The sequence below is a fragment of the Halorubrum sp. CGM4_25_10-8A genome (assembly GCF_005435025.1).
Classification (GTDB): domain Archaea; phylum Halobacteriota; class Halobacteria; order Halobacteriales; family Haloferacaceae; genus Halorubrum; species Halorubrum ezzemoulense.
In genome coordinates, this window is sequence record NZ_SGTX01000004.1 from 170716 (window position 1) to 278136 (window position 107421).

Annotated in this window: 99 protein-coding genes, 2 tRNA genes and 2 pseudogenes (1 of these 103 only partly in view); 64 read left to right on the plus strand and 39 right to left on the minus strand. The window is 70.0% G+C overall.

Annotated features, from left to right (window positions below):
- On the plus strand, nucleotides 1-709 hold the 3' portion of the coding sequence (locus EXE52_RS06765; protein ID WP_049932743.1) for a tyrosine--tRNA ligase. Its footprint begins 278 nt before the window's first position; 709 of the gene's 987 nt are visible here — the last part of the coding sequence; its start codon lies off the left edge, out of view; its stop codon occupies nucleotides 707-709.
- A gap of 24 nt (nucleotides 710-733) precedes the next feature.
- On the opposite strand, the gene EXE52_RS06770 is transcribed toward EXE52_RS06765, so the two are convergent.
- A complete protein-coding gene (locus tag EXE52_RS06770) occupies nucleotides 734-1516 on the minus strand; it encodes a topoisomerase DNA-binding C4 zinc finger domain-containing protein (protein WP_199237887.1) in 783 nt (260 codons plus the stop codon).
- A gap of 179 nt (nucleotides 1517-1695) precedes the next feature.
- Nucleotides 1696-4038, minus strand: coding sequence for a DEAD/DEAH box helicase (locus EXE52_RS06775; RefSeq protein WP_094495182.1), 2343 nt, complete (start codon nucleotides 4036-4038; stop codon nucleotides 1696-1698).
- A 203-nt stretch (nucleotides 4039-4241) separates the two neighbouring features.
- Between EXE52_RS06775 and EXE52_RS06780 the strand changes: the two genes are divergently transcribed.
- The 8 genes from EXE52_RS06780 (at nucleotide 4242) to EXE52_RS06815 (ending at nucleotide 13123) form a co-directional block, all read left to right on the plus strand.
- Nucleotides 4242-4604: a TRAM domain-containing protein gene (locus tag EXE52_RS06780; protein ID WP_137703573.1), complete on the plus strand. Its 363-nt coding sequence runs from the start codon at nucleotides 4242-4244 to the stop codon at nucleotides 4602-4604.
- Nucleotides 4605-4730: 126 nt separating this feature from the next.
- The gene (locus tag EXE52_RS06785) at nucleotides 4731-9296 is read left to right on the plus strand and encodes an LAGLIDADG family homing endonuclease (protein ID WP_137703574.1); all 4566 of its coding nucleotides are present in this window, start codon (nucleotides 4731-4733) and stop codon (nucleotides 9294-9296) included.
- A complete protein-coding gene (locus EXE52_RS06790; RefSeq protein ID WP_086215228.1) occupies nucleotides 9297-9590 on the plus strand; it encodes a hypothetical protein in 294 nt (97 codons plus the stop codon).
- A gap of 106 nt (nucleotides 9591-9696) precedes the next feature.
- Nucleotides 9697-10035 carry a hypothetical protein gene (locus EXE52_RS06795; protein ID WP_094552277.1) on the plus strand — a complete coding sequence of 113 codons (339 nt, stop codon included), beginning with the start codon at nucleotides 9697-9699 and terminating at the stop codon, nucleotides 10033-10035.
- Nucleotides 10032-10835, plus strand: coding sequence for a hypothetical protein (locus EXE52_RS06800; protein WP_137703575.1), 804 nt, complete (start codon nucleotides 10032-10034; stop codon nucleotides 10833-10835). Before EXE52_RS06795 ends, EXE52_RS06800 begins: the two co-directional genes overlap by 4 nt.
- A 56-nt stretch (nucleotides 10836-10891) precedes the next feature.
- Nucleotides 10892-11710: a hypothetical protein gene (locus tag EXE52_RS06805; protein WP_094495178.1), complete on the plus strand. Its 819-nt coding sequence runs from the start codon at nucleotides 10892-10894 to the stop codon at nucleotides 11708-11710.
- A complete protein-coding gene (locus EXE52_RS06810) occupies nucleotides 11707-12357 on the plus strand; it encodes a P-loop NTPase (RefSeq protein WP_137703576.1) in 651 nt (216 codons plus the stop codon). Before EXE52_RS06805 ends, EXE52_RS06810 begins: the two co-directional genes overlap by 4 nt.
- Before the next feature lie 82 nt (nucleotides 12358-12439).
- Entirely contained in the window at nucleotides 12440-13123 is a 684-nt protein-coding gene (locus EXE52_RS06815) for a peptidase (RefSeq protein WP_137703577.1), read from the plus strand.
- 27 nt (nucleotides 13124-13150) lie between these two features.
- On the opposite strand, the gene EXE52_RS06820 is transcribed toward EXE52_RS06815, so the two are convergent.
- A complete protein-coding gene (locus tag EXE52_RS06820) occupies nucleotides 13151-13450 on the minus strand; it encodes a HalOD1 output domain-containing protein (protein ID WP_049932767.1) in 300 nt (99 codons plus the stop codon).
- A 151-nt stretch (nucleotides 13451-13601) separates the two neighbouring features.
- On the opposite strand from EXE52_RS06820, the gene EXE52_RS06825 reads away from it, so the two are divergent.
- From EXE52_RS06825 to EXE52_RS06835, 4 genes and pseudogenes are all read left to right on the plus strand, one after another.
- Nucleotides 13602-15134: a phenylalanine--tRNA ligase subunit alpha gene (locus EXE52_RS06825; protein WP_089308463.1), complete on the plus strand. Its 1533-nt coding sequence runs from the start codon at nucleotides 13602-13604 to the stop codon at nucleotides 15132-15134.
- The gene (pheT, locus tag EXE52_RS06830; RefSeq protein ID WP_137703578.1) at nucleotides 15134-16897 is read left to right on the plus strand and encodes a phenylalanine--tRNA ligase subunit beta; all 1764 of its coding nucleotides are present in this window, start codon (nucleotides 15134-15136) and stop codon (nucleotides 16895-16897) included. The genes EXE52_RS06825 and pheT overlap by 1 nt, the downstream gene beginning before the upstream one ends.
- A gap of 118 nt (nucleotides 16898-17015) precedes the next feature.
- Entirely contained in the window at nucleotides 17016-17171 is a 156-nt protein-coding gene (locus EXE52_RS18265) for a hypothetical protein (RefSeq protein WP_155120046.1), read from the plus strand.
- 314 nt (nucleotides 17172-17485) lie between these two features.
- Nucleotides 17486-18454: pseudogene (locus tag EXE52_RS06835) on the plus strand (IS1595 family transposase).
- Between the two features lie 144 nt (nucleotides 18455-18598).
- Here EXE52_RS06835 and EXE52_RS06840 read toward each other — a convergent pair.
- Nucleotides 18599-19324 (minus strand): annotated as a pseudogene (locus EXE52_RS06840) (transposase); the annotation flags it as partial.
- A gap of 323 nt (nucleotides 19325-19647) precedes the next feature.
- Nucleotides 19648-20463 (minus strand): DUF4268 domain-containing protein, encoded by an 816-nt coding sequence (locus EXE52_RS06845; RefSeq protein WP_241988212.1) that lies wholly within the window; start codon nucleotides 20461-20463, stop codon nucleotides 19648-19650.
- 366 nt (nucleotides 20464-20829) lie between these two features.
- Here EXE52_RS06845 and EXE52_RS06850 point away from each other — a divergent pair, with 366 nt between their 5' ends.
- Nucleotides 20830-22098, plus strand: a complete 1269-nt coding sequence (locus EXE52_RS06850; RefSeq protein ID WP_094519892.1) for a Cdc6/Cdc18 family protein — start codon at nucleotides 20830-20832, stop codon at nucleotides 22096-22098.
- Nucleotides 22099-22208: 110 nt separating this feature from the next.
- The gene (locus tag EXE52_RS06855; RefSeq protein ID WP_137703579.1) at nucleotides 22209-23354 is read left to right on the plus strand and encodes an ISH3 family transposase; all 1146 of its coding nucleotides are present in this window, start codon (nucleotides 22209-22211) and stop codon (nucleotides 23352-23354) included.
- 376 nt (nucleotides 23355-23730) lie between these two features.
- Here EXE52_RS06855 and EXE52_RS06865 read toward each other — a convergent pair.
- A tRNA-Arg gene (locus tag EXE52_RS06865) sits at nucleotides 23731-23803 on the minus strand.
- Here EXE52_RS06865 and EXE52_RS18470 point away from each other — a divergent pair.
- The 7 genes from EXE52_RS18470 (at nucleotide 23777) to EXE52_RS06905 (ending at nucleotide 31502) form a co-directional block, all read left to right on the plus strand.
- Nucleotides 23777-24478 carry a TrmB family transcriptional regulator gene (locus EXE52_RS18470; protein WP_167373084.1) on the plus strand — a complete coding sequence of 234 codons (702 nt, stop codon included), beginning with the start codon at nucleotides 23777-23779 and terminating at the stop codon, nucleotides 24476-24478. The two genes, EXE52_RS06865 and EXE52_RS18470, sit on opposite strands and share 27 nt — an antisense overlap.
- 166 nt (nucleotides 24479-24644) lie before the next feature.
- Complete coding sequence (locus EXE52_RS06880; protein ID WP_137703580.1) at nucleotides 24645-26315, plus strand: PAS domain-containing protein; 1671 nt, start codon at nucleotides 24645-24647, stop codon at nucleotides 26313-26315.
- A gap of 46 nt (nucleotides 26316-26361) precedes the next feature.
- The gene (rimI, locus tag EXE52_RS06885) at nucleotides 26362-26868 is read left to right on the plus strand and encodes a ribosomal protein S18-alanine N-acetyltransferase (protein ID WP_094580426.1); all 507 of its coding nucleotides are present in this window, start codon (nucleotides 26362-26364) and stop codon (nucleotides 26866-26868) included.
- 73 nt (nucleotides 26869-26941) lie between these two features.
- Complete coding sequence (pepF, locus tag EXE52_RS06890) at nucleotides 26942-28741, plus strand: oligoendopeptidase F (protein WP_137703581.1); 1800 nt, start codon at nucleotides 26942-26944, stop codon at nucleotides 28739-28741.
- 175 nt (nucleotides 28742-28916) lie between these two features.
- Nucleotides 28917-29333: a hypothetical protein gene (locus EXE52_RS06895; protein ID WP_241988213.1), complete on the plus strand. Its 417-nt coding sequence runs from the start codon at nucleotides 28917-28919 to the stop codon at nucleotides 29331-29333.
- 90 nt (nucleotides 29334-29423) lie between these two features.
- A complete protein-coding gene (locus tag EXE52_RS06900) occupies nucleotides 29424-30236 on the plus strand; it encodes a hypothetical protein (RefSeq protein WP_049933354.1) in 813 nt (270 codons plus the stop codon).
- A 120-nt stretch (nucleotides 30237-30356) separates the two neighbouring features.
- The gene (locus tag EXE52_RS06905) at nucleotides 30357-31502 is read left to right on the plus strand and encodes an aminopeptidase (protein WP_049933352.1); all 1146 of its coding nucleotides are present in this window, start codon (nucleotides 30357-30359) and stop codon (nucleotides 31500-31502) included.
- A 37-nt stretch (nucleotides 31503-31539) separates the two neighbouring features.
- Here EXE52_RS06905 and EXE52_RS06910 read toward each other — a convergent pair whose 3' ends face one another.
- Nucleotides 31540-32844: an O-acetylhomoserine aminocarboxypropyltransferase/cysteine synthase family protein gene (locus EXE52_RS06910; RefSeq protein ID WP_049933351.1), complete on the minus strand. Its 1305-nt coding sequence runs from the start codon at nucleotides 32842-32844 to the stop codon at nucleotides 31540-31542.
- A gap of 182 nt (nucleotides 32845-33026) precedes the next feature.
- On the opposite strand from EXE52_RS06910, the gene EXE52_RS06915 reads away from it, so the two are divergent.
- Entirely contained in the window at nucleotides 33027-34256 is a 1230-nt protein-coding gene (locus tag EXE52_RS06915) for an SPFH domain-containing protein (protein WP_085682503.1), read from the plus strand.
- A 25-nt stretch (nucleotides 34257-34281) separates the two neighbouring features.
- On the opposite strand, the gene EXE52_RS06920 is transcribed toward EXE52_RS06915, so the two are convergent.
- The 3 genes from EXE52_RS06920 to uvrB form a co-directional block, all read right to left on the minus strand.
- Nucleotides 34282-34875, minus strand: coding sequence for a hypothetical protein (locus EXE52_RS06920; RefSeq protein ID WP_049932141.1), 594 nt, complete (start codon nucleotides 34873-34875; stop codon nucleotides 34282-34284).
- A 75-nt stretch (nucleotides 34876-34950) separates the two neighbouring features.
- A complete protein-coding gene (locus tag EXE52_RS06925) occupies nucleotides 34951-35481 on the minus strand; it encodes a hypothetical protein (RefSeq protein ID WP_086216333.1) in 531 nt (176 codons plus the stop codon).
- Nucleotides 35482-35548: 67 nt separating this feature from the next.
- A complete protein-coding gene (gene uvrB, locus EXE52_RS06930; protein WP_086216334.1) occupies nucleotides 35549-37603 on the minus strand; it encodes an excinuclease ABC subunit UvrB in 2055 nt (684 codons plus the stop codon).
- A gap of 128 nt (nucleotides 37604-37731) precedes the next feature.
- Here uvrB and EXE52_RS06935 point away from each other — a divergent pair, with 128 nt between their 5' ends.
- Together EXE52_RS06935 and hisG are read left to right on the plus strand one after the other, a co-directional pair.
- A complete protein-coding gene (locus EXE52_RS06935) occupies nucleotides 37732-38139 on the plus strand; it encodes a hypothetical protein (protein WP_137692112.1) in 408 nt (135 codons plus the stop codon).
- 453 nt (nucleotides 38140-38592) lie between these two features.
- Nucleotides 38593-39483 (plus strand): ATP phosphoribosyltransferase, encoded by an 891-nt coding sequence (hisG, locus tag EXE52_RS06940; protein ID WP_137703582.1) that lies wholly within the window; start codon nucleotides 38593-38595, stop codon nucleotides 39481-39483.
- Nucleotides 39484-39499: 16 nt separating this feature from the next.
- Here hisG and EXE52_RS06945 read toward each other — a convergent pair whose 3' ends face one another.
- From EXE52_RS06945 to larB, 3 genes are all read right to left on the minus strand, one after another.
- On the minus strand, nucleotides 39500-39763 hold the full coding sequence (locus EXE52_RS06945) for a GIY-YIG nuclease family protein (protein ID WP_137703583.1): 264 nt from the start codon (nucleotides 39761-39763) through the stop codon (nucleotides 39500-39502).
- Between the two features lie 109 nt (nucleotides 39764-39872).
- Complete coding sequence (locus EXE52_RS18475) at nucleotides 39873-40025, minus strand: hypothetical protein (protein ID WP_008440770.1); 153 nt, start codon at nucleotides 40023-40025, stop codon at nucleotides 39873-39875.
- Nucleotides 40026-40160: 135 nt separating this feature from the next.
- Nucleotides 40161-40928, minus strand: a complete 768-nt coding sequence (larB, locus tag EXE52_RS06950; protein WP_094494219.1) for a nickel pincer cofactor biosynthesis protein LarB — start codon at nucleotides 40926-40928, stop codon at nucleotides 40161-40163.
- A gap of 302 nt (nucleotides 40929-41230) precedes the next feature.
- Between larB and EXE52_RS06955 the strand changes: the two genes are divergently transcribed.
- Nucleotides 41231-41398, plus strand: coding sequence for a DUF1931 family protein (locus EXE52_RS06955; RefSeq protein WP_004047560.1), 168 nt, complete (start codon nucleotides 41231-41233; stop codon nucleotides 41396-41398).
- A gap of 78 nt (nucleotides 41399-41476) precedes the next feature.
- Here the strand turns inward: EXE52_RS06955 and rpiA are convergent, their stop codons facing one another.
- Nucleotides 41477-42211, minus strand: a complete 735-nt coding sequence (gene rpiA / locus EXE52_RS06960) for a ribose-5-phosphate isomerase RpiA (RefSeq protein ID WP_086216847.1) — start codon at nucleotides 42209-42211, stop codon at nucleotides 41477-41479.
- A 99-nt stretch (nucleotides 42212-42310) separates the two neighbouring features.
- Here rpiA and EXE52_RS06965 point away from each other — a divergent pair, with 99 nt between their 5' ends.
- The gene (locus EXE52_RS06965; RefSeq protein WP_049932131.1) at nucleotides 42311-42571 is read left to right on the plus strand and encodes a hypothetical protein; all 261 of its coding nucleotides are present in this window, start codon (nucleotides 42311-42313) and stop codon (nucleotides 42569-42571) included.
- Between the two features lie 8 nt (nucleotides 42572-42579).
- Here the strand turns inward: EXE52_RS06965 and EXE52_RS06970 are convergent, their stop codons facing one another.
- Nucleotides 42580-43704 carry an ORC1-type DNA replication protein gene (locus tag EXE52_RS06970; protein ID WP_137703584.1) on the minus strand — a complete coding sequence of 375 codons (1125 nt, stop codon included), beginning with the start codon at nucleotides 43702-43704 and terminating at the stop codon, nucleotides 42580-42582.
- A gap of 105 nt (nucleotides 43705-43809) precedes the next feature.
- Nucleotides 43810-44922, minus strand: coding sequence for a TIGR01177 family methyltransferase (locus EXE52_RS06975; protein ID WP_241988214.1), 1113 nt, complete (start codon nucleotides 44920-44922; stop codon nucleotides 43810-43812).
- Between the two features lie 84 nt (nucleotides 44923-45006).
- On the opposite strand from EXE52_RS06975, the gene EXE52_RS06980 reads away from it, so the two are divergent.
- Complete coding sequence (locus EXE52_RS06980) at nucleotides 45007-45567, plus strand: TATA-box-binding protein (protein ID WP_049932128.1); 561 nt, start codon at nucleotides 45007-45009, stop codon at nucleotides 45565-45567.
- A 93-nt stretch (nucleotides 45568-45660) separates the two neighbouring features.
- On the plus strand, nucleotides 45661-46020 hold the full coding sequence (locus tag EXE52_RS06985) for a hypothetical protein (protein ID WP_049932127.1): 360 nt from the start codon (nucleotides 45661-45663) through the stop codon (nucleotides 46018-46020).
- 55 nt (nucleotides 46021-46075) lie between these two features.
- Here the strand turns inward: EXE52_RS06985 and EXE52_RS06990 are convergent, their stop codons facing one another.
- Nucleotides 46076-48292: an ATP-dependent DNA helicase gene (locus tag EXE52_RS06990; RefSeq protein ID WP_137703585.1), complete on the minus strand. Its 2217-nt coding sequence runs from the start codon at nucleotides 48290-48292 to the stop codon at nucleotides 46076-46078.
- 148 nt (nucleotides 48293-48440) lie between these two features.
- Between EXE52_RS06990 and EXE52_RS06995 the strand changes: the two genes are divergently transcribed.
- The 14 genes from EXE52_RS06995 to argF all read left to right on the plus strand — a co-directional run bounded on the left by EXE52_RS06995 (nucleotide 48441) and on the right by argF (nucleotide 63747).
- Nucleotides 48441-48941 carry an ACT domain-containing protein gene (locus EXE52_RS06995; RefSeq protein ID WP_089308480.1) on the plus strand — a complete coding sequence of 167 codons (501 nt, stop codon included), beginning with the start codon at nucleotides 48441-48443 and terminating at the stop codon, nucleotides 48939-48941.
- Between the two features lie 182 nt (nucleotides 48942-49123).
- On the plus strand, nucleotides 49124-50155 hold the full coding sequence (gene radA, locus EXE52_RS07000; RefSeq protein ID WP_049932122.1) for a DNA repair and recombination protein RadA: 1032 nt from the start codon (nucleotides 49124-49126) through the stop codon (nucleotides 50153-50155).
- A 495-nt stretch (nucleotides 50156-50650) separates the two neighbouring features.
- Nucleotides 50651-52378, plus strand: coding sequence for an ammonium transporter (locus EXE52_RS07005; RefSeq protein WP_199239135.1), 1728 nt, complete (start codon nucleotides 50651-50653; stop codon nucleotides 52376-52378).
- Between the two features lie 111 nt (nucleotides 52379-52489).
- Nucleotides 52490-53827, plus strand: a complete 1338-nt coding sequence (locus EXE52_RS07010; RefSeq protein WP_049932121.1) for a glutamate-1-semialdehyde 2,1-aminomutase — start codon at nucleotides 52490-52492, stop codon at nucleotides 53825-53827.
- A 360-nt stretch (nucleotides 53828-54187) separates the two neighbouring features.
- Entirely contained in the window at nucleotides 54188-55429 is a 1242-nt protein-coding gene (locus EXE52_RS07015) for an argininosuccinate synthase (protein WP_049932119.1), read from the plus strand.
- Entirely contained in the window at nucleotides 55430-56938 is a 1509-nt protein-coding gene (gene argH / locus EXE52_RS07020; protein WP_137703586.1) for an argininosuccinate lyase, read from the plus strand.
- Complete coding sequence (locus EXE52_RS18270; RefSeq protein ID WP_158228679.1) at nucleotides 56935-57099, plus strand: hypothetical protein; 165 nt, start codon at nucleotides 56935-56937, stop codon at nucleotides 57097-57099. Before argH ends, EXE52_RS18270 begins: the two co-directional genes overlap by 4 nt.
- A gap of 132 nt (nucleotides 57100-57231) precedes the next feature.
- Entirely contained in the window at nucleotides 57232-57420 is a 189-nt protein-coding gene (lysW, locus tag EXE52_RS07025) for a lysine biosynthesis protein LysW (RefSeq protein WP_049932116.1), read from the plus strand.
- A gap of 79 nt (nucleotides 57421-57499) precedes the next feature.
- Entirely contained in the window at nucleotides 57500-58441 is a 942-nt protein-coding gene (lysX, locus tag EXE52_RS07030) for a lysine biosynthesis protein LysX (protein ID WP_137703587.1), read from the plus strand.
- A complete protein-coding gene (gene argC / locus EXE52_RS07035) occupies nucleotides 58438-59514 on the plus strand; it encodes an N-acetyl-gamma-glutamyl-phosphate reductase (RefSeq protein WP_094519691.1) in 1077 nt (358 codons plus the stop codon). Before lysX ends, argC begins: the two co-directional genes overlap by 4 nt.
- Nucleotides 59511-60479: an acetylglutamate/acetylaminoadipate kinase gene (locus EXE52_RS07040; RefSeq protein ID WP_137703588.1), complete on the plus strand. Its 969-nt coding sequence runs from the start codon at nucleotides 59511-59513 to the stop codon at nucleotides 60477-60479. The genes argC and EXE52_RS07040 overlap by 4 nt, the downstream gene beginning before the upstream one ends.
- Complete coding sequence (locus EXE52_RS07045) at nucleotides 60476-61603, plus strand: aspartate aminotransferase family protein (protein WP_137703589.1); 1128 nt, start codon at nucleotides 60476-60478, stop codon at nucleotides 61601-61603. The genes EXE52_RS07040 and EXE52_RS07045 overlap by 4 nt, the downstream gene beginning before the upstream one ends.
- Nucleotides 61603-62784: a [LysW]-lysine hydrolase gene (locus EXE52_RS07050; RefSeq protein WP_086216042.1), complete on the plus strand. Its 1182-nt coding sequence runs from the start codon at nucleotides 61603-61605 to the stop codon at nucleotides 62782-62784. The genes EXE52_RS07045 and EXE52_RS07050 overlap by 1 nt, the downstream gene beginning before the upstream one ends.
- A 63-nt stretch (nucleotides 62785-62847) precedes the next feature.
- Complete coding sequence (gene argF / locus EXE52_RS07055; RefSeq protein WP_137703590.1) at nucleotides 62848-63747, plus strand: ornithine carbamoyltransferase; 900 nt, start codon at nucleotides 62848-62850, stop codon at nucleotides 63745-63747.
- 39 nt (nucleotides 63748-63786) lie between these two features.
- Here argF and EXE52_RS18480 read toward each other — a convergent pair whose 3' ends face one another.
- Both EXE52_RS18480 and EXE52_RS07060 read right to left on the minus strand, forming a co-directional pair.
- The gene (locus EXE52_RS18480; protein ID WP_176450650.1) at nucleotides 63787-63942 is read right to left on the minus strand and encodes a hypothetical protein; all 156 of its coding nucleotides are present in this window, start codon (nucleotides 63940-63942) and stop codon (nucleotides 63787-63789) included.
- A gap of 534 nt (nucleotides 63943-64476) precedes the next feature.
- Complete coding sequence (locus EXE52_RS07060) at nucleotides 64477-65595, minus strand: twin-arginine translocase subunit TatC (RefSeq protein WP_089308488.1); 1119 nt, start codon at nucleotides 65593-65595, stop codon at nucleotides 64477-64479.
- 215 nt (nucleotides 65596-65810) lie between these two features.
- Between EXE52_RS07060 and EXE52_RS07065 the strand changes: the two genes are divergently transcribed.
- The 3 genes from EXE52_RS07065 to EXE52_RS07075 all read left to right on the plus strand — a co-directional run bounded on the left by EXE52_RS07065 (nucleotide 65811) and on the right by EXE52_RS07075 (nucleotide 72011).
- A complete protein-coding gene (locus EXE52_RS07065; protein WP_094519689.1) occupies nucleotides 65811-68033 on the plus strand; it encodes a twin-arginine translocase subunit TatC in 2223 nt (740 codons plus the stop codon).
- 96 nt (nucleotides 68034-68129) lie between these two features.
- Nucleotides 68130-71081, plus strand: coding sequence for an excinuclease ABC subunit UvrA (gene uvrA, locus EXE52_RS07070; RefSeq protein ID WP_094552656.1), 2952 nt, complete (start codon nucleotides 68130-68132; stop codon nucleotides 71079-71081).
- 72 nt (nucleotides 71082-71153) lie between these two features.
- Entirely contained in the window at nucleotides 71154-72011 is an 858-nt protein-coding gene (locus EXE52_RS07075) for a hypothetical protein (protein ID WP_137703591.1), read from the plus strand.
- 44 nt (nucleotides 72012-72055) lie between these two features.
- On the opposite strand, the gene EXE52_RS07080 is transcribed toward EXE52_RS07075, so the two are convergent.
- Nucleotides 72056-72304, minus strand: a complete 249-nt coding sequence (locus EXE52_RS07080; protein ID WP_049932095.1) for a hypothetical protein — start codon at nucleotides 72302-72304, stop codon at nucleotides 72056-72058.
- Between the two features lie 159 nt (nucleotides 72305-72463).
- Here EXE52_RS07080 and EXE52_RS07085 point away from each other — a divergent pair, with 159 nt between their 5' ends.
- Complete coding sequence (locus EXE52_RS07085; RefSeq protein WP_049932094.1) at nucleotides 72464-72847, plus strand: RidA family protein; 384 nt, start codon at nucleotides 72464-72466, stop codon at nucleotides 72845-72847.
- Between the two features lie 32 nt (nucleotides 72848-72879).
- Here the strand turns inward: EXE52_RS07085 and EXE52_RS07090 are convergent, their stop codons facing one another.
- Nucleotides 72880-74907, minus strand: coding sequence for a helix-hairpin-helix domain-containing protein (locus tag EXE52_RS07090; RefSeq protein ID WP_089308493.1), 2028 nt, complete (start codon nucleotides 74905-74907; stop codon nucleotides 72880-72882).
- Nucleotides 74908-75061: 154 nt separating this feature from the next.
- Here EXE52_RS07090 and larE point away from each other — a divergent pair, with 154 nt between their 5' ends.
- From larE to EXE52_RS07130, 8 genes are all read left to right on the plus strand, one after another.
- Nucleotides 75062-76024, plus strand: a complete 963-nt coding sequence (larE, locus tag EXE52_RS07095; protein WP_089308494.1) for an ATP-dependent sacrificial sulfur transferase LarE — start codon at nucleotides 75062-75064, stop codon at nucleotides 76022-76024.
- Between the two features lie 108 nt (nucleotides 76025-76132).
- The gene (locus EXE52_RS07100; protein ID WP_049932090.1) at nucleotides 76133-76336 is read left to right on the plus strand and encodes a hypothetical protein; all 204 of its coding nucleotides are present in this window, start codon (nucleotides 76133-76135) and stop codon (nucleotides 76334-76336) included.
- Nucleotides 76337-76433: 97 nt separating this feature from the next.
- On the plus strand, nucleotides 76434-76622 hold the full coding sequence (locus tag EXE52_RS07105; protein ID WP_049932088.1) for a hypothetical protein: 189 nt from the start codon (nucleotides 76434-76436) through the stop codon (nucleotides 76620-76622).
- 85 nt (nucleotides 76623-76707) lie between these two features.
- On the plus strand, nucleotides 76708-77358 hold the full coding sequence (gene serB, locus EXE52_RS07110; protein WP_049932087.1) for a phosphoserine phosphatase SerB: 651 nt from the start codon (nucleotides 76708-76710) through the stop codon (nucleotides 77356-77358).
- A 105-nt stretch (nucleotides 77359-77463) separates the two neighbouring features.
- Nucleotides 77464-78300, plus strand: coding sequence for a lycopene cyclase domain-containing protein (locus EXE52_RS07115; protein WP_089308496.1), 837 nt, complete (start codon nucleotides 77464-77466; stop codon nucleotides 78298-78300).
- A complete protein-coding gene (locus EXE52_RS07120; protein WP_094552660.1) occupies nucleotides 78293-79435 on the plus strand; it encodes a Brp/Blh family beta-carotene 15,15'-dioxygenase in 1143 nt (380 codons plus the stop codon). Before EXE52_RS07115 ends, EXE52_RS07120 begins: the two co-directional genes overlap by 8 nt.
- A 71-nt stretch (nucleotides 79436-79506) precedes the next feature.
- Nucleotides 79507-80163, plus strand: coding sequence for a GNAT family N-acetyltransferase (locus EXE52_RS07125; protein WP_086216054.1), 657 nt, complete (start codon nucleotides 79507-79509; stop codon nucleotides 80161-80163).
- Nucleotides 80160-80453 carry a hypothetical protein gene (locus EXE52_RS07130; RefSeq protein ID WP_049932083.1) on the plus strand — a complete coding sequence of 98 codons (294 nt, stop codon included), beginning with the start codon at nucleotides 80160-80162 and terminating at the stop codon, nucleotides 80451-80453. The genes EXE52_RS07125 and EXE52_RS07130 overlap by 4 nt, the downstream gene beginning before the upstream one ends.
- Nucleotides 80454-80480: 27 nt before the next feature.
- Here EXE52_RS07130 and EXE52_RS07135 read toward each other — a convergent pair whose 3' ends face one another.
- Nucleotides 80481-82277: an L-aspartate oxidase gene (locus tag EXE52_RS07135; RefSeq protein ID WP_137703592.1), complete on the minus strand. Its 1797-nt coding sequence runs from the start codon at nucleotides 82275-82277 to the stop codon at nucleotides 80481-80483.
- A gap of 99 nt (nucleotides 82278-82376) precedes the next feature.
- Nucleotides 82377-83273 carry a YkgJ family cysteine cluster protein gene (locus EXE52_RS07140; RefSeq protein WP_137703593.1) on the minus strand — a complete coding sequence of 299 codons (897 nt, stop codon included), beginning with the start codon at nucleotides 83271-83273 and terminating at the stop codon, nucleotides 82377-82379.
- Nucleotides 83274-83413: 140 nt separating this feature from the next.
- On the opposite strand from EXE52_RS07140, the gene EXE52_RS07145 reads away from it, so the two are divergent.
- A complete protein-coding gene (locus EXE52_RS07145; RefSeq protein WP_049932077.1) occupies nucleotides 83414-83635 on the plus strand; it encodes a hypothetical protein in 222 nt (73 codons plus the stop codon).
- Between the two features lie 17 nt (nucleotides 83636-83652).
- Here the strand turns inward: EXE52_RS07145 and hisB are convergent, their stop codons facing one another.
- The 3 genes from hisB to EXE52_RS07165 all read right to left on the minus strand — a co-directional run bounded on the left by hisB (nucleotide 83653) and on the right by EXE52_RS07165 (nucleotide 86367).
- On the minus strand, nucleotides 83653-84249 hold the full coding sequence (gene hisB / locus EXE52_RS07150) for an imidazoleglycerol-phosphate dehydratase HisB (RefSeq protein WP_089308503.1): 597 nt from the start codon (nucleotides 84247-84249) through the stop codon (nucleotides 83653-83655).
- A gap of 439 nt (nucleotides 84250-84688) precedes the next feature.
- On the minus strand, nucleotides 84689-85441 hold the full coding sequence (gene hisA, locus EXE52_RS07160) for a 1-(5-phosphoribosyl)-5-[(5-phosphoribosylamino)methylideneamino]imidazole-4-carboxamide isomerase (protein WP_137703594.1): 753 nt from the start codon (nucleotides 85439-85441) through the stop codon (nucleotides 84689-84691).
- An 86-nt stretch (nucleotides 85442-85527) separates the two neighbouring features.
- Nucleotides 85528-86367, minus strand: coding sequence for a hypothetical protein (locus EXE52_RS07165; protein WP_049932068.1), 840 nt, complete (start codon nucleotides 86365-86367; stop codon nucleotides 85528-85530).
- Nucleotides 86368-86450: 83 nt separating this feature from the next.
- On the opposite strand from EXE52_RS07165, the gene EXE52_RS07170 reads away from it, so the two are divergent.
- The 4 genes from EXE52_RS07170 to EXE52_RS07185 all read left to right on the plus strand — a co-directional run bounded on the left by EXE52_RS07170 (nucleotide 86451) and on the right by EXE52_RS07185 (nucleotide 91409).
- Nucleotides 86451-87671: a thiamine ABC transporter substrate binding subunit gene (locus tag EXE52_RS07170; protein ID WP_137703595.1), complete on the plus strand. Its 1221-nt coding sequence runs from the start codon at nucleotides 86451-86453 to the stop codon at nucleotides 87669-87671.
- A gap of 27 nt (nucleotides 87672-87698) precedes the next feature.
- Nucleotides 87699-89495 (plus strand): iron ABC transporter permease, encoded by a 1797-nt coding sequence (locus EXE52_RS07175; protein WP_137703596.1) that lies wholly within the window; start codon nucleotides 87699-87701, stop codon nucleotides 89493-89495.
- Nucleotides 89485-90687, plus strand: coding sequence for an ABC transporter ATP-binding protein (locus EXE52_RS07180; protein ID WP_137703597.1), 1203 nt, complete (start codon nucleotides 89485-89487; stop codon nucleotides 90685-90687). The genes EXE52_RS07175 and EXE52_RS07180 overlap by 11 nt, the downstream gene beginning before the upstream one ends.
- Before the next feature lie 464 nt (nucleotides 90688-91151).
- Nucleotides 91152-91409 carry a hypothetical protein gene (locus EXE52_RS07185; RefSeq protein WP_049932058.1) on the plus strand — a complete coding sequence of 86 codons (258 nt, stop codon included), beginning with the start codon at nucleotides 91152-91154 and terminating at the stop codon, nucleotides 91407-91409.
- A gap of 47 nt (nucleotides 91410-91456) precedes the next feature.
- Here the strand turns inward: EXE52_RS07185 and EXE52_RS07190 are convergent, their stop codons facing one another.
- Complete coding sequence (locus EXE52_RS07190; RefSeq protein ID WP_137703598.1) at nucleotides 91457-93850, minus strand: amino acid permease; 2394 nt, start codon at nucleotides 93848-93850, stop codon at nucleotides 91457-91459.
- Between the two features lie 213 nt (nucleotides 93851-94063).
- On the opposite strand from EXE52_RS07190, the gene EXE52_RS07195 reads away from it, so the two are divergent.
- On the plus strand, nucleotides 94064-95173 hold the full coding sequence (locus tag EXE52_RS07195; RefSeq protein WP_094494303.1) for an alanine--glyoxylate aminotransferase family protein: 1110 nt from the start codon (nucleotides 94064-94066) through the stop codon (nucleotides 95171-95173).
- A 55-nt stretch (nucleotides 95174-95228) separates the two neighbouring features.
- Here EXE52_RS07195 and EXE52_RS07200 read toward each other — a convergent pair whose 3' ends face one another.
- The 3 genes from EXE52_RS07200 to EXE52_RS07210 all read right to left on the minus strand — a co-directional run bounded on the left by EXE52_RS07200 (nucleotide 95229) and on the right by EXE52_RS07210 (nucleotide 96794).
- The gene (locus EXE52_RS07200) at nucleotides 95229-95525 is read right to left on the minus strand and encodes a hypothetical protein (protein ID WP_049932051.1); all 297 of its coding nucleotides are present in this window, start codon (nucleotides 95523-95525) and stop codon (nucleotides 95229-95231) included.
- A 69-nt stretch (nucleotides 95526-95594) separates the two neighbouring features.
- The gene (locus tag EXE52_RS07205) at nucleotides 95595-95894 is read right to left on the minus strand and encodes a DUF424 domain-containing protein (RefSeq protein ID WP_049932049.1); all 300 of its coding nucleotides are present in this window, start codon (nucleotides 95892-95894) and stop codon (nucleotides 95595-95597) included.
- Nucleotides 95895-96794, minus strand: a complete 900-nt coding sequence (locus tag EXE52_RS07210; RefSeq protein ID WP_089308510.1) for a tetratricopeptide repeat protein — start codon at nucleotides 96792-96794, stop codon at nucleotides 95895-95897.
- Nucleotides 96795-96905: 111 nt separating this feature from the next.
- Here EXE52_RS07210 and EXE52_RS07215 point away from each other — a divergent pair, with 111 nt between their 5' ends.
- Entirely contained in the window at nucleotides 96906-97598 is a 693-nt protein-coding gene (locus EXE52_RS07215; protein WP_089308511.1) for an SdpI family protein, read from the plus strand.
- Nucleotides 97599-97725: 127 nt separating this feature from the next.
- Nucleotides 97726-98388, plus strand: a complete 663-nt coding sequence (locus EXE52_RS07220; RefSeq protein ID WP_049932043.1) for a hypothetical protein — start codon at nucleotides 97726-97728, stop codon at nucleotides 98386-98388.
- A gap of 21 nt (nucleotides 98389-98409) precedes the next feature.
- On the opposite strand, the gene EXE52_RS07225 is transcribed toward EXE52_RS07220, so the two are convergent.
- Entirely contained in the window at nucleotides 98410-99777 is a 1368-nt protein-coding gene (locus EXE52_RS07225; RefSeq protein WP_089308512.1) for a M20/M25/M40 family metallo-hydrolase, read from the minus strand.
- A 105-nt stretch (nucleotides 99778-99882) separates the two neighbouring features.
- Between EXE52_RS07225 and EXE52_RS07230 the strand changes: the two genes are divergently transcribed.
- Nucleotides 99883-99956: transfer RNA gene (locus tag EXE52_RS07230), tRNA-Lys, on the plus strand.
- Nucleotides 99957-100176: 220 nt separating this feature from the next.
- Here EXE52_RS07230 and EXE52_RS07235 read toward each other — a convergent pair.
- The 8 genes from EXE52_RS07235 to EXE52_RS07270 form a co-directional block, all read right to left on the minus strand.
- On the minus strand, nucleotides 100177-100833 hold the full coding sequence (locus EXE52_RS07235) for a lactate utilization protein (protein ID WP_049932039.1): 657 nt from the start codon (nucleotides 100831-100833) through the stop codon (nucleotides 100177-100179).
- 320 nt (nucleotides 100834-101153) lie between these two features.
- The gene (thsA, locus tag EXE52_RS07240; RefSeq protein WP_080508593.1) at nucleotides 101154-102806 is read right to left on the minus strand and encodes a thermosome subunit alpha; all 1653 of its coding nucleotides are present in this window, start codon (nucleotides 102804-102806) and stop codon (nucleotides 101154-101156) included.
- A gap of 418 nt (nucleotides 102807-103224) precedes the next feature.
- Complete coding sequence (locus EXE52_RS07245) at nucleotides 103225-103767, minus strand: KH domain-containing protein (protein ID WP_006114650.1); 543 nt, start codon at nucleotides 103765-103767, stop codon at nucleotides 103225-103227.
- Nucleotides 103768-104050: 283 nt separating this feature from the next.
- Nucleotides 104051-105046, minus strand: a complete 996-nt coding sequence (rio1, locus tag EXE52_RS07250) for a serine/threonine-protein kinase Rio1 (protein ID WP_049932038.1) — start codon at nucleotides 105044-105046, stop codon at nucleotides 104051-104053.
- An 85-nt stretch (nucleotides 105047-105131) separates the two neighbouring features.
- Nucleotides 105132-105680: a Holliday junction resolvase Hjc gene (gene hjc, locus EXE52_RS07255; protein WP_049932036.1), complete on the minus strand. Its 549-nt coding sequence runs from the start codon at nucleotides 105678-105680 to the stop codon at nucleotides 105132-105134.
- A 135-nt stretch (nucleotides 105681-105815) separates the two neighbouring features.
- Nucleotides 105816-106187: a rhodanese-like domain-containing protein gene (locus tag EXE52_RS07260; RefSeq protein WP_049932035.1), complete on the minus strand. Its 372-nt coding sequence runs from the start codon at nucleotides 106185-106187 to the stop codon at nucleotides 105816-105818.
- A gap of 81 nt (nucleotides 106188-106268) precedes the next feature.
- On the minus strand, nucleotides 106269-106835 hold the full coding sequence (locus EXE52_RS07265) for an NADPH-dependent FMN reductase (protein WP_049932033.1): 567 nt from the start codon (nucleotides 106833-106835) through the stop codon (nucleotides 106269-106271).
- 260 nt (nucleotides 106836-107095) lie between these two features.
- On the minus strand, nucleotides 107096-107421 hold a 326-nt coding region (locus EXE52_RS07270; RefSeq protein WP_137703599.1), incomplete at its 5' end, for an IS630 family transposase.

The following is a 107421-nucleotide window of genomic DNA, read 5'->3' on the forward strand; positions in this document are numbered from 1 at the left end:
GTTCATCGCCTACGGGCTCGACGAGTCGAACACGCAGTTCGTGCTCGGCTCGGACTTCCAGCTCGACGACGACTACACGCTCGACCTCCACGCCCTGGAGCTCGAGACCACCCTCGCGCGGGCCGAGCGGGCGATGGCCGAGATCAGCTCGGGCGACTCGGTGAAGGTGTCGCAGGCCGTCTACCCGCTGATGCAGGCGCTCGACATCCCGTACCTCGGCGTCGACGTCGCGGTCGGCGGGATGGAGCAGCGGAAGGTCCACATGCTCGCGCGCGACGTGCTGCCGAGCATCGACCGCGAGCCGCCGACGAGCCTCCACACGCCGCTGATCGCCGACCTCGCGACCGGCCGCGGCAAGATGTCCTCCAGCGAGGGCGTCACCATCTCGATGGAGGACTCCCGCGAGGACATCGAGTCGAAGGTGAACGACGCCTACTGCCCGCCGACGGCAGATCCGGAGCCGACCGACGACGGCGCGGAGCGAGAGAACCCCGTCCTCCAGGTGTTCGAGTACCACGTCTTCCCGCGGTTCGACGCGGTCACCGTCGAGCGCCCGGAGGAGTACGGCGGAGACCTGGAGTACGACGCCTACGACGCCCTCGAAGCCGACTTGGAGTCGGGCGAACTCCACCCCGCGGACGCGAAGGGCGCGCTCGCCGAGTACCTCGACCGCCTCATCGCGCCGGGCCGCCAGCAGCTCGCCGAGTAAGCCACCCCGCCGGGCGGAGCGCTGTTAGCCGTCTCCTTTCCCCGTGACCTCCGGCTTTTCGCCCGTCGCGCGGCCGTCGACCTCGCAGGTCCCGTCAAGACAACCCAGTCCGGCCGCCGTCTCGAAGACGGGGAGCCCGCAGTCGCACTCGTCGACGGCGACGCCCGCGGGGAACGAGAAGGTGGTGTCGCAGTCGGGATAGCGCTCGCAGCCGAGGTAGACGCGACCCGGCGCGGAGCGGACCCGGAGGTCCCCCTCGCAGTCCGGGCACTCCCAAGCGCCGTCGAACCGGTCGCTGACGGCCGCCTCCATCGGGTCGCACGCGGGGTCGAGACAGAGGTGGAACGGCTCGCCGCGCTCGACGCGGATCTTCGGGAGCCCGCAGTCGTCGCAGGTCGCGTCCGTGACGCTCGCGCCCGCCGGGAGCCCCCAGCGCGCCTCGCAGTCGAGACACGCCACGTCGCCGCGCGACCGCACGAGCGGGCCGCCGTCGTCGGGGCAGGTGCCGACCGGGACGCCCGCCTCCGTGACGGGGAGCGCCCGGCCGGCTGTCGCCTCCTCGGCGACAACGCGGAGTCGCCGCGATCCGTCGCGAGCGGTGACAGTGAACCCGTCGCCGTCACCCTCGACGACGACGCTCTCGGGGCGGGTGAGCCACGCGACGGGCTGGTAGCCGTCAGCGTCGTGGACGAGCGTCGTGTCGTCGGGTTTGATCAGTACCACGACGCGGCCCCGATGGGTTCGGGTGCGGTCGCCGCGGTCGGTCACCTGACAGTCGCCTGCGAGCACGCGGAGTCGTTCCGGCATAGGACGGGTGGCCGCGGAATGGGTGTTAAGCGGTCGTTGCGGGAGTTTAAGAGAGATACCGGGCGGGTGGCGGTGAGAACGGGTGACGCGACGAGACGGCAGATCGCTCGAACGTCCCGGCCGCTCGTTGATAAGCGGATACCGACGGATCGCAAGATCGGGTTCGGACGCCGGCGCGCCTACGCCACCCGAACCGTCCGCGTCGCCGTGACGGGCAACAGCGGGAGGTCCGGGAAGACGACCTCGACGACGAACTCCAGTTCGTCGGCGTCCGGCGGGCCGAACACGCCGACCGGGACCGTCGTCTCCCCGTCGAGGTACGTCGTCGTCGCGGTCATCTCCACGTCGTTGACGGTGACGCGGATCCCCGCGCGGGCGCTCCCCGAGACGGCCGCGACGGCGACCTCGCACATCTCGTTCTCGCCGACCGCGATGCCGTCGGGGAACTCACCCCAGTCGACGTCGATCCGGGGGCAGTCGCGGGCGGCGTCGACGATCCGCTCCGCCACGGAGTCGCTCATCCCGGCGTTCGCCAGTTCCGCCGGACCGGCGTCGACGACGTCGGCCGGCGAGGTGAGCCCGGCGTCCGCGAGGCGCTCCGCGCGGCCGGAGCCGACCCCCTCGATCGCCGTGAGCGCGACCGCCTCGCGGGAGACGCCGTGTTCGACGCGCGCCTCCACGCGACGGGCGAGGTTGGCGGCGCGCGGGCCCGCGAACCGGTCGAGGAACTCCGCGAGCGCGGCGAGCAGGCGGAGCGCGTTCTGCCGGATCACCCACGCGTCGGAGCGGAGGTCGGAGGGGATCGAGTCGGCCATCCCCGCCAGCAGGATGGCGAACACCTTGCGGTGACCGTCCTCCAGGTCGGTGTCGCGGCCGTCGAGGATGCGGTCGACCGCGTCGGCCTCGGCCGAGCGCGCGGAGACGGAGTCGAACTCGCCCGCCGACGCGACGGTCTCTAACACGGCGTCGGCAGTCAGCGTCTCGCGGTCGGCGAGGCGCCGGAACCGGCGGGCGGTGTCGAGCCGGAGGTAGTACTTCGAGGCCAGCCGACCGAGGGCGGTCGGCTCGATCGCGAGGTCGTCGTCGGCCGCGACGAAGCCGTCGTCGACGAGCGATTCGAGGGTGTCCCGCACCCGGTCGCGGAGCGTCGAGAAGTCGTACTGGTCGGGCTTCGACTGCGCGCGGACGTAGTAGAACGTCGTCTCCAACCACGCCATCACGTCTTCGAGCCCCCGGATCGTCCCCATCGCGATCTCGGCGTTGAGGTGCGACTCGAGGTCGGCGGCGAGCCGCGACTCGATCGCCTTCCCCTCGCGCAGCAGTTTCCGGTACTTGTCCGCGTCGGCGCGGTCGCAGACCACCCAGCCGTACCCGACGTCGTCGTACTCCGGCCGACCGGCGCGCCCGAGCATCTGGAGCACGTCCAGCGGCGAGATGTCCGTCTCCCCCTCCAGCGGGTCGTGGTACTTCGTGTCACGGATGACGACGCAGCGCGCGGGGAGGTTCACGCCCCACGCGAGCGTCGACGTCGAGAAGAGGAACTTGATTTTCCCCTGTTTGAACCACTCCTCGACGCGGTCGCGGTCGTCCTTCCCGAGGCCGGCGTGGTGGAACCCGACGCCGTCGGTGACCGACTGGCGGAGCGTGTCGTTGGTGAGCTCTTTCGCCTCGTTGTGGAAGTCGTAGTCGTCGCGCGAGTCGATCGGGATGTCGCGTTCGGTGATCTCGTCGCGCGCCTTCTTCGCGGCTTGGACGGTGTCCTGCCGCGAGGAGACGAACACGAGCGTCTGCCCGTCCTCGCGGACGTGCGGCTCGGCGAGGTCGAGCGCGCGGTAGAGCCGGCGGTACTTGTCCGCGAACGCGTTCGAGCCGTGCGAGTACGTCTTCACGCCTGTCTCGAGGTCGACGGGACGGTACTCGTCGCCGAAAGCGTACGTCGTCTCCGCGGGCGCGTCGAGCCACTCCGCCACGTCGCCGATGTTCGGCATCGTCGCCGAGAGCGCGACCACGCGGGGGTCTTGGAGCCGGCGGAGCCGCGAGACGGTGACTTCGAGCACCGCGCCGCGCTTCTCGGAGTCGAGCAGGTGGACCTCGTCGATGACGACGCAGTCCACGTCGGTGATAAAGGAGTACCGCGCCGAGTCGTGTTTCCGCGTCGCGCTGTCGGCCTTCTCCGGCGTCGTCACCAGCACGTCCGCGCGCTCGGCGCGGCGGGGGTTCAAGTCGCGCTCGCCGGAGACGACGTACACGGAGTAGCCGAGATCCTCGAAGCGCTCCCACTCGCTCTCCTTCTCGTTCGTGAGCGCCCGCAGCGGCGCGACGAAGAGCGCGGTCCCGCCCGCGGCGAGCGTCTTACAGATGGCGAGCTCCGCGAGCGCCGTCTTCCCGGAGGCGGTCGGCGCCGACGCGACCACGTTGTGGTCGGTCTCCAAGATCCCCGGCAGCGCCTCCCGCTGCATCCGGTTGAACTCGTCGAACCCGAAGGCCTCCGCGAACTCCGGCACCGCGTCCGCGACCTTCACGGCACACCACACCCGTGCGCGAGTCGTCGGGAACCGCGGCTGTGTCGCATCGGATCGAGAGGGGGGCTTCGAGGGCAAAGGCGTTTCTCATGCGGGCGCGGCGGGACTCGGGCCGCGCGAGCGGCGAGATGTCGAGGTCGCCGAGCGCCGAAGCGTCGCCGCGGACCCACACCGTTTAGGCGACCGCGGTCGACCGCACGGGTATGATCCCCTCGTCGCCGCTCGTCGTCGGTGCGGGCGTCGCGGTCGCGCTGTTCGCGCTGTTCGCGGTCGCCCGTCGGCTCCGCGGCCCGTCGACGGAGGCGCGCGAGTCGAAACGCGCTCACGAGGCGGCCCAGGAACGCGAACCGCCGGTCGGGATCGGCGAGACGTACGAGTTCGGCGTCACCGAACTCACCGACCACCACTCGGGGAACGAGGTCGCCGTCGGCAAGGTGGAGGGATTCGTCCTCTTCACCGAGGACATCCCGAGCGGGCTCGAACCCGGCGACGTGATCCGCGCGAAGGTCCTCTCGTTCAACGAGGGGCGCACCTCCGCCGACGCGACCTTCGTCGGGCGGGCGTAGTTCGGTCGGTTGGGGCGCGGTCGCCGCCGAGTCGGCCGGCGCGACGACGCCGGACGCCGCACCCGAGGCGACCACGTCCGCCCCGAACCGGAGGTTGATACGTGATGGTGACGAAGAGGTGTCGCAATGGCTCAGGCCGGCACCCAGGACCTCACGGAGCGGTTCATTCAGTTCTATCGCAACTACTACCGGGAGGAGATCGGACAGCTCGCCCAACGGTACCCCAACGAGCAGCGCTCGCTGTACGTCTCCTACGACGACCTCTTTCAGTTCGACCGCGACCTCGCCGAGGACTTCCTGAACAAGCCGGAACAGATGCGCGAGTACGCCGAGGAGGCGCTACGGCTCTATGACCTCCCCGCCGACGTCAGCCTCGGCCGCGCGCATGTCCGCATCGAGGACCTCCCCGATAGCGTCGACATCCGCGGTATCCGCGTCCACGACGACCATATCGGGAAGCTCGTCTCGATTCAAGGGATCGTTCGTAAGGCCACCGACGTACGCCCGAAGGTGACGGAGGCCGCCTTCGAGTGCCAGCGCTGCGGCACCATGACGTACATCCCGCAGTCCGACGGTGGCTTCCAAGAGCCCCACGAGTGCCAGGGCTGCGAGCGACAGGGCCCGTTCCGCGTCAACTTCGATCAGTCCGAGTTCGTCGACTCACAGAAGCTCCGTATCCAAGAGTCGCCCGAGGGGCTCCGCGGCGGCGAGACGCCCCAGTCGCTGGACGTCGACATCGTCGACGACATCACCGGGAAAGTGAGCCCCGGCGACCACGTTACCTGCGTCGGTATCCTCCACATCGAGCAGGTCGAACAGGGCAACGAGAAGTCCGCCATCTTCGACCTGTACATGGACGGCGTCTCTATCGCCATCGAGGACGAGGAGTTCGAGGACATGGACATCACCGAGGCGGACAAACGCGACATCATCGAGCTCTCCGAGCGCGACGACATCTACGAGGCGATGGTGGGCTCCATCGCCCCGGCCATCTACGGCTACGAGGAGGAGAAGCTCGCGATGATCCTCCAGCTGTTCTCCGGCGTGACGAAGCATCTCCCCGACGGGTCGCGGATTCGGGGCGACCTGCACATGCTCCTGATCGGTGACCCCGGCACGGGTAAGTGTCTTAAATTTGATACCAATGTGACACTTGCTGATGGACGAGAAGTTCCGATAGGCGATCTCGTCGAGGACAATCTCGATGATCCGAAACCGATCGACGACGGCGTCTTCGACGAGGTCGATTTCGAAGTACCCTCGCTACAGTCGGACGGAACGATCGGATCCGCGCGAGCGACGAAAGTCTGGAAGCGGGAGGCTCCCGAGACGATGTATCGTGTCGAGACTGCCTCCGGCATGGAACTGGAGGTGACGCCGTCGCATCCGCTGTTCGTTCAGACTGGTGCCGGACACGTTCCGCGGCGTGCGGATGAACTCGACGTCGGTGACCGTGTGGCCGTCGCATCGCGCGCTGCCACAGATGGCGGTATCGCCGTGTCTGGTAGTCAGAACACCTCGGTCGTAGAGGAAGTCCGATGGGACTCGATCGAGTCCATCGAACGGGTCGAATCCGATGAAGACTGGGTCTACGATCTCGAAGTGGAGAGAACGCACAACTACGTCTCGAACGGGGTCGTCTCTCACAACTCCCAGATGATTTCGTACGTCGAGAACATCGCACCGCGGTCCGTCTACACCTCTGGGAAGGGATCGTCGGCGGCCGGCCTTACAGCTGCAGCCGTGAGAGACGACTTCGGCGACGGCCAGCAGTGGTCGCTCGAAGCCGGCGCTCTCGTCCTCGCGGACAAGGGAATTGCGGCAGTTGACGAGCTCGACAAAATGGACTGCGTCACGGGCGACGCGCTGGTCTCGCTCGCGGACGGCCGCGTCGAGCGCATCGACGAACTGGCGCGGGAGGCCGCCGAAGACGGAGATGTCGAGGAACTCTCGAACGGACGCCATATCCGCGACGTCGACCTCGACGTCTGGTCGATGGACGAGGACGGGAACCTCGTCGAACGGTCCGTCTCCGCGGTCCACGAGTACGACGCGCCGTCGGAGCTGACCCGAGTGACGACGGAGACCGGCGAGTCGCTGACTGCGACCGCCGACCACCCGTTCTTCGTCCTCGACGACGGGGAGCGTGTCGAGCGCGAGGCGGCCGCCCTCGACGGGGGCGACTGGGTGTACGTCCCTCGCGAGATTCCGACGAAGGCGGCGGACGGCGGAGCGGTGGCTGCGAGCGGTGGAAATGGGCCAGCGGCCGAGCCCGGCGACGGGGAGAGCGTCGACGCCGCGATGGCGAGCGTCCTCGGATACCTCTCCGGCGACGGGAACGTCTACTACGACCGCGACGAGGGCGTCTACGGCGTTCGGTTCACCAACACGGACGACGACCTCTTAGACGACTTTGAACGCGCGGCGCGCGAGGCGTTCGACGCGGAGCCGGTCCGCCCGCCGAGCGAACGGCGCGACGGCGGCGTCGAGACGGTCCGCGTCACCGGGAAGGAACACGCCGACGCCGTCCTCAACGCGGGGATGAACCTCGGCCGGTACGACGAGAAGTGCTTCCCGACTCCCGTTTCGACCGGAAGCCGCGCGGCGAAGGCCGCGTTCGTCCGGGCGCTCGCCGACAGCGAAGGCCACGTCGACGAGTCGGCCGGAAACGTTCGGATAGCGTCGGCGAGTCGGGACCTGCTCCGCGGCACGCGGAACCTCCTCTTAGGGTTCGGCGTGTCGAGCCAGCTCCAGTACCGCGAGCGAGACGGCGGTCGCGACGTGTACTACCTCACGGTGACCGACGCGGATTCGCTCGCGGCGTTCCGGCGCTTCGTCGGATTCACGGCCACCCGGAAGGCCGAAGCCCTCGACCGCGTCGTCGATTCGGCCGACGGCGGCCGAACGATCCTCGACGTGGTCCCGGAGGTCGGCGACGCGCTCGCGCGGTCTCGCGAGTCGCTCCGGCTTCACCAGCGCGAGTGCGGGCTCGACGCGGTCACGTACCACGACTTCGAGAGCGGGACTGCGAACGTCTCGCTCCACCGCGCCGACCGGATACTCTCGGCGTTCGAGGATCGGCGTGAACGCGCGACCGAAGACGTGGACGCGCTCGACGCGACGGCGGCGTGGGAGACGCTCTCGGAGCTTCGGCACCGATACCACGTCTCGCAGTCCGAGCTTGCCGAAGGGACGGCGCTGTCCCAACAGCAGATTTCCCGCGAATGGGGCGAACGCGACGAGGTCCGCCGGACGGTGACCGAGCGGCTCCGAGAGATTCTCACCGGAGTCGGGGAGACCGACCTCGACGACCTCCGCGAGTTCGTCCGCGGCGACGTGAAGTGGCGTCGGGTCGAGTCGGTCGAAACCGTTCCGCCGGAGTCGACCGAACACCGCGGCGAGGTGCTCCGACAGCGGCTCGCAGACGTCATCGAGGGACCGGTCGAGACGGCCGAAGAGCGCGCTCGCGACCTGCTCGACCGCGGTCCGGTCGGCGAGACGCGATCGGAGCTGTCGGCGGCGCTGGACGCGTACGGCGTCGGTCAGTCGGACGTGGCGTCGAGGCTCGACGTGACGCAGGCGACCGTCTCCCGCTGGCTGTCCGGCGCCGTCGAGACCGACCGGCTCGACGACGTGCGTGAGGCGGTCGTGGAGGAGGTAAACGCCGTGAAGGCGGAACTGCGGTCGATACTGGCGCGGATCGAGGACGGCGAGCGACCCCGGGTGTACGACCTGACCGTCGAGGAGACGCACAACTTCGTCGCGAACGGGCTCGTCGTCCACAACTCCTCGGACCGCTCCGCGATGCACGAGGGGCTCGAACAGCAGAAGATCTCCGTCTCGAAGGCGGGGATCAACGCGACGCTGAAGGCGCGGTGTTCGCTGCTCGGCGCCGCGAACCCCAAGTACGGCCGGTTCGACCAGTACGAGCCGATCGGCGAGCAGATCGACTTGGAGCCGGCGCTGATCTCGCGGTTCGACCTCATTTTCACCGTGACGGACAGCCCGGACCCGGAGCACGACTCCCGGCTGGCGAAACACATTATCAAGACGAACTACGCCGGCGAGCTCAACACCCAGCGCGAGGAGCTGGCGAGCTCGGAGTTCACCTCCGAACAGGTGGCGGAGGTGACCGAGGAGGTCGCGCCGGAGATCGACTCCGAACTCCTCCGTAAGTACATCGCCCACGCGAAGCGGTCCTGCTTCCCGACGATGACGGAGGAGGCGAAGGAGGTGATAGAGGAGTTCTACGTCGACCTGCGCTCGAAGGGCGCCGACGAGGACGCGCCCGTGCCGGTCACCGCCCGGAAGCTGGAGGCGATGGTGCGGCTCTCCGAGGCGAGCGCGCGGGTACGGCTCTCAGACACCGTCGAGCGCGAGGACGCGGACCGCGCGACGGACATCGTCGAGTCCTGTCTCAAGGACATCGGCGTCGACCCGGAGACGGGCCAGTTCGACGCCGACGTGGTCGAGACGGGCACGTCGAAGAGCCAGCGCGACCGCATCAAGAACATCAAGGGGCTCATCGCCGACATCGAAGAGGAGTATCAGGAGGGCGCGCCCGTCGAGGAGGTGCTCGACCGCGCGGGCGAGATCGGGATGGACCAAGGAAAGGCGGAGGGAGAGATCGAGAAGCTCCGCACGAAGGGCGAAGTGTACGAGCCCAAGCAGGGCCACCTCCGGACGACGTAGATGGACCGGATCTCCGCGATACGGAACGTCGAGGACGCGCTCCGCGAGTTCGAGGACGGCGACGCCGACCTCGCGGCCACCGAGCGTCGCGTCGCCGCCGTGCTCCGGACGTACGCGACCGAGTTCGACGGCGAGGGCGACGTGTTCCGCGCGGTGGGGGACGACCCGGTCGACGGCACCGTGGTCGTCGCGCCCTCTGAACCGGCCGCGCGCGAGCGCGTCCTCGCGGCCAGCGGGGTCGACGACGCACCGGACGGCGGGGAGGAGCCCGCGTTCGACGTCGAGCGGTTCTAGTTACTGACCCCGGCCCCGCGGACGCTGAATCGATCCGGCGTCACTGACGCCGACTGAAACGTTCCGGTCCGGAACGGATATATTTCAAAATCGACCACCGGCGGGCGTGCTGCTGGTCGTGACGTACTCGGCGGCCGCCAGGACCGGCCTCCGAAACCTCTGTCGTCGCCACGAGTCGGTCGTCACGCGGCGGTTCGGTCGCGCCGCGCTGCTCGACGAGACGGAGTACGCGGCGTTCCTCGCGCTGCGGCTGCGGGAGTCACACGGCGGGGACGTACAGATAGAGCGCACCGAGCCGTTCAACGAGTTCGTCGCCGTCGACGACGCGGTCCGAGAGGCGGCCGCGGCCTACGCCGACCGGTCCGCGAAGTCGACGCCGTACGCCGCCTTCGCGGCGGGGACGGACCACCCGGACCCGGACACGATGCGCGGCAGAGAGCTGTGACCGGGGCGAGGTCGACGCAGTCGGGGTCGAACCGAGAGGACAGCGAGGACGGGTCGGACGCCGTCAGGAGGAGTCCCGCTCCGGGCGAGGTACTCGGACGACTCCCCGCCGACGCCGGGCTCCGGCGACAGCTCGCGGCGGCCGCGCGCTCGCGGGGGCGGACCGCGTCCGTCGCGGGAGAGATCGCGGACATCGAGGCGGAGCTCGCGGGGATCGAGGTCGAACCAGTCGACCTGACGGCGGCGCGGCGGCGGGTCGCCGAGGCGACCGGAGAGATCGAGCGGCTGAAAGAGCGGGTCGCGGCGCTGCGGGGCGATGCGCGAGCGCGCCGCGCGGTCGACGCCGAGACGGACGAGACGCTCGACGACTTGGAGGCGGCGGCCGCGGAGCTGTCGGCCGCGCAGACGGAGGCGATCGCCGCCGAGCAGGCGCTCGAACGCGCGAGAGCCGAAGCCGCCCGCGCCCGGGACGAGCGTCGGCGTCGACTGCGGCTCCGCGACCGGCTCCGAAACCGGCGCGGCGTCGCGCGCCGCGAACTCGCCGAGGCGATGTATCCCGAGTTCCGACGCGCGCTCGCGGTCGTTCCGAGCGGCGATCCGAGCGCGGCCGGGACGGGACCGGGCGCGTACGACGGAGACCCGGTCGCGACGTCGCTCGCGGCCGTCAGGACCGCGGCGCTCGACGGACCGGTCGAGCTGCGCGGCAGCGCGGCGCGGCGGATCGAGGAGTCGGGGCGGAGCCCGCGGTCGCTCCTTCGGACGGCCGATGTTCGCTTTCGAGGCGCGCGCGACGAGCGCTGAACCCGACGGGGGCGGGTTCACCTGAGCGTTAAATACGATTCCGCGGGACCCGGCGCATGGAACTCGACTGGTCCGCCGACCGCGAGGGGGACGCGTCGCTCGTCGGTTTTCGGGTGCGCAACGACGGGGCGGTCCCGCGGCGTGTTCGGATGGAGAGCCGGCTGAACGGTCCGCTGCTCCCGCCGCGGCGCGGCGGCGTCCCCGAAGCCGGGTGGGACGCAGCGGGTGTGACCGCGGTACTCGACCCGGGCGAGCGCGCGGCGTTCGGGTTCGCCGCGCTCGCCGACCCCGTCGACCCGCCGGTCGAGATCGCGAACGTCGAGCCCGTGTCGTCGGACGCCGACGAGGCGCACGAGACGGCCGCAGGCGGGACCGACCTCGCACGGGCGGCGGTCCGGGACCTCGAATCGTATCGGCCGCCGCGCGCCGCCGTGGACGGAGCGGAAGGGCGCCACGGGACCCCGGACGCGGGCGGCGACGCGGGGGCCTCCGGTTCGGACGGGCACTTGCCGGGCCGGGAGGATGCCGAGGGCGACGGCGACGCGGAGAGAGTCGCGGCGCGAGTCGAGCGCGACCCGGACCAGTCGGCTACGCCCGAGTCACCGCGGGGAAGTGCGGCCGGTGGCGGCGTCGACGCGTGGTTCGCGGCCGTCGAGGCGCGGATCGAGCGGGCGGAGCGCCTGACCGACGCCGACCTCGCGGCGGCGACGACGGTCGTCGAGGAGGTCGACGGCCTCGACGGGGCCGGAGCGCTCGACGAGCGCGTCGCGGCCGACGCCGAGCGGCTGCGGGCGGTCCGCGACCGCGCCGCGGCGCTGGCGGACCGCGCCGAGGAGAGCGAGATCCCGGTCGAGGCGCTGGAGGCGCTGGCGTGATCCTCGCGGTTGCGGGCGGGAAAGGCGGCGTGGGGAAGACGACGCTCGCGTACAACGTCGCCGCCGCGCTCGACGCCGTCGTCGTCGACGCGGACCTCGGGATGGCGGACCTGCCCGACGGCCGCGGCCCCGACCTCCACGACGTGCTCGCCGGCGCGGCGGCCCCGACGGAGGCGCTCCGTCCCGGCCCGGTCGACATCGTCTCGTGCGGGCGGACGCTGGCGGGCGCTCGGGCGGCCGACCTGACGCGGTTGGCGGAGGCGGTCGCCGCGGTCGAGCGCGAGTTCGGGACGGTCGTCGTCGACTGTCCCGCCGGACGCCGCGCCGACGCCGGCGTGCCGCTCGCGGTCGCGGACGCCTGCCTCCTCGTCGTCTCGCCGCGCGCGTTCGCGCTCGCCGACGCGATCCGGACGCGAGAGCTGGCCCGAGAACTCGACGCCGGGTTGGTCGGCTGCGCGGTCAACCGCGTGACCGAGCCGCCGCCGGTCGACCCGATCGGCGACGCGCTCGGGGCGCCCGCGGAGGTCGTCCCGGCCGACCCCCGCGTCGGCCGCTCGGTGGCGACGGAGCGGCCGGTCACGACCGCCGCGCCCGAGAGCGAGGCCGCCGCGGCGGTCCGGGCGCTCGCGCGACGCGTTCCGGAGTGAACGCCGGAGGGGGCGCCGCCGTCGCGACGGGCGCGGCGCGACATCGGGCCTTTTTACCTCGGGCGTGCCCTCAGCGAGGACGATGCTCGGAGTCGCGTTCGTCGTCGGCGTCGCGGTCGTCGCCGCGCTCGCGGTCGCCGTGGGGCCGCTGTACGCGACCGACCGGTTCCGCGACCTGCGGGAACCGACGGACGCGGAGCGAGCGCAGATCGTGGCGCTGGCGGAACCGGGCGGACTCGCCGTCGAGCGCGTCGCGATCGAAGCCGTCGACGGCGCGGGCGGGGACGGCGCCGCAGCCGACGGTCCCGCCGAGGTGTCGGTCCGGGGACCGCCCCGTAGACGGGTGCTGTTCCTCACCGAAGACGTGTTGACCGACCTCGACGAGGACGCCGCGGTCGGGCTGTTCGCGGCGGAGGCCGGCCGCGTGACGACGTACTACGCCGAGTTCCGCGCCGTCGCCGTCGGCGCCGTGCTCGGGGCGCTGGCCGCGGTCGTCACGACCCTCGTCCCCTTCGAGTCCGGGTTCGCCGCGCTCGTCGCCGTGGGGCTCGTTTCTTTCTGGGCCGGTCGGCGGGTCCAGTACGCGGCGGACGCCCGCGCCGCGGACGCGGTCGGCGCCGACCGCGTCGCCGACGCGTTCGAGCGCGTCGCGGAGCGCCGCGGCGTCGAGCCGGAGACCGGCGACTGGTCGACGTGGTTCGAGGTACAGCCCCCGCTCGGGGATCGGGTCGCGCGGCTCCGCGAGCGGGCTGCCGACGCGGAGTAACGAGTGAAGGGACCGAGGCGGCCGGGGTCAGTTCCCCGAGCGCTGAGCGACGGCGGAGTCGGGGCCGACGCGGACGTCGTAACCCGCGACGGTGAGGGAGACGTCGGCGTCGGACCGCCCGGCGACGAGCGAGTTCAGCGCGTCGGGGTCGACGTGTTCGTACAGTACCACGCCCTCCTCGGGGAGGTCCGCCGGATCGACGCCGGCGAGATCAGCTATCGCTTCGACGACGGCGAGACTGGGACTGGGACCGCTGCCCCCGTGACGGACGCGGGCCCGCTCCGGAACCGAACCGGAGCCGCTCGATTCGGCCGTTACGCTGCTCATACCCCCCAGAGGCGGATATCACACATAAATCAGTCGTTCAATTTATCATATATGATGCCTTGCCCGCGACAGAGTCTCTGAACCGGGAGCCGGGCGCGTCTCGGTCCCGGAACCGTTACCAACCAGCCGCACGCGTGTAGAGACAACTCGAATGCGACTCCCGGAACGACAGCTCGCGGTCCTCGAGGCCGCGAGCGCGACGGACGAACGAACGGTGGCAGAGATAGCCGCGGAGACCGACCTGAAGCCGGAGACGGTGGCCGGCGCGGCCTTCGACCTCGCCGACGAGGGGCTCGTCGAGGTCGGCTCGGTGACCGACCGGACGCTCGCGCTCACCGACGAGGGGCGGCGCTACGTCGACGAGGGGCTACCCGAGACGCGGCTCTACCGCGCCGGCCGCGACGCGGGGGCCGACGCCGACTCGGTCTCGATGGGCGCAGTCATCGGTGAGGCGGCGTTGGACGGTCCGGAGGTCGACATCGCGCTCGCGAACTTCGCGCGGAAGGGGTACGGGACCGTCGACGGCGGCGAGCTCTCGGTCGACCCCGACGCCGATCCCGACGACGCCGAGGCGACGGCGCTCGCGGCGCTCGCGGAGGCCGACGCCGGCGGGGAGAGTCTCGACGGGGACGCCCTCGACGTTGACGAGGCCGTGATCGATCGGCTCGACTCGCGCGGGCTGATCGCGGTCGGCGAGTCCGTCACGCGGACGGTCCGGCTCACAGACGAGGGCGTCGACGCGCTGATGACCGGCGTGGAGGCGACCGAGACGGTCGGGGCGCTCACGCCTGAGCTCCTCGCCAGCGGCGAGTGGCGGGACGCCGAGTTCGCCGCGTACAACGTCGAGGCAGAGGCGGAGACGGCCCGCGGCGGTCGCAAGCACGTCCTCCGTCGGACCGCCGACCGCGTGAAGGACGTCCTCGTCGGCATGGGGTTCCAAGAGATGGAGGGCCCGCACGCCGACGCCGACTTCTGGATCAACGACTGCCTGTTCATGCCGCAGGACCACCCTGCCCGGACCCACTGGGACCGGTTCGCGCTCGACGTGGACCGCATGGAGTCGATTTCGGACGAACTGATGGCCCGCGTCGAGTCGGCCCACCGCGACGGGTGGGGCGACGACGGCGACGGCTACCACTCGCCGTGGTCGGAGGAGTTCGCCCGCGAGGTCGCCCTCCGCGGACACACCACGTCGCTGTCGATGCGATACCTCTCCGGGGTTGCCGGCGCGGAGCTGGAGCCGCCGCAGCGCTACTTCTCGGTCGAGAAGGTGTACCGCAACGACACCCTCGACCCGACGCACCTCCTGGAGTTCTTCCAGATCGAGGGGTGGGTGATGGCCGAGGACCTCTCGGTGCGCGACCTGATGGGCACCTTCGAGGAGTTCTACCGGCAGTTCGGGATCACGGACATCCGGTTCAAGCCGCACTACAACCCGTACACCGAACCCTCCTTCGAGCTGTTCGGGGAACACCCGGAGACGGGCGAGGAGATCGAGATCGGCAACTCCGGCGTGTTCCGGGAAGAAGTCACCGGCCCCCTCGGCGTCGACTGCGACGTGATGGCGTGGGGGCTCGCCTTAGAGCGGCTCGCGATGCTCACCACCGGCGCGGAGGACATCCGCGACCTCCACGGGACGCTCGCGGACATCGAGTTCCTGCGGGACGCGGAGGTGAGCTACTGATGCCCGTCGTCGACGTCGACCCGGACGAGCTCCGCGAGCTCACCGGTCACGAGGAGAAGGACGATGAGGAGCTGAAGGCGGACCTGTTCGGGCTCGGCCTGGAGTTCGAAGGCGAGACCGACGACGGCATGTACCAGTTCGAGTTCGCGCCCGACCGGCTCGACCGTCTCTCCGTCGAGGGGGTCGCCCGCTCGCTGCGCTACCACTACGGCGACGCGCGAGGCGTCTACGTGCCGAACACGAACGACCCCGAGTGGAGGATCGAGGTCGACGAGTCGGTGCCCGACGAGCGCCCGTACGTCACCGGCGCGGTGGTCCGCGGCCTCGACCTCGACGAGGCGGCGCTGGAGTCGCTGATCCAGCTCCAAGAGAAGCTCCACGCGACGATGGGACGGGGGCGCGCGAAGGGCGCCATCGGCATCCACGACCTCGCGATGGTGAAGGGCGCGCCGCTCCAGGAGGGCGCAGAACCGTCGATCACCTACCGCGGCGTCGACCCCGAGGGCGACACGTTCGTCCCCCTCGACGCGAACGACGAGCTGAGCCCGGCCGCGGTGCTGGAGGAGCACGCCACGGGCGAGACGTACGCCGACCTCGTCACGGACCTCGATCGCTACCCGGCGATCTACGACGAGCTCGGCCTGTTCTCGTTCCCGCCGGTGATCAACGGGAAGCGCACCGAGGTGACGACGGGGTCCCGCGAGCTGCTCGTCGAGCTCACGGGCACCGACCAGTGGACTATCGACCGGATGTGTAACATCATCTGTTACGCCCTGTCGGCCCGCGGCGCGACGATCGAGGAGGTCGAAGTGAACTACGCCGACGGCGCGACGCACCCGAGCGAGTACGGCGCGGAGCTCGTCCGGCCGAACCTCGACATCGATGAGAAGACGGTGTCGCACGAGCGGATCGAGACGCTGCTCGGCGTCGACTTCGAGCCCGAGGAGGTCGTCGACTGCTTCGAGCGCGCCGGACTGGACGCCTCGTACACGCTCGGCGAGGACGTCCGCTACGAGGTGGAGATCCCGCCGTACCGCGTCGACGTGCTCCACCCCCTCGACCTCGTCGACGACGTGGGGCGCGCGTACGGCTTCGACAACCTGACGCCGCGCTACCCCGACGTGGGTACCGTCGGCGGGCGCCACGAGCGCTCCCGGCTGGAGGACGCGGTCCGTACGAGTCTCGTCGGGCTGGGCTTCGAGGATCTGCTGAACTTCCACATGACGAGCGGGACCGAGAACTACGACCGGATGCGGATCGAACCGGGCACGGGCGGCGCCGCGGTCGGAGACGGCGACGGGGTATTCGGCGGCGGCTCCCCCGTCGAGATCACCGAGCCGTACAGCGAGGAGTACACCCAGCTCCGAACGTGGGCCCTCCCGTCGCTCGTCATGCTGTTGGAGCGGAACACCCACAACGCCTACCCGCAGGACGTCGCCGAGGTCGGCTTCGTCGCCGAGCGCGACGACGACGCGGACACGAATGTCGCCGAGTCGCGGCACGTCGCCGGCGCGGTCGCCCGGCGCGACGCCTCCTATGAGGCCGCGAAAGGCCAGCTTCAGGCGCTGTGCGACGACTTCGACGCCGACCTAGCGACACCCCGAGTCGAGCATCCGACGTTCATCGATGGCCGCGCCGCCGCGGTCGTGATCGACGGTGAACGCGTCGGCGTGATCGGTGAGATCCATCCCGCGGTACTCGTCGAGCACGATTTGGAGGTGCCGGTCGCCGCCTTCGAGTTCGACCTCGACGCGCTGCGGTAGACTCTCGACCGGATCACGTACCGACGCCGGACTTTCCGTTCGGTCGGTTCTATCACGGATTATCACGGAGAGTGGCTGGAGCAGAAGACATATATTCCCCTTAGCGCAGTTCCCGAGCATGGACTGCGAGAGATGCGGCGTCGACGCCACACTCACGCACCGGGACGTCGACGGGTTCGCGTACTACCTGTGTGAGGCCTGTATCGGCGGGTGGGACGCGGTTCGGACGCGATCGCCCGAGGCTTCGGACGAGAGTCGCTCGGCCGCGCAGTAGGCCCGAGCACCGGGTCGGCGGCGCGCGGTGACGCCGGGGGGACGCTCGCCAGCGAGAGCGACGCGCAGTAACCCCGACGAGATGCGTGCCCGCGAGAGCGACGCGCGCAGAGTGATCAGTAGGATCGAAACGGAAGGCGGTGATCGGGCCGTCCCCCCACCGCTTCTCGGCAGGGAGCACGCCGACGCGGGGGAATGATCCCTCGACGTGGTCGATGACGGGATCAGTTGTGTGTTGCGAAATCTAGCTCTGACGCTCTTCAGTAGACTGGCGGAACCAGGAGCATTAGTGCCTCTGGCCCGGCAAAAACGGGTATGTATGAAGACCGTCCTGCCTTCGGCCAGAGGCTATCAGAACTTGCGGAACTTGGGGTAATAGAATTTTGGGCCGAGCCGCTCGACGCCATCGTCGAGCGGCGTCTCAAGACGATCTGGGAAGAACGCTCCTGTCCACACTGCGGCGCAGACAACCTCCACGCTCTCAACGGCTCTGACCGCATCTGGTGTGGCCGCTGTGACTAGAAAACCACGTACACGCGAGGGACACCCTTCTACGATTCGGAACTCACCCCAGGTGAGTTCCTCATCGCCTTCATCCTCTACGCTGATACACTCCTCAGCATTACCCAAATCGCTGAACTCCTCTCACCGTGTTACACGACGCTTCACGACCAGCTCAGAGAGTTTGAAACCGCGTTCTGTCGGGGATTTCCGACTGTCTGGGAGCGCATCTCCCAGACAGTCGATGGGCCAACACAGGTCGATGAAACACAGCAGGTGTGTTCGGGCTTCAAAGGCCAAGATCCGCCGCGGAAGGGACTCAACCGCGGCGGGTCGCCCGAGGGTGGACGTACCCGCTGGACAGGGAATCAGGGTGACGAACTGACGCTCGTCGCGGCGTGCCGCGACGTGCTTCGCGTGGTCTCAGCTCAGGAAGGAAGCGACTATGAAGATGACCTTGGGCCAGTTATCGAGGAAGCAGACGACCTCTCCCAGCCGCTGGGAGAGGTCTGGACCGATGGACTGCCAGCTTACCGAGGCATGGAGCACGATCACCAATACGTTGTCCACGACGAGAGGTACGTCTCCGACAAAGGCGTCCACACGAACCAGGTAGAGTGTCTCTGGTCACTGCTCCAACCGTGGTTGGCGAAGTTCCGCGGCCTGTCCAAGCAGGGCTTGGAACAGGCCGCTCGGACCTACGGCTTCCTCCGGTCACTGAACCTTACTGGGGCACCGATCCACAGTCTCGTGGACTGTATCGCTGTCAATGTATTCCGCTAGTTCCGCCAGTCTACCGAAGAGCGTCCAGGCAAGCCGTCTGAGCGATGCCATATCGCCAGACGGCGTCCAATTCCCGGTTAGCTTGACGGAATCCTTCCGTGAGAGCGTCTGAGATAGCCGTCACTCGGCGGCAAAACAAGGCATCTCGTCTTCAACGTCGCGTTCAACTGTGTCGATGCGCTCTGCAAGCGCATCGACGCGGATCTCTTCGCCGCCGTAGGTCACCTGTCGGTTGCTCCGGAGCGGGCCGATCCAGTCTTTGTCGGAGGATTCGATGAGTTCAGGAAGGCCAGAATCGTGGGCGAACCACGAGTCGAAGAGGTAGGTGTCCGCCGGGACACCTACCTCGTCTTCGAGTTCGGTGACGATCTCGCGGGCGAGATCGTACTTGGTGTCGTGGTCTTGGTCATTGTCGTCCTGTTTTTCGTAGAGTCGGAAGGTGAGTGGGTAGGCGGTTTTGTTGTCAGCGTAGAAGGCGTAGATGAGGTCTTGGCCCCAGACAGTGTCACCTTCAGCGTGATCGTAGAAGTGGCCGACGCCGGGGACTTCGTCCCCGGCTTTGTGGGTGATCGTGTCGTCGAGGATGATGTAGCCATCCTTCGACCAGCGTGTTTCACCGTGTTTTTGGAGTTCTTCGAGGCGCTCATGGTTGAATTGTTGTTCGTCCCAGTCGTACTCGGTGAGGAATTTGTTGAGAGCGCGTTTGTCTCCAGCTGGAAGGACTTCGCGTGAGATGCCTGCCACGGTCTTGTTGCTGGCCGCAACAAGACCGGTGGCGTAGGTTTTCGCGTGATGACGTTGAGCTGATGACAGCGATTCGAACTCGTCAAACACACGCGTACACGACAAGAAGTCCGTAATCGGCATCATCCGTCTTCACTACCGCCTACGTCATGCTCCTACTTCAACGTTCAAAGCTGAGTGACAGTATCAGTAGGGAATCTCATCGGAGCTGTAGTTCGAACTAGATAGTGGCGGAGGGGGGTGCGTCCGACAAGACGGGGAGGATGGGAGGCACCTACGCAGCGAGTTCGTTACACCGGTAGAAGCAGCGATCAGTTGGAGCCGAGAGCGGAAAGACGTGGTTCGAACTCCTCCTGAAATTCGTCCATCGCATCCACCCCCCATTCGACCAAGTGATTTCGCTGGTCTGCGGTGAGATCGGTGATGGTCCGATCAATATCTTCAGGCTGTTAGATCCGGGATGCTTGTTTCTCAGGCAACCGTTCCCACTCTAACTCGACGCCTAAATTGCTCTCAATCTCCGTTCGGTCGCGTTTCAGCGCCTCGAATATCTCCTCGTTGCGTTCCTTATCCGACGTGGAGATGTAGAGCTCAACAGAGAACTCGGGCCCCTGGTGGAACACCCAGCCGAATCGGACGCCCCCGATACCGGCACCGAACGTTAGACAGTTCCGAGGTCCGGGCTTGAGTTTGTACCAAGTCGGCCGTCGCTGCGAGTACGCCTCGACCATCTCGGCGAAGAACTGCCGGTAGCTACGCCCGAGGTCGGACAGCGACTCGGTGCTCACCTCGCGTTCCCATTCGTTGGGCTCGACAACGACTTCGAACTCGAACCCACGCTCCTCGGATCCCTCGATACTCACGACGCGGGGTTTGATCGCGAAGAACTTCGCGCCTTTCGGCCCGGTTTCGTTCAACCATTCGAGGACGCTTCGGTGTTCCGGCCGGAACTCCTCGGCGAGCCACATCGTGAACCCGGCGTTCTTTCCCGACGAGTACGTCAGAAGTTTCCCCAAGTGGTCGTGGTCCGTCCGGTTGTATTGATTCTCGATGACGACGGTCTCGCCCGTGTTCATCTCTCGTGCGACGATGTCGGCCGAAAAGTCGCCGACGGCTTCCTCAGCTCGTGCGTCCTCGATCTCTATCCCCAACTCGGACGCGAGCAGGTCGATGTTCTCTGTCAACCATTGCGTGAAGTCCCGCTCTTCGTCCTCCCACACCGAGCGGAGGTCGTGCCCGTGGATTCGCGAGACATTTTGGCCCATGGACATGCGTCTTCGGGAGTTTTGATAAAACGTTGTGGGCCGACTATTCTCGAAGCGACATTCGCTGCGGTCCGTTGCCGGACGCACCCCCCTCCCAGGGTTGCGCGGTCCTGAGACGATGAATACGAGTGTCGTATCGGGTACAGAGCGGTTCTAGGATCGTGGCTCGTTATGAGGACACTAGAACTACAGTCGAGTATCTCAGTAGTTTGCTGGACGCACCCCCCTCTGTCCCCCTTTGCCACCCAAAGCACAGTAGAGCCGAGAGAGAACCGACCACAGCTTTCAGGACGTACACCCGTATCTTAGACAGAAAGACATGTAGGACACGGGGGTTTTATGTATGACACCTGAAAACGGGAGCGTATGAAGGCGTTCGGCGACGAGGACACGATCTTCGAGGACATGGACGTCCTCAACCCCAACGAGCAGACGTATCAGCCCGAGTCGCTGCCGGAGCGCGAGGTGGAACTCGACCAGATCCACTCCGCCCTCCGTCCGGCGACGATGGGCTCGACGCCGCTCAACCTGATCGTGTACGGGCAGTCCGGGCAGGGGAAGACCGTCGGAATCCGCCTCAAGACCGACCAACTTCAGGAGTACGCCGATGATTCTGAGATGGGCCTCACTGTGGTCCACATTCGTTGTAAGGGCATGGACGGCTCCTACCACGTCCTGACACATCTCGTCAAGCGACTCCGTGAGAAGCGATTTGGGCCCGGTGAGGAGCTCCCGAGCGGTCACCAGCGGAAGACTCTCCTCAATATGGTGATCGAGAATCTGGAGAAGGTCGGCGGGACGGTCATCGTTGTCCTCGACGAGATCGATGCCATCGGTGACGACGACTACATCCTCTACGAACTCCCGCGGTCGAATCCGGATGGCGTCCGTCTCTCCCTCATTGGAATTACGAACGACCTCCAGTTCCGCGAGAACCTCGACGCTGACGTCCGGTCGAGCCTCGGTGAAGACGAGGTCCGCTTCGAGCCCTACGACGCTGATCAGCTCCGCAATATCCTCGCACGACGTGCCGCCGGTGCCCTCCGTGACACGTATTTCGAGAACAGTATCGAGGACTACCAGCATCTCCGAAGCGAGATTCTGAGCGACGACACGATCCCGCTTGCCGCGGCGTTAGGCGCACAGGACACGGGAGACGCTCGCGAGGCGATCCGCCTACTGTTCCGTGCGACTCGGTTTGCCGACGATAGGGGCGAGACGACCGTCACAGAAGAGCACGTGCGCGAGGCACGGGACTTCCTGGAGACGAAAGCCATTGAGTCGGGGATTCAGACACTCCCGAACCAGCGAATGCTCGCGCTCATGGCAGTCACGTATCACGGAATCCAAGGCGACACACCCGTGACGACGACACCGATCTACACTCAGTACAAGACCTTCTGTGAGTACGCGGACGTGAACGCGCTCTCAAACCGCCGGTTCCGTGACCGGCTCAATGATCTCGCCGATACGAACGTGCTCAACAAGCGACAGGGACGAGGTCGTGGCGACGAAAATCAGTATTCGCTGGCAGTCGATCTTGATACGGCACTCGAGAATCTCCCGAAGGAATCGGAGCGCCTCGGAGATGTCGCAACTGTTCTCCGAGAACAGGATGGTGTTACAGCCGATTAATTCCCGAATATTATCCAGCTAGGGTAACCGATAGCCCACTTAGAGAGAACGGAGAACCAATATCAGTCGATCACATCGGGTTTGAGTGAAAGTGTCTGCTTGGGAAGAGTGTGGAACCTACCGAAGCAGACAACGAGATAGAGGAAGAGCATCTTCTTAATTTTGTCGTCAACAGCCTCGATGAAGAGCTTGAGATAGACATCGACGAGAACGTCAAGGTCACGACAGAGACGTTGTACGAGGTCCTCGCCGGCGCCAGCGCCGGCGGGGCCTCGATCAATCACGTCTGCGAAACGACCGAAGGCTCGCCACACGCCAACACCGTCCGAGGACATCTCACCGAGCAGTTTGAACTTGACTCCGTTGAGGCGGTTGGCGACACGCTACTTCAACGAGATGCGCTTGAGACGCTTCCAGATCGACCGGTGGAGGCCTGTGCAGACCTCCACCTCGACCCCTACTACGGCGATGAAGACGAAACAGAAGCGCTGTACTCCTCACAAGCGAAACGGGGAACGACGACGTTTCACGCGTACGCGACGCTGTACGCGCGGGTACGCAACAAACGGTACACGCTGGCGGTGCGCCAGCTTGTCGCTGGCGACACCACCAGCGACGTCCTTGGTGAGTTTCTCGAGCTCCTCGACGGCCTTGACCTCAGCGTCAAGGCCGTCTATCTCGATCGCGGGTTCTACAACAGCACCTGTCTTGGGCTGTTGTCCACGCACAACTACGCCTACGTGATGCCGATCGTCAAGTGGGGTGAAACGATCCAAGACGAACTCAGTAGAGGCTGGAGCCGCGAGATCGAACACGAACTCGCCGGCAAGGTAACGTTCCCTGTGTTCATCGACTGCGTCTACCAACAGGGACGATACGACGAACACGGGGTGGCGCGTCACGGCTACGCCGCTGACGCGCCGTTTATCGACACGCCACGAGATGCCCGAGAACACTACAGCAAGCGCTTCGGCATCGAGTCGAGCTACCGATTAGCCAAGCAGAGCCTCGCATTCACCAGTTCTCAGGACGCTGGGCTACGGCTGGTGATGTTTGTGGTGAGCCTACTGCTCCAGAATAGCTGGCGGTATCTACACTGGCGGTACGTGGCGGCGCCCCGCCGCGGGGGGCGCCGCCTCTGGCAGTGGTCGTTCACGGAGTTTTGCGAAATGACGCTTCGCGCAGCTTGGACAGCGCTTGGTGTCCGCAGGTCCGTTCCAGCGAATCAACCGCTTGACGACCGGTTCTTCCGGTAGCTGTCCGTCGGGTCGGACAGCGGTCGTCAGTGGCGACACTGTCGCGTCGGCGGCAGTCCGCCGCCGACAGCGACGGTCCATCCCGAAAATTATGCTCACCAGCGGTTCGAAGATCCTCCACAGCTAGTTCCATCTGATTCATCGCCATCAGACGAGACTACGCGGCTGTCGATGTGATCGACTGAGACTAGCCTAGCACGACGAAACCACCAACCACCCAAAGGACTTTACTCCGACTCCGTCACGTGTATCTCACGAACCACACGAAGGCGACGGCCCCCGTCACGCTGCGTGACGAACTCAAACCCGTCACTGGGGGTTCGGCTTATATACACCCGGCCGCCGTCCTGTCAATTTACTCCGTCAGAAAACGTGACGGGCGCGACGGGATTTGAACCCGCGGCATCTTGGTCCGGAACCAAGTGCTCTGTCCGCTGAGCTACGCGCCCTCACGAGCCGGTATCCGCGGCGAGCGTTTAACGCTTCTGACTCGGATCGTCGTCCGAGGCCCGCGGGTCAGTCTGCCACTCGAACGCTTCGCCCGTAGAGTCGGCGGCGGCGCCACCGGCGGACGCGCCGCCGTCGGTTCGGGCTCGGTCGGTCGTGTCGCTCTCGCCGTCGATCGCGCCCGCGGCGTCGAACAGGCGGCCGACGAACAGCAGTCCGGGGCGGCGCTCGACGACGACTCCCTCGACCTCCTCTTCGAGCGGATCGACGCCGCCGAGGAGTCGATCGTGGTCTTCGCCACCGAGGTCTCCGCGCAGTTCGACGTCGACCGCGACGGACCGGCGCTCCTCGACCGGCTCCTCGCGGCGATCCGGGGCGGCGTCGACGTCTCCGTACTCATCTCGCCGAGCGTGTTCGACGACGCGCGCGCCGCCGTCGACGAGGACCGGGCGACGCTGACGATCGCGCAGGGGCCCTTCGAGCTACGCGTCACCGAAGACGCGTACGGGAACTTCTATCTCATCGACGGCGAGGAAGTGTGCCTAGAGGTCGCCGACCCGCTTTCGCCCGACCGGCTGTTCGGCATGCTCGACCTCCGCGACCGGGGATTCGCGGCGCGCGTGAACGAGGGCTTCGAGGCCGCGTGGGCGGACGGGGCCGTCGTCGACGAGGTGTGACGCCCGCGGATCCGGCCGCTCGGGGGGTCGTCGGAGCGCGACCTGACCACCAGTCTGGACGGCCGCACCGGGTCCGGATGGATCGGGGCGTCCGTCGATTATCAAAACCAATTTCTCCGGCGCGCAGCTTTATCACCCCGCGTCCGTACCGTCGGTAGAACCCATAGTGACCTTCCGGCCATCCGACACGTCGACGCCCGACCGCGGCGGCGACGAGGGCGACGCCTCGGCGACGGATCCCCCCGAGACCGACGACGCAGAGCGGGCGGCTCGCGCGGAAACACGACCGGAGACCGTCAGAACGTGCGGCGCGCCCGCCGACCGGGAGTCGGGGACTCGCGACGGGGGGCCCCCGGACGGCGGCTCGGTCGAAGCGGACCGGTTCCTCCTCGCCGTCGCCGTGGACGGCGAGGTGTTGTTCGCCGGCCCGTCGGCGACGGACGTCGTTGGCGTCGAGCGCGACGCGCTCGTCGGGAGCGACCTCCTCGACCGCGTCCACCCGAGCGACCGCGACCCGGTGGCCGACGCGCTGTCGGCGGTCACGGCGAACCGGACGGTCACCCACCGCATCCGCCGCGCGAGCGGCGGGTACGCGTGGGTCGAGTCGATCGTCGAGGAGGAGCTCGCCCCGGAGTTCGACGGCCGGATCGTCACGGTCCGTCGAGTCGACGTCGACCGAACCTTCCCAGAGCGCTACCGGGCCTTCCTCGAGTACGGTAGCGACCTCGTCACCGTCGTCGACGGCGACGGCCTCGTCGTCTACGAGAGCCCCTCCATCGAGGAGGTGCTCGGCTACAAGCAGGGGTCGACCGTCGGGCGCTCCCCGCTCGGCTACGTCCACCCCGACGACCGCGAACGGGTGACGGAGCGGTTCTATCGCGCGCTCGACGAGCCGAACGCGGCGCCCACCCTGGAGTACCGCTACCGCACTGCCGACGGCGACTGGGTCTGGCTGGAGTCGCGGACGCGCTCGCTGCCGGCCGACAGCCCCGTCGGCGAACTGCTCGTCAACTCCCGCGACGTCACCGAGCGGAAGGCGCGCGAGCGGCGGCTCACCGACCGGAACGAGCGGCTCGACCGCTTCGCGAGCATCGTCTCGCACGACCTCCGGAACCCGCTGTCGGTGATCCGCGGCTCCATCGAGATGGCGCGGCTGCGCGGCGAGACGGAGCCCCTCGAACGCGGCGAGCGCGCCGTCGAACGGATCGACCAGCTCGTCTCGGAGCTGCTCACCCTCGCCCGGCAGGGGACCGGCATGGACGAGCCGACCGAGTTCGCGCTCGCGAGCGTCGCCCGCGACGCGTGGGAGACCGCCGCCGAGGGCGACGAGCGCGCAGAGCTGGTCGTCGCCGGCGACGCGCAGGTGTACGGCGACCGGGGGCGGATGCGGCAGGCCCTGGAGAACCTGTTCCGCAACGCGAGGGAGCACGGGACGCCGGGCGCGGCGGAAGCCGCGGTCGACGGTTGCGAGGACGTGCCGACAGACGGGGACGAGGAGGCGCCGGCGTCCGGCGACGACGCGCTCACCGTGCTCGTCACCGCCACCGACGAGGGGTTCCTCGTCGCGGACGACGGGGCCGGGATCGACCCCGAGGACCGCGGCTCCGTGTTCGAGTCCGGGTTCACGACCCGAGCCGACGGGACGGGGTACGGGCTCGACATCGTCCGCGAGATCGTCGAGTCCCACGGGTGGACGGTCGAACTCCGCTGCGACGCCGACGGCCCCGTCGGGCTCCCGGACGGGCGGCGGCTCCGGATCCCGGAGGGCGCGTGCTTCGAGGTGTGCGCCCCCGATCCGGCCGACACCGACCCCGAGGAGCCCTGGATCGATCGGTAGGGGGAGGACCCGGCGCGTTTATTCCTCGCGGCCGCCAATTCGGCCCGTGAGCGTCGCCGACCTGACGGTCCGGCAGGCCGAGCGCGCCGACCTCCTCGCGGTGGTCCGGATCGAGCGCGCCTGCTTCTCGGACCCGTGGCCGCACGACGCCTTCGAGCGACTGCTGGACGAGCCGGCGTTCCTCGTGGCGGAGCGTGAGGGCGCGGTCGTCGGGTTCGTCGTCGCCGACCGGACGCCGAACCACGGCCGGGACATCGGCCACGTCAAGGACCTGGCCGTCCACCCCGACGCCCGCGGCGAGGGGATCGGGCGGACCCTCCTCCGGTCGGCGCTGACGCGGCTCCGCGCGACCGGCGTCGCGGTCGTCCGCCTGGAGGTGCGCGAGGGGAACGACCCCGCCCGCTCGCTGTACGCCGACGAGGGGTTCGAACCGGTCCGGCGGGTCGGCGGCTACTACCGCGACGGCGAGGACGCGCTCGTGCTCGTCGTCGACCTCGCCGCGTGGGCCGGGCGAGCGGGGTCGGGCGGCGGCGACGGTGTAGAGTCGAGGTAACGCGCCGCACGCCTATCGGCTTGCGGCGCGGGGTTTGCCAAGGCTTAGTGTCCGGGAGGCCGACCCGATCGGTATGAGTTCGGTTCCCGAGCGGTCCGAGATCGACGCCGAGTACAAGTGGGACCTCGACGGCATCTACGCCGACGACGAGGCGTGGGAGGCCGCCTACGAGACGGTTTCCGACCGGATCGGCGAGCTGGCCGACTACGAGGGGCGCGCGACCGAGGACGCCGCGACCCTCCTCGAGCTCCTCGAACTGCGCGAGGAGATATTCCGCGAGCTCCAGCAGGTGATGACGTACGCCCGGCTCCGGAGCGCCGAGGACACGCGGAACCAGGAGTACCAGGCGATGTCGGCGAAGGCGTCTTCGCTCGGCTCCGAGGCGTCGAGCGCGATCTCGTATCTCGACCCCGAGATCCAGTCGCTGACCGAGGCGGACGTGGCGGACTTCGCCAACGACGAGCCCGGGCTCGCGGAGTACGAACACTACTTCGACGACGTGCTGCGCAAGAAGCCGCACACGCGGTCGAGCGAGGTCGAGGAGGTGCTCGCGGACCTCTCGGAGGTCACCGACGCGCCGAGCGAGATCTACTCGATGTTGACGAACGCCGACATGACCTACGGCGTCGTCGAGGACCCGGACGGCGAGGAGGTCGAGATCACGCAGGCGAACTTCACGAAGCTCCAGACCAACCCGGACCGCGAGTTCCGCGAGAGCGTCCACGAGACGTTCTACGACGAGTGGGCCGACGTGCGCAACGCGGTCGGCACGTCGCTGGAGAAGGCCGTCCGCGAACACGTCACGAGCGCCGAGATCCGCGACTACGACTCCGCGCGCGCCGCCGCGCTCGACGGTTCGAACGTCCCCGTCGAGGTGTACGACACGCTCGTCGACACCGTCGACGACAACCTCGACGTGCTTCACCGCCACGCCGACCTGAAGGCCGAGGCGCTCGGCGTCGACCGGCTACAGAGCCACGACCTCTACATGTCGCTGACGGGCGACCAGGGTCCGGACGTGGAGTACGAACAGGCCCGCGAGTGGGTGATCAAGGCGGTCGCGCCGCTGGGCGAGGAGTATCAGGAGCGACTGGCGGAGGGGCTCGACTCGCGGTGGGTCGACGTGTACGAGAACCGCGGGAAGCGCTCGGGCGCGTTCTCCTCGGGCACCTACGACACCCAGCCGTACATCATGATGAACTACCAGGACGACATCGCCTCGATGTACACGCTGGCCCACGAGCTCGGCCACTCGATGCACTCCGAGCTGGCGGGCGACGCGCAGCCGTGGCACGACGCGAGCTACGAGATATTCGTCGCGGAGATCGCGTCGACGGTCAACGAGACCCTGCTCACCCACCACCTGCTCGACACCGTCGAGGACGACGAGCTCCGCACCCACGTCCTCGACGAGTACCTCGAACGCTTCCGCTCGACCCTCTTCCGCCAGACGATGTTCGCGACGTTCGAACAGGAGATCCACGAGCGCGTGGAGGCCGGCGACGCGCTCACCCCCGACGCGTTCGACGAGATCTACGGCGACTTGAAGGGGGACTACTACGCGCCCGCCGAACTCACCGGCGGCATCGAGCGCGAGTGGCAGCGTATTCCGCACTTCTACTACGACTTCTACGTCTACCAGTACGCGACCGGCATCTCCGCCGCGGCCGCGATCGTCGAGCGCGTCCTCGACGAGGGCGACGAGGCCGCCGCCGACTACCGCGAGATGCTGCGGGCGGGCGGCTCCGACTACCCGCTCGACGTGGTCGAACTCGCCGGCATCGACATGGCCTCGCCCGACCCGATCGAGTCCGCCATCGGGATCTACGACGAGTACCTCGACGAGATCGCGGCGCTGCTCGACCTAGAGTAACGCCGACGCGCGGGAGTCGACTGATCCCTCCGACGGGCCGGCGCAGTCCGGCCCCCGAACGACCGAGCCGGCGGCCCAAAGCATATGATTCGCTCGGCCGAACCCGCCCGCCGGGAGGGACCGCAGGCTGCTCGTCGTCCCGGGTGTCCTCCTCCTGCTCGCCCTGATCGCGGACGTGAGGGTCGTCCGCTGGGAGGCGGCGCTCCGCGCGGGACCGGGGCTCGAACGACACCGGACCGTGAACGCGACCGGCCTCCCCGCGAGGTGCGCAGAGGCCGCCGTCGCCCTCGCCGACGGCGACGACGTCTCGATGCGGGGGTATCGGATCGCTCCCGGCTCCCTCGATCTCGTCGTCGAACCCACCTCCGCCTCCGGTCGGTGGGCGCTCGGCGACGCGAACTGCGCGGACCGCCTCGCCGGAGTCGACGACCTGCGCGTCGACGGCCGCTCGTACTGGGTGCTCGGTCAGTACTTGCGCGGGCGAGTTGACCGGACCGCGCTGTTCGGGCTGGCGCGGCTCGGGAGCGGAGTCGTGGGCGTCGGACTGCTCGCGGTCGGGCTCCTCGCGACCGTCGGTCGGGACTCCGAGTGACGGCGGTGGCCGGTTCCGACCGGCCGCTCACCGGGAACCACCGCCGCTCATCCTCCAATTTTATTAGCTGTCTGAGCAGTTACCGACGGTATGGAGTGGCACGAGCGTTCGGAGGCCGGGGCGGACACGCTGCGCCGACAGGCGGTTCGAATTCCGCTCCCCGACAGGGAGGCGGAACGGGACCTCCACGAGAACATGGCCCGGATCGCGGACGCCGGCGAGCGGAAGGCCCGGCTACTCGACGATCCGGACGTCCCGCTGACGGAGGTGTACGAGGACGAACTGGACGAGATGCGACAGAGCTTCGAGTACCGCTTACAGCAGGTCGCCGGCGAGGAGTACTACGACGTCGCGACCGCGTATCTCGACGGCGAACGCGACGACTGGATCGGAGCGCTCGCCGCGTACTACTTGGAGTGTTACTACCGCTTACAGGAACGCTACACTGTCGACGAACAGATATTCTTTCTGTTGATCCTCCGATACCCGGACTGTTTCACGGTGAACCTCAGTTTCCTCGGCGGTGAGATCAGCCGAGACGCGGTTCGGTACGAGTCCTCCGCGCTCGCGGACGCGGACCTCACGGAGCGTGGTCAGGAGCAGTACTACGCGGACAGCCAGTACTCCCAACACGAGGCCGCGGAGTACCTCCGCGAGAGCGTCGGCTGTATCCGCGAGGCGTTCCCGGACCCGGACGCGACCTCGGCCGAACGGTGGCAGTACGGCGGGTTCATCCATCTCACCGGACGGCAGGGGCCGACGTTCGCGGAGCTCCTCGACTCCTGGGCTCCGGACCCGGACCGGTTCGACGAGCCGGCCGCCACGCCCGATATCGTTCCGGAGGGGCCGGAGGCAAGACGAGCGAAGCGAACGCTCCTCACCGACGCCGAAGTGTTGATCTGACGGTCGCGGACCGGTCTCGACGGTCGGCGGCAACCGGGCGGACTCGTCGCGGCCCAGCTTGCGGGGACCGGTCCGACCGTCCCGGCACCGATTTACCGCTCCCCCGCGACACGAGTAATCATGGACGAACGCGTACGCGAGCACGCCGAGGTGCTTGTCGACTGGAGCGCGCGGATCGAGGCCGGCGACGACGTGGTTGTCAGCGTCGCGGAGGACGCCCACGAGCTGGGGGTCGCGGTCGCCGAAGCCCTCGGCGAGCGGGGCGCGAACGCCACGATGATGTACGGCTCCGCGGAGCTCTCCCGCGCCTATCTGAAAGGCGTCGAGGCCGGGACCGACGGCGATGTCGAGGCGGACGACTTCGACTCGGACCCCGCGGTCGAGCGCGCGATGTTCGAGGCCGCCGACGCCTACCTCCGAGTCGGGGGCGGGCGCAACACCACCGCGGTCGCGGACGTCGACCGCCCGACCCGGCAAGCGTACGCGAAGGCGCGGCAGGGCGTCCGCGAGGCGCGGATGGACACCGACTGGGTGTCGACGGTCCACCCGACGCGGAGCCTCGCCCAGCAGGCGGGGATGGCCTACGAGGAGTACCAAGAGTTCGTCTACGACGCCGTCCTCCGCGACTGGGAGTCCCTCGCCGACGAGATGGCCGAGATGAAGTCGGTCCTCGACGCGGGCGACGAGGTCCGGATCGTCACCGAGCGTGACGGCGCTCCCGACACCGACGTGACGATGTCGATCGCGGGCCGCACCGCGGTTAACTCCGCCGCCTCCGTCGCGTACGACTCGCACAACCTCCCTTCCGGTGAGGTGTTCACCGCGCCGTACGACACCGAGGGCGAGGTCTTCTTCGACGTGCCGATGACGATCGACGCGACGCGGGTCCGGAACGTTCACCTCGCGTTCGAGGGCGGCGAGGTCGTCGACTTCTCAGCGGAGTCCGGCGAGGAGGCAGTCGCGGACGTCCTCGACACCGACGACGGCGCGCGGCGGCTGGGCGAGCTCGGGATCGGGATGAACCGCGGCATCGACCGGTTCACCGACTCGATCCTCTTCGACGAGAAGATGGGCGACACCGTCCACCTCGCGGTCGGCCGCGCCTACGACGCCTGCCTGCCGGAGGGCGAGTCCGGCAACGACAGCGCGGTCCACGTCGACATGATCTCCGACGTGAGCGAGCGCTCCCGGATGGAGATCGACGGCGAGGTCGTCCAGCGGAACGGGACGTTCCGGTGGGAGGACGGCTTCGAGGCGGAGAACTGACCCTGTCAGAAACGGGGCAGCGAAGGGCGGACCGCGGCTATTCGGTCGCCGCCTCGATAGCCGCTTCGAGGTCGGCGACGATGTCGGCGGGATCCTCGATGCCGACGGAGAGGCGCACCATGTCTGGGGTGACGCCGGCAGCCTCCTGTTCCGCTTCGGTCAGCTGCTGGTGCGTTGTCGACGCCGGGTGGATGACGAGCGTCTTCGCGTCGCCGACGTTCGCGACGAGCGATGCGAGGTCGGCCTCCTCGACGGTCGCGCGAGCCGCCTCGTAGCCGGCCTCCAGCCCGAACGTGAGCATCCCGCCGTAGCCGCCTTCCAGGTACTCGCTCGCCTCCTCGTGGGTCTCGTGGCTCTCCAGCCCGGGGTAGTTCACCCACGCCACGTCGTCGTGGTCGTCGAGGTACTCGGCGACGATCCCCGCGTTCTCGCAGTGGCGGTCCATGCGCAGCGGGAGCGACTCCGTCTGCTGGAGCGTGTTCCACGCGTCGAACGGCGACTGCTGGTCGCCCAAGTCGCGCAGGCCGCGAGTGATCGCCGCGAAGGTGAACGCCGCGTCGCCGAACCGCTCGGCGAAGTTGATCCCGTGGTACGCGGGGTTGTCCTGCGCGATCTCGGGGTACTTCTCGGCGTGGTCGGCCCACGGGAACGAGCCGCCGTCGACGACGACGCCGCCGACCGTGGTGCCGTTGCCGGTGAGCCACTTCGTCGTCGACTCCCAGACGAGGTCGGCGCCGTGTTCGAGCGGCCGGCAGAGGTACGGCGTCGCGAACGTGTTGTCGACGAACAGCGGCACGCCGTGGTCGTGCGCGATGTCGGCGATCCGCTGGATGTCGGGCGTGACCAGGGCGGGGTTCCCGATCGTTTCGAGGTGGACGTACGCCGTGTCCTCGTCGATGGCCTCGGCGTACCCCTCGTAGTCGAGGGGGTCGACGAACCGCGTCGAGACGCCGCGGCGCTCGACGGAGTGAGTGAGGTAGGTGTAGGTGCCGCCGTACAGCGCCGACGAGGTGACGATGTTGTCGCCCGCCGAGGCGAGGAGGAACGTCGTCACGTCGAGCGAGGCCATGCCCGAGGCGGTCGCGACCGCGCCGACCCCGCCCTCAAGCGAGGCGATCCGCTCTTCGAGGGCGGCGTTGGTCGGGTTCATCAGCCGGGAGTAGACGTTGCCGGCCTCCTCCAAGCCGAACAGGTCCGCGGCGTGGTCGGCGTCGTCGAACTGATAGGCGGTCGTCTGGTAGATGGGCGTCGCGCGGGCGCCCGTCGCCGGGTCCGGGTCGGAGCCGGCGTGGACGCTTCGCGTGCTGAACTTCGGGCCGTCGTCCCCCTCGTCGGATGGCATGGATCTGTGTTCCGCTGCCGCGTAGTTAAAGCCGACCGGCCCACGCGGGCGTTTCCGGTATCTCTGAGATCGGCGGTCGAGCGCGTGCGAGGACGACGGCGGGAACGACGGATCGCGAGAGATGACGCGTCAGCGCGCGAACTCGTGGCAACCGTTAACAGCGTCGGGCCGTAACTTCCGGTATGGGAACACAAGGTCCGCGCGGCGATTCCGCCGAGCTGGAGGAGCTGCTGGGGGAGATCCCGGACGGGGTCTGGCAGTACCTCGCGCTCGGCGTCGCCCTCCTCGTCGCCGTCGCCCTCCTCGGGCAGAGCCTCGCGTTCGGCGTCGCGGCGCTGGCGGTGCTTTTGGCGGCCGTCACGGTCGTCAGCGCCGTCGAGATCGTCGACGCCTACGACAAGGAGGCGCTCACCGTCTTCGGCGAGTACCGCGAGCTGCTCGAACCGGGCGTCCACCTCATCCCCCCGTTCGTCTCGCGGACGTACGCGTTCGACATGCGGACCCAGACGATCGACGTGCCGAGCCAGTCGGCGATCACGCGGGACAACTCCCCCGTGACCGCCGACGCGGTCGTCTACATCAAGGTGATGGACGCGAAGAAGGCGTTCCTCGAAGTCGACGACTACAAGAACGCCGTCTCGAACCTCGCACAGACCACCCTCCGCGCCGTCATCGGCGACATGGAGCTCGACGACACGCTCTCGCAGCGGGAGCTGATCAACGACCGGATCAACGAGGAGTTAGACGAGCCCACCGACGAGTGGGGGATCCGCGTCGAGGCCGTCGAGGTCCGCGAGGTGAGCCCCTCACAGGAGGTCCAGCGCGCGATGGAGCAACAGACCGGCGCGGAGCGCCGCCGCCGCGCGATGATCCTCGAAGCGCAGGGTGAACGCCGCTCCGCGGTCGAGCAGGCCGAGGGTGACAAGCAGTCCAACATCATCCGCGCGCAGGGTGAAAAGCAGTCCCAGATCCTCGAAGCGCAGGGGGACGCCATCTCGACGGTCCTCCGCGCCCGCTCCGCCGAGTCGATGGGCGAACGCGCCATCATCGAGCGCGGCATGGAGACCCTAGAGGAGATCGGGAAAGGCGAGTCCACCACCTTCGTCCTCCCGCAGGAGCTCACCAGCCTCGTCGGCCGCTACGGCAAGGCCCTCTCCGGCTCCGACGTTCAGCAGATGGAGGGGTTAGAGGGCAAGGAGTTCGACGAGGAGACGGAGAAGCTGCTCGGGTTGGAAGACATCGAGAGCGCCCTCGAACAGATCGACACCGTGGCCGACGACGACCTCCGCACCGACGAGACCCGGGACGGGGACGCGGCCCGCGACGTCGACCTCGCCAAGCAGGAGGCGGCGACCCGCGAGGCCGACCGCGACATCGAACTGGAGGCCGAAAGCGAGCGGCCGAGCGACTGAGACGCGCGGGCGATCGTGAGCCGGGTCAGGGCCGCCAGCGGTCCGGGTCGACCGCCCAGAGGAGGGCGACTGCGACCGCGCCGCCGACTCCTCCCGTGACCAACGAGAGGGGGTCGGACGCCCCCGCCGCGAGCGCCGCGAGCAGCAGGACGGAGCCGGCGAGGAGGGCGACGGTGTCTTCGGTTGTCGTCGCGCGGACCACCGGCGCCACGGCGCCGCCGACGGCCGCACCGGCGGCGATCCGCGCGGGCGGACCGGCTGTGAGGGCGGCGTGTGCCGCCGGGTTCGTCGCCGTCGCGGGGGCCGATCCGGGCGCCGCGACGAGGCCGACGCCGAACGCGAGCGCGGCGACGGCGCCGAACGCGGGCGCGACCAGCGCCGCGCGGGCGGAGCCGTCGCCCCCGGTCGCGGCGGCCGCGCCGCCGACGAGCAGGACCGACCCGGCCGCGAGGAGCGCGGGGGCGGCGAGCGACGAGAGAGGAGCGGGTGCGGTCAGTGCGATTCCGTCGGCCGCGGACGAGGAGGGGACGAACGCCGGCGCGACCGTTCCCGCGAGACCGATCGCGGCGACGCCGACGACGAGGAGGGCCGAACCGAGGAGTCGACTGCGGAGTGACATGCGTGACCGGAAGCGTCCCGGCCACAAAACGATCGCGGGACCGAGCCGGGATCGCGGCGGAGGGGGGCCCGACCGTCACACCGTGATGCCGGCGCGCTCGTCGCCGATGGCGACGATCACGCGCTCCGGGGGGCCGCGCTCGTCCGCGAGGCGCAACAGGAGCGTCTTGACGACCGGCTCGTCGGCGTCGATCTCGCCGCGGACGCCGCCTTGGTCGACGGCGATCCGAAGCGAGTGGTCGCCGGTGCGGCTGATCCCGCCGAGCCGGAGGCGGACCTCGGGCGCGGTGAGCCGCTGGGCGATCACTAAGATCGCGTCGCCCCCGTCGTCGACGAAGTCGGTGCGCTCGACGAACGCGCGGGACTCGGTCGCGTCGGGTTTGAGCGCGCCGCGGGCCGCGGCGGCGGACCGGAAGGAAGCGGCGTGAGTCGGTAGCTCCTCCGGGCGCGCGAGGACGCTGCGCGCGTCGACCATCGGGTTGCCGTCGACGTACCGGCTCCGCACGCCGAGGTCGCGCGGCGTCGAGGCGGCCACGTCGTGGAGGCGGTCGACGCACCCGGCGGTGGCGACCGCGAGCGCTCCGGAGACGACAGCACGACGGTACACGGGCGAGAGTGTGGCACAGCGACGTAAAAACCCCGCCGCCACGGTGACGCGGGCTGAGAATCGGGCGCTACTCGTCGATCATCGGCGCGGGCACGCCCTCGTCGCCGCCGTCGATCTCGAAGGCGCGGCGCAGCTCCGCGATCCGGTCGCGGATGTCGGCCGCCAGCTCGAACTCGAGGTTGCTCGCGGCCTCGTCCATGCGGTCCTCGAGGGCCTCGATCTGGGCTTTCGCCTCGGCTTCGCTCTCCACGTCGCCGACGCTGACCGACGAGGTGTCCGTCTTCGAGCCGGGGAGGTTCGTCTCGCTGACCGGCTTGTCGATGGTGGTCGCCTCGTAGCCGTGCTCGGCGTTGTACTCCAGTTGGATCTCGCGCCGGCGCTGGGTCTCCTCGATCGCCGCCTCCATCGAGTCGGTCACCTCGTCAGCGTAGAGGACGACCTCGCCGTTGACGTTGCGCGCGGCCCGCCCCATGGTCTGGACGAGCGTCGTGGTGGAGCGGAGGAACCCCTCTTGGTCGGCGTCGAGGATGGCGACGAGGCTCACCTCCGGGATGTCGAGCCCCTCGCGGAGCAGGTTGATCCCGACGAGCACGTCGATGTTGCCCAGGCGGAGGTCGCGGATGATCTCGTGGCGTTCGAGGGTGTCGGTCTCGTCGTGCATGTACGCCACGTCGACGCCCGCTTCCTCGAGGTACTCCGTGAGGTCCTCGGCCATCCGCTTGGTGAGCGTGGTGACGAGGACGCGCTCGTCGCGCTCGATCCGGTCGTCGACGCGCTCGAGGAGGTCGTCGACCTGCCCGGTGGCCCCCGTCACCTCCACCTTCGGATCGACGAGGTGGGTCGGCCGGACGATCTGCTCGACGATCCGGTCGGAGGTCTCGCGCTCGTAGTCGCCCGGCGTCGCGGAGACGTAGAGGGTGCGGTCCGTCTTCTCCTCGAACTCCTCGAACGTCAGGGGGCGGTTGTCGTAGGCGGTCGGGAGCCGGAACCCGTTCTCGACGAGCGAGTCCTTCCGCGACTTGTCCCCCTCGTACTGCCCTTTGATCTGCGGGATCGTCTGGTGGGACTCGTCGACGACGGTGAGGAAGTCGTCGGGGAAGTAGTCCAGCAGGGTGTAGGGGGCGTCGCCGGACTCGCGGTCGTCCATGTGGACCGAGTAGTTCTCGATCCCGGAGCAGTAGCCCGCCTCCCGCAGCATCTCGATGTCGAAGGTGGTCCGCTCCTCGATGCGCTGGGCGGCCACGAGGTCGCCCTGCCGCTCGAAGTAGCTCACCCGCTTCTCCATCAGGTCCTCGATCTCCGCGATCGCCTGTTCGAGCTTGTCGTCCGGGATCGAGTAGTGCTCCGCCGGGTGGAGCATCACCGCGGGCTCCTCGGAGACGACCTCGCCGTGCATCGGGTCCACCTTGATCATCCGGTCGATCTCCTCGCCCCACAGCTCGACGCGCACCGCGTAGCGCCCGTACATCGGGTATATCTCGACGGTGTCGCCCCGGACGCGGAACGTCCCCTGCGTGAAGTCCACGTCGTTGCGCTCGTAGTTCAGGTCGACGAGCCGGGTGAGCAGCTCCTCGCGGCCGACCTCCTCGCCGACCTCCAGGCGGAGCGCCATGTCGCGGTAGTTCCCCGGGTCGCCTAGCCCGTAGATGGCCGAGACGCTCGCGACGACGATCACGTCGTCGCGGGTCAGCAGGGAGCGCGTCGCGGAGTGGCGCAGGCGGTCGATCTCCTCGTTTATCGACATCTCCTTGTCGATGAACGTGTCCGTCTGCTCGACGTACGCCTCCGGCTGGTAGTAGTCGTAGTAGGAGACGAAGTACTCGACGGCGTTGTCCGGGAACAGCTCGCGGAACTCCTCGTACAACTGGGCCGCGAGCGTCTTGTTGTGGGCGAGAACGAGAGTGGGCTGGTCCAACTCCTCGGCGACCCACGAGACGGTGTTGGTCTTCCCGGACCCCGTCACGCCGAGCAGCGTCTGCTTTGTCGCGCCCGACTCGTACCCCTCGACGAGTTGCTCGATCGCCTCGGGCTGGTCGCCCGCGGGCTCGAACGGGGCGTCGACGCGGAGCGGGCGGTCGACGGTCGGGCGGTCCTCCGAGAGGGGGGAGTCGGCGTCGCTCACGATACGCGTCGTTGGGCGGCGAGCCACTTGAGCGGCGCGGCTACGTCGGTGACTGCGACGAAACCGGTTCCGCGCGGACGGTTCCGCTCGGGGAAAAACCGATTACTGATCCGGCGGAACACCCGGTCGTGTCCCTCCTCACTCCCCCCGTCGCCTTCGGCGCCGCCCTAGTGCTGTTCGTCTGGCTCGCATCCGGCGTCTGGGTGAACCTCGACGCGCACGCCCGCGGAAGTGACTATCCGGCCGTCTGGGGCGTCTTCGCACCGCTCTCGGGAATTGTGCTGCTCTACTACCTGCTGTGGTGGCGCCGCGGACGGTCCCGCGAGTACCCGCCGTCGCGGTGGGAGCGGGCCACCGCGATCGTCGCCGTCGCCGGTCCCGCGGGGCTGGTCGTCGGGAGCCTCGTCTCGCCGCCCGATCCGATCTCCCAGCTGACCGTCTGGCCGGTCGCGTTCGCCGGCTGCCTCCCCGTCGCGTACTGGGTGGTCGGAAGAAGATTCGACGCGACCGGCGACTCGTATATAAGCGGTTGGTAACGAATCGGCGACGAACACCGCCAAAGCCCCAGCCGCGAGGGCGCAGTACGCTCGTTGCGCTCCTCGGTCGCTCACTCCGTTCGCTCCCTGCGGTGCTTACGTCGTCATCAGAACGCTCCGCGTTCTGATTGGCTCATGAGAGCTTCGCTCTCCTGAACGCCTACTGCGCCCTCGCGGCAGCGTGGCGCTACGCGCCACGGGCAGCCGGCGGCTTCGCCGCCGGCGACTACCCCTTTGGGTCCCACCCCGCACGGCACCGCGCCTCACACCTCCCCAGCCTCGTCGGTCGCCGTCGCTTCGCTCGGCGACCGACTCCCTCGCGCGTGCGGTTCGCGGCCTGCCGGCCGCTCACCGGCACGCGCCACCGCATCTGTTTATAACCAGTCTCGCGTCGCCACCAGTCCCGCCCCTCCGGACGAAAACGTTTCCCCCTGTCCGCGCGACGCTCCCCGTATGCGCATCGCCGTCCCCAACAAGGGCCGCCTGCACGAGCCGACGCTCTCGCTGTTGGAGCGCGCGGGGCTCCACGTCGAGGAGACCGCCGACCGCCAGCTGTACGCCGACACCGTCGACGAGGACGTGACGGTGCTGTTCGCGCGGGCGGCCGACATCCCCGAGTACGTCCGCGACGGCGCGGCCGACCTCGGCGTCACCGGCCTCGATCAGGCGGCCGAGTCCGGCGGCGTCGTCGACGCCGCGAGCGCGGCGGCCGAGGGCGACCTCGTCGACCTGCTCGATCTGGGCTACGGTTCCTGTCGGCTCGTCCTCGCCGCGCCCGAGGCCGGCGGGGTGTCGGCGGTCGAGGACCTAGCGGACAGGACGGTCGCGACCGAGTTTCCGAACGTCACCCGCGACTACCTCGACCGCGTGGGCGTCGACGCCGACGTGGTCACGGTGACGGGCGCGACGGAGCTGACCCCGCACGTCGACATGGCGGACGCCATCGTCGACATCACCTCGACGGGGACGACGCTGAAAGTGAACCGGCTGGCGGTGATCGACGACGTGCTCGACTCCTCCGTCCGGCTGTTCGCGCGCCCCGACGTGGTCGACGACGCGAAGGTCGAGCAGGTCGTGACCGCCTTCGAGTCCGTCCTCGCCGCGGACGGCCGTCGCTACCTGATGATGAACGCGCCGAAAGAGCGGCTCGACGCAGTGAAGGACGTGATCCCCGGGCTCGGCGGCCCGACCGTGATGGACGTCGAGGCCGACGAGAACGGCAACGGGATGGTGGCGGTCCACGCCGTCGTCGACGAGCGCGACGTGTTCGAGACGATCTCGGAGCTCCGGTCGGTCGGCGCGACCGGCATCCTCGTCACGGAAATCGAGCGCCTCGTGGAGTGAGCGAGAGGCGAAGCGGTCAGTCCCCCGCGTCGTCGCCCTCGCCGATCAGCCGCTCTTTCTCGGCGCGCGACAGCGACTTGACCCCGTACTCCCGCGACATCGCCGCCGACTTCGAGTCGAACGACTCGACGTGGCGGAGGGTGACGGGGGTCCGCCCGCGGGTGTACTTCGCGCCCTCGCCGGCGTCGTGTTCGGCGACGCGCCGCTCGACGTCGGTCGTGTACCCGGTGTAGAGGGTGCCGTCGGCGCACTCGATGACGTACACGTGGTGGTCGGCCACGGTCGGCCGTCCGAGCGCGAGCGGCAAGTGTGTGCGGGTGTGCCCGGAGGGGCAGGCGAACGGAGCAGTCGCTCCCCGTGCGCTCGTCCTTCGATCGGCGTTTCGCCGGTCAGTCCCCGGTTCGAGTCCGCTCGCGAGACACCTCTGCGATGCCCGCGTTCGCGGAGCACTTCGGGCACGCGTTCAGGTCGCCGCGTTCGTCCGCGAAGACGCGAGCGAAGCGGTCCGAGACGTGCGACCCGCAGTGGTCACAGCGTGGCATGTGATGCCGACGTGCGTCGGCAACTACCATACGGGCTCGACGAACTAATACCCTTTTTCGACCCAGTCGGCTGCCGGTATACGGTCGGTTAACCGAGTCCGGATGTCGCCGGATCTCCTCGCTCGATCCCCCCGCTCACTCGGCGCGCGCGGCGTCGACCGCGCGGGCGATCAGCCCGGCCTGCGCGCCGGCGACGAACCCGGCGTCGACGTTGACGGTCGTCAGCACGGAGCACGACTGGAGCGCCCCCTCCAAAGCCGCCACTCCCTCGCCGCCGACGCCGTAGCCGGTCGAGACGGGGAGCGCGATCACGGGGGCGTCGACGAGGCCGGCGACGACCGTCGGGAGCGCCCCCTCGCGACCCGCCGCGACCACGACGGCGTCCGCCTCGCGGACCCGGTCGGCCTGGTCCACGATCCGGTCGAGGTTGGCGACGCCGACGTCGTCGACCCGGTCGACGGTCGCCCCGATCTCGCGGGCGACGACCGCGGCCTCGCCGGCGACGGGCGCGTCCGCGGTGCCGGCGGCCACGACCGCGACCGCGGCGTCGAGCGAGGGGAGTTCGAAGTCGGCCGCGTGCGCGACGACGGTCCCGGTCCGATCGTCGCGCTCGACCGTCGCGTCCGGTCCCACGTCGCCGACCGCCGACGCCACCGCGGCCGCCGTCGCCTCGTCCGCCCGCGTCACGAGCGCCCGGCCGGTGGTGTCGAGCGCCGTCGTCGCCAGGGCGGCGACCTCCGCGGGTGTCTTCCCCTCCGCGAGGATCGCCTCCGGGATCCCGCGGCGTCGCTCGCGGGCGGCGTCGAAGCGCCCCGCGTCCGTGGTCGCGTAGCCCGCGAGCCGCGACTCCGCCTCCTCGATGCCGATCTCACCCGCCTCCAGCGCCGCTAACGTCTCTCGCATGGGGCGTCGTCGGGGGCGGCCTCGGTCGAAGCTGTCGGTTCGAGCCGGGCGCGCCGCGCGCGAGGTCGAGCCGGGGTCGAAGCGCGTTCGCGAGCGTCACGCGACGACGCGCGCTCCGTCCGGACCGCGCTCGGAGCGGGGTCGGGCCGCGTTTCGCGTCGTGCTCGCGGCGGGGCGGAGACGAGAATCTCACAAGACTTATACGCGCTTGTACTCGCGGCCTCCCGCGAACGGGCCGCACGGCGCCCCTCGCGGTCGAATTCAGGAACTCTTATTAACCATCACCGGGTAAGCCCGATCGCATGGCAGACCTCATTGTCAAAGCGGCCGTCAAGGAAGCCCTGGACGACAAGAACGTCGCTTCGGACTTCTACGACGCGCTGGACGACGAAGTGGACGAGCTGCTCGAAGACGCCGCGCGCCGCGCCGAGGCCAACGACCGGAAGACGGTCCAGCCGCGCGACCTCTAAGACGGAACTCGTTTCCGTTCCATTTTATTTGCGTGCCGCCCGCCGAGCGGCCGCGCTGCGGGGCGTCGCCCGGAGATATCAGACCGACTCGATCCGGACGCCGGACTCGGTTCCGACATGTATCTCGTCGGTCATCCCGACGAACAGCCCGTGCTCGACGACGCCCGGAACCTCGGCCAGCGTCGCCGACAGGGCGACCGGGTCGGCGATCTCGCCGAACGCGCAGTCGAGCACGAGGTTCCCGTTGTCAGTCACCACCGGACCGTCCTTCCGCTCCGCGCGCCGCAGCGTCGGCTCGCCGTCGGCCTCCCGGACGGCCGCGGCGACGGCGGTCCGTCCCGATGGCAGCACCTCGACCGGGACCGGCCGGTCCAGCCGCGGCGACTCCTTCGAGGGGTCCGCGACGACGAGGAAGCGGTCGGCCGCGGCGTCGACCAACTTCTCGCGGGCGTGAGCCGCGCCGCCGCCCTTTATCAGAGCCCCGCCGGTGTCGGGGGCGCCGCCCCCGTCGACGCCGGTCGCCACCTGGTCCGCGCCGTCGATGGCGAGGTCGATACCCGGGCCGTCGAGACCGACCGCCTCGGGGAGGTCGAGGCAGGGAATCCCCGCCCCGACCGCGAGTTCGCGGCTCGCGAACGAGGTCGGGACGCCCCGGACGTCGAGGCCGGCGTCGACCCGGTCCCCGAGCCGCCGGATCGCGTGCGCCGCCGTCGACCCCGTCCCCAGTCCGACCACGTCGCCGTGGGTGACGGCCTCGGCCGCCGACTCGCCGGCGCGCCGCTTCATCGCGTCGCTCCCGCCGCTCGTCTTCATGCGACGAGGTGCGGGCGGAGCTATTGAAAAGGCGTCGGCGGTTCGCTCCGACCGCGCGACCGCCGAAGTGTATTACTCGCGACGCGATCAGTCGGAAGTGTGTCCTCGGCAACCGCTGTCCTCCCGCTGTTCGGCCTGACGCTCCTCGGTGCGATGTTCGTGACCGCGGCGCTTCAGTCGCGCGGTCGACTCCCCTTCGCGGTCCCCGAAGGCGCGTACGTCGCCGTCTCGGTCGGAGCCGTCTCCGTCGTCGCGCAGTCCCTCGTCGGGTCGGACCGAGAGACCGTCGCGATCCTCGCCGTCGGGGCCCTCGCGTGGGCGACTGGGTACGAGACGGCGCGCGGTGACGACGAGAGGTAGGTCGCCGCCTACTCCAACCGGTCCAAGACGGCCTCCGCGTCGTAGGCCAAGGAGAGTTCGCGGGAGCGGCCGCGGCCGTCGACGTCGGCGTACTCCGCGTCGATCACGCCGAGCTGGTCGAGCTTGTTGATGATCTCCGAGTAGCGGGTGTAGCCGAGCCCCGTCGCGTCGTTGAACGCGTCGTACACCGCGCCGGCGCGCTCGCCGTCGTGCTCGGCGAGGACGCGGACGAGGTCACGCTCGGAGTCGGAGAGCCCGCGCAGCGACCGCGAGAGGTGGACGTGCTTCGACTTGTCGTACGCGTCCTCAACGTCCTCCTTCGAGACGGTCTTCGAGGCGCGCATCTCCGCGTTGAGCCCGGCCCGGCGCAGGAGGTCGATCCCGACCCGGAGGTCGCCGCTCTCGGCCGTGAGGTCGGCGACCCGCTCCAGTTCGGCGTCACCGATGACGCCCTCGTGGAAGCCGCGCTTGGCGCGCTCGGCGAGGATGTCGTAGATCTCGGTCGCGTCGTAGACGGGGAAGTACACCTCCTCGGGCCGGAAGACCGACTGGACACGGGTGTCGAGGTCGTCGATCACGTCGAGCCCGAGGTCCGAGGAAACGACGATGACGCCGATCTTCGCGCCGGAGTGCGCCTCGTGGGCGCGGAGGAGCGAGTACAGCGTGTCGGAGGCCTCGTTCTCGTAGAAGAGGTAGTTCACGTCGTCCAAGGCGACGACGAGCACCTCGTCCTCCTCGACGAGGCGGTCGGTGATCTGGCCGAACAACTTCTTAAACGAGATGCCCGACGACGGGGGTTCGTACTCGAAGATCCCCTCGAACAGCCGGGAGAACACCGCGTAGCGCGTGGAGTCGACCTGGCAGTTGACGCGGACCGTCCGCACCTCGGTCCGGGCGCCGAGCTCGCCGAAGAGCTTCTGGACCGCGGTGGTCTTGCCGGTTCCCGGCGGTCCGCGAACCATCGTGTTGAGCGGGCGGGAGCCGCGAACCGCGGGGCGGAGCGCGTACTTGAGGTTCTCCAGTTGGCTCTCGCGGTGGCGGAACGTCTCGGGGACGTGGTCGATCTCGAACACCGACTCGTCGCGGAACACCGACTCGTCCCACGAGAGCATGTCCCCGCCGTCCCCGGTCATGCGAGTACCACGAGAGGCCGCGCACTTAACCGTTGCCCGGCGTCGGGGCGGAACTGAAACTTGTCGCGCCAGCGTCGGATAAGAGCGATTCCGCCGATCGGTCGTTCACTCTCGGTCCGCCGGGCTTCCGGCCGCGTCGGCCGAGATGTCCGCCGGGTCCGCCTCGCCTCCCGCGTCCGCCTCGCGGCGCAACACCAGCACGTGGCGCGTCAGCGACCGGTGAACCCGGCGCTCGAACGCCGCGTCGACGGTCCACCCGGCGTCGCGGGCGGGGCCGCGCCAGTCGCGGTCGGCGATCAGCACCGCGCGCGGCGCGACCCGGGCCGCCTCCGCAAGCGCGCCCGCGACGAGGTCGGCCAGCTCGTGGCGCGCGATCTTCGACTGTCGGCCGTAGGGGGCGTCGAACGCGACCCCGTCGACGGCGTCGTCGGGAAGCGGGAGCGCGGTCGCGTCGCCGCGGGCGACGTGCCAGTCGGGGGAGGGAGCGTCGGCGTCGGCGGCGAGGTATGCGCGGAAGTTCCGCCGCGCGCCGTCGGCCATCTTCGCCTGCGCGTCGCAGGCGACCGCGTCGGCGCCGACGAGGCCCGCTTCGAGGGGGAGACCGCCGGTGCCGCACATGGGATCGAGCAGGGTCCGCCCGGGGGCGGCGCCCGCGAGGTTGGCGTAGGCGCGGGCGTCGACCGGGGCCATGCTCCCCGGCTGGAAGAAGGGGCGGTCGGTGGGGTCCGGCGCGAAGTCGCGGGCGGCCTCGGCGGCGACCCACCCGAGCGCGCACAGGTCCGCGTCGCCGCCGTCCGCGCCGGCCACCGCGTCGTGTTCGGCGCGCGGGCCGGCGGCGAAGAGCGCGCGGAGGACGTGGTCGGGGTCGTCGAGGTCGACGTCGAACCCGCGGTCGACGAGGACGCTCCCGAGTTCGCGCTCGACCGCCTCGGTGGAGACTCCCGACGTTCCCCGGACGTCGCGGGCGCGGACCGCCACGCTTCCGGAGCGGTCGAGCGGCGCGGCGCGGAGCGCGGCGACCGCGGCGTCGACGTCGGCGTCCGTCCGCGCGACCGCATCGTGGGCGGCGCGCGTGTACGCGAGGCGCCGGACGTGCGCGCCGTCGATCCCGCCGGTCCGAGCGATCCCCGGCGCGAGGAGGTCGACGCCGGTCGCCGCGGTCGCCGCTTCGCGGGCGGCGAAGGCGTCGGTCTCGCCGGCGAGTTCGAGCCAGTACACGCCGACCGCTCCGCGCGGCGACGACAATAGCGTGGCGGTTCCGACCAGCCACCTTTTTAAGTCGTTCGGGCGAGGATGGAGGTAATGAGGGCCGACCCGAAGGAGACGATCACCGTCGAAAACGTCGTCGCTTCCACGGGGATCGGGCAGGAACTCGATCTCCAGAGCGTCGCGATGGACCTCGAGGGCGCCGACTACGACCCCGAGCAGTTCCCCGGGCTCGTCTACCGCACCACGGACCCGAAGTCGGCCGCCCTGATCTTCCGCTCCGGGAAGATCGTCTGTACGGGCGCGAACTCGGTCGAGGCGGTCCACGAGAGCCTCGACATCGTGTTCGCGGAGCTCCGCGCGCTCCAGATCCCGATCGAGGACCCGGAGGTCACCGTCCAGAACATCGTCACGTCGGCCGACCTCGGCGAGAGCCTGAACCTGAACGCGATCGCGATCGGGCTCGGCTTGGAACACATCGAGTACGAGCCGGAGCAGTTCCCCGGGCTCGTCTACCGGCTCGACGAGCCGGAGGTCGTCGCGCTGCTCTTCGGCAGCGGGAAAGTGGTCGTCACCGGCGGCACGAGCCCCGCCGACGCCGAGGCAGCCGTCGACGTGATCGTCGAGGAGCTGAACGGCCTCGGGCTGTTGGACTGACGCGGCGAGCCCGCGATCGAGACGGGGCCGCGATGCGGCGACACCGCGACCGCGTTCCGCGATCACTTTTACCCGTCGCCGCGTATGGCGACCATGCTCTTACAGACGGTGACGCCGGTCTCCGTGCTCGGGACGACCGTCCTGTTGGCGCTGTTCCTCTGTCTCACCGCGCACGTCGCGGCCCGGAACGTCCTCGGCGACGCCGACCCGCGGCGGGCCCTCTACATCGGCCCGCTGCCCGCGGTGATCAGCGTCGCCGGCAACGGGCTCGAACTCCCCGGGGGGCTCATCCTCCTCGCGGCGCTCCTCGTCGACGGGACGATGTTCTGGTGGAGCTACGAGCAGCCGCGGCGGGCGGTCGCCGCGATGACGCTGATCCACGCCGTGGTCACGACGCTGCTGGCCGGGCTCCTGATCCTGGTCTCGATCCTGCTCGCGTCGATGCCCGGATAGGACGGCCGGAAGTGACGTCGAGGCGAGCGCCCGGGAGCGAGACCGCGCGCCCGCGTCACGGCGACGGCGGCGGGCCGTCGTACGCGTCGTGGTCCCGATAGAAGTTCAGCATCGCGAACTTCAGCTTCGCGGGGTCGACGTCGAGCAGCTCCTCGCGCTCCTCGGGCGGGAACGCGGACCGGACCGAGTACTTCCCCATGTCGGCGGTCGTGTAGCGCCGGTCCGCGAGGATCCGGACGCCGTAGTCGTCGGGGCCGCGGATCACTCGGCCGAGCGCCTGTCGCGTCTTGCGGATCGTCGGGACCTCGACCGCGTACGTCCACCCCGGGTCGCGGGCGCGGTCGCGGTCCGCGAACGCGCGGTCGTAGGCGTCCTGGACCGCCTCCGTGCGGTCCGAGAGGTGCGGGTACGGGACGCCCACGACGACGACCGTCCGGGCGTCGTCGCCGTCGAAGCTCACGCCCTCGCCGAGCGTCCCCCACAGCGAGGTGAACAGCGCGGCGCCGTCGCTCTCGACGAACTCGCTGCGGAGCCGCTCCTCGTCCTCGCCCGGCCCGTCGAGGTGGATCGGACCGAGGTCGACAGCGTCCGCCGCGGCGCCGCCGGCGGCGCTTCCGCCCCCGCTCGGCCCAGCGAGCCGCTCGTGGTAGCGCTCGGCCTCGGCGTACGACGGGAAGAAGGCGAGCGTGTTGCCCGGGGTAAAGCGGATTGCGTCGCGGAGCAGCGACGACACGGCCTCCTGCGTCTCCGGGTCGTTTCGGTCGGCGGCGAACAGCGGCGGCACGTCGGCGGCGAACGTCCGGCGGTTCGCCTCGGGGTACCCCATCTCGTAGGCCATCGAGGCGACGTCCTCCAGCCCCAGCACGTCCTCGGTCACGTCGAACGGGCGCAGCGTCGCGCTCATCAGGACCGAGGCGGCCACCTCGTCGAACAGCTCGCTCGTGACGCTCCGCGGGATACAGGTGTACAGCTCCGCCCGGCCGTACACCTCGTCGGTGCCGCCGTCGCGCCGGACGGAGAGCACGGGATACTGGCCGAACTCCGCGCCCTCGTCCATCCACGTCGAGACGAACCGGGCGGCCGCGAGCGTCTGCGACTCCGACCGGGTGGTCGCCTCCCCGTCCCGGTAGCGGCGCTCGTACTCCTCGTCTATCGCCTGGCCGAGCTGGACGGCGAGCTCGGTCTCCGCGTCGATCCCCGTCCCCTCGTAGTTGCGGAGAAACGCGAGCGTGAGGTCGTCGCGGCGGTCGTCGTTGGCGACCGCAATGTCCTCCCAGTTCTCCGTCACGGACTCGGAGCCGCCGAAGCCGAGCGCGTCCTCGTACGTCTCGACGAGGGCGTCGCGGAAGGCGCGGAGGACGTTCTCGGCGGGCTCCGCGCGGGAGTCGTCGCTGTCGGCCACCTCGTCTAAGGCGGCGTCGAGCGTGTTCTCCGTCAGCGTTCGGGTGGCGTGGTCGCGGGCGGCGTTCTCGATGTTGTGCGCTTCGTCGAACACGGTGATTATCTCGCACGGGTCGCGGTCGATCCACCGGAAGAACTGCTCGCGGATGTTCGGGTCGAGCAGGTGGTGGTAGTTACAAACGACCAGGTCGACCCCCTCCATCCCCTTCTTCAGCAGCTCGTAGCCGCACAGCGCGCGCTCGTCGGCGTACTCGTACACGTCGTCGGGGGTGCGGACGTCCTCGAAGAGCCACCCGAAGAAGTCGTCCGTGTCGCGGGTGAGATTGTTGCGGTAGTGTTCGCAGACGTTCGCGGCGTCGTACTCCTCCATCTCCGCCTCCAGCTCGTCGAGTTCGTCCATGACCGACTCGCGGGCCTCGGCGGCGCCCGTATCGCCCTCGCGGCTCTCGGCCAGCAGCTCGCGCTGTCGCGACTCCAGCTCGCGGACCTCGCTCTCCGTCTCGACCATCTCGCGGGTGGTGTCGCGGAGGGTCTGACACTCCTGGTAGTCGACGTCGATGTGGCACATCGACGACTTCCCCTTGAACACGACCGCGCGGATGGGTTCTTCGCGCGTGATCGCGCGGGCGTCCTCGACGAACTGCCGCATCTGCTGGTGGACGTTGGTCGTGATGACGACCGTGCGGTCGTGCTCGCGCGCGTGTTCCAGCGCGGGCACGAGCGCCGAGAGGGTCTTCCCGGTCCCGGGCGCCCCCTCGAACAGCACGTCCTGTCCGCGGTCCAGCGCGTTGGCGACCCGGTCCATCGCCTCGCGCTGGTTCGGGTACGGCTCCTCGTACGGGAAGAACCGCAGGTGCGGCGACTCTGACACGGGGCGGAGTTCGGCGGCGTCGGCTAAAAGGGGTCGGGTGGCGGGGCGGAAGTGGTCCGGGCCGGCGGGGTCGCCGGACGACCGCGACGCGACCGGCCGCGACGCACCCGCCTTTTTAACGCCCGGCCGCGACCACTCCCGACAACGAATGTTCGACGAGATCCTCGAGAAGTTCGAGGGGTCACCCAGCCAGCAGGCGGTGATCCGGCTGTTCTTGGAGCGCGGCTTCTCCGTCAACGAGGAGGGGCGGGTCGTCTCCGGCGGGATCGAGATCCCCTACACCGGCATCGCGCGCGAGCTCGACGTGGACCGGCGCGTCGTGGACTCGACGACCGACGCGATCCTGGCCGACCCCGAGCTGAAGCGCATCTTCACCAACATCTCGTCGGTCCCGAGCCTGATGGACCTCGCCCCGGTCCTCGACCTGACGGTGCTCACCATCGAGGTCGCGGCCGCCGACGAGGCCGGGATCGTCGCCGAGGTGACGGGGATCCTGGCCGACCGCGGCGTCTCGATCCGGCAGGTGCTGAGCGAGGACCCCGAGTTCACCGACGACCCGAAGCTGTACGTGATCACCGACGCCGAGCTGTCGGGCGACCTGCTCGTGGAGATCCGCGACCTCGGGTACGTCCGCCGCGTCGGCTTCTGAGGACCCGACCGCCGGGTCGCCCCTGACCCCTCGACCAGTTTCACCGCGCGACGGAGCGGGCCGCTCCGACGAACGCTTTCGAGAGATAGCGAACCGCGACCGAGCGGTGACGCTCGGCGAACTTCACTTTCACTCGGGTGTAAACCAGTCTTTATACGGGATGGCAAACAAGCACTGTGTACATGCCTGAAGACGAACTCGAGGACCTCCCCGGCGTCGGCCCGGCAACCGCGGACAAGCTCGTGGACAACGGATTCGAGAGTTACCAGTCGATCGCCGTCGCGAGCCCCGGCGAGATGTCGAACACGGCCGACATCGGCGAGTCGTCCGCCGCCGACATCATCAACGCCGCCCGCGACGCCGCCGACGTCGGCGGCTTCGAGACCGGCGCGAGCGTGCTGGAGCGCCGCCAGGAGATCGGCAAGCTCTCCTGGCAGATCGACGAGGTGGACGACCTGCTCGGCGGCGGCATCGAGACGCAGTCGATCACGGAGGTGTACGGCGAGTTCGGGTCCGGGAAGTCGCAGGTCACCCACCAGATGGCGGTCAACGTCCAGCTAGAGCCGGAGAACGGCGGCCTCGACGGCGGCTGTATCTTCGTCGACTCCGAGGACACGTTCCGACCGGAGCGGATCGACGACATGGTCCGCGGGCTCGACGACGAGATCCTCGCCGACGAGATGGAGCGCCGCGAGATCGAGGGGACGCCCTCGGACGAGGAGGCGCTCGAAGAGCTCGTCGAGGCGTTCCTCGACCAGATCCACGTCGCGAAGGCGTTCAACTCCAACCACCAGATCCTGCTCGCCGAGAAGGCGAAGGAGCTGGCCGGCGAACACGAGGAGACGGAATGGCCGATCCGGATCGTCTGCGTCGACTCGCTCACCGCGCACTTCCGCGCGGAGTACGTCGGTCGGGGCGAGCTTGCGGATCGCCAGCAGAAGCTCAACAAACACCTCCACGACCTGATGCGGATCGGCGACCTGTTCAACACCGCCATCCTCGTCACGAACCAGGTCGCGTCGAATCCCGACTCGTACTTCGGCGACCCGACGCAGGCGATCGGCGGCAACATCCTCGGACACGCCTCCACGTTCCGGATGTACCTCCGCAAGTCGAAGGGCGACAAGCGGATCGTCCGCCTCGTCGACGCGCCGAACCTCGCCGACGGCGAGGCCGTGATGCGCGTCCAGAACGAGGGTCTGAAGCCGGAATAACGGTGTTTCCGGGACATCGGTCGGCGGAGAGGGCAGTCTGACACCGCCGAGATATCGATTCCGTCGAGGAACCGCGAGACGGGTTGACAAACGTCTACTTCTGCCGACGAGGCCGGAACGACCCGAATTCGGGACGGAGAGCCCGTGCGACGCCCAAGCGCGGGACGGCGGCGCGGCAATACTCGCCAGAGGGGACCGCGCCCGCCCCGAGAGCGCCGCTCGGCGACGGATCACGCCGAAATAGATAGCTGAGCTACACAACGACCGTCGAGTTCGAGCGCAACAATTGCGGCGGAACCGCGAGAAAAACGTCCTTATATTCCATAGCCACGTCCTTATATCGGACGACCGCCGTATTATCAACCGTGTTTTTTGTGAAACTCAACTCTAACGTTTATGTATAGGCGTTCCCGGGAATCGAAATGTGATTCAGCACATGAACACGAGCGAAGCACGGTTTGAACCGGACGAGCGTTCAGTAGAGGTGGATGAGTTGTGACGGGCGGCGTCCTCGCCACGGTCGATCCGAGCACGTTCGCGTCCGCGATGAACGGGACGTGGATCCTCGTCGTGACGTTCCTCATCTTCTTCATGCACGCCGGCTTCGCCATGCTGGAGGCCGGGCAGGTGCGGTCGAAGAACGTCGCCAACCAGCTGACGAAGAACCTCCTGACGTGGAGCGTCGGGGTGGCGGTGTTCTTCCTCATCGGCACGGCGTTCACGAGCCTCGTGAACGGGTCGTCGGGGATCGCCTCCGCCGCGGGATCGCTGTACTCCGGCGGCGAACTCGCCGTCGAGTCGGGCGTGGTCGGTCCCTACGTCAACTGGCTCTACGGCGCGGTGTTCGCGATGACCGCAGCGACGATCGTCTCCGGGGCGGTCGCGGGTCGCGCGAAGCTCCGCGCGTACGTCACCTACACGTTCCTCCTGGCCGCGGTCATCTACCCGATGGTCATCGCCTTCACGTGGTCGGCCTCCGGTGACGGGCTCGTCGCACAGCTGACGGGCACCGCGTTCCACGACTTCGCCGGCGGCATGATCGTCCACGGCATGGGCGGCATCGCGGGCCTCACGGCCGCGGCCATCCTCGGGCCGCGGATGGACCGCTACGGGAAGGACGGCTCGACGAACGTCATCCCCGGTCACTCGCTGACGTTCGCCGTGCTGGGGACGCTCGTCCTCGCGTTCGGCTGGTACGGCTTCAACGTCGGCACGGCGTCGGTGGTCAGCGGCGGCGTGTTCAACACGCTGACGCTCAACCTCGTCGCGATGGGGACGACGATCGCGATGGCGTCCGGCGGGATCGGCGCCGCGCTCGTCGTCTGGGCGAAGACCGGGAAGGTCGACACCCTCTACGTCGCCAACGGCCTGCTCGCCGGGCTCGTCGGCATCACCGCAATCCCCGACACCACGGCATGGTGGGGCGCCGTCGTCGTCGGCGGGCTCGCCGGCGCGCAGCTCCCGATCGTCTTCGAGTTCGTCTCGGACAACCTGAAGATCGACGACGTCTGCGCGGTGTTCCCGGTTCACGGGAGTGCTGGCGTTCTCGGGACGCTCCTCTTCCCGTTCGTCGCCGCACCGGGTCAGCTCAGCGCGGGCATCGGCGCCCACTTCGTCGCTCAGCTCGTCGGCGTGGTCATCATCGGCGGCTGGACGATCACCGCAACCGGTGCGGTCTGGTACGTGCTCAAGCTCGCCGGCGAGGCGCGCGTCACCGCCGAGCACGAACAGGAGGGCCTCGACATCTCGGAACACGGCGTCGAGACCTACCCCGAGTTCGGCGGCGACCGCGTCGCGACCGACGGCGGCCCGTCGGTGATCGACACGACCGAGTCCGATGGGGAGTCTCCCCGGGCCGATGGCGGCGCGGCGGCCGGCACGGACATCAAGATGGTCACGGCGGTCGTCCGCCCCGACAAGCTCGGAGACATCAAGCAGGCGCTCGCGGAGATCAACGCCCCCTCGCTGACGGTGACGAACGTCTCCGGTCGCGGCAGCCAGCCCGCGAAGAAGGGCCAGTGGCGCGGCGAGGAGTTCACCGTCGATCTCCACCAGAAGGTGAAAGTCGAGGTCGTCGTGGCCGACATCCCGGCCGACGAGGTCGCGGACGCCATCGCCGACGCCGCGAAGACCGGCGAGGCCGGCGACGGCAAGGTGTTCATCATGCCGGTGGAGGACGCGCTCCAAGTCCGCACCGGTGCGACCGGAACGGAGGCGGTGTAGCGACGCTCCCGGCGGGCAGACACCGCGCACGGATCGACGGACGGACTTTTTTCGGGCGGGCGTGACGGCGGTTCGGCAACTACTTTCAGCCCGCCGACCCAACCGGTCGGTATGAACCACGAGCGCTCGCGCGAGTTGTACGACCGCGCGCTGTCGGTCATGCCGGGCGGCGTCAACTCTTCGGTCCGGGCGACGATGCCGCACCCGTTCTTCGTCGAGCGCGGCGACGGCGGCCACGTGATCGACGCCGACGGGAACCGCTACGTCGACTGGGTGATGGGGTACGGCCCCCTCCTTTACGGCCACGACCTGCCCGACCCGGTGGAGGCGGCGGTCCAGTCGCACGTCGCGGAGGGACCGATGTACGGCGCGCCCACGGAGATCGAGGTCGAACACGCCGAGTTCGTGGCGCGGCACGTCCCGAGCGTCGAGTCGATCCGCTTTGTCAACTCCGGCACGGAGGCGACCGTCTCGGCGGTCCGACTGGCGCGCGGCCACACCGACCGCGACAAGATCGTCGTGATGCGGGGCGGCTACCACGGCGCGCAGGAGTCGACGCTCGTGGAAGGGTCGCCGGGCGACGCGCACCCGTCGACGGCGGGGATCCCGGAGGCGTTCGCCGAGCACACCCTGCCGATCCCGTTCAACGACCCGCAGGCGGCGAAGGAGGTGTTCGCGGAACACGGCGACGAGATCGCGGCCGTGATCGTCGAGCCGATACTCGCCAACAAGGGGATCGTGATGCCCGTCGACGGCTACCACGAGACGCTGCGGGACCTCTGTGACGACCACGGCTCGCTACTGATCTTCGACGAGGTGATCACCGGGTTCCGGGTGGGCGGCCTCGGCTGCGCCCAGTCGAAGTTCGGCGTCACCCCCGACGTGACGACGTTCGGGAAGATCATCGGCGGCGGCTTCCCGGTCGGCGCGATCGGCGGGAAAGCGGAGATCATCGAGGGGTTCACGCCCGCTGGCGAGGTGTTCCAGTCCGGCACCTTCTCCGGGCACCCGGTGACGATGGCCGCCGGGAAGGCCGGGCTGGAGTACGCGGCCGAAAACGACGTGTACGAGCACGTCAACCGCCTCGGTCGGCAGCTCCGGGAGGGGATCGCCGAGATCTGCGCCGAGCGCGCGCCGGAGTACACCGTCGTCGGCACCGACTCGATGTTCAAGACGGTGTTCACCCGCGAGGCGCCGGACGACGTCGACGCCTGTTGCGCGGGCGGCTGTCGGCAGGACCCGGACTGCGCCCGGTACGACTCGTGCCCGAAGACGGGCGCCGACGTGGCCGACGCTGCGACCGACCGCTGGGAGCGGGTGTTCTGGCAGGAGATGAAAGACCGAGGCGTGTTCCTCACCGCGAACCAGTACGAGTGTCAGTTCACCTCCTACGCGCACACGGAGGAGGACGTCGAGACGACGCTCGAAGCGTACCGCGAGGCGCTGTAGACCGGGCGACCGGCGATCTCCGGGCCGTCCGGCAAACCTTGCGCGCGCCGGGCGGTGCGGAACAGTTTTATATCGGAGATCAGTACATACACGCGATGACCGCAGTGGCTCGTCTCGACGCCGCCCTTCTCCGAGGCCGACGAGCCCTGCGACCGCGACGAGACGTCCGACCGCCGCGACCGGCTTCCGGCGCGGCGCGACGACGAGGCCCTTCGGGCCAGTAATCTTCATCCCTCGTCGCGTTCGCGCCGTTCCGTTCCGGAGAGTCTCGACTATCGTCACCGCGAGCGGCCGCGCTGTCTTTTTCTTACAATCTTGAAACCGCTGAATTTAAGACCGTAGGCCGGGTGTACTCTGGTAATGACGAGCGTTGCACTCGCGTTCAGCGGGGGACTCGACACCACGGTCTGCGTACCGCTGCTGAAAGAGGAGTACGGCTACGACGAGGTCATCGGCGTGAACGTCGACGTCGGCCAGCCCACCGAGGAGTTCGACGAGGCCGAGGAGACCGCCGAGGCGCTGGGGCTCGACATCCACGTCGTCGACGCGAAGGATGAGTTCGCGGACCTCTGTTTCGACGCGGTGAAGTCCAACGCCAGCTATCAGGGCTACCCGCTCGGGACCGCCCTCGCGCGCCCGGTCATCGCCGAGGCGATCCTCGGCGTCGCCGAGGAGCAGGGCTGTGACGCCATCGCCCACGGCTGTACGGGGAAGGGGAACGACCAGCTCCGGTTCGAGGCCGTCTGGCGCGGCTCCGATCTTGAAGTGATCGCCCCCGTGCGCGAACTCGGCCTCACCCGCGAGTGGGAGATCGACTACGCCGCGGAGAAGGACCTGCCCGTCGAGGCCGGCGACGGCGGCGTCTGGTCCATCGACGAGAACATCTGGTCGCGCGCGGTCGAGGGCGGGAAGCTGGAGAACCCGAACTACGAGCCGCCGGAGGACATCTACGAGTGGACCGCCGAGCCGGAGGGCGAGACCACCATCGAGGTGACGTTCGAGGAAGGGATCCCCGTCGCCGTCGACGGCGAGGCGATGGACCCCGTGCCGCTCATCCAGCACCTCAACGAGCACGCCGGGGGGTACGGCGTCGGCCGCACCGACGTGATGGAGGACCGCATGCTCGGGCTGAAGGTGCGCGAGAACTACGAGCACCCGGCCGCGACGGTCCTGCTGACGGCCCACCAGGCACTCGAAGATCTTGTCCTGACGAAGAACGAGCGCTCGTTCAAGAAGGGGATCGAACAGGAGTGGTCGGAGAAGGCGTACGAGGGGCTCGTGTTCGCACCCGTCGTCGACGCGCTGAACGCCTTCGTCGACGAGACGCAGGACGTGGTGACCGGCACGGCGACCGTGAAGGTGTCCGGCGGCGACTGCCGCGTCGTCGCCCGCGACTCCGAGTACGCCGTCTACTCCGAGGAGATGGCCTCGTTCAACACCGAGGACGTCGCCGGCATCGCCCAGTCGGACGCGACGGGCGTCGCGAAGTACCACGGACTCCAGGAGCGCCTCGCCAACGACGTGAAGGCGAGCGTCTCGAAGCCCGAGCTCGCGACGGACGGGTCCGGCGAGACGGACGGGTCCGACGCGGACGATAACTAGATGACCGACGACGATCCCGACGCGAGCGACGCGGACGAGGCGGCCGGCGGTGACGACACCGCCGTCCGGCGCGAGCGCTTCAGCGGCGGACCCGCCCGCGAGTTCCTGTCGAGCCTCGCGGCCGACGCCGCAATCTTCGAGGCGGACCTCGCCGTCGACCGGGCGCACACGGTGATGCTCGCCGAACAGGGGATCGTCGACGGCGGGGTCGCGGGCGAGATACTCGCCGCGCTCGACGAGGTGGAGGCCGCCGGCCACGGCGCGCTCCCGGACGGCGAGGACGTCCACGAGGCGATCGAGACCGCCGTCATCGACCGGGTCGGCCCGGATGGCGGCCGGATGCACACCGCCCGCTCGCGCAACGACGAGGTGGCGACGTGTATCCGGTACCGGCTGCGCGAGGACCTGCTCGACGCCGCCGAGGCGACCGTCGCCGCCCGGGAGGCGCTCGTTGAGGTCGCCGAGGAACACGCGGAGACGGTGATGCCGGGGTACACCCACCTCCAGCCGGCACAGCCGACGACGGTCGCGCACTACCTGCTGTCGTACGAGGGCGGGCTCGCGCGCGACACGGAGCGGCTCCTGGACGCGTACGACCGCGTCAACCGGTCGCCGCTCGGCGCGGCCGCGTTCGCCGGGACGCCGTTCGACGTCGACCGCGACCGGACCGCGGAGCTGCTCGGCTTCGACGGGACGGTCCGCAACTCGATGGACGCCGCCTCGGCGCGCGACTTCCTCGCGGAGACGGCGACGGCGCTCGCGACGCTCGCGACGACGCTATCGGGGCTCGCCGAGGACCTGATCGTTTTCTCGAACAAGGGGGTCCTCGAGCTGGCGGACGCGTACGCCTCGACCTCGTCGATCATGCCCCAGAAGAAGAACCCCGACACGCTGGAGCTGACCCGCGGCGTCGCGGGCGACGCGATCGGGGAGGCGACCGGTACGTTGAGCCTCCTGAAGGGGCTGCCGCGGGCGTACAACCGCGACCTCCAGCGCGCCCACGCGAGCGTCTTCGATATCGCCGGCGACGTGCGCGAAGCGACCGAGATCGCTGCGGGCGCGGTCGCGACCGCCGAGTGGGACGCGGACGCGCTCGCGGCCGCCGCGGGCGAGGGGTTCTCGACGGCCACGGGGGTCGCCGACCTGCTCGCGATGGCGGGCCTCCCGTTCCGGACCGCCCACGAGATCGTCGCGAGCGCCGCCCCCGCGGTCGGAGACGGCGACGACCCAGCGACCGCCGCCGCAAAAGTTGACGAGGCCGCACAGGCGGTACTGGGCGAGTCCCTCTTCGAGCGCGTGTCCCGCGACGAGGTGGAACGCGTCCTCGATCCGGCCGCGAGCGTCGCGAGCCGCGACTCCGCGGGCGGCCCCGCGCCGGAGGCGGTCGCGGCGGACCTGACGGCCGCGACCGCAGGGATCGACGCGGACGCGACGGCGCTCGACGACCGCCGCGAGGCGCTGGCGGTGGCGGCCGAGGCGCTCGACGCGGAGGTGGCGACGTATGAGTGATCGTGGGACCGACCGCGGTGGTCGCCGCGGGCGGACACCGAACCGGCCGCCGCCGCCGAACCGACCGCCGCAGCCGGACCGACTGCGACGACCGCCGCGACCGGGGGTCGACCGACGACCCCCGGTCGCGAACTCGTCTCCGCGAGGGGACGAACAAGTAACTAGGATCTGATAGTCCGGTTCGTCCGGGCGCTTTCGGCCGCTCTCGAACCGATAGCCGGTGCTTTGGCTAGTGTATATTTTTTGGTAAGTTCGGAAGATTTATGGTATCGAGTCACCCAGAGTGGAGTACGATGACAAGCGACACCGACACGCTGACCGCGGAGGACCCGATCGCGGGCGAGGAAATCGAGATCCCGGCCGACGTGGAGGTCGGCGAGATCATCGACAGTCCGGTCACGGGGACCGAGCTGGAGGTCATCTCGCTCGACCCGGTCGTCTTGGAGGAGGCGCCAGAGCTCGAGGAGGACTGGGGCGAGTAGATGGCGACGACCGCCGCGGCCGCGACACCCGAGTGGTCGACATGCGCGTGAACACCGACCCGAACGGAGGGGAATCGGCGTGCGCGTAGGCGTCCTCTACTCGCGGATCCGGAAAGACGAGAAGCTCCTGCTCGGCGAGCTCCGCGAGCGGGGCCACGACGTGGCGAAGATCGACGTGCGCAAGGAGCGGTTCGGCCTGGACTCGACGACGGCCGCCGTCGACGACCTCGACCTCGTGGTCGACCGCTGCCTGTCGACGAGCCGGTCGCTGTACGCGACGCGGTTCCTCGACAGCTACGGCGTCCCCGTGGTGAACGGCCCGGAGACGGCCGACGTCTGCGCCGACAAGGCGAAGAACTCGCTCGCGCTCGCCGAGGCGGACGTGCCGACCCCGGCGACGGAGGTCGCGTTCACGACGGAGGCCGCCCTAGAGGCGATCGAGTCGTTCGGCTACCCGTGCGTCCTCAAGCCCGTGACCGGCTCGTGGGGGCGGCTGATGGCGAAGATCGACTCGCGGAACGCCGCCGAAGCGATCTTGGAACACAAGGAGACGCTCGGCCACTACGAGCACAAGGTGTTCTACGTCCAGGAGTTCGTCGACAAGCCCGGCCGCGATATCCGCGTGCTGGCGGTCGACGGCGAGCCGGTCGCGGCGATGACGCGCTCCTCGGACCACTGGCTCACGAACGCCGCGAAGGGCGGCGAGACGGAGCCGTTCGAGCTCGACGAACGCGCGACCGAACTCGTCGAGAAGGCCTCCGAGGCCGTCGGCGGCGGTATGCTCGGCGTCGACCTGATGGAGGTGGGAGTCGAGGCGGAATCGGACACCGCCGAGACCGGCGTCGGCGCAGACGGCGACGGCGCGGCCGACGACTATACCGTCCACGAGGTGAACCACACCGTCGAGTTCAAGGCGCTCGACGCGGCCACCGACGTCGACGTCCCGGCGCGGGTCGTCGACTGGCTGGAGGCGAAGGCGACCGAGCTGGCCGACGGAGCCGTCGCGGGGGCCGACGCGTGACCGTAGACGCCGAGGACAGCGGCGCGGCCGCCGACGCCTACACCGCCAGCGTCGTCGGCGGCACCGGGTTCACCGGCGGCGAGCTGCTGCGGCTCCTCGCCGGCCATCCGAACTTCGAGGTCGTCCAGGCGACCTCGCGGTCGGCCGACAACATGACCGTCGGGCGCTCGCACCCGAACCTGCGCGGGCTCGACCTTCGCTTCTCGGACCCCGAGGACCTCGAATCGGTCGACGTGCTGTTCGCGGCGACGCCGCACGGCGTCTCGATGGAACGCATCGACGAGTTCACCGAGGCCGCCGACACCGTGGTCGACCTCTCGGCGGACTTCCGGCTCCCCGAGGCCGACGCCTACGACGAGTGGTACGACGGGCACGAGTCGCCGGAGTACTTGGAGCGCGCGGAGTACGCGCTCCCGGAGATCAACCGCGGGAACCTCCCCGGCGCCGACCTGATCGCCGGCGGGGGCTGTAACGCGACCGCGACGATCCTCGGGCTGAAGCCCCTCGTCGACGCCGGCGCGCTCGGTCCCGAGAGCGGCGAGGTCGTCGTCGACGTGAAGGTCGGCTCTTCGGAGGGCGGCGCGGGCGGCGGCGCGGCCTCCTCGCACCCGGAGCGCTCGGGCGTCGTGCGCCCGTACGCCCCGACCGGCCACCGCCACGAGGCGGAGATAGAGGCGTACATCGGACTCTCCGTCTCCTTCACGGTCCACGCGGTCGACATGGTCCGCGGCGCGAGCGCGACGTGTCACGTCTTCCCCGACGAGCCGGTCTCGAAGGGGGACCTCTGGGGCGCGTACCGCGACGCCTACGCGGACGAACCGTTCGAGCGGATCGTCTCGGGCGGGGGCGGCGTCTACCGCTACCCCGAGCCGAAGGCGGTCGCCGGGACGAACCACGGCGAGGTCGGCTTCGAGCTCGACCCCGGCAACCGCCGTGTGGTCGTCTTCTCGGCGATCGACAACATGATGAAAGGCTCCGCCGGGCAGGCGGTCCACGCGGCGAACGTCGCCCTCGGACTGCCCGAGACGGCGGGCCTCGAGTTCGACGGGCTCCACCCGGTGGGTGCGCCGTGACGGGGAGTGGTTCCGAACCGGCGGCCGAGCCGCCCGTCGTCGTCAAGGTCGGCGGCGCGAAGGCGGTCGACCCGGCCGGCGCGGTCGGCGACGTCGCGCACCTCGCGGCCAACGGGCGCCCCGTCGTCGTCGTCCACGGCGGCTCGACGGTCGTCGACGAGACGCTCGAACGGCTCGGCATCGAGCCCGACTACGTCGAGTCCGCCTCGGGCGTCACCGGGCGGTTCACCGACGCGGAGACGATGGAGGCGTTCGCGATGGCGATGGCCGGCAAGCTCAACACCGAACTGACGGCACAGTTCCGCTCGGCCGGAGTCGACGCGGTCGGCCTCTCCGGGGTCGACGGCGGCCTCCTCGCCGGGCCGCGTAAGTCCGCGGTCCGCGTCGTCGAGGACGGGAAGCGGAAGATCCGGCGCGGCGACCACTCCGGGCGGATCGAGTCGGTGAACGCCGACCTCCTCGCCGACCTCCTCGACGGCGGCTACACGCCGGTCGTCTCGCCGCCGATGGCGGGCGACGAGGGCGACGGCGAGGTGACGGCGGTCAACGCCGACGCCGACCGCGCGGCCGCGGCGGTCGCGGGCGCGCTCGACGCCGACCTCGTCCTCCTGACCGACGTGGCGGGCGTGTACGCCGACCCGGACGACCCCGAGACGCGCATCGACGCGGCCGCGACGCCCGACGAGTTGGCGGCCGTCGAGGACGCGGCCGAGGGGTTCATGGGCAAGAAGGTGATGGCCGCGAGAGAGGCGCTCGAAGGCGGAGCGGGCCGCGTCGTGATCGCGGACGCCAACGTCCGCGACCCGGTCGTCGCCGCGCTCGGCGGCGAGGGGACGACAATCGAGCGGGCGGCGCTCGGCGGCGACGGAACAGCGGGGGGAGACGACGAGGCGGCGGACGGCCAAACCGGAGAGGCGGACGGCGACAGCGGACCCGCCGAGCCCGACGGAGGTGAGACCGCGTGAGCGGCTTCGTCTTCTCGGAGAAGCCGATCGGGATCGCCTCGGGAGATGGGGTACACCTCACCGACACGAACGGCACGGAGTACCTCGACTTCGGGGCCAGCTACGCCTGTACGCCGGTCGGCCACTGCCACCCGGAGGTCGTCGACGCCGCGACGAGCCAACTGGAGGAGCTGCTGTACGTCCAGGCGTCGTACCCGCACGCGGCGCGGACGGCGCTGTACGAGCGGTTGGCCGAGGTCGCGCCCGTCGACGTCGACAACGTCTGGCTCTGTAACTCCGGGACGGAGGCGAACGAGGCCGCGCTGAAGTTCGCCCGGCACGCGACGGGCCGCGAGAAGATAATCGCGACCACGCAGGGGTTCCACGGCCGGACGATGGGGACCCTCGCGACGACGTGGAAGGACAAGTACAAGGACGGGTTCGGCCCGCTCGCGGGCGGCGTCGAGTTCGTCGAGTACGGCGACGCCGAGGCGATGCGCGAGGCGGTCGACGGGGACACCGCCGCGGTCATCTTGGAGCCGCTCCAGGGCGAGGGCGGGATCAACCCCGTCCCGACCGAGTACCTTCAGGCTGTCCGCGTCGCGACCGCCACCTCCGGCGCGGCGATGATCCTCGACGAGATCCAGACCGGGCTCGGGCGCACCGGAGACATGTGGGCCGCCGACCGCCACGACGTGGTACCGGACATCCTCACGACCGCGAAGGGGCTCGGCAGCGGGCTCCCGATCGGCGCGACGCTGTGTCGCGACTGGATCGCCGAGGACTCGGGCGACCACGGCTCGACGTTCTCCGGCGGGCCCGTGGTGTCGGCCGCGGCGGGCGCCACCCTCGACGTGATCGAGCGCGAGGACCTCCCGGCCCACGCCGAGGCGGTCGGGAACTACCTCCGCAGCGAGCTCCGCGACCGCCTCGGCGACGACGTGCGCGACGTGCGCGGCGACGGGCTGATGGTCGGGATCGAGGTGCGCCGCGGGTCGAACCGCCTGCTGCGCGACCTCGCCATCGACCACCAGATCCTCGCGCTGCCGGCGGGGCGGACCGTGCTGCGCCTGCTGCCGCCGCTGACGATCGAGCGCGAGCACGCCGACGCCGTCGTCGACGCGATAGCCGAGGTGGTCGGCTGATGGCGGCCGGCAAGGAACAGGATCGGGAGGGCGGCGAGGCGGCCGACGACGCCGCGGCCGGCGGCACCGACGTCGTCGCCGGCGGCGGCTACCCCGCGGCCTGCGACACGCCCGCCCGGAAGCTGCTGTACGACATGGTCTCGATCCCCTCGCCGTCGCGCAACGAGGAGCGGGCGGCCGAGCGCCTCGTCGACTTCTTCGAGGCGAACGGCCGGGAGGCGTGGATCGACGAGGTCGGCAACGTCCGCGCCCCGGCGAACGACGCCGTGCTCCTCACCTCGCACGTCGACACCGTCCCCGGCGACATCCCTGTCGAGGTGCGGCCCGCGCCGTCCGAGGGCGAGCTGCCGGAGCCCTCCGACGTCCGCGTCGGCGACCCCGGCGACCCCGTGTTGTGGGGTCGCGGGTCGGTCGACGCGACCGGACCGCTCGTCTCGATGGCGGTCGCCGCGGTGAAGACCGGCGTCTCCTTCGCGGGCGTCGTCCGCGAGGAGGTCGACTCCGGCGGCGCGCGCCACCTCATCGGCGACCGCGACGCGCCGGAGGCGGTGGTCAACGGCGAGCCGTCGGGCTGGCAGGGGATCACGCTCGGCTACCGCGGCCTGCTCGAGGGGACGTACGTGAACACCAGCGAGTCGGGCCACTCCTCGCGGCCGGAGCCGAACGCGATCCAGCACGCGATCGACTGGTGGCACGGCGTCGAGGAGGCGTTCACGCCGGACGACGCGGAGACCGCCGTGTTCGACCAGGTGACGACCAAGCCCATCTCGGTCGACGGCGGCCTGAGCGACGACGGCCTCGCCGTGGAGGCGACGGTGGACGTCCAGCTGCGGATCCCGCCGTCGCGGCCGGTCGACGAGATCCACGAGCTCGCGGAGGCGGAGCTGTCGACCGGCACCGTCCGCTGGGGCGAGCCGATGCCGCCCGTGATGGAGAGTCCGCGGACCGACCTCGCGCGGGCGTTCCGCGTCGCGATCCGGTCCGCGGGCGGCGACGTGCGCCTGCTCCGGAAGACCGGCACGAGCGACATGAACCTCTTCGCGGCCGCGTGGGACTGCCCGATGGTCACCTACGGGCCCGGGAACTCCGACCTCGACCACGCGCCCGACGAGCGGCTCCCGCTACCCGACCTCGACCGCGCCGTGCGCGTGCTGACCGAGGTCTGCCGCGAGCGACTGTAACCCGACGCACCTCTCCGAAACCGACTGTTTTCGAACGACACCACCACCCGACACACACCAACGATGCCCCTCGCAACCGACGACTTCCTCGACATCGACGACGTGACGCCCGCCGAACTGGACGCCCTGCTCGACCGCGCCGCCGCGATGAAGGCGGGCGAGACCGACCCTCGACTCGGGGACGCGACGCTGGGGATGATCTTCGAGAAACCCTCGACGCGCACCCGGGTCTCCTTCGAGACGGGCATGACTCGACTCGGCGGCCACGCGATGTTCCTCGGCCCCGACGACATCCAGCTCGGCCACGGCGAGCCGCTGAAGGACACGGCGCGGGTCCTCGGCCGGTACGTCGACGGCGTGATGGCCCGGCTGTTCGACCACGAGGACGTGGAGACCCTCGCCGAGTACGCCGACTGTCCCGTGATCAACGGGCTCACCGACGAGGCGCACCCCTGTCAGACGCTCGCCGACCTCCTCACGATCCGGGAGACGGTCGGCGAGGACGCCACGGTCGCGTGGGTCGGCGACGGCAACAACGTCGGGCAGTCGTTCGTCGTCGGCGCGGCGATGGCCGGCGTCGACGTGGAGGTCGCCACGCCCGCCGACTACGGGATGGACCCCGACGTGTTCGACCGCGCCGCCGAGTTCGGCGCGGACGTGGCGCCGACGGCTGATCCGGCGACCGCTATCGAGGGCGCCGACGTCGTTTACACCGACGTCTGGATCTCGATGGGGCAGGAGGACGAGCGCGAGGAGAAGCTCGCCGCCTTCGACGGGTTCCAGGTGAACGCCGACCTGCTCGCGGACACCGGCGCGAAGGTGATGCACTGCCTGCCCGCGCACCGCGGCGAGGAGATCACGGACGGCGTGCTCGAATCCGACCGGGCTTTGGTCTGGGACCAAGCGGAGAACCGGATGTACGCGCAGAACGCGCTGCTCGTCGAGCTGCTCGGCGAGTCGTGAGGGCGCCGCTGGCGGGGCCGAACCGGAACTGCCGCGGCCTCACCGGCGGTTCGGCGGGTCGCGGTCGTCCATGAGGAAGACGCTGTCTTGGTTCGGGTCGAAGTACACCTCCAGCGCGCGGAGGGCGCCCACGTACGCCGCGACCGCGGCGAACACGAACGAGATAGCTGCCGGAACGACGAGGCCGAGGACCATACCGAGTCGATCCTGCCGCGGCGGACTAATGCGTGTCGGCGGAGCGGAGCCGCGTGTCGGCGGAGCGGCGGCGCGTGCCGACGAGCGCCCGCGGGGCGCGAGTCGCACGCGCGAGGGACGCGGTGAGCGACGGGCGACCGAAGGGAGCCCGGAGTGAACCGCGAGGCTGGGGCGGTGTGAGGTGCGGCGCCGTGTGGTCGGGGCGGGACTCGAAGGGGCAGTCGCCGGCGGCGAAGCCGCCGGCTGCCCGTGGCGCGTAGCGCCACGCTGCCGCGAGGCCGAAGCACGCCGCAGTAAGCACCGCAACGAGGGAGCGTCAGCGACCGAGTGAGGCGCGCAACAGGGCGCGCGAGTCTCGCGGCTAGGGCTTCGGAGGTGTCGTCGGCGATCAGCAGGTGTCTGCGTAGAGCCGGGCGGCTGGGGATTGGGAGGCGGTCGCCGTAGAACCGCAGTTCACGAACGGCCGAGCGTCTGAGGCGCTGACGGTGCCTGCTGTCGATCCGCAATCAGTGGTAGAAACAGCACCGACCGGATCTAGTTCCCGGTCCAGCGCAGTATCGCGAGCGTCCCCTCGAAGAGGGCGATCATCGTGAGCGTCACGATGATCGGCGCCATCCCGGTCGGATCGGGGCTGAACAGGAACGCGATCCCGAGGAACGACCCCCAGAAGATCAGCCGCTTCGCCTCCAGCCACTGCCGGGTGACGAGGTTCATCATGATCGCGAGCATGATGAAAAGCGGGATCTGGAAGACGATCGCCATGAACGCGAGCATGATGACGATCAGGTTGAACGTCTCCGCGAGCCCGAAAGCGATCGTCGCGGCGTCGGAGGTGTAGGTGGTGAAATACGAGAAGATCGCGGGCAACACGAGGAAGTGCGCGAACGCGATCCCGACACCGCCTAAGATTAGGCTCGTCGGGACCGCCGCGAGGTAGTAGCGGCGCTCCGTCTCGTAGAGTCCCGGGCGCATGAACCGGTACGTCTCGTAGACGAACGCCGGGAGCCCGACCACGACGCCCGCGAGACCGGCCACCTTCAGGCGGGTGAGCGGGAGTTCGAGCGGGCCGTACAGCCGCGGGCGGTTTTCCAGCGGCGCCGGGATGTGGTAGCTCCAGAAGTAGTTGATCAGCTCCGTCGACTCGGTGACGACGACGAGCGTCGCCAGCCCGCCGATGAGGAAGACGACCGCGAGCCGGCGCATCATCTCCTCGATGTGCGCGGCCAGCGGCATCTCCTCGTCCGTCTCCGGCCCTTCGATACCCTCGAACGGCTCGTCCTCGACGGCCGTGGCGGCGTCGGCGGTCGGTGCGTCCGCGGTCGTCGCCGGCGTGCCGCCGTCGCCGAGGCTCTGGGCGTCGTCCGTCGCCGGGAGGCCGTCAGTCGACGGGTCGGCGGCGTCCGCGGAGCCGGTGGCCGCGGAGGCGGCCGAGTCGGCGTCAGCGGAGGCGGTCGAGTCGGCGTCGACCGCGGCGGGGTCCACCTCGGGTCCGACCTCTGCTTCGACCTCGGACTCGACGCTCTCGGACGCGGCGTCGACGGACTCGACGCTCTCGCCGCCCTCTCCGGCGGCGTCGCTCTCGGGTTCGTCCTCGTCGGTCGACCCGTCAGCGGCGGCCGAGTCGTCGTCGCGCGGCCGGTCCGAGTCGTCCATTCAGTTGCCCTACGCGACCGGGCGGTTATCAACCTTTTCGGATGGCTGCGTCGCGCGGGGGCGAAACCGGGTCTCGCGGCGGCGACGGAGCGACCGAAGCGGCGGCCTGGCCGGGCCCGGCGGGCTCGTAACTGCTCAACGGCCCCGCGACGGCTCGGCGGCCGGAGCGCCCGCGGTCGAAAAGGTTGATAACGGCGACGACCGTCGCCTTCCGTATGGCGAGCGCCCTCGACGAAGACACCCAGCAGTCGATCGCGGAGGGCCGCGAGACGGCGAAGGCGTTCCTTCGATCGATCCAGAAGGATCTCCAGAAGGTGTTCGTCGTCTTCCTCATCGGCTTCCTCGCGACGTTCTGGGCGCTCCGAACGTACATCTGGGACCGGCTGCGGGAGGTGACCGAGTCCAACATGAGCGCCGCCGTCGCCGAGGAGGCGGACATCATCGCGACGACCCCGTTCGAAGTGATCCTCCTCCAGGCGAAGATCGGGCTGATCGTGGGCGCGATCGCCGCGATCCCGCCGCTGATCTACGTCACCCGCGACGAACTCCGCGCTCGCGGTATGTGGCCGCAGTCGCCGATCGCCCGCTGGAAGCTCGCGCTCCTCGGACTGCTCGCCGCGGGGCTGTTCTCCGCCGGCGTCGCCTACGGCGTCTTCGCCTTCTTCCCGCTGATGTTCGGCTTTCTCGCGGAGTTCGGGCTGGAGGCCGACATCCAGCCCACCTACGGGATCGTGATGTGGACTGAGTTCATCGTCTTCCTCTCCCTCTCGTTCGGCCTCGCCGGACAGATGCCGATGGTCATCACCGGGCTGTCGTACGCCGAGATCGTCCCGTACGAGACGTTCCGCGACAAGTGGCGCTACGCGGTCGTCGCCATCTTCGTGTTCGGCGCCGTCTTCTCGCCGCCGGACCCGTTCACCCAGCTACTGTGGGCGTTCCCGCTGGTCGCGCTGTACGGCTTCAGCCTCTACCTCGCGAAGCTCGTCGTCACGGCGAAACGGAGCTCCGACCGGATCGACGTGCTCGGCGCCGTGCGGAACCACTGGAACGTCGTCGGGGGCGCGACCGTCCTCGGTGGCGCGCTCGTGTACGGCTTCTACGAGTACGGCGGTCGAACCGCGGTCAACGACCTGCTCCGGCTCGCGGGGAGCACGCGGCGGTTCCTCGAACCGGGCGCCGGGCTCGGCGTCGACCCGACGACCGCGCTCGGCGTCTACGCGGCCGCGTGGGCGATCGCGTTCGCGGCCGTCGCGACGCTGTGGGCGGTGTACACCGACCTCGACACCGCGAGCGCGGGCTACCGGTACGGCGACCCGACCGCCATCGACGTGGGCGAACTCGACGCCGCGGGCGTGCGGGCGGCCCCCGCGGACGCGTTCGCCGAGATGGGCGAAGAGGAGTCGCTCGCGCTCGCGCAATCCGCGATCGACGACGACGACCCGGAGAAGGCGCAGGCGATCCTCGACCGCTTCGACGAGGCGAACGAGGGGAGCGACGGCGACAATGGCGCGGACGGCGACGGCGGCGCGGACGGCGACGGCGGCGCGGACGACGCCGGCGAGGACGGGCTCGTCGGGAACGTCCAGAACCGGACCTCGCGGGCGAGTTCGACGTTCCTCGCGGAGCTCACCGACGGCAACGAGGAGGAGGCCGAAGACGACATCGGCGGCTACTACACGGACCTCAAGTTCATCTTCGACTCGCTGCGCACGCGGTCGTTCCGGATCGTCGCGGTGTTCGGCGCCGTGATGGCGGCCGCGTTCACGTGGCTGTACCTCGGCGGGCTCGGAACGGTCCGGGGCGACCTCGAACGGCGCGTGCCCGCGGAGGTCGAGGGCGGGATCAACATCATCACGCTCCACCCGGTCGAGGCGCTCATCTTCATGGTGAAGTTCTCGGTGATGCTCGGGATCTTCGCCGCGTTCCCCGTGGCCCTCTACTACGCGTGGCCCGCGCTCCGCGAGCGCGGCTTCGTCGCCGGGCGGCTCTATCAGGTGTACCTGTGGGCGGGCGCGCTCGGCGCCGGGATGATCGGCGGCTTCGCGCTCGGGTACGCGTACATCGCCCCCGGGATCATCGGCTGGCTCGTCACCGACGCGCGCCTCGCGGACATGGTCATCACCTACCAGGTGAGCGACTTCCTCTGGCTCGTCATCTACACGACCATCGGGATCGGCTTCCTCGCGGACATCCCCATCGCGATGGTCCTGCTGAACAACGCCGGCGTCCCGTACCGCGTGTTCCGCGCCCGCTGGCGCGAGGTGACGATCGGGATCCTGCTCGTCGCGGCCGTGTTCACCCCCGCCGACGTGATCACGATGTTCCTCGCGACGATCCCGTTGATGTTGGCGTACGGCGTCGGCGTCGGCGTCCTCTTCCTCGTCACCTTCGGGGGGCGGCGGGACCTCTCTCCGCCCGCGGAGTTCGTCGGGGAGTGAGTCCCCGCACTCGGCGCGGCCGACGGCGAGAACGGGCGCTGCCGGTCCCCGCGACCGACGACTATTCCCGCGCGCGCCCGCAACGGACGAAGTGAAATGAGCAAGGACTACATCGAGGTCCGCGGCGCCGAGGAACACAACCTCAAGGACCTCGACGTCCGGATCCCGCGGGAGGAGTTCACCGTCGTCACCGGGCTCTCTGGCTCGGGGAAGTCGTCGCTCGCGTTCGACACCGTCTACGCAGAGGGACAGCGCCGCTACATCGAGTCGCTGTCGGCGTACGCGCGCAACTTCCTCGGACAGATGGACAAACCGCAGGTGGAGTCCGTCGAGGGGCTCTCGCCGGCGATCTCGATCGACCAGAAGAACGCGGCGAACAACCCACGGTCGACGGTGGGGACCGTCACCGAACTCCACGACTACCTCCGGCTGCTGTACGCCCGGATCGGCACCCAGTACGACCCCGTCACGGGCGAGGAGGTCGGCGAGCAGTCCGCCCAGGACATGGTGAAGCAGATCCTCGACCTGCCCGAGGGCACGCGGGCGAAGATCGCCGCCCCGGTCGTCCGCGACCAGAAGGGCGCCTTCGAGGACTTATTCGAGGAGCTGGTGAGCGACGGGTACAGCCGCGTCGAGATCGACGGCGAGCCCGTCGATCTCACCCTCGACGACCCCGACCTCGACGAGAACTACGACCACACGATCGACGTGATCGTCGACCGCGTTCGGGTGGCCCCGGACGCGCGCTCGCGGATCACCGACTCGGTCGAGACCGCCCTCGAGGAGGCGGGCGGCGTCCTCAAGCTGATCGTCCCCGACCCGCCCGAGGACGTTCCCTTCGCGTCGAACGCGCGCTCGACGGGATCGCTCGCGGCCGACGCCGACGGCGACGACCGCCTCGTCGTCGAGTTCTCCGAGGAGCTGGGCAACCCCAACTCCGACGTACAGTTCTCCGCGATCGAGACGCGCTCGTTCTCCTTCAACAGTCCGTACGGCGCCTGCCCGGAGTGCGAGGGGATCGGCTCGACGAAGGAGGTCGACGAGGACCTCGTCGTCGAGGACCCCTCGAAGCCGCTGAAGCACGTGTTCGAGCCGTGGAGCTACGACCGCACCTACTACTCGCGCCAGCTCGACAACGTCGCGGAGCACTTCGGCGTCGACCTCGACACGCCCTTCGAGGAGCTCGACGAGTCGATCCGGCGGCAGTTCCTCTACGGCACCGACGGGATGGTCCACTTCGAGTGGACGACGAAGAACGGCACGCGCGAGAAGACGGAGCGCTTCGAGGGCGTCATCCCCAACTTGGAGCGCCGCCACGTCGAGACCGACTCCGAGCGCGCCCGCGACCACATCGAGGAGTACATGGCCGTGACCACCTGTCCCGAGTGCGAGGGCACCCGACTGAAGGAGCAGTCGCGGCACGTCCTCGTCGCCGGCACGTCGATCACCGAGGTGAACGAGCTGTCGATCGCCGACGCCCGCGAGCACTTCGAGGGAATGGAGGCGGAGCTGAACGAGCGCGAGACGACGATCGCCGAGGAGATCCTGAAGGAGATCCGCGCGCGGCTCGGCTTCATGGAGGAGGTCGGGCTGGAGTACCTCACGCTCGACCGCGAGGCGTCGACGCTGTCCGGCGGCGAGAGCCAGCGCATCCGGCTCGCGACGCAGGTCGGCTCCGGGCTGGTGGGCGTCCTCTACGTCCTCGACGAGCCCTCCATCGGCCTCCACCAGCGCGACAACGACCGTCTGCTCGACACGCTCGAAGGGCTCCGCGACCTCGGCAACACGCTGCTCGTCGTCGAACACGACGAGGAGACGATGCGGCGCGCCGACGAGATCATCGACATGGGCCCCGGCCCCGGCAAGCGCGGCGGCGAGGTCGTCGCGCAGGGCGACTTCGACGAGGTGGTCGGGACCGACGAGTCGGTGACCGCCGACTACCTCGCGGGCCGGAAGTCGATCCCGGTGCCCGACGAGCGGCGCGAGCCAGACGGCGAACTCGTGGTGACGGGCGCGCGCCAGCACAACCTGAAGGACCTCGACGTGCCGATCCCGCTCGGCACGTTGACGACCGTCACCGGCGTCTCCGGCTCGGGGAAGTCGACGCTCGTCAACGACATCCTCTACAAGGGGCTGGCGCGAGAGATGAACGACAACACCTCGGTCGATCCCGGCGCACACGACGCGATCGAGGGGCTCGACGGGGTCGAGACGGTGCGGCTCATCGACCAGTCGCCGATCGGGCGGACGCCGCGGTCGAACCCCGCGACGTACACGGACGTGTTCGACCACGTCCGAGAGCTGTTCGCGGAGACGAAGCTCTCGAAGCGCCGCGGCTACGAGAAGGGCCGCTTCTCGTTCAACGTGAAAGGCGGCCGCTGTGAGGAGTGCGGCGGGCAGGGGACCGTCAAGATCGAGATGAACTTCCTCTCGGACGTGTACGTCCCCTGCGAGGAGTGCGGCGGCGCCCGCTACAACGACGAGACGCTCGACGTGGAGTACAAGGGGAAGACCATCGCCGACGTGCTCGACATGAGCGTCGCGGAGGCGTACGACTTCTTCGAGAGCCACCGCGGGCTCGAACGCCGCCTGAAACTGCTGAAGGACGTGGGGCTCGGCTACATGGAGCTGGGCCAGCCCTCCACCACCCTCTCGGGCGGCGAGGCGCAGCGCGTCAAGCTCGCCGAGGAGCTCGGCAAGCGCGCGACCGGCGACACGCTCTACCTGCTCGATGAGCCGACGACGGGGCTCCACAAGGAGGACGAGCGCAAGCTGATCGACGTGCTCCACCGCCTCGTCGACGCCGGCAACACCGTGGTCGTCATCGAACACGAGCTCGACCTCGTGAAGAACGCCGACCACGTGATCGACCTCGGCCCCGAGGGCGGCGACGGCGGCGGCGAACTCGTCGCGAGCGGTACCCCCGAGGAGATCGCTCGGGAAGACGCCTCGCACACCGGGCGCTACCTCCGCGACATGCTGCCCGACGTGGACCTCGACGGCCCCCGCGACGACCGTCGGAAGCCCGCGGTCGCGGACGACGACTGAGCGGCGTCTGTGGCGGCTTTCGGGGCGAAATTGGGAAAAGAACTTTTGCTCGACATCGCTTGACACACGGTCATGGAACGACGGTCGTTCCTCTCCGTTGGCGGCGCAGCGGTCCTCGCGCTCGCGGCCGGGCGCTCCTCCACCGCCGAAGGCGCCGGCGGTCCCGCGGCGGCGGTCGAGGCGTACTACCGGCGGGCGAGCGCGAGCGAAGACGCAGAGGCGTTCGCGGCGGACGTTCCGGCGCTCGCGCACCCCGTCTCCCCGCTCTCGACGCTCGCCGAGGACGTGCCGATGGCGTTCGACACCACGGTGAGACAGGAGCTCGCCGACGCCGCGGTCGTCGAGGAGAACGTCTCGGCCGACCGGATCCGCTCGATATCCGGATTCCTGTCGGCCTCGCTCACCGACGAGGAGCTGGAGTCGATCGCCGCGGAGAACGCGGTCGTCTCGGCGACCGTCGTCGGTGGCGACGGGGGCGAGTTCGAGCGTCGGTGGCTCGTCGCGACCGACGACGGCGAGTGGGGCGTCGTGTGGCCCGGCGAACCGGAGGGACCGGTGACGGTCGTCAGGGAGTACTACCGGCGGGCGGGCGAGGCCGAGAGCGCGGCGGCGTTCGCCGACGACGTCCGGGAGCTCTCGCACCCCGCGTCGCCGCTGGGCGAGGTGGCGGCGGACGTGCCGGGCCTCTTCGACGGCGCGCGGCGTCAGGGGCTCGTCGAGGCCGCCGTCGTCGCCGAGGACGTGGACGCCGAGCGCGTCCGGAGCGTCTCGGACTTCTTCGCCGGGGCCGCGGACGACGAGACGATCGAGACCGTCGCCGCGGAGAACGCGGTCGTCTCGGTGACAGTCACCGACGGCGACGGCGACGAGTTCGAACTGGAGTGGCTCGCCGCGACCGCGGACGGCGAGTGGCGGCTCGTCTGGCTCTGAGGGTGCGATCGTAACCGGGACGACGCGGCGCCGAGGCCGTCGCGTTACCCCGCCGTCGGCCGACGGCCGGGCGATCCGACGGCTCTCGCAACGACGAGGAGCGCGATCAGGTCGACGGTGAGCGCCGCGATGGAACCGAAGCGGAACAGGATCAAGAGACCCAGTACCGCCACGGCGAGCCCGACGGCCGCGCGACGGGCGCGGTCACGGTCGGGGAGCAAGCGGGACACCTGAGCGCCGACGCCGACCTGCGCCGCGAAGAGGAGGACGCCGAACGGGGACACGGCTGGCATACGGCTCGATTCCGACCGAGCCTGTATGAATATGTCGGCGGGGCGACGAACGCCCGGACGGGGCGTGGGTCGGGGCGACCGCCTCGCGGCGGTGTCGGAGCGGCCGAGGCGACCCCCGCGACCCGCATCTTGATGCCGCGGCGCGCCGTCGCCCCGGTCATGCGAGAGATCACGACGGACGACGTCCCGGAAGCGCTCGGCCCGTACTCGCAGGGGATCGTCTCGGGCGACACGGTCCACGTCTCCGGGAAGACGGGCGTGGACCCCGACACGGGGGAGGCGCCCGACTCGGTCGGCGAACAGACGACGCAGACGCTCGAAAACGTCGCCGCGATTCTGGAGGCGGCCGGGACGACCCCGGACGCGATCGTGTCGGCGACCGTCTACCTCACCGACATGGACGACTACGACGCGGTGAACGAGGCGTACCGGTCGTTCCTCTCGGAGCCGTACCCGGCGCGGACCTGCGTCGAGGTGTCTCGGCTCCCCGCGCCGCTCGACGTCGAGATCACGGTCACGGCGGAGCTCGACGGCGGCGACTGAGTTCTCGGGGCGGGGGGAGACCCGCTCCCGGCTCAGAACTTCTCCAACAGGTCGCCGTAGAACTCGCCGCCGCGGTCGTCCGCGAGCTTCTCGACGATGAGCTCCGGCGTCGACCGCGCGAGGTGCCCCTTCTTCGGCGAGCGGTTCACGCGGAGTTCGCCGTCGACGAGCCCCGCGGCCTCGATGCCGTCGACCGCGACTTCGAAGTCGGCGGCGGCGCGGATCTCGCGGGCGAGGTGCGAGACGAAGACGGCGGTCGCGTCCTGGTCGTCGAGCGCCTCCAAGATGCCCGCGATGATCTTCGCGGAGGCGCCCGGCTCGGTGATGGATTCGAGTTCGTCCACCAAGACCAGCCGACCGTCGGCGCCGTCGACGAGGTCGCCGAAGTCCCGCAGCGTCGCCTCGAACGCGCCGGCGTCGAGGGTGCCCTGCGACTTCGCGTAGTAGTGGATCTCCTCGAACCGCTCGACGGTCGCCGACTCGGCCGGCACGGGCATCCCCATCTGCGCGAGCACGACGACCAGCGCGACCAGATCGAGCGTCGAGGTCTTCCCGCCGGAGTTCACCCCGGAGAGCAGCGTCGCGCCCGACACGCCGTAGTCGACGGGCTCGACATCGGCGAAGTCGACGTCGAGGAGCGGGGAGCGACCGCCCTCGATGCGGAAGCCGGCGGGCGGGGCCTCGCCGCCGTCGTCGCCCGCCGGCTCGACCACCTCGGGCAGCGTACAGTCGAAGTCGCGCGCGAACCGCGCGACGGCGAGCTCGACGTCGAGCTCCAGGGCGTCGCGGACCAGCTCCTCGACCGGCTGGCGGAGGTCCCCGAGGTCGCTCGCGAGGTCGGCCTTCAGCTTCGCCGCCCGGCGGTCCCGGGCCGCGGAGAGCTCGGTCCGGAGCCGCGAGACGGCGCTCTCGTCGTGGTCGACCGGGAAAGATGGGTCGCCGCCGAAGACGCGCTCCGCGAGCTCCGCCTCCTCGGGTTCCAGTCGGAGCGCGTCGGCGAGGTGTTCGCGGGCGGCGTCGACGGCCGCGTCGTACTCGTCGGCGAGCTCGCGGTCCAGCAGGGAGTCCACGCGGGCGCCCTGCTCGACGAGGGAGAGGAAGTCGGTCCCCTCGATGGTGACGTCGCGCTCGCGGATCGCCTCGCGCAGCCGGTCGTCGGCGACGGAGGCGGCCGTCGACACCGCGGCGTCGAGGTCGTCGACGGCGGCGGTGAGTCGGTCCAGCTCCGCGTCGCCGGCGATCGTGCCGTCGTCGTCGAGCCGCGAGAGCGCGTCGCGCAGGCGGTCGAGGGCGACCGGAGGGCCGCCGCCCGAGACGGGGTCGCCGGCCGCCGCGGCCGCCTCGTGGACCGCCGCGGCCGCCTCCAGCCGGTCGCGGTTCTCGGCGAAGAAGGCGAGCAGCCGCTCGGGCACCGTCTCCGCCGGCGCCTCCAGCGCGTCCGGCCGCACGCTCACGTCGCCCTCCACGTCGAGCCCGGCGAACGACTCGTCCAAGACGATCACGGACGCGTACGAGCGGCCCAGCTCGGAGACGTCACGCGCGTCCTCGACGGTCTCGACGGAGAGCTCGGGGACCTCCGCCTCGGCGCGCGCGAGCGTCTCGGCGTCGGCCGTCGCGAGGCAGCGGTCGCGGACGCGGACGGTCGGGGGGTCCGACAGGGGCGCGCAGTCCGCGAGCGCCTCGCGGACCGCCGGGTCGGGGTCGCGGTCGGCCGCGTCGGCGGCGAACGACTGCGCCTCCGCGATCCGCGAGGCGGACGCGCTCGGGTAGAACGTCTCCAGCCGCTTCGCCGCGTAGTCGGTGACGGTGCGCTCGCGCAGCAGGTCGATCGCCTCCCGGTACAGCTCGCGGGCGCGGTCGGTGGCCAGCACGCGACCGTCGTCGCCGTGGCGGCGCCGGATCGCTCCGCGAGCGATGCGGGCCGCGCGGGCCTCGTTGACGCCCGGCGCGCGGGCGATGGCGGCCACGTCGCCGGACTCGACGGTCGCGACCGGGTCGTCGAGTTCGCGCAGCGAAGCGGCCGTCTTGGCGCCGACGCCGGGGATCGCCTCCAGCTCCATCTACCCGCCGGTATCACGGCAACGGTGTAAAGCGTGCGGGTCGCTCCCGCGGATCCCCGGGGCGTCCGGCGGGTCGGGGGCGGCGCGCGTCTCAGAGCGAGGACCAGCGCGCCGGGTGCGACGCCCTTTTTCGCGCTCGTCGCCAACGCCTGCCATGAGTCAGGACGCGCGTGCCGTCGGCGACGGGTCGCTCGACCCCGAGGCGGCGGCGAAGGCGGCGACCGCCCGCGAGGCGCTCGGCGAGCGCGACGGGGTGCTCGTCGCGTTCTCGGGCGGCGTCGACTCCGCGGTGGTGGCCGCGCTGGCGACGGAGGCGCTCGGCGACGACGCCGTGGCGTGTACCGCCCGCAGCGAGACGCTCCCCGCGGCGGAGCTCGACGACGCGAAGCGAGTCGCCGACGAGATCGGGGTCCGCCACGAGACGGTGACGTTCTCCGAGCTCGACGACCCGAACTTCGTCGCCAACGACGGCGACCGGTGTTACCACTGCCGGACCATGCGGCTCGGCCGGATGTACGAGACCGCGAAGGAGCTGGGGATCGACACCGTCTGCGACGGGACGAACGCGGACGACCCCGGCGAGGGGCACCGACCGGGGCTCCGCGCGGTCGAGGAGCTCGACGTGTTCTCGCCGCTGCTCGACGCCGGGATCACGAAGGCGGAGGTCCGCGCGATCGCCGAGTCTCGCGACCTCTCCGTGGCCGACAAGCCCTCGATGGCGTGTCTCTCCTCGCGGATCCCGACCGGGCTGGAGGTCACCGAGGAGCGGCTGACCCGCGTCGAGAAGGCGGAGCGGGTGCTCCGCGAGTGGGGCTTCGAGGGGTTCCGGGTTCGCGACCACGACGGCCTCGCACGCGTCGAGATCGCCCCCGACGAACTGGAGCGCGCGCTCGACCCGGCCTTCGCCGACGCCGTCCACGAACACCTCACCGACCTCGGCTTCGAGTACGTCACCCTCGACATGGCCGGCTACCGAACCGGGAGCGTGAGTCCGGGCGGCGAGGAGGTGGGCGACGGGGATGCGGGCGACGAGAACTCCGACAACGCGAACGGAGAGCCCGCCGGGAGCGACGCGGCGGACGACGGCGCCGACCTCGGGCGGCGGTACCCGCGCTGAGGCGCCGGCGACCGCCGAGAGCGGCACCGGCGCCGGAATGAGGGCGGCGTTATCACCGGAGAGAACCCGGCGGGAACGCTTATAACCCGTGTTACTAAAGCGACACCTATGCGGGAGGCACAGACGCTGGCGGTGATCGCCGGCGGCGTCGGGGGGGCCGTCGGGGCGTTCGTGGGCGTCGCGATCGGCGGCTCGGCGCTCTCGGTGACGATGACCACCCTCGGGGTCGCCACCGTGGTCGGCGTCGGCGTCATCGCGAGCGCGGTCATCGCCGGCGACGTGGAGTTCCTCGCCGACGCTGACGGCGAGTGAGGAGGGCGGCGCGAGCCGCTGCGACGCGGCCGAAAGGGGCCGGGCGGGCGCGAGTTCGGAGTACCGTTCAAATGCGAGTTTCACGTAAACTGACGCGATGGCCGCTGCGGCGTCGTTCTGGGAGGAGTGCGACCGATACCACGAGCTCGCGGAGCGGTTCCAGCGCGGCATCGAGATCACCCACCCCGATCGGCTCACCGGGCGGAGCGGCTACTACAGCGAGTGCGGCTGCGCCTGGTGCGCCGAGGAGGTCAGGTACTTCGAGTACCGCGGCGAGCGGCTGTGAGCGGGCCGTGTCCGAGAGGCGCTCCCGCCGGTGAAAATCGGGGGCGACCGCGCGCTTCAAGGCCCCGCCGCGACGAACGGACGCCATGAGTCTCATCGCGTTCGACTTCGACGGGACGCTCTCCGACTCCGAGATGACGGTCCTGCTCGCGGAGCGGGCGGGCGTCGCCGACGAGGTCGCCGAGATCACCGAGCGGGCGATGAACGACGAACTCAGCTACGCCGAGAGCCTCTACCGGCGCGCGGAGCTGCTGGAAGCCCTTCCCGAGGCGGAGGTCGAGGACGCGTTCGACGCGGTGCGGATCCGGCCCGGCGCCGCGCGTCTCATCGAGCGCCTCCGCGACGAGGGGCACCACGTCGCCGTCCTCACCGGGGGGTTCGAGCGCGGCGTCGAGGCGGCGCTCGCTCGCGAGGGGGTCGCCGTCGACACGATCGTCGCCAACCGACTGCCGACCGGACCGGACGGCGCCCTCACCGGCGAGGCGGAGGGACCGCTGATCGAGGGGACGAAGGACGACGCGCTCGCCGACCTCGCGGCCGAGGTCGGCGTCCCGATGCGCGAGACGGTGGCGGTCGGCGACGGCGCGAACGACCTCCCGATGCTGGAGGTCGCGGGCCTGGCGGTCGGCTTCGTCCCGAAGTCCGCGGTGCGGCCGGTCTGTGATTCGGTCGTCGCCTCCATGTACCGGCTGGGGAAGGTGCTGGAGGCGCACGGCGTCCTCGCGGCCGGGGACTGATCACCGAACCGGTTCGGGCCGGCGATACCTGACCACGTTGGGCTGAAGGGTTAAACAGAAACGGGGGCGATATGTTGGCATGAGCGTCTTCGCCGGGGTGGTCCGATGCTACCGACGCTGACGTATCTCCAGTTTCACCTCGTCTTCAGTCTCCCCGTGCTGGCGCTGCTGTGGTACCTCGCCCCGCGGTACGAGGCGACGCGGCAGCGCCGGGCGGTCGGTGGGATCGCGATCCTCGTCGCCATCGCGTACGCCTACACCACCCCGTGGATCAGCTACATGATCCGCCGGGGCGCCTGGGGGTACGCGGACGGCGCCGTCGTCGCGCGGGCGCTCTCGATCCCGCTCGGCGAGTACCTGTTCTTCGCGATCCAGACGATCGTGGTCGCGTTCGCGCTCCACCGGATCGGTTTCGATCCGACGTTCCGCGAGGGCGACTTCGACCGCGTGCCCCGGGCCGCCGGCGTCCTCGTCGGCCTCGCGATGGTCCCGATCGGGCTGGGGCTCGCGTGGCTCGACCCGTCGTTCCTGTACCTCGGCGGGCTGATCGCGTGGGTCGGGCCCGTCCTCGCGCTCCAGTGGGGCGTCGGCGGCGGCTACCTCGCGCGCACGCCGCGGCTGTGGATCACGGCGACGCTCGCCCCGGCGGCGTACTTCTGGGTCGCCGACCGGATCGCGATCGGCATGGGGACGTGGTACCTCTCGCCGGAGTTGACGACCGGGATCGCGGTCCTCGGCCTCCCGATCGAAGAGATGCTGTTCTTCGTCGCCGCGGGAGTGATGACGATCAACGGCCTCGTCTTGTTCGAGTGGGTGCTCGACTGGAACGACCGCCGCCGGGCGGCGGCGGACGCTGTCGCCGGCGCCGGGTCGGAGCCCGAGCGGGACGTTCGCGGCCCCGAGTCCCCGGCCGACCCGGACCCGGACGTAGTCGATGACTGAGGCGTCGGAGGCGTCGCGGAGCGCGGCGGACGCCCGGTCCGTCGCGACCGCGGGACGCGGGGCCGACGAGAGCGTCGGCGACGGGCGCGACGCCGACCCGGCGGCCGAGCGGGTCGACCGGTGGTTCGCGCGACGTCCGGCGCTGGCGCTGGCGGCGCTGTTGCCGGTCGGCGCCGCGACCCCCCTGTTTCCGGTCGAACTCGGCGTCGCGACGTTCGCGCTCGGCACCCTCGCCGTCGGGATGGCGCACGGCGCAGTGGACCACCTCGTCCCCCTACGGGCCGCGCCGGGCGTGTCGCTCCGGCGGTCGATCGCGGTCGTCTCCGTCGGCTACGCGGTCCTCGGCGGGGCGGTCGTCGCAGCGTTCTTCGCCGCGCCCGTCGCCGCGTTCGTCGGGTTCATCGCGCTCACGTGGCTCCACTGGGGGCAGGGCGACGTGGCGACGCTCGCGATCGCGGGCGTCGACCACCTCCCCACCTCGGCCGAGCGCTGGCTGGCGCTTATCGTCCGGGGCGGCCTCCCGATGGGCGTCCCGCTCCTCGCGCACCCCGAGGAGTACCGGCTGGTGGCCGAGTGGATCGTCGGCCTGTTCCTCGTCGACGGGGGCGCGGCCGCGACGGCCGTCGGCCCCCTGTTCGCGCCCGCGGTCCGCGCCGGGGTCGGCGTCGGGATGGCGGCCGCGACGCTGGCGTCGGTCGGGCTCGGCTACCGGCGGGTTCGGAGCGGGCGCGACGCCGGCGGCTGGCGCCGCGACGCCGGCGAGCTGGCCGTGCTGTGGGCGTGGTTCCTGCTCGCCGCGCCGGTGTTCGCGATCGGGGTGTACTTCGCGCTGTGGCACGCGCTCCGGCACGTCGGCCGGCTCGTCCTCGTCGACCCAGCGGCGGCGAGCGCGGCGTCGGCCGGCGACGCGGTCGGCGCGCTCGCCCGCTTCGGGCGCGACGCGGCGCCGCTCACGCTCGGCGGGTTCCTCGTGGTCGGCGCGGTCGGCGTCTCGGTCCCCGCGGGCGTGGCGGCGCCGGGCGACCTGCTCGCCGTGTCGCTCGTCGCCATCGCCGCCATGACGCTCCCGCACGTCGTCGTCGTGGCGTGGCTCGACCGGCGGGAGGGAGTCTGGCGGCCGGGCGCCGGGGCCTGATCGGCGCCGACCGGAGGCGGCCGGTGCCGGCACCGCACCGCTCTTGGTCGGCGACGGCGTCCGTCCGGTAGATGGACGAGATCGCGATCCGCGAGCCGCGACCGGGCGACGCCGAGCCGCTGGAGGCGCTCATCACCTCTCATTTCACCGAGGGGAGCTCCTACGGCGTGGACCTCGGGATCGACGACCCGACGTACCACGTGCTGGTCGCGGTCGAGGGGGACGCCGTCGAGTCGGCGGGAGACGCGGTTGACGGCGAGAGTGACCGAACCGACGCTGTCGACGGCGAGGGCGACCGGGACGGCGCGATCCTCGGCGTCATGGCGCTCCGCGAGTTCACCGATCCGACCGCCGTCGCCGACGAGATGTACTTCTTCGACGACCCCGACCTGCTGCCCGCCGCGGAGCGGTACGGCCACCTCGAAATGGGGTACGTCAGGGAGGGCGCGACGGGTCGGGGGATCGGCAGTCGGCTGCTCGGTCGCCTCCACGAGGCCGGCGCGGAGCGGGGCGTCGACCTGTTCCTCGCGGACTCGTGGTACCACGGCGGCGACGACTCCCCGGAGAAGCTGTTCGACGCGCACGGCTACGAGACGATCCACCGCGACCCGATCGAGCGCCCCGCGGCGGAGTGCCCGAAGTGCGAGGAGACGTGTACCTGCGAGGGCGCGCTCGCCGTGCGGCGCGTCGCGGGCGACGCGACCGACGCGGAGGCGAGCCGGTCGTGAACCACGACCGCGTCCACGCCAGGGAACCGTCGCACCACGTCGACCAGTGGTCGGTCGGCGTCGTCGAATCGATCGGCGAGCGCGACGGCCACTGCGTCGTGACGGTGCGGCCGATCGTGCCGGAGAGAGAGGCGGGAGGAGATGAAGCGGTGGCAGACGGGGACCGCGGCGAGCCCGTCGAGTTGACGCTCACGCTCGCCGTGCGGGACCTGTTCGTGAGCCGGCTCCCGATCGACGACGGCGAGTCGCCGGTCGGCGAGCGCGTCTGGTACCGGGAGCGGGGCGGGTGAAGGAGGGACGAGCGGAGCGGGCCGTCGCTACTCTAGCTGGTGGTAGTCCAGCTCGTGGCCCTCGTCGAGGGCGGCCTGGACGGCGTCGCTCGGCTGATCGACCGGTTCGGTGCGGAGCGTCATGCCGCCGACGTCGGCCGCGTCGAAGTAGACGTTGCGCCGCCAGTCGGGGTCGGTGTCGGGGTCGGTGTCGGGGTGGTCGGTGCGGTAGTGCGCGCCGCGCGACTCCTCGCGTTCGAGCGCGCCGCGGAGGACCGCCTCGGCGGCGACAAGCATGAAGCCGGCGTCGACGGCGAGCTCGAACGACTCGCTGGTGACCGGCCCGACGCGCATGTCCGCGGCGCGGTCGCGGACGGCGGCGAGGCGGTCGAGCCCCTCGCGGAGCGACGACTCGTCGCGGAGGATGCCCGCGTGCTCCCACATCAGCTCGCGGAGGTCTGCGAGCACCGCGTCGACCTCGTTGGCGCCGTCGTTGTCCGCCATCGCGCGCAGGTCGCGGAGGTGCGGCTCGACGGTCTCCTCGCGGAGGGCGTCGGGCACCTCGCCCGGGCCGTCGACGCGGTCGGCGATCCGCTCGCCCGCGACGACGCCGTACGCGACCGTCTCGGCCAGCGAGTTGCCGCCGAGGCGGTTCGCGCCGTGAACGCCCGCCATCGTCTCCCCGATGGCGAAGAGGCCGTCAACGTCGGTCTCGCCGTGGTCGTCGACGGCGACGCCGCCCATCCCGTAGTGGGAGGTCGGCGCGACCTCGACGGGCTCCTCGGCCATGTCCACGCCGAGGTCTTGGAACCGCTCGTACATTCTGGGGAGCCGCTCCTCGATGAAGTCGGCGTCGCGGTGAGAGATGTCGAGGTAGACGCCGCCGTGCTCCGTGCCGCGCCCCTCGCCGATCTCGCGGGCGATGGCGCGGGCGACCACGTCGCGGGCGTCGAGCTCCATCTGGTCCGGAGAGTAGCGCTCCATGAACCGCTCGCCCTCGGCGTTGAACAGGCGGCCCCCCTCGCCGCGGACGGCCTCGGTCACGAGGCGGCCGCTCCACGGCGCCCACTCGGGGTCGGCCTCGTCGACGGCCATCCCCGTCGGGTGGAACTGCATGAACTCCATGTCCATCAGCGACGCGCCGGCGTCGAAGGCCAGCGCCGCGCCGTCGCCGTTGTTCTCGTCGTCGCGGGAGGTGTGCCGGTTGTAGATCGCCGCGTGGCCGCCGGCGGCGAGAACGACGGTGCCCGCGTTGAACAGTACGAACTCGCCGTCGTCCATGTCGAAGCCGACCGCACCGTGGACGGCCTCGCCGTCGGAGACCAGCTTCGTGATCATCACGTTCTCGCGGTAGGGGACCGACAGCGCCTGCGCGCGGTCGACGAGCGTGTTCAGCAGCGACTCGCCGGTGTGGTCGCCGGCGAAGGCGGTCCGGCGGAACGACTGCGCGCCGAAGAACCGCTGGTCGATCGCGCCGTCGTCGGTGCGGGAGTACGCCATCCCCCAGTCGTCGAGCTCGCGGAGCCGCTCGGGCATCTGCGCGGTCACTGTCTCGACCTTCCCGGGATCGTTGATCAGGTGGCCCTCGTTGAGGGTGTCCGCCGCGTGGATCGCGGGCGAGTCCTCGGGGTCGTGGGTCCCGAGCGCGCCGTTGATCCCGCCCCGAGCCCACGTGGTGTGGGCGTCGCCGTGTCCGCGCTTCCCGAGGACGAGCACGTCGTCGACGCCGCGCTCGGCGAGTTCGATCGCCGCGCGCGCGCCGGCGGCGCCGGCGCCCACGACGAGGACGGACACGTCCTCTCGCGCGTACTCGACCGGCTCGTCAGTCGGGGCTCGTTCGTCCATGTTCGAACGGAGGGTCCGGAGACGGGTAAGCCTCACGCGCGTGTGCGTGCGCGCGAGAAGGCGGCGCGAACACACGACCGAGGACGGTCGGCGCGTCCCCTATCGCTCCGCGTCCCAGCCGGGCGTGCCGGGCGCGCCGGCGTCGTCCTCGACGACGCGGGCGAGGCGGTCGCGCGCGTCGCGGTCGAGGCCGACCCGCTCGCCGTCGGCGCCGGCGCGCTCCGTCCACTCGCGGATCGCGGACCCGACCCACGAGTCGGCCTCGCGGGCGTCGTCCCGAGCCTCGGCCATGCGGTCGCGCGTCACCGACAGCGATCCGGGGCGAGAGCCGACGGCGGCGCCGGCGAAGCGGGCGCGGTCGTCGGCTCTCGCCCCGCCGTCGCGGAGCCGGGCGACGACGCCGTCGAGGTCCTCCGGGTCGGGGTACGCGAACACCGTCGCGCCGAGCGCCTGCGGGCCGAACGCGGGCGCCGGGAGGTCGTCGGCCGGCTCGTCGTCGAGGAGCCGGTCCCCGCCCCCGGCGGCCTCGACGCGCTCGCACTCGGTCTCGGCGTCGAGTTCGAGGTTGTGACCCGGGTAGCTCGAACAGGTGCGCGGGTAGCGGTCGTCGCCGTGGATCCGGCACTGGAGCGTCGTCGGGTCGAGGAAGGCGCAGGCGCCGAGCCAGCGCGGCTCGTCGGTCCCGATCGGTGCGACCGGTTTGGGGGGCTTCCGGAGGCCGACGACGAAGACGGGGCGGCCGTCGATCGCGGCGAGGTCGGTCCCGTCGATCCGAACGCGCTCGTCGCGCTCGGCCGGCTCGAACAGTCGGGGGACCAGGGCGTCGCCCAGGCCGTCGTCGACGATGCCTACGACCTCGTCGCGGGTGAGCGGGACGAGGTCGTAGGTGTCGTCGAGCGGGGGACGAGGCCCGGTGCGGTCTGAGCCCGCCGCGGCCGGATCGAGCGGACGCCAGTCGACGCAGCAGCCGGCGCAGCCCTCACAGCGGAGTTCCATACGGCCCTGCCAACGGTTCGCAGTGTGATAAGTTGTCGGCGGAACGCGAACCGGACGCGAACCGAGTCCGGACGGAACGCGAACCGGACGCATCCCGGACCCGGACCGTTTTGCCGACCCCGGCCGAACGTCGTCACGAGATGGACTCGGAACGGGCGGAACTCGGGCGGCTCGCGGTCCGGATCGTCCGAGAACACGAGGCCGCGGCGGTGACGCCGGGGGTGGTCGTCCAGCGGCTGGCGGTCGAGTACGACCGCGAACACGAGTACAGCGAGGTGTTCGACCTGCTCCACGAGCTGGAAGAGACGGGCGAGCTCGTATACCACAACGGGGAGTACAACGAGTTCGCCGCGCCCGAGTGACCCCGAGGGACGCCGCCTCAGAGCTCGCCCTTCGTGCTTGGCGTGTCGCTGCGGCGCTCGTCGAGCCGGGTGGCGTCGTCGAGCGCGCGCGCCAGCGCCTTGAACAGCGCCTCGACCTCGTGGTGGGCGTTGTCGCCGCGCTCGACCGCGGCGTGGAGCGTCAGCCCGGCGTTGTGGGCTACGGAGAGCGCGAAGTGGTCGGCCATGACGCTGGTGAACTCCCCGACAGACTCCTGTGAGAACTCTCCGGAGAACTCGTAGTACGGCCGCCCTGCCACGTCGACGACGACGCTCGCGACCGCCTCGTCGAGCGGGACGCGGCGGTCGGCGTACCGCCGGATCCCGCGCTTGTCGCCGAGCGCCTCGTCGAACGCCTCGCCGAGGCAGATCGCCACGTCCTCGACGGTGTGGTGGTCGTCGATGTCGAGGTCGCCGTCGCAGCGGACCGTGAGGTCGAACAGGCCGTGCTTCGCGAACGATTCGAGCATGTGGTCGTAGAAGCCGACCCCCGTGTCGACCTCGCTGTCGCCGTCGCCGTCGACCGCGAGCGTGAGTTCGATGGTCGTCTCGCTCGTCTCGCGGGTGACGGCCGCGGTCCGGTCGTGGTCGCTCATACCGGCCTGTCGCGGGGGATTCGTAAGTCGGTTGCGGGTGTGGCGGGGTTCCGGATCCGCGAGAGAGGAGCGGACGTGGTGCGGGAGTCGAGGGAATGGTTATAAACGGGGGTGCGGTGGCGCGTGCCTGCGAGCGGTCGCCACCGGCGGCCGCGAGGCAGCGCGCGCGAGGGACGCGGCGACCGGAGCGAAGCGGAGGGAGCCGCGAGGCTGGGGAGGTGTGAGGCGCGGTTGCGGTGCGGTCGGGTGGGAGTCAAAGGGGCAGCCGCGAGGACGAAGCACGACGACGTAAGCACTGGAGCGAGGGAGCGAACGGAGTGAGCGACCGAGTGAAGCGCGCAACGAGGCGCGCGAGTCCTCGCGGCTGGGGCTTTGGCGGTGTTCGCCGGCGATCCGCAGTCAGTTATTATAAGCAATCAACGGTAAATGCGAAGTCGATTTAAATCTCGTCCGCCGCGTCCTGCGCCTCGCGCAGCGTGAACTCGCCCTCGTATAACGCGGTGCCGACGACGACGGCGGCCGCGCCGGCCTCTTTTAAATCAATAACGTCCTCGACCGTCGCCACGCCCCCGGACGCGATAACCGGGATATCCACGGCCTCGACGACGCTCGCGACCGCCTCGCGGTCGATCCCATCCAGCTGCCCCTCCACGTCGACGTTCGTGAAGAGGATCGCGCCGGCCCCCAGTTCCTCGTAGCGGGCGGCGGCCTCGGCGGGGTCGAGCCCGGTCCCCTCGGTCCAGCCAGAGACGACGACCTCGCCGTCCTTCGCGTCGAGGCTGACGACGACGCTCCCCGGGTGGGTCTCGTCGATCTCCGCGACGATATCCGGGGTCTCGACCGCCGCGGTCCCGAGGATGACGCGGTCGAGCCCCAAGTCGAGCAGCGCGCGCGCGCCCTCGGCGGCCCGGATGCCGCCGCCGAGCTGGAGGCCGACCGCGTCCGCGCCGTCGCCGCCGACCGCGTCCACGACCGACTCGATCGCGCCGGCGTTGACGCGCTCGCCCTCGAACGCGCCGTCGAGATCGACGAGGTGGAGGGTTTCGGCCCCCGCCTCGACCCAGCGCTCGGCGGCCGCGACGGGGTCGCCGTAGCGCTTGCCCGTCCCGCGCTCGCCGCCGACCAGCTGGACGACCTCGCCGTCCTGTACGTCGACGGCGGGGATCACTTCGAACTCCGAGAAGTGGCTCATACAGGACTGAAGCCCGCGACGGCGATTAAACGGGTCGGTTCGAGGCGGAAGGAGGGCCGAGCGGGGGGCTTCGGGGGGCCGTCGGCTCACACCACCGAGATGAGCAACTGCGAGACGTCCTCGTCGTAGGCGGCGGGGTCGGTCGCGAGCGCCTCGGCGCTCTCGGCGCCGGCGAGCCGTCGCACAGCGCTCTCGGCGTCGATCGAGTCCGGCAGCGCCGCGTCGAAGGCGTCGAGAAGGGGATCGGTCGGATACGCGCCGCCGGCGACGATCACGTCGGTTCCGTCGTGCCAGACGCCGAGGCGGGCCCCGATGTCGAGGGGTCGATCGAGTCCCGCGGCGGTCCCGTCCGGGAGCGGGACCTCGCCGTCGAGCGCGTACTCGCCGGTCAGCCGCCACACGGTCGCCGTGTTGCCGGACCGGACGGTGGAGATCCCCTCGTCGGCGATTTCGACGTTCTCGATGCCGGCGCTCCGGAGCTGCCCGCGGAAGGCGTCGGTCGCGGCCGCCTCCACCTCGCGCATGATCCGCTCGCGGCCGATCTCGGCCGGGAGTCGGTCGACGGCGGGCCGGAGGTCGATCCGCGTCGCGAAGAAGACGACCGGCGACCCGGACCCGCCGAGCGTCTCGGCGAGCGCGTCCGCGACGGGCGCGTACTCGTAGATTCCCGTGTGTTCGAGCGCCCGGACGGTGACGGGACCGTACGACCGCTCGAACACCGTCCGCTCGAACTCGTCGGTCCGTCGCCAGTCGTCGACCCGGTCGCTCGTCACCTCGGGGGCCGGGACTGGCCCGTCGCGGGCGCCGAGACAGCCGGCGAGCCCGGCGACGCCGACCGCCGCGCCGCCGGCGATCAGGCGGCGTCGGGTGGTCGTCTCGCGTGGGGGCGGCGTCGCCGCAGATCCGTTCGTCGGACGCTGCTTCATACGAATTCGACGGCCGCGACGGGGAAATCGGTGTCGCCCCGACCCGGATCCCTTATGTAACCACCGAGTACAACAACCGAGTGATGACCGACGACGAAAGCAGGACACGGCGGCGACGCGCTCGGCCACACACCCGGCGGCGGTTCCTGACTGCGGCCGGGGCGGCGGGGGCCGTCGCGCTCGCCGGCTGTAGCGCGGAGCAGGTCGACGACGGGGACGGGGGCGGCGGCAACGGAACCGACGACGGCGGATCGGAGAGCGGCGACGGCGGCGACGAGACGCCGACCCTGACGGTCGCCACGTACACGAACTTCATCGACGCGCCGTCGGTGAGCCCCGGCGAGTGGCTCAAAGAGGAGTTCGAGAGCCGGTACGACGCCACGCTGGAGTGGGCGACGCCCGACAACGAGGTGAACTACTACGTCGAGCGCGCCGCCTCTGGCGCGGGCATCGACGCCGACCTCTACGTCGGGCTCACGACGGAGGACCTCGTCCGCGTCGACGGGGCGCTCGACGAGGACCTCTTCGCCGAGGCGGGCGACGTCGACGGGCGCGACGCGGTCAAGGAGGGACTCCGGTTCGACCCGTTCGAGCGGGCGGTCCCGTTCGACACCGGCTACGTCAGCCTCGTGTACGACAGCACGACCACAGAGGCGCCGGAGACGTTCGACGGACTGCTCGACGACGAGCACGCGGGCGCGCTCATCGCGCAGAACCCCGGCGGCTCCGCGACCGGGCGGGCGTTCCTCCTCCACACGATCAGCCGCTTCGGCGACGGCGGGGTCGCGAGCGACGGCGACGGCGAGGCCGTCGCGGGCGGGGACGGCGACCCCGACTACGACTACCTCGACTACTGGGCGGAACTCCAAGCGAACGACGTGCGCGTGCTGGGGAGTTGGGACGACGCGTACGCGGCGTGGAGCGAGGGGGAGGCGCCGATCGTCGTCTCCTACTCCACCGATCAGGTGTTCGCGGACATGGAGGGCGCGGACCTCCAGAAGCACCAGATCCGCTTTTTGAACGACCAGGCGTACGCGAACCCGGAGGGGATGGCCCTCTTCGCCGACGCAGACGAGCCCGACCTCGCCCGCGAGTTCATGTCGTTCATGCTGGAGCCGGACGTTCAGGGGGAAATCGCCCAGCGCAACGTCGCGTTCCCGTCGACCGACGGCGCGGAGCTGCCGAGCGACTACGCCGAGCTGGCGAAGGAGCCGGCCGACCCGGTGACGTTCACCTACGACGAGCTCCAGGGCTCGGTCGACGCGTGGGTCGAGGCCTGGGAGCGGCAGTACGCCGGGAACTGATCGCGTGTCCGACGAGGGACCGAGCGCGTGACCGACCACGACGGGCGACTGTCTCGGCTCGGGAACTGGGCCGAGGCGCGCGCGCTGACGGCGCTCGCGGTCCTCACCAGCGCCGCGCTCGTCGTCGCCTTCTACTACCCGACGGCGACCGTCCTGATTGAGGCGGTCGTCGTCGACGGCGCCGTCACCCTCGGCGCCTTCGCCGAGGTGCTCACCGACCCGTTCTACTTCGGCGAGCTCGCCCGGCTGCTGTCGGGCGAGTCCCCGGTCGCGGTCGCGCGGGCGCTCCTCTCGCCGGACCGCCGGCTCGGGATCGTCGGCTTCACCGCGTACCAAGCGGTCCTCTCGACCGTCGCGAGCGTCGCCCTGGGCCTCCCGGCCGCCTACCTGCTCGCGCGCTTCGAGTTCCCCGGGCGGCGAACCCTGCGCTCGCTCACCATCGTCCCGTTCGTCCTCCCGTCGATCATGGTGGCGGTCGGGTTCGTCGCCACGTTCGGCGAGAACGGCACGTTGAACGCCGCCCTGACGACGCTCGGACTCCCGCGGGTCGAACTCATGTTCACCCTCGAAGCGGTGGTGATCGCCCACGCGTTCTACAACGCGCCGCTGGTGGCGCGCGTGACGACCGCGGCGTGGGAGTCGGTAGACGCGAGCGCGGTCGAGACCGCCCGCAGCCTCGGCGCCGGGCCGGTCCGGGCGTTCGTCGACGTGGTCGCGCCGCAGGTGTACCCCGCCGTCCTCACGGGCGCGGCGCTGACGTTCGTGTTCACCTTCGGAACCTTCCCCATCGTCCTGGCGCTCGGGGGGTTCGAGCTCGTGACCGTCGAGGTGCTCGTCTACCGGTTGGTGCGGGACCTGAGCTACGCCGAGGCCGCCGTGCTTGCGATCATCGAACTCGCGGTCTCGCTCGGCGTCCTGCTCGCGTACCTCCGGTACGAGGCCCGGCAGTCGACCGGCGCGCGCGGCGCTCGGCCGCTCCCCCGGCGCCCGCTCTCCCCGCCCGCCGCGACGCTCCGCGAGCTGTTGCCGCGGGCCGGGCTGGCCGCCTACGGGGTCGTCGCCGGGGTCGTCTTCCTCGCGCCCATCGCGTCGATGGTCCTCGCGTCGGTGACCGGCGGCGACGGCGCGCTCACGCTCGACCACTACCGATTCCTGGTCGAGCGCCAGCAGACGGGGGCGGCGTTTCAGGTGCGGCCGTGGCCCGCGATCCGGAACTCGCTCGCGTTCGCGACGGGCGCGACGATGCTCGCGCTCCCGATGGGCGTCGTCGTCGCGGTGTTGACCACGCGGCGGTACCGCGGGCGGACGCTGGTCGACGCGGCCGCGATGGCGCCGCTGGCGGTGTCGGGGATCATCGTCGGGCTCGGTCTCCTGCGGGGGCTCGTCTTCGGCGTCGAGATCGGGGGGTGGCGGATCGCCGCGAGCGGCGCGGCCGCGATCGTCGTCGCGCACGCGGTCTCGGGCTACCCGTTCGTCGTGCGCACCGTCTCGCCCGGGCTCGCCGGGCTGGACCGCTCGCTCGTCGAGTCCGCGCGGGCGCTCGGCGCCTCGCGGGCGCGGGTGATCCGGGACGTGGAGATCCCCCTCGTCTGGCCCGCGGTCGTCGCGGGCGCGGCGTTCGCGTTCGCCGTCTCGATCGGCGAGTTCACCTCGACCGTCGTGCTGGCGACCGGCGCCGACGCGTACACGATGCCCGTCGCGATCGAACGGTTCATCGGGCGGCGGCTCGGACCGGCGACCGCCATGGGCGTCGTCCTGCTCGTCGTCACCGGGGTCAGCTTCGTCGTCATCGAGCGGCTCGGGGGTGACCACCGTGGGCTCTGAACCGAAGTCGGAGTCTGCGCCCGACCCACCGGTCGCGGTCGAACTCGACGGGGTGACGAAGCGCTACGGCGAGACGGCCGCGGTCGACGACGTGCGCCTCCGGGTGCGGGAGGGCGAGTTCTTCACGCTCGTCGGTCCCTCCGGCTGCGGGAAGACGACGACGCTCCGCCTGATCGCCGGGTTCGAGGAGCCGACGAGCGGGACGGTCCGGTTCGGCGGCGAGTCGGTTGCCGGCGTGCCCCCGGAGGACCGCGACGTGGGCGTCGTCTTCCAGAGCTACGCGCTGTTCCCGCACATGACCGTCGGAGAGAACGTCGCGTACGGGCTCAACTTCGCCGACCCGCCCGACGGCGTCACGCGCGACGAGCGCGTCGCGGAGCTCCTCGAACTGGTCGACCTCCCGGACGCCGCCGACCGCGACCCGGAGAGCCTCTCGGGCGGGCAACAGCAGCGGATCGCGATGGCGCGGGCGCTCGCGCCCGGCCCCGACGTGCTCCTCCTTGACGAGCCGATGAGCGCGCTCGACGCGCGGCTCCGCGAACGGCTCCGCGCGCAGGTGAAGCGGATCCAGTCCGAACTGTCGATTACCACGATATACGTCACGCACGACCAGGAGGAGGCGCTGGCCGTCTCCGACCGCGTCGCGGTGATGAACGACGGGACGCCGGAGCAGGTGGCACCCCCGCGGACGGTGTACCGCGAGCCCGCGACGCGGTTCGTCGCGGAGTTCGTCGGCGACAATAACGTGTTCGCGGGCCGCGTCGTGGAGTCGCTCGGCGAAGGCGAACTCGCGGTCGACGTCGACGACGGCGACGAGACCCTCCGCGTCGCACCCGGGGGCGGCGGCGAGACCCTCCGCGTCGCACCCGGGGGCGGCGGCGATGCGGGGGAGGGCGCGCCCGCGACGAACTCGCCCGAAGTCGGCGACCGGATCGCGTTCTGCGTCCGTCCGGAACACCTGCGCGTCGCGAGCGCGGGCGGAGCAGGGGGCGGCGAGACCGCCGCTCCGGTCGGCGAAAACACGCTGCGCGCGACGGTCGCCAGCGCGGAGTTCCTCGGCGAGACGACGCGCGTCACGCTCGACTGGGGCGACCGCGAACTGCTCGTCCGGACCGTCGACCCCCTCGACGGCGCGGTCGCGGTCGGGTTCGACCCGAGCGACGGACACGTTATCGACGCGGAGCAGCGCTGAATCCCTCACGGTGGCGCGTGCCTGCGAGCGGCCGCCCTCGGCGGCCGCGACGGAGCGCGCGAGGTCGCCGGCGCTACGCGCCGGCTGCCAGAGAATCTTCGATTCTCGCTGGACGCGGTGAGCGCTCGGAGAGCGCGAACCGCGAGGCTGGGGAGGCGTGAGGCGCCGTGCGGTTGCGGTCGGGCGGGACTCAAAGGGGCAGCCGGCGGGGCGGGCGCACGCTCGCTGCGCGCCTCACTCGGTCGCTGTCGCTCCCTCGTTCGGTGCTTACGTCGCCTGCGCCCGCCTCGCCGGTGGGGCTTTGGGAGTGTTCGCCATCGATCTGCTGACAGCCGTTTATAAACGAGCGGCTGGTGATTGAGCGGCGTTCACCGCAGAGCAGTCAATCGCGGTTCTCCAAGCAACGACGATACATAATTATCGAGGCGACACGACTTACCCCGCGGGCCCAGTAAGGCATGTATATGGCCTCCGAGGCGTGCGACGTCTGCGAGCGGTCCGTGCGGATCGCCGGCGGGATCGGCGACCTGTGGAACTTCGCGTTCGAGTCGACGCAGGGGCTGACGCTCGAACTCACCGACGGCTCGGAGTTCTTCCTCTGTTTCGACTGTATGGAGCGGCTCCCCGACGACCACGAGCCGACCGCCGAGGACGTCGCCGCCCTCCGGGAGCGCACCGACCCGGTCGAGGACGACGACAACCACTTCTGGCACTGGGGCTGACGGGGATCGTTCGGACGCCACCCGCTATGTAACATAAATTCGCCGCGTCAGTCTGCCTTCGACTCGTCGCCCGCGCTCGACCCCTGGTCCGCGCCCTCGTCGATCTCGGGCGTCGACGGCTCCGGTCCGACGCCAACCTCCGCTGGCGTCTCCGTCGCGTCCGTCACGTCGTTCGACCGCGCGCCGCTCCCGAACAGCCGGCCGAGGATGCCGCGCTCGCTGCGCGGCTCCGCGAGCAGGACGGAACACTCCACCTCGTTGAGCACGTCCAACACGAGCGACCCGCTGACCAGCCGCGAGAGCAGTCCCTTCTGGGTCGCGCCGATGATGAGCATCGTCGCGTCGCGGGCGGCGCGCTCGATGCTGTTCTCGACGTCGCCGCTTTCGATCCGGAGCGTGGCGTTGGAGAGGTCGTGCGCGTCGGCCCACTCGGTGAGGAACGCGCGGCCCGCCTCCTCGTCGTCCTCGGCGACGTGGAGCAGCGTGACCTCGCCGTCGAACTCGGTCTGGAGCATCTTCGCGACGGCGCCGGAGAGGTCCGAGGCCGGACCGCCCGCGGTCGGCACGAGGATGCGCGAGGCGTCGAACCCGCGGTCGCGGAACACGAGGAAGTCCGAGGGGAGCGAGTACGCCAGCTCGTCGACTGCGGACTCGGCGCGCCCGGGCGCCCCGTGAGAGTCCTCGCCCCAGCCCATCACGGTCATGTCGGCACCGTAGGTGCGCGCGGCGTCGAACACCTCCTCGAACACGCGGTGCGACAGGACGACGTGGGTCTCCACGTCGACGCCGAACGTCTCCGCGTCCTCGCGGGCCTGATCGAGGAGACCGTGCGCCGCCTCGTGGGCGCCGCGGTCCCGGGCCGCCTCCAGCGACGTCTGGTCGGGGACGTTCGCGATGTTGACCGCGACGACGGTGCCGTTCCGCTGCTTTGCGATGGCCGAGGCGAGCGTGATCAGGTGTTCCTCGGTCGCGGGGTTCGCGAGCGGCACCATCACCCTGTAGTCGTCGCCGCTCGGCTGGACCGAGGTCGCCGCCGAGACGGCCTGCTCGGGCAGGTCCTCGGAGCGGTCGAGGATCCACGAGCCGAGCACGCCACGCGCTTCCACCTTCCCGCGGGCGTACAGCAGGTACCAGAGCAGCGCGAAGACGACGAGCCCGGCGGACAGCAGAATGATCGTCGGGTCGATGTAGATTATCAGCGCGAACGACGATATCGTACCGATGATCGGAACGAGCGGGTAGAACGGGACCTCGAAGTCGGGATCGTACCCCTCGACCTCCGACTCGCGCATTACGATGAGCGCGAGATTGAGCAGCCCGTAGACGACGAGGTGGAGGACGGAGCCCATCGTCGACAGCGACTCGACGCTCCCGGCGACGAGGAAGACGAGGATGAGCGCGCCGGTGAGCGCGATCGACTTGTAGGGCGTTCCGAACCGCTCGTGGATCTCGTTGAGCGACGGCGTGACGATCTTCTCGCGGCCCATCGCGAAGTTGATCCGCGACGAGGAGAGGATCGACGCGTTCGCGGACGAGGCGGTCGCGAGGAGCCCGCCGATCAGGAGCATGCTGGCGCCGAGCGCGCCCAGCGAGAAGCCGAACACCTCGTACTGCCCGAAGAGGAGTCTGGCGGCGTCGACGACCGCGGTCTCGTTGTTCGCGACGAGTTCGTTCGGCACCGCCGCGAGGAGGACGAGGAGGAACAGCGCGTAGACGACCGTCACGATGACGACCGAGCCGAGCACCGCGAGCGGGAGGTTGCGGCCGGGATTCTTGATCTCCTCGGCGACCGAGGTGATCTGGACGAAGCCGAGGTACGAGACGAAGATGATCCCCGTCACCGGCAGCACCTGACTCGTCGTTCCCGGCGGGGCGAGCGGCCGGAGCGATTCCATGTCGGCGTTCAGGATGCCGACGACGGTGAAGACGGCGAGGATCCCGAGGAGCGAGAGGACGATGACGATCTGGAGTCCGCCGGTCTCCTTCGCGCCGAAGTAGTTGACCGCGATGAAGAGGAGCGCGCCCGCGAGCCCGATCACCTGCGCCGCCTCCAGCGTCACGAAGCCGATCCCGACCGGACCGAGGCCGATGAGGGCGTTGACGTACTCGCCGAAGCCGTACATGTAGAAGGCGGACGCGAACGCGAGCCCGAGCCAGTTCGCCCACCCCGCGACGGAGCCGAACATCGGCCCGAGCGCGCGGTTAACGTAAAAGTACGCCCCACCGGACTTCGGCATCGCGGTGCCCAGCTCGGAGGCCGAAAGCGCCGTGAACAGGGCGATCACGCCGCCGAGGACAAAGGTGAACGCCGCGAGCGGCCCGGCGCGGGCGACCGCGGTGCCGGGCAGGACGAAGATCCCGGCGCCGATCATCGTCCCGATCCCGATGGTGAGCGCCGCGAGCGGGCCGAGGTCCTTCGCGAGCTCCTCGTCGCCGCTCACGGCGGGCCACCCCGGGCGGTTGCGACTCTCGGTGTGTGTATCATACCATGATTCTCTGCTCTGTGCCTATAAAGACGGTTGATCCGCGCAACTCCACCGCGGTGCCGCCTCGGCCCGCCGCCGGTCGCGCCCGGCGCCGGCGTTCCCGGTTTTTGAACGTAACACAAGGAACATACCCGCACGCGTCCCGGTACGAACTAACAGGTGGATCCCGTGACGAAGAAACGCGAATACCGCGACGACTACGACGAGAAGACGCTGTACATCCCCGGCCCGACGGAGGTCCGCGACGACGTCATCGAGGCGATGGCCGAGCCGATGTTCGGGCACCGGATGGACCGGATGACCGACCTGTACACCACTATCGTCGAGGACACGAAGGAGTTCCTCGGCACCGACCACGAGGTCGTGATTCTCACCGGCTCCGGCACGGAGTTCTGGGAGGCGACGACGCTCAACCTCGTCGACGAGCACGTCCTCGTCCCGACTTGCGGCGCGTTCAGCGAGCGCTACGCCAACGTCGCCGAGCGGCTCGGCAAGGACGTCGACCGGCTAGAGTACGAGTGGGGCGAGGCGGTCAAACCCGCGGACGTGCGCGAGGCGATCGAGTCCGCGGACGCGAAGTACGACATGGTCGCGGGCGTGATGAACGAGTCGTCCACCGGCGTGCGGAACCCGGTCGAGGAGATCGGCGACGTGATCGCCGAGTACCCGGACACGTACTTCGCGGTCGACGCCGTCTCGTCGCTCGGCGGCGACTACGTCGACATCGACGAACACGGCATCGACGTGATCTTCGCGTCCACTCAGAAGGCGTTCGCGATGCCGCCGGGGCTCGCGGTCTGCGTCGTGAGCGACGACGCCTACGACCGCGAGGTCGAGAAGGGCGACTCCTCGTGGTACGGCGGCTTCCGCCGGACGATCGACTACTACGACCGGAAGGGACAGACCCACTCGACGCCCGCCATTCCGATCATGCTGGCGTATCGCAAGCAGATGAAACGCATGCTGGAGGAGGGCCACCGCGCCCGCGACGAGCGCCACCGCGAGATGACGGAGTACGTCCACGACTGGGCCGACGAACACTTCGCGATGTTCCCCGAGGCGGGGTACGAGTCGCAGACGGTCGCCTGCATCGAGAACACGCAGGGGATCGACGTGGCCGCGACGATCGAGGAAGTGAGCGAGGAGTACGACATGGCGTTCTCGAACGGCTACGGCGACCTCGGCGAGGAGACGTTCCGAATCGGCCACATGGGCGAGCACACCGTCGAGAGCGTGAAGGAACTCACCGACGCCATCGAGGACGTCGCCGGGCTCTGATCGGGTTTCGCCACCCGGTCCGGCCCGTCTTCCGAGTCGATCCGTCTCCCGATCCTCAGTCTCCCTCGCGGTCGGCGACGAGTTCGATCCGGTAGATCCGCCCGCCGCTCTCGGTGCGGTCGGCGTCGACGACGACGAAGGCGTGGTCGCCCACGTCGACGATGTCCCCCGTGTCGAGCGGCTCCGTCGGTCCGTCGTCCGGTTCGTCGCCCGGGGCCGCGCCTCCGCCGACGGCGTCCGCGCCGACGCCGAGCGCGGCCTCCCCGCGGTCGATCGCGCGCCGCCAGAAGGCGTCGGACGGCGGCCGCGGCCCCACCCGCGACGCCAGTTCGCTCCGCGTGAGTCGTCTCATCGGATTCGCCTCGTCGCCCGCGCCCTTAGCCGGTTCGGATCCCGGCGAGACGCGGGCGGCGGTGCGCCGCTACAGCCAGAGCAACTGCGCGTGCCGCGTCTCCTCGAACTCTAAGACGGTCTCCTCGTCGACGAGCCCCGCGTCGACGGCGACGCCGACCGCCTCGGTGCCGACGATGTTCGCGACCTGTGCGCGCTGAAGTCCCGCGACGACCTCCTCGGCGGTCGCCTCGACGGCGTCGTCGCCGCCGTAGAACTCCTCGCTCACGGTGATCGTCGCGCGGCCGTTGTCGTACGTCTCGCCGAGGCAGTCCGGATCACAGACGGAGACGAGCCGTCCCTCGGCGGTCTCGCGCTCGCGGAGGAGCATTCAGAAGCCCTCTGGCCCCTCGCCCTGAAGCTCTCGCTCCGGGCCCTCGGGGTCGCCGCCCCGCCCGCCGCCGGCCTGCCCGCCCTGACGGCCCTGTCCGCCGGGAGCGCCGCGACCGCCCTGACGACCCTGCCCGCCGGGTCCGGGGGCCTGCCCAGTCTGCTCTTCGACCATCTGCTCTTCGGCCTCGCGACGGAGCTCCTCGGCGCGGTCGGCGACCTCCTCGGCCTGCTCGTGCTCGCCGGCCTCCTCGAGGGCGCGCGCCTTCTCTTCGAGGACCCCCGCGTCGCGGTAGCCGAGGCGGATCGCGTTGTCGAAGCACTTGACCGCGTCCTCGGCGAGCCCGCGCTCGACCAGCAGGAACCCGCGGTTGTACCACGCTTCCGCGAAGCGCGGGTCGGTCTCGACGGCGCGCTCGGCGTGTTCGAGCGCCTGCTCGCTCCGGCCGGACTCCCAGAGCGAGTACGCGAGGTTCGTCTCGGCGGTCGCGGCGTGTTCGGACTCCTCGTCGATCCGGAGCGCCTCCTGATACGCGCCGATCGCCTGGTCGAACTCCTCCAACTGAGCGTGGGCGGCGCCCTTGTTCACCCACGCCTCCTGCGCTTCCAGCGAGTCCTCCTCGGCGAAGTTGGCGGCGCGTTCGAACGTCTCCGTCGCCTCTTCGAACCGGTTGATCCCCATGTACGAGAGGCCCACGTCGATCAGCTGCTCGACGTCGACGTCCTCGCTGCCGATGTTCCGGCGGTCCAGCTCCTCGGTCAGCACCCGGGAGTCGACCGGGTCGACGCGGCTCGGGTCCTCGCCGAGCTCCGGCGGGTCGAGCGTGAACGCGTCGTAGTCGGCGTCGACGCCCTGCCCCGAGGAGAACTCGTGGCCGTCGTCGTCGCGTTCGTCGGTCATATGGCCAGAGTTGGCGGTCACGACCGGTAAGGGTTGCGTCGCGCCGGGGTCTTCGGGTCGGAGTCGCACGGGTGGGTACCTTTTATCGGTTCGGCGCGTGTCTCCGGCCGCATGCCCTCCGAATCCGTGCTCTCCACGCGGCTCCGGTTCGGCGTCGCGGTCCTCCTCGTCGCCGTCGGCGCCGCCGCAAGCCTCGCAGTCGCACCGGACCTCCCGCAGCGAATGGTAACGCGGTGGAACGCCGCCGGCGAGCCGACCGAGACGCTCTCGCGGACGGCCGGGATGTGGCTCGTGCCGGGGCTCGCGGCCGGACTGATCGGCCTGTTCGCCGTGCTCCCGCGGATCGATCCCCTGTGGGAGAACGTCGCGGCGTTCCGGGTCCACTACGACCGGTTCGTCGTCGTCCTCACGGCGTTCCTCGTCGCCCTCCACCTCGCCGTGCTCGCCGTCAACCTCGGCTACGCGGTCGACGTGACGACGGTCGCGGCCGCCGGCGGCGCCGCGCTGTTCTACTACCTCGGGACCCTGCTCCCGCACGTCGAGCCGAACTGGTTCCTCGGGATCCGGACGCCGTGGACGCTCAGCGACGACGCCGTCTGGGACCGCACCCACGCGCTCGGTGCTCGGCTGTTCAAGCTCTCGGCCGCGATCGCCGCCGTCGGTCTCTTCGCCGGCGAGTACGCCGTGTACTTCCTCGTCGGCCCGGCGCTCGCGACCGCCGCGGTCACCGTGGCGTACTCGTACCTCCTGTACGCGAGGGGAACGGACGAGGGTGACGACGGGGCGGCCCGGGCCCCGAAGTAGCGTCGAGCGCCGACGACCGGTCCGGACCGCGAAGCGCATCGACCCCCGGCGATCCGGCGCGTCCGGCGTTCGAGCGAGTTCCGCCCCGGTGCCCGGCGTTTATATTCGCGGCCCCGAAGGTGTGTGTATGACCGAGGAGTCACGCGCTGACCGACGGTCCCCCGTCGGCGAACCGGTGGTCCGGTCGGACCCGTCGGTGACCGGCGACCGGGCCGCGGACGCGGTGGGGTTCGACCCGAACGACCCCGACAGCGTCGCCGAGGCCGCGAGGACCGTGGGCCGCTTCGCGGCCGGCGACGTCGGCGACGACGACAACGTCCTGATGCTGCGCGGCGCCGCCGCCTGCGCGGCGCTCGTCCGCGGTGTCGGGTCGTACAAGGAAGCCGCCGAACGTGCCGGAGACGACGTGAGCGTCGCGTTTATCCGGAAGTGGGCGCGGGTCCACGACCTCCCGCAGGCGATCCGGCGGCAGGTCGCCAACGGGCGAATCGCCCCCAGCGCGGCGAAACACGTCGCGCGGCTCGGCGGGCGGGACCGCTACCTGCTCGCGTGGGCGACGATCGACGGCGACCTCACCGTGCGGGAGGTCCGCGCGATCGCGTCCGCGGTCAACGACGGCGCGGAGGTCGAGGCCGCCGTCAGCGAGGCCGGGGTCGAACTCGGTCGGCTTCAGGTCCGGCTCCCGGCGGAGACGTACGTCGAGCTGCGCCGACGGGCGTCGATGGAGAGCGTCGATCCGGGGTCGATCGTCGCCGACGCGGTCGACGAGTACCTCGACGGCGACCGGTAGGAACTGCCCGTCACCGGACGACTACGCCGCGTAGTCGCGCGCGAACCGTCCTGCGGCGGCGGCGATCGCGTCGCGTGCCCGGACGACCTCCTCCCACGCAATCGTCTCGTCGGGGTAGTGCGCCTCGTCGATGGTACCGGGCCCGAACAGCACCGCGGGGATCCCGGCCGCGACGAAGTGTCGCGAGTCGGCGCCGTACGTCGCGCCCCGCGGCTCGACGTCCGGGAGCCCCGTCGCGACGAGGCCGGCACGGACCGCCTCGACGACCGGTTCGTCGACGGCGACCTCGGCCGGCTCGAACTGGACGGAGAACCGCTCGAACCGCGGCGGGTGATCGCGCAGCCAAGGGTCGGCGTCGACGACATCGTCCAGGCGCTCGCGGAACGCCGCCTCCACCTCCGCGACGGTCTCCCCGGGCGCGACGCCGATCCGGAACTCCGCTTCGAGCGTCGCCGGGACCGTCGACGCCCACGAGCCCGCCTCGACCCGGCCGCAGACGACCGGCCACGGAACAGCGAACGACCCGTACAGCGGGTGCGAGACCGACTCGCCGCGCTCGGTCTCCAAGTCCGCGAACGCCTCCCGCACGGCCTCGAAGCGCGGGAGCACGTCCTCGCCGCGCCACCGGGTGGCCGCGTGGGCGCTCCGGCCGTCGATCTCGATCCGGGCCATGAGCGACCCCTCGCAGGCGACGACGGGACGTAGCTCGGTCGGCTCGGCGACGATCGCCGCGTCGCGCTCGAAGGGGTACGGGTTCGCGAGCGCGGCGGTCGCGGCGCCGTACCCGCCGTCCTCCTCGCCGGCGACGGCCTCGACGACGAGTCGGAGCCCGGACGGCGGCAGGTCGACTGCGCCGTCGGCGACCCCGTCGCGGACATCGACGGCGGCGCCGACGCAGGCCGCGAGCCCGCACTTCATGTCGGCCGCGCCGCGGGCCGTGAGGGTGTCGCCGCCCTCGTCGGCGACGGCCGGGTCCGCGTTTCGCTCCGACGTGTCGCGCCAGACCGGCTCGAAGGGGTCGCTCGACCACTCCGCCGCCTCCGCGGGCACGACGTCGAGGTGGCCGTTCAGGACCAGCGTGGGGACCGGGTCGGCGGCGGCGGACTCGGGGGCCGCGTCGTCGCCGTCGCTCGCGCCACCGTCGTCGCCCGCGCCGCCCAGTTCGAGCACGCCGGCGACGCTGCGCCGCCCGTCGACGGCCGCTGCGTCGAGGTCGTCCGGGAAGGAAGGGTGGTCCGCGAGGACGGCGGGGTCGGCGTCCCAGGCGTACGTCTCGAAGCCGAGGTCGGCGAGCCGCTCGGCGACGAACGCGGCCGCGGCCGCCTCCTCGCCGGCGGTCGACCGGTGGCGACAGAGCTCGGCGGCGAACGCGCGCATGTCGAATGGCATGCTCCCGGCGACGGCTGGGGGTCGGAAACCGTTTCGGGTGGCGACGCCGACGCCTTCCGCGGTTCTAAACGTTTATCCGTCGGCTGCCCCTACAGCGATTTGTCTGGGCCGGTAGCTCAGTTAGGGAGAGCGTCCGGCTTTTAACCGGACGGTCGGGGGTTCGAATCCCTCCCGGCCCGTATCCTCGCGGCGAGCAACTCCGCCAGCCGCGAGGCCGTCGAGAAGGGAAAGGTTCGAAACCGCCGAGCGTGGCGCTACCGCGGAACCGACGCGGCGGTCCTCGGAGGATCGGGGACGGGTTACAGTCTCACCGTCTCGGCGTCGCACGGTGGGGGCTGGCGGTCGTCCAAAGGGAGAAATCGTGTGCTCTGTCGGCGTGTATCGCGCGGCCGCGGGAGATCAGTAGCCGAGCTGCTCACGCACGAGAACGACCGTCGTCCGGCCCTCCTCGGTCTCGCGCCGGTAGACGAGCTGTTTCGCGATCGCGGACTCGGCGCCGTACGCCTCCTGCGCGCGCTCGTTCTCCAGCGGGTACGCGACCGACTCCAGCCGATCGAAGGCGTCCGAGAGCGTCGGGACGATCTTGTTGATCCCGGTGACGATGACGACGTTGCCAGCGGCGAACGGGTACGCGCCGATCCGGCTGCCGGAGAGGTCGGCGGCGACGAGCTCGCCGGTCTGTGCGACCGCGTTGATCCCACCGAGGAAGTAGTCGGCCGTCTGCGAATCGCGCCGCGCGGCCTGTCGCTCCGCGTCGTCGTCGATGCTCCAGATCTGGTCCGGGAGGCTCTCCCACTCGTGGTCGCCCTCGCTCAGGAACTCGTCGAACCCGATCTCTTCGAGCGTCGTCGAGTGCCCGTTCATCACCGAGGCCTCGTCTGGTATCTGGGCGGTAACAGTCTCCAGCGCCTCGTCGGCGTCGTCGACGACGAGCACGTCGAAGCCGCGCTCCGCTAAGTTCGCGACCGTCTCCTCGACGGTCTCGTCGTCTGGGAGCTCGTCCAGTTCGGCGTTGATCTCGGTGTCGTCGGCGTAGTCGGCTTTCTGCTGTGGCATCGTAAACGTGAGAACCTCGTCGGGAGAACGAACGGGCGGGAGTCACTTAATCGCTCGCTGACACCGCCGTCCAGTGGTTACGCGGGTGTTACCGTCGTGTCGCGCGGATCGAATGTGGGTGTCGCTAGCGCGGACCGAATGTGGGTGTCGCTAGCGCGGATCGTAACTGACGGGGAGCGAGACGGTCGCGTCGCTGGAGCGTCGGCGTCGATAAAAATCGCGTGTCGTCGTGGCCCGAAGGGGCGCGCGACGGTCGATCGGTGAAGCGGTCCAGCGGAACAGCTGCGGTCGGGGTGGGGGGTGAAGGCGTTAGCCGAACTTCACATCGCGCCGCCCATGCCGCCCATGCCGCCCATGCCGCCGCCCATGCCGCCGGGCGCGCCGCCGGGGCCGCCCTCGTCGCCGCCGTCGTCGGTGCCGCCGCCCTTGAGGTCGCCGGCCGCGATGACGTCGTCGATGCGGAGGATCATGACGGCCGCCTCGGTGGCGGACTCGATGGCCTGGGTCTTGACGCGGAGCGGCTCCACGACGCCCTCGGCCTCCATGTCGATCACGTCGCCCGTGTAGGCGTCGAGACCGGCGCCGAACTCGCCGCCGTCGTGGCGGGAGCGGAGGTCGACCAGCGAGTCGATGGGGTCGAGACCCGCGTTCTCGGCGAGGGTGCGCGGGACGACTTCCAGCGCGTCGGCGAACGCCTCGACGGCGAGCTGCTCGCGGCCGCCGACAGAGTCGGCGAAGTCGCGGAGCTGCAGCGCGAGCTCGGCCTCGGGGGCGCCGCCGCCGGGCAGCACCTGCCCGTCGAGCAGCGTCGTGCGGACGACGCCGAGCGAGTCATCGATGGCGCGCTCGACCTCGTCGACGACGTGCTCGGTGCCGCCGCGGAGGATGAGGGTGACGGACTTCGCCTCTTCGACGTCCTCGACGAAGATGCGCTCGTCGCCGCCGATGTCCTTCTGGGCGACGGAGCCGGCGAAGCCGAGGTCGTCCGACTCGATGTCGTCGAGGTTGGAGACGACGCGGCCGCCGGTCGCGCGGGCGAGGCGGTTCAGGTCGTCGGACTTCGCGCGGCGGACGGCGAGGATACCCTCCTGCGCGAGGTAGTGCTGGGCCATGTCGTCGATGCCGTCGCCGACGAAGACGACGTCGGCGCCGATGTCGACGAGGTGGTCGACCATCTCGCGGAGCTGCTCCTCTTCCTGGTCGAGGAACTGCTGGAGCTGGTCGGGGTCCGTGACGTTGACCTCGGCGTCGATCTCCGTCTCCTTCACCTCGATGGCGCCGTCGAACAGCGCCACGTCGGCGTCCTCGACCGCGAAGGGCATGTTCTCGTCGACGCGCTCCTTGTCGACGATGACGCCCTCGACGAGCTCAGACTCGTCGATGGAGCTGCCGACGACCTTCTCGACGGAGACGTTCTCCGTGTCGATGCCGTCGTCGTCCTGGACCGCGAGGACGGCGTCGACGACGAGCTCGGCGAGGAGGTCCTTGGAGTTCTCCGCGCCCTTGCCCGTCATCGCCGTCTCGGCGATCTCGACGAGTGTGTCGCGGTCGTCCGCGGAGACGTCGATGGCCTCCTCGTCGAGGATCTCCTTGGCCTTCTCGGCGGCCTGACGGTACCCCTGCGCGAGGGTCGTCGCGTGGATGTCCTGGTCGAGGAGCTCCTCGGCCTGATCGAGGAGCTCACCGGCGACCACGACCGCGGAGGTGGTGCCGTCGCCGACCTCCTCCTCCTGCGTCTCGGAGACCTCGACGATCATGTTGGCCGCCGGGTGGTCGATGTCCATCTCTTTCAGGATGGTGACGCCGTCGTTCGTGACGACGACGGACCCGCCGGAGTCGACGAGCATCTTGTCCATCCCTTTCGGGCCGAGCGTGGTGCGGACGGACTCCGCGACCGCCTTGCCGGCCGTGATGTTCATGTTCTGCGCGTCCTTTCCGGATGTTCGCTGCGATTCCTCGGAAAGTACGATCATGGGCTGATTGCCCATCCGCTGGCGCTGTGACATTACGACCATTGATTGTTTGTGATTCTATATAAACCCTTTGTTCAGGTCGTGCGAAATCGCAACACGGTGGGGGAGTATCGGCCAGTATGCGGTGAGTTCACACGACCCTTTATATAGTACGCTAACTCGACCGTTGAGGCCGAGGTTGAGCGGCGCCAAACTACGGCGGCGCGTGCCTGCGAGGCCGCTCTACGGCCGGATAGCACGCGCGAGGTCGGCGACGCAACGCGTCGGCTGCCAGATGGACCGGAGGTCCTTCGCCGGAGTCGGCCGACTGAAGGAAGGCCGACGAGGCTGGGGCTTTGGCGGAGATCAGCGTATCCCGGTAGAGGTCGTCGTTAGTCGAAAAGCGACCGCGGCCGCAACGGGAAAAAGATATTCTCTGTTATTGCGGCGCGTTGAAGCTCACGTCGTCGTCGAGCTCGTTCGACATGCGCTCCAAGTACGAGTACACCGCGCCGTGCGGAGCCCCGTCGAGCAGCATTCCGACAGCGCGCCGCACCACCTCCAGCTCCTCGGGCTGCCCCACCGCGCCCACGGTCGACCCGTAGACGACGACGTTCGCGCCCGACAGCTCCTCGATGAGCTCCCGAGTCCGGCCGTTCTCGCCGATTATCCGGCCCTTCTTACGCTGGAGGTCGTTGTCGTTGCGAGTGTGTTCGGAGAGGTCGACCAGGTCGAGCGTCCGGAGGTCGTGGTCGAGGATCGACAGCGCGGTCTCCGGCTTGAAGCCGCGGCCGATCGCCTTGATCACGTCCGGGGCCACCATCGCCGCCACGGGGTCGTCGCGCTCCTCGATGGCGACGCTGCCGGACTCGGAGTCGATGTCGAGCCGCACGTTCGCCCGCTCTTCGATCTCTCGCATCGTCTCGCCGCCGGCGCCGATGACGACGCCGATCCGGTCCTGCGGAACCGTCACGTGTTGCATATCACGGAGTACCCGGCGGAGCCTTTTAAGAGTGTTCCGCGGCGGGCGCCGTGTGGCCGCGTGACGGTGGTCTCCGGCCGGTTGTCCGTCCGAAGGCGTGTCACACCGGAATGAGGTTTTTCTGTCGACTCCGCGAGCGACGCGTATGGAGATCAGACCGCCGGCGTCGGACGCGGACTCCGGGGGACTGATCCGCGTACAGGGGTTGTCCGAGGAAACCTATCCGACCGCGACCTACGCCCGCGAGGTCTGAGCCTCGACGCCGCGACGGAAGCGCCCCGAATTACGCCTCGTCGGAGGCTCCGGTCGACTTCCCGTCTGCCTCCGCGTTCGACTCCGTCTTCCCGCCCGACGCCGGCTCCCCGGTCGGGTCGGCCTCGGGCTCCGTCACGTACGCGCGGAGGTCGTCAGGGTCGACGTCGAGCCCCTGCCGGGTGAAAAACGTCGCCACGTTCTCGCAGTCGCGGGCGAGGAACTCCCCGGCGTTGGGGTGGTGAACCGTCACGGCCTGCCCTAGGTCGATGATCACCAGCTCGCCGTCGTGGATGATCATGTTGTACTCCGAGAGGTCGCCGTGGATCAGGCCGGCACCGTACAGCCGGCGCATGTACTCGCGGACGACCTCGTAGGCGGTCTCCGGGTTCTCCACGTCGACCTCGCTCAGCCGCCTTGCGCGCTCCGCGGCGTGGCCGACGAGCTCCATCACGAGGACGTTCCGCTGGACCGCGATCGGTTCCGGGACCCGGACGCCGGCCTTTTGCGCGCGCGAGAGGTTCGCGAACTCCTTGCGCGTCCACGCCAGCACGACCGCCTTCTTGTCGCTCGCGATGCCCTCGAAGCGCGGGTCGCCCTCCAGGTAGTCGCGCATTTGCCGGAAGTTCGAGGAGTTGATCCGGTACACCTTCACCGCGACCTCGCGCTCGGGCGTGACGCCCTCGGGGCCGCCGCCGGCCGCCTCCGACCCCGGCTCCGGCCGCTCGCCCGCCTGCCCGCCGAGCGCCTCGAAGACGCTCGCCTCCTTCCCCGTCGACACCGGCCCGCCGAAGGCGTCGACGTAGCCGTCCTGGACCAGCTTGTACACCGCCGCCAGCGTGGCGTCGTCGAACACCGACTCCTGGAGCTTGAACTGCTCGGTGTCTTTGATCCGCTTGCGGAACTCGTCGAACTCGCGGTCCTGCCGCCGGGCGATCCGGTCGGCCTCGGTGTCGGAGACGTCGAGTTTCTCCCACTCGTCGCCGGGCTGGTCCGCCGGTTCGAGCAGGCCGAAGTCCTCGCTCATTCGTCCCGGGGTTCGACGCGGCGAGGGATAAGCGAGGGGGTCCGCGGGCCGTCGAGGCGACCCGGGAAGGCGGCCGCGCCGACCGTCACAGCACGTCGAGCGCGTCCGCGACCGGCATGTGCCCGTCGCGGACGGCCTCTAAGATCGTCCGCCGCTCCTCGGTCTCCGGGTCGGTCGCGTCGCCGTCGTCGCCGTCGTCGCCGACTTCCGCGAGCGTCACCTTCTCGGTCTCGCCGACGAACTCGGGGAAGTCGGTGCCGTCGGCCAGCGCTTTCTCCTTTTTCACCCGGTACGAGCCGGCGTCGGTGGTGTAGAGGTCGCCGGGGTGGAAGAAGTACCAGTCCTCGCGGTCGAACCGCACCGCGATCCGCGCCTTCGCACCGAAGTTCCGCGCGAAGAACAACAGCGCTTCTACCTCCTCGCCGGTGAGGTAGATCGGGTCGCCCGCGCTCGACTTCGCCTCGATGGCGTAGAACGTCTCGCCGTCGCCCGCGAGCACGTCGGGGAGCTCGCGCTCGGTCGCGGAGCCGCTGGCCGGCGCGCGCATCACGGCGAAGCCCGCCTCGTCCAAGGCGTTCACCAGTTCGCGCTCGCGGCGGTCCCCCTTCCGGTTAGCGGACACGGTCGTCGTCACCCGGTTCGGTCATGGGCGACGTAGACGCGAGCCGGGCAAAAGCCCGGCGGGTCGCGGAGCGTCGACGGCGGGGTCGTAGGGTGTCGACGGCGGGGTCGCGAGACGCCGGTGACGAACTCGCAGACGCGATCGACTTCACCCGCGCAGCCGCCACCACAGCGACCGGAGCTTGTACCCGAGCGAGTCCCGCTCGTACCCGTTCCAGCCGCTCATCCCGCCGGAGAGCGTCGACGCCTCGTAGCCCGCCTCGTCGAGGACGCGGGTCGCGCGCTTGGCGACGATCCCCATCTTACAGACGGTGACGACCTCGCTGTCGTCGGGAATCTCGTCGAGCCGGCGGCGGAGCGCGGCGTCGTCGCCGCTCCGGAGGTCGTCGTACACGGGCACGTTCCGGCTCCCGTCGATCGCGCCGCTCCCGTAGTCCGACTCGGGGCGGATGTCCAGCAGGAACGGCTCGTCGTCCGTGCCGAGGCGCTCGTCCAGCTCGTCCGGGCGGATACGGCTCATCGGGGGACGATCGGTCTCGCGGGGCAAATCCCTGCCGGCTGCGGCGCGTCGAGCGCGGCGACCGCGGGGCCGCGACCGGTCTCACTCCCGCAGCCGCTCCGAGTGTTCGACGACGACCCGTCCGAGCCGCTCGGTGCGCCGGCGGAGGTCGTCGTCGGTGATCCGCGGACCGTCGTCCGGGGCGTCCGCGTCTCCCGGTCCGCCCGTCTCGACCTTCGAGGAGGCGCCCCGGATCCCGACCTCGTGGGGGACCGTCCACGCGTGGACGTTCCGGAACGTCGAGCGGAGGTGTTCGAGCGTCCCGCCGTAGGAGCCGCCGCCGGCGGTCGCGAGCAGGCCGACGGCGGTGTCTGCGTACTCGTCGGAGCCGCAGAAGTCGTGGAAGTTCTTGAACGTCGACGAGTAGGATCCGCGGTAGACGGGCGTGCCGGCGAGGACGCCGTCGGCCTCGCGGACGCGGCGCTTCAGCGCCTCGCTGTCGCCTTGGGCGTCCTCTTCGGGGTGGTACAGCGGGAGGTCGACCGCGGCCAGGTCGATCAGGTCCGTCTCGGCGCCGGCGTCGGCCGCGGCGTCGAGCGCGACGCGGAGGGCGGCCCGCGTGGTGCTGGCCGCGCTCCGGCTGCCGGAGACGGCGACGATTCGGGTCATACCTCGAGTTCGAGACCAGATACTAAAAACGGAGGCGATCGACGGGGAGCGGACCCGAAACTCCGACCGTTAGTGCCTTGGAACTAATTGGCAAGGTCGATTCGCGCCGTTATAACTCCGGCCCCTCGATTGTAAGTAGCCGGTAGCAGATCGGCGGCGGCCACCTCCGAAGTCCCGGCCTCGCGGCGCCCCGGTGAGTCCCCCTCTGCCCAGCACAGCACCTCACGCCTCCCCAGCCTCGTCGGACCGGCGCAGTATGATTAAGATAACATTCGAAAGTCAAGGAACTGTTCACACCACTTCTTTGCGAAGCTGACGCGTTTCGTTATTTTCTCAAAAGTTTCCTGAACGAGGTCTTTGAATTCCGCTTCGCTCTCAACGACGATTGGTGCCATCGTCCATTTGAGATACTTCCAGACTTGCTCGATTGGGTTGAGGTGCGGTGAGCCTGATGGAATGAAAATCAGGTCAATCCCGAGTTGATGCGCACGCTTGCGCGTGTGTTTACATCTATGTGAACCGTGCTTATCCAAGACGAGCAGAATCCGCTTGCCCGGATTCTGCTCGCGGATCTTCTCTAATACCC

Bases quoted from the DNA above. Each gene is read 5' to 3' on its own strand.
- EXE52_RS07260 (WP_049932035.1), bottom strand. From the start codon at position 106,187: ATGAGCCGTATCCGCCCGGACGAGCTGGACGAGCGCCTCGGCACGGAC.
- EXE52_RS07135 (WP_137703592.1), bottom strand. From the start codon at position 82,277: ATGGACGAACGAGCCCCGACTGACGAGCCGGTCGAGTACGCGCGAGAG.
- EXE52_RS07105 (WP_049932088.1), top strand. From the start codon at position 76,434: ATGGCCGCTGCGGCGTCGTTCTGGGAGGAGTGCGACCGATACCACGAG.
- larE (WP_089308494.1), top strand. From the start codon at position 75,062: ATGAGTCAGGACGCGCGTGCCGTCGGCGACGGGTCGCTCGACCCCGAG.
- pheT (WP_137703578.1), top strand. From the start codon at position 15,134: ATGCCCGTCGTCGACGTCGACCCGGACGAGCTCCGCGAGCTCACCGGT.
- EXE52_RS07170 (WP_137703595.1), top strand. From the start codon at position 86,451: ATGACCGACGACGAAAGCAGGACACGGCGGCGACGCGCTCGGCCACAC.
- EXE52_RS07140 (WP_137703593.1), bottom strand. From the start codon at position 83,273: ATGGAACTCCGCTGTGAGGGCTGCGCCGGCTGCTGCGTCGACTGGCGT.
- lysW (WP_049932116.1), top strand. From the start codon at position 57,232: ATGACAAGCGACACCGACACGCTGACCGCGGAGGACCCGATCGCGGGC.
- EXE52_RS07215 (WP_089308511.1), top strand. From the start codon at position 96,906: ATGCCCTCCGAATCCGTGCTCTCCACGCGGCTCCGGTTCGGCGTCGCG.
- argF (WP_137703590.1), top strand. From the start codon at position 62,848: ATGCCCCTCGCAACCGACGACTTCCTCGACATCGACGACGTGACGCCC.
- EXE52_RS06785 (WP_137703574.1), top strand. From the start codon at position 4,731: ATGGCTCAGGCCGGCACCCAGGACCTCACGGAGCGGTTCATTCAGTTC.
- uvrA (WP_094552656.1), top strand. From the start codon at position 68,130: ATGAGCAAGGACTACATCGAGGTCCGCGGCGCCGAGGAACACAACCTC.
- EXE52_RS07100 (WP_049932090.1), top strand. From the start codon at position 76,133: ATGCGGGAGGCACAGACGCTGGCGGTGATCGCCGGCGGCGTCGGGGGG.
- EXE52_RS07210 (WP_089308510.1), bottom strand. From the start codon at position 96,794: ATGACCGACGAACGCGACGACGACGGCCACGAGTTCTCCTCGGGGCAG.
- EXE52_RS07220 (WP_049932043.1), top strand. From the start codon at position 97,726: ATGACCGAGGAGTCACGCGCTGACCGACGGTCCCCCGTCGGCGAACCG.
- EXE52_RS07050 (WP_086216042.1), top strand. From the start codon at position 61,603: ATGGCGGCCGGCAAGGAACAGGATCGGGAGGGCGGCGAGGCGGCCGAC.
- EXE52_RS06980 (WP_049932128.1), top strand. From the start codon at position 45,007: ATGAGGGCCGACCCGAAGGAGACGATCACCGTCGAAAACGTCGTCGCT.
- EXE52_RS07235 (WP_049932039.1), bottom strand. From the start codon at position 100,833: ATGCCACAGCAGAAAGCCGACTACGCCGACGACACCGAGATCAACGCC.
- EXE52_RS07015 (WP_049932119.1), top strand. From the start codon at position 54,188: ATGACGAGCGTTGCACTCGCGTTCAGCGGGGGACTCGACACCACGGTC.
- EXE52_RS06905 (WP_049933352.1), top strand. From the start codon at position 30,357: ATGGACGAACGCGTACGCGAGCACGCCGAGGTGCTTGTCGACTGGAGC.
- EXE52_RS07200 (WP_049932051.1), bottom strand. From the start codon at position 95,525: ATGAGACGACTCACGCGGAGCGAACTGGCGTCGCGGGTGGGGCCGCGG.
- EXE52_RS07125 (WP_086216054.1), top strand. From the start codon at position 79,507: ATGGACGAGATCGCGATCCGCGAGCCGCGACCGGGCGACGCCGAGCCG.
- EXE52_RS07185 (WP_049932058.1), top strand. From the start codon at position 91,152: ATGGCCTCCGAGGCGTGCGACGTCTGCGAGCGGTCCGTGCGGATCGCC.
- hisB (WP_089308503.1), bottom strand. From the start codon at position 84,249: ATGAGCGACCACGACCGGACCGCGGCCGTCACCCGCGAGACGAGCGAG.
- EXE52_RS07165 (WP_049932068.1), bottom strand. From the start codon at position 86,367: ATGAAGCAGCGTCCGACGAACGGATCTGCGGCGACGCCGCCCCCACGC.
- EXE52_RS06850 (WP_094519892.1), top strand. From the start codon at position 20,830: ATGAAGGCGTTCGGCGACGAGGACACGATCTTCGAGGACATGGACGTC.
- EXE52_RS07060 (WP_089308488.1), bottom strand. From the start codon at position 65,595: ATGGACGACTCGGACCGGCCGCGCGACGACGACTCGGCCGCCGCTGAC.
- EXE52_RS06970 (WP_137703584.1), bottom strand. From the start codon at position 43,704: ATGACCGGGGACGGCGGGGACATGCTCTCGTGGGACGAGTCGGTGTTC.
- EXE52_RS06815 (WP_137703577.1), top strand. From the start codon at position 12,440: ATGCTCGGAGTCGCGTTCGTCGTCGGCGTCGCGGTCGTCGCCGCGCTC.
- EXE52_RS18480 (WP_176450650.1), bottom strand. From the start codon at position 63,942: ATGGTCCTCGGCCTCGTCGTTCCGGCAGCTATCTCGTTCGTGTTCGCC.
- EXE52_RS07075 (WP_137703591.1), top strand. From the start codon at position 71,154: ATGGAACGACGGTCGTTCCTCTCCGTTGGCGGCGCAGCGGTCCTCGCG.
- serB (WP_049932087.1), top strand. From the start codon at position 76,708: ATGAGTCTCATCGCGTTCGACTTCGACGGGACGCTCTCCGACTCCGAG.
- EXE52_RS06955 (WP_004047560.1), top strand. From the start codon at position 41,231: ATGGCAGACCTCATTGTCAAAGCGGCCGTCAAGGAAGCCCTGGACGAC.
- EXE52_RS18475 (WP_008440770.1), bottom strand. From the start codon at position 40,025: ATGCCACGCTGTGACCACTGCGGGTCGCACGTCTCGGACCGCTTCGCT.
- EXE52_RS06805 (WP_094495178.1), top strand. From the start codon at position 10,892: ATGGAACTCGACTGGTCCGCCGACCGCGAGGGGGACGCGTCGCTCGTC.
- EXE52_RS06915 (WP_085682503.1), top strand. From the start codon at position 33,027: ATGGGAACACAAGGTCCGCGCGGCGATTCCGCCGAGCTGGAGGAGCTG.
- EXE52_RS06900 (WP_049933354.1), top strand. From the start codon at position 29,424: ATGGAGTGGCACGAGCGTTCGGAGGCCGGGGCGGACACGCTGCGCCGA.
- EXE52_RS18265 (WP_155120046.1), top strand. From the start codon at position 17,016: ATGGACTGCGAGAGATGCGGCGTCGACGCCACACTCACGCACCGGGAC.
- EXE52_RS07085 (WP_049932094.1), top strand. From the start codon at position 72,464: ATGCGAGAGATCACGACGGACGACGTCCCGGAAGCGCTCGGCCCGTAC.
- EXE52_RS06910 (WP_049933351.1), bottom strand. From the start codon at position 32,844: ATGCCATCCGACGAGGGGGACGACGGCCCGAAGTTCAGCACGCGAAGC.
- EXE52_RS07090 (WP_089308493.1), bottom strand. From the start codon at position 74,907: ATGGAGCTGGAGGCGATCCCCGGCGTCGGCGCCAAGACGGCCGCTTCG.
- argH (WP_137703586.1), top strand. From the start codon at position 55,430: ATGACCGACGACGATCCCGACGCGAGCGACGCGGACGAGGCGGCCGGC.
- EXE52_RS07115 (WP_089308496.1), top strand. From the start codon at position 77,464: ATGCTACCGACGCTGACGTATCTCCAGTTTCACCTCGTCTTCAGTCTC.
- EXE52_RS06920 (WP_049932141.1), bottom strand. From the start codon at position 34,875: ATGTCACTCCGCAGTCGACTCCTCGGTTCGGCCCTCCTCGTCGTCGGC.
- hisA (WP_137703594.1), bottom strand. From the start codon at position 85,441: ATGAGCCACTTCTCGGAGTTCGAAGTGATCCCCGCCGTCGACGTACAG.
- EXE52_RS07265 (WP_049932033.1), bottom strand. From the start codon at position 106,835: ATGACCCGAATCGTCGCCGTCTCCGGCAGCCGGAGCGCGGCCAGCACC.
- EXE52_RS06820 (WP_049932767.1), bottom strand. From the start codon at position 13,450: ATGAGCAGCGTAACGGCCGAATCGAGCGGCTCCGGTTCGGTTCCGGAG.
- EXE52_RS06825 (WP_089308463.1), top strand. From the start codon at position 13,602: ATGCGACTCCCGGAACGACAGCTCGCGGTCCTCGAGGCCGCGAGCGCG.
- EXE52_RS07245 (WP_006114650.1), bottom strand. From the start codon at position 103,767: ATGCAACACGTGACGGTTCCGCAGGACCGGATCGGCGTCGTCATCGGC.
- radA (WP_049932122.1), top strand. From the start codon at position 49,124: ATGCCTGAAGACGAACTCGAGGACCTCCCCGGCGTCGGCCCGGCAACC.
- rio1 (WP_049932038.1), bottom strand. From the start codon at position 105,046: ATGAGCGAGGACTTCGGCCTGCTCGAACCGGCGGACCAGCCCGGCGAC.
- pepF (WP_137703581.1), top strand. From the start codon at position 26,942: ATGAGTTCGGTTCCCGAGCGGTCCGAGATCGACGCCGAGTACAAGTGG.
- EXE52_RS06790 (WP_086215228.1), top strand. From the start codon at position 9,297: ATGGACCGGATCTCCGCGATACGGAACGTCGAGGACGCGCTCCGCGAG.
- EXE52_RS06995 (WP_089308480.1), top strand. From the start codon at position 48,441: ATGTTCGACGAGATCCTCGAGAAGTTCGAGGGGTCACCCAGCCAGCAG.
- EXE52_RS07145 (WP_049932077.1), top strand. From the start codon at position 83,414: ATGGACTCGGAACGGGCGGAACTCGGGCGGCTCGCGGTCCGGATCGTC.
- EXE52_RS07080 (WP_049932095.1), bottom strand. From the start codon at position 72,304: ATGCCAGCCGTGTCCCCGTTCGGCGTCCTCCTCTTCGCGGCGCAGGTC.
- EXE52_RS07065 (WP_094519689.1), top strand. From the start codon at position 65,811: ATGGCGAGCGCCCTCGACGAAGACACCCAGCAGTCGATCGCGGAGGGC.
- EXE52_RS07010 (WP_049932121.1), top strand. From the start codon at position 52,490: ATGAACCACGAGCGCTCGCGCGAGTTGTACGACCGCGCGCTGTCGGTC.
- EXE52_RS06845 (WP_241988212.1), bottom strand. From the start codon at position 20,463: ATGGGCCAAAATGTCTCGCGAATCCACGGGCACGACCTCCGCTCGGTG.
- hisG (WP_137703582.1), top strand. From the start codon at position 38,593: ATGCGCATCGCCGTCCCCAACAAGGGCCGCCTGCACGAGCCGACGCTC.
- EXE52_RS07225 (WP_089308512.1), bottom strand. From the start codon at position 99,777: ATGCCATTCGACATGCGCGCGTTCGCCGCCGAGCTCTGTCGCCACCGG.
- EXE52_RS06780 (WP_137703573.1), top strand. From the start codon at position 4,242: ATGATCCCCTCGTCGCCGCTCGTCGTCGGTGCGGGCGTCGCGGTCGCG.
- larB (WP_094494219.1), bottom strand. From the start codon at position 40,928: ATGCGAGAGACGTTAGCGGCGCTGGAGGCGGGTGAGATCGGCATCGAG.
- EXE52_RS06985 (WP_049932127.1), top strand. From the start codon at position 45,661: ATGCTCTTACAGACGGTGACGCCGGTCTCCGTGCTCGGGACGACCGTC.
- EXE52_RS07120 (WP_094552660.1), top strand. From the start codon at position 78,293: ATGACTGAGGCGTCGGAGGCGTCGCGGAGCGCGGCGGACGCCCGGTCC.
- rpiA (WP_086216847.1), bottom strand. From the start codon at position 42,211: ATGAAGACGAGCGGCGGGAGCGACGCGATGAAGCGGCGCGCCGGCGAG.
- EXE52_RS06770 (WP_199237887.1), bottom strand. From the start codon at position 1,516: ATGCCGGAACGACTCCGCGTGCTCGCAGGCGACTGTCAGGTGACCGAC.
- EXE52_RS07205 (WP_049932049.1), bottom strand. From the start codon at position 95,894: ATGCTCCTCCGCGAGCGCGAGACCGCCGAGGGACGGCTCGTCTCCGTC.
- thsA (WP_080508593.1), bottom strand. From the start codon at position 102,806: ATGATCGTACTTTCCGAGGAATCGCAGCGAACATCCGGAAAGGACGCG.